Raw genomic sequence first — 112,606 nt, 5'->3', positions numbered from 1 at the left:
TTCTTGCGAGCGGCGTCGACCATCAGCCGCCTTGCCCGGAACACGCCCCATTGCTGGTCGACCAGCACGCCGATGAGGATGACGCCACCCATCACCGCGAAATTGAGCGAGGACGGGATGCCCAGCAGATTGACGAGGTTCTGCAGCTCCTGCAGCAGCACCGTGCCGAGGATGACGCCGATCAGCGAGCCCTCGCCGCCGCGCAGCGAGAAACCGCCGAGCACGGCCGCGGCAATGGCATAAAGCTCGTAGAACTGGCCGTGGCTGGCCGGCGAGATCGAGCGCGTGTACATGGCGAAATAGATCGCCGACAGCGCCGTCAGCACGCCGCAGATGACGTAAGCGGCCATGACGACGCGGCCGGTGCGGATGCCGGAATATTTCGCCGCCTCTTCGTTCTTGCCGATGGCATAGAGATAGCGGCCGAACACCGAGCGGTGCAGCACCACCCACATGACGATGGAGATGACGATCAGCGCGATGAAGCTGTTCGGCACGCCCCAGGAGCGGCCAGCCGTCAGGAATTCCAGGTCAGGAAAGTTCTGGCCGAAGGCGAAGCCGGCAGTGCCGTCGGCGGTGTAGAAGCGGGCGACGCCACGATAGATCAGCAGGCCGCACAGGGTGACGACGAAGGGCTGCAGCTTGAGCCGCGTGATCAGCCAGCCATGCACCAGGCCGATGATGGCGCCGAGCGCGATGATCAGCACGAAGGCCAGCGGCCAGTCCAGTTCGCGCACGGCGATGAAGTCGATGAACAGCGTTCCCAGCAACGCGACAACCGAGCCGACCGACAATTCGATGCCGCCGGTGATGATGACGAAGGCCTGACCGATCGACAGGATGCCGAACAGGCCGATCAGGTTCGAGGTGTTGGCGAGATTGATCGGCAGCAGGAAGCGCGGGTTGATGATCGCCACCACCGTTCCCACCACCAGGATCAGGATCAGCAGGCCGAGATCTTTCTTGCTCATCGTCTTCTCCCCAATGCCGCCTGAGCAGATCGCGCTTCCCGCGACCCCGCGGCAAAAAACTATTTCGGCTGCTTGCCCACCGCCAGCAGCAGCACGTTTTCCTGGCTGAACTGGTCCTTGTCGAGAATGCCCGAGATCTGGCCCTCATGCATGACGGCGATGCGGTCGGACACGCCGATCACCTCCTCCATGTCGCTGGAGATCATCAGCACGGCGACGCCGGCGTCGGCCAGGGCCCGCATCAGCCCGTAGATCTCAGCCTTGGCGCCGATATCGATGCCGCGCGTCGGCTCGTCGAGGATCATCACCTTCGGGTTCATGGCCAGCCATTTGCCGAGCACGACCTTCTGCTGGTTGCCGCCCGACAGCGTGCCGGTGCGTGTCTGCACCGACGGCGCCCTGATGCCGAGATTGCTCTTCTGCTTTTCGGCGGTGGCGGTCTCGGCACTTGTCGAAACCAGCGAGCGGCGCGCATGCGCCGGCAGATTGGGCAGCGAGATGTTCTGGGCGATCGACAGGTCGAGCAGGATGCCGGTCAGCTTTCGGTCCTCGGGCACGAGGAAGATGCCGTGAGCGACGGCATCCGCCGCCGAGCCCAGCGCAAGCGGCTTGCCGCCAAGCTCGAGCGCACCGCCAAGGCTGCTGTCGATGCCGAAAAACACCCGCGCCAGTTCGGTGCGGCCGGAGCCGACAAGCCCGGCAAGGCCGAGGATTTCGCCGCGCCTGACATCGAGATCGACAGGCCGGCTGGGATAGGCAGGGGTGCGGATGGCCTTGGCGGCAAGCGCGACCGCGCCGGGAGCCCGCGCGGCCTCGGAGGCTTTTTCGCGTTCCTTCAGCATGCGGCCGATCATCAGCTTGACCATCTGGTCGTGGTTGATGGCGCTCTTCTGCAGCGTGCCGGCCAGCATGCCGTCGCGCAGCACGACGACGCGGTCGGCGACACGCTCGACCTCATGCAGACGGTGCGAAATGAAGATGACGCTGATGCCGTCGGCCTTCAACGCCTTGATGACGTCGAGCAATTTGTCGGTTTCGGCGAGCGGCAGGCTCGATGTCGGCTCGTCGAGGATGACCAGCCTTGCCTTGATCGACAGCGCCTTGGCGATCTCGACCATCTGCTGCTGGGCCAGCGACAGAGCGGCAACCGGCGTGTCGGCCGAAAAATTGGCGCCGACGCGCTTCAGCAGCGGCGCCACCATGGTGCGCAGCCGGGCGCGGTCGACGAGCTTCAGTGCGCCGGCGCGCAACGGCTCGCGGCCAAAGAAGATGTTGGCCGCAACGTCGAGATTGTCGAACAGGTTCAGTTCCTGGTGGACGAAGGCGATGCCCGAACCGAGGCTGGCTTCGACCGAGAGCCCGTCATGGGCGATGCCGTCGACGGTGACGGTGCCGGTGTCGGGCCTGGTGACGCCGCCGAGGATCTTCATCAAAGTCGATTTGCCGGCGCCGTTTTCCCCGACGAGACCGATGACCTCGCCCGGCCTGACCTCCATGGAGAAGCCGTCGAGCGCGACGACGCCCGGATAGGTCTTGCGCACGTTCTCGAGCGTGAGGAACGGGGTGGACGCCGTTATGGATGTTTCGGAATAATTCATCACGCCTGACAGCAGCCGGTGGGCTACAGACTGACCGGCCTTCGCCGGCCCGTCAATACGATCGCCGGCTCAAGGCGAACCCTGAGCCGGCGTAACGGATTTGTCTCAGTTTCCGGACATCGCCTTCAGATTGGCGGCATAGGCGTCGACGTCGTCCTTGCCGATGATCTTGGTCGGGATGATGATCAGGCCGCCCTCCGGGATGCCCGACTTGTCGCCCTTGAGATAGGAAGCCATCAGCTTCATGCCCTGATAGGCCCATTCGAAGGGCTGCTGCACGACGGTGGCGGCAACGGTGCCTTCCTTGACGCCGCCCAGCGTGATCGGATCGTCATCGAAGCCGACGACGGTGATCGAGCCGAGCTTGCCGGCGTCGCGCAGCGCTTCATAGATGCGCGGCGTGTTGTAGGAATAGAAGCCGACCATGCAGGTGACGTCGGGGCTGGCGACCAGCGCGTCCTCGACGTTCTTCTTGGCGCGCGCCTGGTCGATGTCGTCGCCACGCACGTCGACGAGCTCGATCTTGGTGCCGGCGAGGCCGTCCTTCATGCCCTGGATGCGTTCCTTGGCATTGTCGGCGCCGAGCAGGCCGACGAAGCCGAGGCACTTGCCGCCATTGGGCATCGCCTTCTTGGCGATCTCGGCCGCCTGCTTGCCGGCATCGACGTTGGACGAGCCGATATAGGCGACACGCTTGGTCTGCGGGGCGTCACTGTCGGTAGTGAACAGCGCCGTTTGCGACGCGATCTTGTTCAGCCCGTCGGTCGAGGTCTTGGGATCGACTGCCGAGACCATGATGCCCTTGACGCCAGCCGTCACCAGGTCATCCATCAGCCGCTGCTGGATGGCGACGGAGGACTGCTCGGGATATTTGAGCTCGAGATTGTAGTCCGGCAGTTCGCCTTGCGCCTTCTTGACGCCGGCTTCCGCGGCCTTCCAGAAATCGGAAGCGCCGTTGACGACGAAGGCCAGTGTCGGCTTGTCGTCGGCGCGTGCGATGGCCGTCGCCGTCAGGCCGATGAGCAGCGCCGCTGTGGCTACGGATGCATTTCGTATCAAGGATTTCATGTTCAACCTCCCGTTTGGCTCAGTCGTTCGACTGACCGATCTTAGTCACCTGGAATTTGCCGTCTGCAGCTTGAACGCCCTCCTCCTCAAAGGGTCCCGGCGCCGAAACAACGGCGTCGTTCCAGCTGCGATCATGGACTTTAGAGACTCATCCTTCGTTCGTAAATAGTCCGATTTGTCAGACATATCACTTGTCCGGACAGAGCTTGCGGAGGTAGTGTCCGCTCGCCATCGGGCTGTTTTTCACGCGCTCCCGCCGCTCCCGGACCGACCGGGCCGGATGCGGTGGACTGACGGTACAGCGCATTTTTGTATTAGTAAACAGTATTAGTTTTTGAGCTGTATCCAGGGCAGTATTGCGGTTTCGCGGCGCACCTGCCGGCGAGTCGGTGCGTTACCTGTGCCTGGGGCCAAGCCTTGTGGCTTTTGGGTTCCGGCTTGGGTAGCACTGCGTGAAAGATGGACCTCGAGCGCACTTATAGATATAAATGATCGCAGCGATTTCTATAAATCGATAATGTCACGCCATCTTGTCGGCCTGACCGGCTGCCGCTAGACAGGCCTAGGATTGGGGATGCCATGAGCGAGACGACGGATCCGGAAACCCTCGACACGGCGAAACGGCGCAAGCCGCCGGCGAAGAGCGCCAGGGGCCGCGTCACCATGACCGACATCGCCAGGGCCGCTGGCTGCTCGCAGGCGACGGTGTCCTTCGTGCTCAACAATTCGCCCGGCATCAAGCTGTCGCAGCAGACCCGCGAACGGGTGATCGAGGCCGCACGCTCCCTCGGCTATACCGCGCCGGCCTTCTCCGCCCTGCGGGCGCCGGTGGCCTCGTTCGAAGGGCTTGACGGGGTGATCGGCTTTGCCGTCGACCAGCTAGCCACCAGCCCCGAAGCCGTGGTCGCCATCGAGGGCGCGCGGCAGGCCTCGTGGAACGCCGGCAACGTGCTGCTGGTGGCGCAGACGCTGGGCGATTCCGTCATGGAGCCACGCGCCATCGCCGCCTTGACCAAGCGGGGCATTTCGGCGCTGATCTACATGACCATCTTCACCCGCGAGATATCAGCGCCCGACTATCTCTACGGCCTCGACATCCCGGTGATCCTGCTCAATTGCTATACGGCGGACTATGCCTTCCCGGCCGTGGTGCCAAGCGAGATCGCCGGCGGACAAAGCTCCACCCGCCACCTGATCAGCCACGGCCACCGCCGCATCGCCACCATCACCGGCGAGCCGTGGATGCAGGCCGCACAAGACCGGCTGAAGGGCTATCGCCGGGCGCTCGCCACCGCCGACATCCCGTTCGATCCCGAACTGGTGGTCGAGGGCGACTGGTCGGCCAGCGCCGGCTATGCGGCGACCGTCAAGCTGTTGGCGCTGAAGGACCGGCCGACCGCCATCTTCTGCCAGAACGACCGCACCGCGATCGGCTGCTACGAAGCGCTGAAGGAAGCCGGCCTGCACATCCCGCAGGACATTTCCGTCGTCGGCTACGACGACGAGGAAATCGCCCGGCATTTGTTCCCACCGTTGACGACCTCGATCCTGCCGCACATGGCAATGGGACAATGGGCGATCGAGCAGCTCGAGGTGCCGGCGGCGCCTGGGCGAGGTCGCTATCCGATCACCAAGCTGGAATGCCCGCTGGTGGAACGGGAGAGTGTGCGGGCCGTGGCGGCCGTGTCCTAAAAAAGCGCGTCGCTTGTGGAGAGATACAGGCGACGCGCATTCGGTCTTCCATTGTCGATAGGGCCTTCGCTGCCCGGTTGTCCGCGGCCATGCAAAAGTCCGCCCAGAAATAGTCGAATGCCGCGAATTGACCGCGAGCAAGTCCCGACCTAGCGTCCGCCGCGGTTGGGTTTGGGTTGCCTCAAGAATTTGGTGCTTGAAACGGATGCGCTGTCCCTGGCGCGGCATCCGGGCGGACAGCTGTGTCCTGTCGACGGGCTCCAGCAGGGCACAAGGGGCGGATGACGCTTGAGCGGCAGGTCTTTTCGGATGGCGGGGCGCGACCCCTCGCGCGCCTGCGGTCCAGGACGCAGCGCGTCGGCGCATTCCTCTTGCCGACCAGGGTCGGCGGCTAAACCCAGAGGATCAATTTTTGCGGCGAACCCGGCCATCACCGCCAGGCGTCGGTGCGGGCGCTAACGAGGGACGACGATGACCACTTTCACGATTTCCGACCAGGCCACCCTCAATGCGGCGATCACCGCTATCGCGGGCCGCGCCGGGACAGACATCTTCAATTTCACGACCAGCTTCACGCTCAGTGGAAATATGACGCCGCTGTTCCTGACGGCCGGCGAAAACCTGACGATCAACGGCAATGGCCAGACGATTGACGGCGCCAACACCTATGGCGGCTTCGTCATCGAGCACGGCTTTGTTGCGATCAACGACCTCGACATCGTCCATTCCACGGCAAGAGGCGGTACTGGCGGTGTGTGGCAAGGCAATGGTAGCGGCGGCGGCGCCGGGCTGGGCGGCGGCCTGTTCGTCGGCGCCGGCGCCAATGTGACGATCAGTAATGTCGATTTCACCGGCGACCGGGCCATCGGCGGCAATGGCGGCGGTGTCAGCAGCACTTTCTCCAACGGTGGCCTTTGGAATGGCTTCCTCAACGATGGCACCGGCTTCGGTGCGGGCGGCATTGGCGGCACTGGCTCCGGCCCTGGCGGCAGTGGTGCAAGTGGTGGCTTCGGCGCCGGCGGCGGCGCAGCCACACCCTCTGCCGGCGCACCCAATGTGCCTGGAAATGGCGGCTGGGGCGCCGGTGGAGGCGGCGTGGGAAGCTTCAGCCATGCCGGATACGCCGGTGGCGGCGGCGGCCTGGGAGCAGGCGGCGCCATCTTCGTCGATACGCTTGGCGCGCTGACCATCGCCGGAGGCACGATCTCCGGCGGCGCGGTGCAAGGCGGCTCGGCTGGCCCGAATCAGGGCATCGGGGTCCAGGGTGGCGGCGGCGGCGGGTCGTCCGGTTCCGGCATCTTCCTGCACGGCACCACCATAAATTTCGCGACGGCGCTCGGGCAGATCTCGACCATCAACGACGTCATCCAGGACGGCGACGGCATCGGCGGCATTGTCATGAAAGGCGCTGGAACGCTGCAGTTGGGCGGCGCCAACGGCTTTGCCGGCGGCATCACCGTCTACAGCGGCACGCTTTCACTGGCCAACACAACCGCCGCCGGCTCGGGCGCCATCAACTTCTTCGGCCATGGCGCGCTGCAGCTTGCTTCGGGTGTGAACATTGCCAACCAGCTCAAGAATTTCGGCACATCCGACACGATTTCACTGCTCGGCTTCGGTTCGGCCAGCGGTGTCTCGTACAATTCAGCCACCCACGTTCTGACGGTCACACGCGCTACCGGGGTCAGCGAAACGCTGCAGCTCGACCTCACCCATAGTTATGCCGGCAATCATTTCGTGACGGCGACCGACGCCAACGGCAACACGACCATCTCGATCGCCAGCCTCATCGCCAACGGCGACTTCCAGCTGATCGATCTGTCGGACACCGGCCCCGGCGTCAGTGTCGATCACACTGCCGGCAATACCGTGAGTGGCTCGCTGACGGGCTGGACCGGATCCGGCTCATTCGGCGCGTTTGCGCCGACATCTGCCGCTTCGACCGGCTTTGCCGGCAGCAACATCGGCTTTCTCAGTGCGCAAAACAGCAGCGTATCGCAAACGGTCAACGCGCCTGGAAACTTCGACAGCTACAGCGTCGCGTTCGACCTGGGGAGCCGGGCTGACGCGGGCAACGGAACCACCGTGCGGGTGCAGGTCTTCGCGGGCGGGATCCAGATCGCCTCGCAGGATTACGACACCTCATCGGCTGTGCAGGGCCATGGCAGCGTCGCGCACTACGTGCTGAACACTGCCGCGCTCGACGCAACCACACGCGGCTTGGCGGTCCAGGTCCGCATCACCGATATCGGCATTGGCCAAGCGCTGTTCGACAATGTCGTGCTGACCGGCACCGACACCACCACGCCCGTAGTGACCAACCATCTCCAGACCGACACTGGCGTTTCGGGCATCGACACCCTCACCAACGTCGCGACTCTGACCGGGACGGGCGACGCCAACGCGATCGTGCATTTCACCGTCGACGGCACGCTCGTCGGCCAGACGGCGACCGCCAACGCCGCCGGCGTCTGGACATTCACGCCGACCGGCCTCTTGAATGGCCAGCACACCATCGTGGCGAGCGAAACGGACGACGCCGGCAACACCGGAACCTCGTCACTGACCTTCACCCTCGACACCACCTTGCCGGCGGTGACCAACCATCTCCAGACCGATACCGGCATTTCGAGCGCCGACACCATCACCAATGTCGCGACATTGACGGGATCGGGTGACGCCAACGCGATCGTCCACTTCACTGTCGACGGCAACCCAATCGCCCAGACGGCGACCGCAAACGGCGCCGGTGTCTGGACATTCGCGCCGACTGGCCTGCTGGACGGCCAGCACACCATCATTGCCAGCCAAACGGACGCCGCCGGCAACACCGGAACCTCGTCGACGACCTTCACCCTCGACACCACTGTGCCGCCGGTGACCAATCAGCTTCAGACCGATACCGGAACCTCTGGCAGCGACACCATCACCAACGTCGCGACGGTGACCGGATCGGGTGACGCCAACGCCATCGTGCACTTCACCGTCGACGGCAATGCTGTCGCCGGGACGGCGACCGCCAACGGCGCCGGCGTCTGGGCCTTCACGCCGACTGGCCTGCCGGACGGCCAGCACACCATCGTGGCGAGCCAAACGGACGCCGCCGGCAACACCGCAACGTCGTCGCTGGACTTCACCCTCGACACCAGCGCGCCGACCCTGACGATCTCCAGCGACATCGACCAGATCCACGCCGGCGAATCGGCAACGATCACGTTCACCTTCAGCGAGGACCCCGGCTCGACCTTTGCGTGGGACGGCTCGACGGGCGATGTCACCGTCAGTGGCGGTACGCTCAGCGCGATCACCGGCGCGGGCCTGACGCGGACAGCCATTTTCACGCCCAACGCGGTGCATGGTAGCATCGGCGTCGCCGGCACAACCTATAGCGATGCCGCGGGCAATCCCGGAGGCTCAGGCAACGCGATTGCGCTGACCGGGCTCGATCACAACATGATCAGCGGCACCGCGTTCGACGACAAAAACGGCAACGGTATCAATGACGACGGTGCCGTGCTGGGCGGAATTACCGTGCACCTTCTGGGCACGGACCATCTCGGCAACGCGGTCAACGTCTCGACCACGACCGGTCTCGATGGAGGCTATTCCTTCACCGACATCGTGGATGGCGCCTATTCTGTCCAGTTCGACGCCGACGGTCATATTTTCTCACCGGCGAACCAAGGTGGTGATGCCGCCCTCGACAGCGACGTCAATTCCCTGGGCATCGCGCCGACGATCGTCCTCGTGGAAAACGCCGACATCTCCCATGTGGACGCCGGCATGGCCGTGCCCGCCACGGTCGGCGATTTCGTTTTCAACGACACCAACCTCAACGGTCGCCAGGACGTCGGCGAGGTGGGAATTGCCGGTGTTTCCGTCTCACTTGTCGACACATCCGCGGCGCATAACATCCTGGCAACCACCACCACCGATGTGAACGGGCACTACAATTTCACCAATCTCCTGCCCGGTTCCTATCAGCTGCAGATCACGGCGCCCTCGGGATATGTGCTGACAACACAGGACTCGCCTGTCTCCAACGACGCGACCGACAGCGACGTGTCCGTGTCAACCGGGCTGACTGGTGCATTCAGCTTGATCGAGGGCCAGAACGACACCAGCCGTGATGCCGGCATGTATGCCTTGCCGACCTTTGCCGGTCTCGACGGCGACGCGGCGACCTTCACCGAGGACGGGCCGGCTGTCCATCTCGATACCGGCACCGCCGCTTCGCTGGCCGATGCCGACGGCACGATCTTTTACACCTACGATTCAAACAATCTGGCGCAGCCCGGGCATCTCACGGTCTCGATCACCGGCGGCGGCACTGCGACCGAGGACGTGCTTGGCTTCGACACGTCAGGCGATGTTTCGCTTTCCGACGGCCTCACCGCCGGCAGCGTCGTCGCGGTCGGCGGGGTAACCGTAGGAACGATCGCGGCCGGTGGCGATGGCCAGAACGGACATGACCTGTCCGTCACTCTCGATCTCTCGCTGAGCAACGCGAATTTCGAAACGCTGCTGCATGCATTGACCTATTCCAACAGCAACGGCGCCGACCCATCGGCCGCCGACCGCACGGTCACGGTGAGCTTCGACGGCGATCTACAGACACATACGGCAACGACGACGGTCCACGTCACCGCCGTCAACGACGCGCCGGCAGCCGCGAACGACAGCTACAACGCCAGCGAGGACACGCAGCTGACGATTGCGGCGCCCGGTCTGCTGGCCAACGACAGCGATGCCGACCACGATCCGCTGACGGCGCTGCTGGTCAACGGCCCGTCACACGGCGTGCTGACGCTGAATGCCGACGGATCGCTGAGCTACACGGCGGACGCCAACTACAACGGCGCCGACAGCTTCACCTATAAGGTCGGTGACGGGACGACGACCTCGAACGTCGCCACGGTCAGCATAAACGTGGCGGCGGTTGATGACCCCGGGCTTGCGGCGGTCGATTCCTTTTCGACCAACGAGGCGACGGCGATCGGCCCGGGCTTCAACGTCTTCGCCGACAATGGCGACGGCGTCGATGTCGACATCGACAATCCGCTTTCAGTCGCCGCCGTGAACGGCGTCGCCGGCAATGTCGGCACCGAGATCACGCTGGCTTCCGGCGCGCTGTTGACGCTGAATGCGGACGGCACCTTCGACTACGACCCGAATGGTGTCTTCAACGATCTGCCGGGTGCGTCGTCAGGTGCGAGCAACACGACCGCAACCGACAACTTCACCTATACGCTCGCCGGCGGCAGCATCGGCACGGTGACCATCGCCGTGCATGGGCTCGATGGCGACGCCGACAATCTGATCGGCACGGCGGGCGCCGACACGCTGAATGGCGGCATCGGCGCTGACACCATGCATGGCCTTGCCGGCAACGACATCTACACCGTCGACAATGCCGGCGACCAGGTATTCGAGGCGGCGGGCGAAGGCACCAATGACACCGTCCGGACCTCGGTCAGCTATGCACTGGCCGCGGGCCAGCAGATCGAGACGCTGGCAACGGACAATGTTGCCGCCACGACCGCCCTCTCCCTGACCGGCAATGAGTTCGCTCAAACCATCATCGGCAATGCCGGCGCCAACATCATCGACGGCCTTGGCGGCGCCGACACGATGCAAGGCGGTCTGGGCAACGATACCTACATTGTCGACAATGCCGGCGACCAGGTGATCGAGGCCAACGGCCAGGGCACCGACAGTGTCTTCAGCTCCGTCTCCTTCAATCTCTTCGGCCAGGAGATCGAGACCCTGACGCTGACCGGCACAGGGTCCATCAACGGCACCGGCAACGCTCTCGCCAACACCATCACCGGCAACAGCGGCGACAACGTCATCGACGGCCTTGGCGGCGCCGACACCATGCAAGGCGGCACCGGCAACGACACCTACTATGTCGACAATGCCGGCGACCGTGTCTTCGAGCTCAACGGCCAGGGCATCGACAGCGTCTTCAGCTCCGTCTCCTTCAACCTCTCAGGCCAGGAGCTGGAGAACCTGACGCTGCTCGGCGCCGCAAGCATCGACGGCACCGGCAATTCGGCCGCCAATGTTCTCACTGGCAATTCCGGCGCCAACACGCTCATCGGGCTCGGCGGCAACGACACGCTGGACGGCAAGGCCGGCGCCGACACCATGCAGGGCGGCGTCGGCAACGACATCTATTACGTCGACAACGCCGGCGACCATATCATCGAGGCCAACGGCCAGGGCACCGAGAGCGTCTTCAGTTCCGTCTCCTTCAACCTCTCCGGCCAGGAGCTGGAAAACCTGACGCTGCTTGGCGCGGCAAACCTCGACGGCAACGGCAATTCCACCGGCAATTTTCTCACTGGCAATTCCGGCGCCAACACGCTCTTCGGGCTCGGCGGCAATGATACGCTGGATGGCATGGCCGGCGCCGACACCATGCAGGGCGGCCTCGGCAACGACACCTATTTCGTCGACAATCTCGGCGATCATGTCATCGAGCTCAACGGCCAGGGCTTCGATACGGTCAACAGCGCCATTTCGTTCAACCTCTCCGGCCAGGAGCTGGAGAACCTGACGCTTCTCGGCACTGGCAACATCAACGGAACCGGCAATTCGACCATCAACGACATCACCGGCAACAGCGGCAACAACATCCTCGACGGCCTCGGCGGCGCCGACACCATGCGGGGCGGCCTCGGCAACGACACCTATTTCGTCGACAATATTGGCGATCATATCTTCGAGCTCAACGGCCAGGGCATCGACAGCGTCTTCAGTTCCGTCTCCTTCAATCTCTCGGGCCAGGAGCTGGAAAACCTGACGCTGACCGGCGCGGGCAACCTCGACGGCACCGGCAACTCGACCGGCAACACGCTCAACGGCAATGCCGGCGCTAACACGCTCATCGGGCTTGGCGGCAACGACACGCTGGACGGCAAGGCCGGGGCCGACACGATGCAGGGCGGCACCGGCAACGACATCTACTTCGTCGACAATGCCGGCGACCGGCCGATCGAGCTCGACGGCCAGGGCACCGACACGGTCAACAGTTCCGTCAGCTTCAATCTCTCCGGCCAGGAACTGGAGAACCTCAACCTGCGCAGCGGGGCTTCCATCAACGGCACCGGCAACCACATCGACAATGTCATCACCGGCAATTCCGGCGACAACATCATCAACGGCCTCAGCGGCAACGACACGTTGACCGGCGCGCAGGGCCATGACAGTTTCCTCTTCACCACTGCACTCAGCCTCGTCGTCAATGTCGACACCATCACCGACTTCTCGGTGGTCGACGACACCATCGTGCTCGATCACGCGATCTTCGCCGCCCTTGCCGGCAACGGCACGCTGAGCGCCGACCAGTTCACCGCCAACGCCTCCGGCACCGCCACCTCCGCCGACCAGCACATCATCTACGAGACCGACACCGGCTGGCTCTACTATGACAGCAACGGCGATGCCGCCGGCGGCTCGAAGCATTTTGCGACGGTGGCGGCGAACCTGGCGATGACGAACGCAGATTTTGTCGTGGTGTGAGGGGGAAGGCAGAGGTCACCATCCGGGGAGCTGGGATGGTGGGCTTTCGTGGGCCGACCCCCTGAGACGGTCGATGCGAGGAACTGTCGCCACCTCACGCGCCGTGGATGCAGGCCGCGCAAGACCGGCTGAAGGGCTACCGCCGGGCGCTCGCCACCGCCGACATTCCGTTCAATCCGGAACTGGTGGTCGAGGGCGACTGGTCGGCCAGCGCAGGCTATGCCGCGACCGTCAAGCTGTTGGCGCTGAGGGACCGGCAGACCGCCATCTTCTGCCAGAACGACCGCACCGCGATCGGCTGCTACGAAGCGCTGAAGGAAGCCGGCCTGCACATCCCGCAGGACATTTCCGTCGTCGGCTACGACGACGAGGAAATCGCCCGCCACCTCTTCCCACCACTGACGACCTCGATTCTGGGCGATCGAGCAATGGAGGCACTGGCGGCATCCACGAGCTGGCCAGCGTTCTGATCGCTGCGGCGATCGCCAATGACATTCACCGGTAAATGACGGGTATCGAATGGCAAGGTGGTGGCGCTGCCGAACCGGAAACGGAGGCATGATCCGCACACGTGAAAAAAGCGATGGAACGCGGTGGAACGGTGGATAGCGTTGATATTGCTTCACCGCTCAAATCATGTGGTGGAACAGGCCCATCGCTAGATGGCACTAAGCTTATTTAGAACTTCATCTGCGCGTACAGACCCGAGGACAGGTTTGCGTCGGCCCGTGAATTGACTTGTCGCAAATTTCGGGTCCGGTCCAACGTCATGCAGAAATATTTGGCAGATTTCCATTCCAGGCATGAGGGCGATGGGCACCTCTCCGACATTGCTCAACTCTAGGGCAAGACAACCAGCGAAACCTGGCTGAATTCCCGATGCTGTCTCGATAATCAAGCCGCGCCTCCCGAGAGACGATTTGCCAGTAACGTAGCCAGCCAAGTCAGACGGTAGACGCAACCACTCTAATGTAATGCCCAACACAAAATTTCGCGGATGGATGATAAATCGCTCGCCAAATCGAACGAAATGTTCCTTCGTCGGAACAGGCTCATCCTCAGGCTTGCTTACTTTCAACAGCTCTGTTCGAGCGTGGCGCATAGTCCGGAACCATCGTCCTAGGCGTAAATCGAGTGATGCAGCGCCTGTGTCTGATAGACGCTTAAGGTTGGGAGGCGGAACGATCGAGAGCATCCCCGGATCAGCATTCGCAGCAAGATTTAGCCGTGCCGTCAGTCCTGTGCTGCTAAGCATTTGCGACACCTTTTGTTTTCGTCTCGAATTCCATTACCTCCATCGTCTTAAATACAAGATCATTGAGTATATCGAGACGGGCCTGGTCGTTGAAATTGAACTTTGACCACAAAGGCCAATCTAGCCGTACTTTCCAGCCGGCATTCACAATATCACCAAGCGTCTTGGTCGATGACGCGGGCGAAAGCGCGCAAAACTGCTTTACGATACGATCTCGCTCACCCTTGCTGGGCACCGGCAATGCGCTTGCCTCGATGAGAACCTTCACCGATTCAATCAATTCAGCAGTCATGGCCTGGGAGGACAAATCGGCCATCTTAAGTACAAACTCATCTCCGCTCGGTATTCGTTTGGGTGGATCGAAGAAATACGTCAGAAAATCAGCAGGCGGATCGATGGCAAAAATCTTGCACGCCTCTAAAAGAACCCCAACTCTCGATACAAGTGCCGGATAGTGTGGAGCGCGATCTCCGATGTTTGGTGCGATTAGATATAGAAAAGAATATAGAAATCCTTCACCGAATATACGTAGACCAATTATGTCACAAAAAATCTCTTCTATCTGACGCGTCGCTAATTTATAAGACTGCGTCCAGATGTTCCTTAGGAACAAGTCGGTTAAAAGATCTTGTGATGCATTAGTAATATTAAATGTCTTCTGAAAGTCCTTCCAGTTGGCGACGTATGCTTCCACCAAGGATTTTTGAAGTGTTTTATCTAGGTTCGCAAGGGCTGCGCTTCTATCTTGCTTCTTCCGCCATATGGAGTGTCCAATCTCGTGCCCCGCAAGCGGAATTATTAGAGAATTGCTCGCCTCTGTTGAAGGAAGTCCGATAAACATGAGATTTGGAAGATCATCAGTTACGGCAGGATAGGTGAATGGAGAAAAATCCCATTCTGAACTGACAATCAATTTCGCGTCTTTGCCGTTGACCGTCCTGCATAGTTGCAAAAGGGGATCGTAAATCTCGAATGCATTCCTTACGTTCGTCGAGCGAAGGATAAATCCAAGAACCGTGTAATAACGGGCAATGCGGGCATTGGCATGAGCACATGCTTGCTGCCTGATTTGAACGTCAGTCGTCTCGTCCATGCCAGCCAAGCGGGCTAGATCAGATTTATAAAGACCTATTAAGAGTACGAGAGCTGCTTTGGGCTCTTCGTAAGGAAACTCCGATAACTGAAGCTGCTTAACTTGCTCTATTACCGAAAGCAGCTTTTGTTTTACGAAGTCAACATCAAGCGAACCGGGCATCGTGCACCGGCATCCACTCGTCATCGGCTGCTGGTGTCAGCTCATTCAAGAGCACGCGATGAAGGGATAGGCAGAAGCGTTTCAGCCCGGTGACAATACCATCGTCGGTGGTCTTGCCTGCGCCAACATCATTCACGTTATGAACGAGTGTCTTCACTCTCTCTTCAAGCTCACCCATATTGACCGGAGGCGCGTCTTCAACACTGTATAACGCAGAGCTGAGAATTTCGACGTTGACGGGATTTTCACTTAACGCAAATAGGCCAGCAGCAGGCACGTGACCTGATGGCGATTCAAGATATTTGCCAAAAGAGGATATGATGCCCAGGTCGGCATCCTTATGCTTCTGAAGCCGGTCAAGCTGAATTGCGGCATCCAACGTCAAGGATGGGAAGTCGACGGTGTCCATTCGAAGCTGGTTTTGCATAGAAATCCCCCTGGGTGATTAGGGCCGCACGCTATCTGCGTCGGGAGTCTGCCGTCAATGCACGAAATTCGTTAAGGAACAACCCTGTTCCTCGAACAGGGTTCAGTTCGACGATATGTCATGTGTATCACCGCCCTTTTTTGTCCACTGCCGAGGCAAGATATAATCGAGCATGGCGAAAATGCGAGAATATCTCGGCGGAACTGAGGCGGACGCGTTTTCATCTCTTGGTGAGTATTTGGTGAGTGGCAATCCGTCGATTTTTCAGGAGCTTCGGCTAACCCTTGGTTCTATTATTTATTGGCGTATTTATTGGCGCACCCGACAGGATTCGAACCTGTGACCTCTGCCTTCGGAGAATGGATAGTGGCTTTCGCCGAACCTATCCGATTCTATCCGAATACGCGCTATGCCACTGAAATCACAAAACAAATTTGAAATCGTCCAGCGCCGACGGTACGACGGGACGGCTCAACCCCCTCCCTGCCGTGCTTACGCTTTGCTTACGCGGGGATTCTGTCAAGGAGACACCCTAGCATGGCGAAGCTGACCAAACGAACCGTCGATGCCTCCAAAATCAAATCCTCGGACTATGTCCTATGGGACGACGACCTTCCGGGGTTTGGGTTGCGCGTCTTCAAATCGGGCAAGCGCAGCTATGTCGTGCAGTACCGCACAGCCGGTCGCTCGCGTCGCTACACCATCGGCCTGCACGGCGTGTGGACACCTGAGGAAGCCAGGCGCGAGGCGAAAGTCCTGCTGGGCCAGGTCGCAAGGGGCGGCAACCCCGCCGAGGAGCGCAAACTCGATCGCGAGGCGATCACGGTCAAAGAACTCTGCACCCGCTACCTCGAAGATCTCAAGAATGGGCTCGTACTCGGGAAAAGGGGGCGGCCCAAAAAATCCACGACAATCTCCACCGACGTCGGGCGCGTCGAGCGCCACATCGTTCCGCTGCTCGGTAGTCGACGGGTAAGGGACTTGGCTAAGTCCGACATTACCCAGGCCATGAAGGACATCATGGCGGGCAAGACACGCGCGAACGTGAAGACGGACAAATTGCGTGGCCGCGCAATCGTGCGCGGCGGAGCCGGTACGGCAGCCCGAACGATAGGGCTCTTCGGCGGCATTCTCAGCTATGCGGTCGAACTCGGCATCATCGAGCAAAACCCCGTGCATGGCGTTCGCAAGCCGAAGGACAGGATGAACGCCCGCCGCCTCAGCGAGCAGGAGTATCGCACCCTCGGTGATATTTTGCGAAAGGCGGTCGACGACGGGCAATACGAGACCACCGCAGAAATGATCCGGGTGATCGCCCTGACGGGTTGCAGACGCAGCGAGGTCATCTGCCTGCGTTACGGCGAGGTCGATATCGAGGGCAGTTGTCTGCGCCTGACCGACAGCAAGGAAGGAGCGTCAGTGCGCCCGATCGGTCTGCCGGTCCTGGAATACCTCGAGGGTCGCCGCGACGAGGAACAGGGTGCTGAAGACTATGTCTTTCCCGGCTGGGAGGATGACACGCCATTCGGGAGCTTCCCCAGGCACTGGACGAAGCTACTCGAGGAGACCGACCTGGTCGGCATCACACCCCATGTTCTGCGGCACAGCTTCGCTAGCATCGCCAATGACCTTGGGTTCACCGAGGCGACTATCGCCGCCTTGGTCGGTCACTCACGAGGGTCGGTGACGAGCCGTTACATCCACACTGTGGACACGGCGCTCATCATGGCGGCTGACAGCATCGCTGGCTACATTCAGGGCCTGCTGGACGGCGTCGCCTTCAGCCACACCTCCTATGCGCTCGACCGGGATTCCAGGAAGTCAGCGCTTGCGCATTTCCTGGGACAGGCCACCCAGAACGAGAACGAAACCCGCCAAGCTGCCGCCTGATAGAATGTCCGCTTTGCGCCGGTGGGTTCAATAGGTCATTGCAACACCTTCTGTAGCCTATCGGCCGGCGTTTCGAAGTCCAGGATTTTTCAGTGTCGCATTCTGTTAGACCGCCATGCCGCCGACCGGCAGACATAACTCAGAATGTTGATTTCGAGGCCGGACGAAGAGTTTGTCCTCGCTATTCCAGATAGGGCGTCAGCACATCTTCGATCCATTTCATGAATGCGCGGACTCGGCGCGACAGATTGCTCCGATGTGCTACGACGAGGGACACGGCGATCGCCTGGCGACGAAAATCGGGGATGATCTCCACAAGAGCTCCGCTCTCTAAGTATTGGCCAATCCCCAAGAGTGGCGCCTGAATCAGGCCAAGGCCGGCGAGGGCAGCGGCGTCGTAGGTCTGTGCGCTGTTGACGTGTAGCGCACCTGGCAACTGAAGCGTCGCGTAGCTGTCGCCGTCCGGATATTCCCATCCATAGGGTCTTGCGCCCAGCATCGTCGAAAAATGAATTGTCCGATGTCCCTGGCGCTGGAGATCTTCTAGCGATCGAGGGACGCCATAGCGCGCCAGATAGGCGGGACTGGCAGCGTTGACCATTCGCAACAGGCCCAGTGGACGGGCAATCAGCGTCTCGTCCCGTATGGGTCCAAGCCGCAATACACAGTCGAACCCCTCTTGAACCAGATCGACTTGCCGATCCGTACTCGACACCTCCAACTCCAACTCGGGATAAGTCGCCATGAAATCCGGCAAGGCCGGCACGATCGTTGTGCGCGCCACCTCGGTCGGAAGATCGACCCGTAAACGCCCGCGAAGCGCCACGCGATCGCCTGCGAACATCGAGTGTAGGTCATCGACTTCAGCAAGCAGATCGCGGGCACGGGCATGAAATGCGCGTCCGTCCTCCGTCAACTGGACGCTGCGCGTCGTTCGGTGCAGGAGCCTGACACCGACATCTTCTTCCAGCTTGCGGACCGCCGTTGAGGCCCTCCCCTTTTGGATGCCCAGGCTATCGGCCGCGCGGGTGAAGCTCCCCATTTCCGCTACCGTTATGAAAACGAGGATGGGTTCGAGATTCTGCATTTTCGTGCCTCAGTATTGTTTTCAAGAAAGAGAACAGTTGGTTCGTTTTCCCGGTGTTTATCACACCTAAGAAGCACAGTAAGCTTCGAATATGGGATCCCCCATCGGAGAATGACAAGTGTCCGAGACTATGAACCTGCATCAGATACCTGAAACCATGACCTTGCATCGCGCCCTGTGGGCCGGCCGGATAATGAGCGCGTTTGTCGTTATCGCTCTGGTGGCAGACGGCACTATTCAGCTTTTCGCGCCGGCACAGATCGCGAGCACGTTGCAGGAAACTGGGTTCGCGATGGACCTGACCCGTGTCGTGGGTCCGATCATACTCGCCTGCGCCATCCTTTACGCCATCCCGGCCACCGCCGTCCTCGGCGCGATCCTGGTGACGGGCTTTTTGGGAGGCGCCATCTGCGCCCATGTCCGCATTGGTGAGTTGGGGTCGCCGCCGGAAATCATTTCCCTGCTTCTGGGCGCGATGACATGGGGCGGCCTTTACGCGCGCGATCCCCGAATCCGGGCCATTCTACCACTCATCCATTGAACCAACCGGGGCAGTGTTCTGTCCCTCAACATCGGGAGAAAACACATGTTTTTAGTAATGGGAATCACGGGAAAAGTTGGCGGCGCAACGGCAGAACATCTGTTGGCGCACGGCAAGGAGGTACGCGCGCTGGTGCGCAATCGCGAGAAGGCGGCTAACTGGGCGAACCAGGGCGTGGAACTGGTAGACGGCGATTGGAATGATTCGGCAGCCATCGAGCGAGCACTCAAAGGCGTCGAAGGCGCGTTCGTCATGTTGCCGGCTGTCTGGGCGCCCTCGCCCAATTACAAAGAAGCAAAGGGCGTGATTGCAAACTATGTCGAGGCGCTCACCAAGGCCGCGCCGCCGCGAGTGGTTGCGCTTTCGTCGATGGGTGCGAACAGAACCAGTGGGCTCGGGATGATCACGGCCTTGTCGCTTCTGGAGCAAGGTTTTCGCGATCTGATATCGCCAATCGCATTTGTGCGCGCAGGTGGATTCTTTGAAAACTTCCTCTACGGCTTGCAGGTCGCGCAGGGCGGAACGCTACCGGTTTACTACAATCCGACAAACCGGAAATCGACCATGGTCGCGACGAACGACATCGGCGCGGAGAACGCAACCCTATTAACCGGGCCAGCGTGGCCAGGGCAGCGCGTCGTCGAGCTTGGCTCGATGGTCACCGCGGATGAAGTCGCAGAGCAATTGGGTGAAGTCCTGAATCTCGACGTGAAAGCCTTTGCAGTCCCGCGTGCAGGATGGGCGGGAGCGTTCGAGCAATTCGGCATCCCGAAGGGCCACACGGGACCTGCCGAACAAACGTATGAGGCCGTGAATGCAGGATGGATGGACCTCGGCGTCGCGGGTACGGAGCACGTAGCGGGTACGACCTCTGCGCGCGATGTATTCGAGGCTGCAATCAACGCCGCCAAGGCGTAAGTCCGGACGGATCAGGCATGAGACGGAGACTTCCCGCTTCTGCGTCAAACGCGTCGCGGGAAGCGCTCCGTGGCGGCAACGCCATCAACAACAGGATCGACGTCGGCTTGTCCGGGGTTGAATTCATCGTCGCCAACACGGATGCCCAGGCTCTTTCCGTGTCGAGGTGCAGGAGGCTGATCCAGCTCGGAATAACGGCTATCGCCGAGCAGCGGATGCGTATTCGGCGGCTGAGAGCTTAAGCTGCTGTTGTCGTGCTACATTAATCCCCGCATTTCGACCGTGGATTTTCGGTCGAGTGAACTATCCGAATGGCGGCTAAAGCGCCCTATAGCAGACATTCCTACGGTCCGTCCCTGCACCCAAAGCCGACATCGCTAATACAGGCCACAGCCAGCCTTGCGCCAATCATCGGACATTTGCCGATGCAGGCGGTCGTTCGCAGAGCAGTGCGAAATGATGCGTGCTTGATACGAAGGTTGGGGCAGGCGATTTGAATCTATTCAAAGTTGGTCGAGCAGTTCCTTGGGAGTTGGCAAGCAATCGTGTCTATCCCCGCATAATGCGATAGACAGTTGCATCACCCTCCACACCTCGAAGAGGCGCGTCAAAAGCCACGACACGATGGCCGGCAAGCATTTCGCTAACCCCGGGCGCGGAATAGAGCGCCTCGGAAATGCAGACCTGTCCGGCTTCTGCCAAGGCCTGCACGCGCGCGGCGACATTCACAGTCTGGCCGAAATAGTCGAGGTTGTCGTTGAGCGTCACGGCGATCGACGGTCCACAGTGGGCACCGATCTTGAGGATGATCCCTGGCCCGTCATGGTCGCCGTTGAAGCGATCGATTTCTTCAAAGACGTGGAGTGCAGCCGAAATCGCATCCGACGGCTGCGAGAATACAGCCATCACCGCATCCCCAATCGTCTTGACCACCGCTCCGGAATGTTGCTGAACCGCCGCGTTGACCAGAGCGAAATGCTCGCGGACCAAAGCATAGGCGTTGAGGTCACCCAGGCGCTCATACATGGCGGTCGAACCCTTGAGATCCGTGAACAGGAAGGTGATCTGCCGGATACCGAGCCCCTCCTTCTCGTCGACACGTTCGGATCGGAAGAGCTGCCGGAAGGTTTGCCGCGCAAGCAGCGCTCCGCCGGAAACATAAGGGTCAAAATCGAGGGCCGGCTTGGTAGTCAGCGCGACAAGCTCGGGCGGCCAGTTGATGACAAGCAACGAACCTCGCACTGGGCTCCTGTTCGCTACCTCAATAACAATCGGTCCAGGTGGCACAGCGGGCAACGCTGGCAAGAAGCGTTTGCCGTCATAACCGACCTTCAGAAGTGTCGGCGCCAACACCGGATCGCCTGATATTGGCACAGCGAATGCGGCCTGCGTCTGCACGTTGACGCCCGAAAGGGCGCCCGGTCCTAGGTCGGCGCGCAGCACTGTGGTGGTGCCGGGAGGCAGAAACGTCATGCTCCGAACGAAGCCCCGCAGAACGTCAAGAAAGCGAACGTCTTGCCCCGGTAGCCGCCCGTCATGTCCGAAGTGGAGCTTCCAGTGAAAATCCTCGACAGGGAGTGTCTCGGGATCGTGGTACGGCAGGCGCCGTAACTTCGGCGATACCGAGAAGGTGACCTCGATGAAGTCATCGAGGTCGGTGTCGCCTGATACGTCGCACAGGCCACAGACGTAGTGGGTCTTCAGCGTGCGCAGGGCGCCGAAACTTTCGAGCACCATCCCGGACTGGGGACAGAGCACATCCCAGCTCATGTCGAACAAGCCACAGCGGGTGGCATGAAGGAAGAGGTCGATTGCTTCAGACTCGGCGATTGCGCGGTCGCGAGCAAAAGTTAGCGGATTAACGCGATAGAGTGCGTGGTCCTCGGCGCTCCTGATCAGCATCTCGAATTTCGAGATGACGCGAGGGCTCCAGGCTCGCGCCTGCTCCACCTTGGTCATCCTGCTTTCGAGAAGACGATCGTCGACTACCGTCACGCCGGACCTCAACCTTGCCGCCTTACCGCGCGACAGCCTACTAAAAATCCAGCGCGATGCGAATGGATTGCCTTCGAAAGCGTTTGCCGGCACAGCAGAGATGCTTAAGCCCAGCAGCAGCCAAAGCAATAGAGACCGTGGCGCAGCCCTATCTTGAGCGCGCCAACACGCCCGTCGCGCCAGTGCTGCGCAACGAAAGCGAGCGGCGAACGGCAACGACTGAGGCAAATGTGCTTGAGGGTCGTGAATGGGTAGAGCCCGGCGACGCCAAGCGTGGCACCAGTGCGAGCGGTGCCCATCTCGAACGCTGGGGCGGATCGAGGCTCGTTGCAACGTCGCTACCGAACCGTGCCAGTCAAACAGGCAACATACGATCACATCTTCGTGTCGATGTAACTGAGCGCAATTTCCAGCGAAGCCCAGAATGGGGCAACTGTGCCCCTCAAAAAATGGGAGTATTCCGAATGCATTCGTTCAAAATCTTTGTCGCCGTCAGCATTGCCGCTCTTTGCGCCTCGCAGGCATTCGCCGAAGACACAATGGGCACGATGTCCATGATGAAGGGCGGGCAAGTGACAGCCGTCATGCCCGATGGGCATATGGGCACCATGATGCCGGACGCCAAGATGAGCGCCGAAATGATGAAAATGGCCAAGCCGATCAAGCATTGCATGATGATGATGACCGACGCCAAGGGAAAAACCTACATGGTCGATACGTCGACCAAGAAGGCCCAGGCCGAGTGTGAAAAAATGGCGATGTGAGGCGTCATCGCGCTCGGTCAATGCTTCCACCCCGCCGGCACGCGCGCCGGCGGGATGTCCGATCGATCCTGCGCCATCGAGACCATGTCACTGCCGTGGTTGCTGATCCTCGCCAGCCATAGCTGTTGCTTCGCAAGGTTGATCGGCTCGGTGGGTGTGTTAGGCCGGGTCTATTACGAAGGGACCCAACATGGCACGCTTATCGCGACGACATCCGATGCTGCGGCGCTCGCAGGCGATGTGGGTTTCGCGACGCGTCTGGCAGCCGCGCATTGTCTTCTGGGCAGGCGCCATTTCGATCGGACTGATCAGCGTGCTGTTCGCGATGCTTGCCGACCAGGCGCAGGCGCTATTCCACACCGTCATCGACAGCGGTAGCGGCTGGCGTTTTTATCTGCCACTGGTGCTGACGCCGCTCGGCTTCGTTCTCTGTGCCTGGCTTGCGCATTCCTTCTTTCCAGGCTCGCAGGGCAGCGGCATTCCGCAGGCGATCGCCGCGCGCCATCTGCGCGATGACGACGACCGCGGCCACATCCTGTCGTTGCGGCTGGTGGTGGGCAAGATCGCGCTCACCGTAGTCGGTCTTGCCTGCGGGGCCTCGATAGGCCGCGAGGGACCGACAGTGCAGGTCGGCGCCTCCCTGATGCTGCAGGTCGCACGCTGGGGCGGCATGGCGCAGGCGCGCGGGCTGATCTTGGCAGGGTCGGCGGCAGGCATAGCGGCTGCCTTCAACACACCGCTTGCCGGCATTGTCTTCGCCATCGAGGAGATGGGCCGCGCCTATGAATCCCGCACCAATGGGCTGGTGTTAACGGCGGTGATCCTCGCCGGACTCGCCTCGTTGAGCCTGGTCGGAAACTACACTTACTTCGGAGTCGCCAAAGAAACAGTGGCCTTTGCCAGCGACTGGCCGTTGGTGCTTGCCTGCGGCATCGTTGGCGGGGCCGTCGGCGCGCTGTTTTCGCTGCTGGCGCTCAAAGCGACGCGTCGCATCCGGCGCTGGAACGCGTTGCAGCCGCTCTGGCGCACAATGGTTGTGGCAAGCATTTGCGGGCTGGCGGTGGCCGCCATCGGGATCGCCTCGAATGGCCTCACCTTCGGCACCGGCTATGCGCAGGCGCGGGGAGCCATCGAAGGCACGCCGCTGCCGGCGTTTTTCTTTGCTGAGAAATTCGTGGCTGGCTTGCTCTCGATGGTTTCGGGCATTCCGGGCGGCATCTTCGCGCCATCTCTAGCCGTAGGAGCCGGCCTTGGCAGCACGCTTGGCCTACTGCTCGGCGCCGCCACCGGCACAGCTGCGCTGCTTGGCATGGCTGGCTATTTTGCCGGCGTTGTCCAGGCTCCGATGACGGCCTTCGTCATCATCCTCGAAATGACCGGCAACCACGACAATGTCATTGCGCTGATGTGCGCATCGATGCTGGGCTATGGGACAGCGCGATTGATTTCGAACGAGCCGCTTTACCACGCCCTATCTCGCCTGTTCATCGCCGAGGCGATCCGGCGCAGAAGATCCAGAAATCTCGAAACATCCGGCTCTGCCGCGTAGAGCCCAGTTTGAGTTGCCAGTAAGCTCAAACTTCAGTGAACATAAGGAGCATGGCGCAACGTCGGCTTGCCGGCATTCCGTGTTCGACCTCTCGGCGTAGCACCTGTCGAAGCCGCTCTCCGGCCTGCGCATCATCCATCACCCGAAAGCCCAGCCTCTGGTAAAATGGCGCGTTCCAGATCACGTCCCGGAACGTCGTCAGGGTAAGGGCGACAAGGCGGCGACGCCTCGCATCCGCAATGGCCTTTTCTAGCAAGGCGCGTCCGATACCCAAACGTTGTCGATCAAGGCGCACGGCAAGTTCCCAGATGTGCAATGTGTCATTCTGGATCTCCGCGCTCAGGAATGCGACCGGCCGGTCCTCGAGCTCCACTGCTACCCAGCACGTGCCCTTGGCGATGAGTTCACGGTGGCGCTCGACGGTCTGGTTGTCGTCGTCGGCAATCCAGGCAAGCTCCTCGATCCCACGGTAAGCTTCACCCGCCGACTGTTCGATATCGGATAGTGTTTCCGCGTCAGGGTCTTGCGCAATTCGGATGGTGGTCATTGGGTTGGAGTCGGCTCTTCAAGTATTTTGCAGAGAATGACGTTGGAGTGTCCCTCGGGCCAATCCGCAAACTCAGCTACGCGCACGAAGCCGGATTTTTCATACATTCCTGGCGCTTGGAAATCATGGCTCTGCACCCAAATCCGCCGAACGCCTCGAGCTTCGGCCTCGGCCGCGAAGGCGTTCAACAACGCTCGCGCATAGCCACGTCCCCTATGCGCCTCGTCGATCCACATCTGTTTGAGTTCGGAAGTGCCTGCCCAGGAAAATCCTGTTGCAACACCGATGATGCGTCCAACCGCGTCGCGGATCACAAAGCCAAGGCCCTGAGCGTCATCACTCCCCACAGCTTCCCGGTTGTAGGCGTAGATCCTGTCTTCGAAGGCGTCGATCTCAATTGCCGAAAGATCGTGCTGGGGTTGGGCAAGGGTGGTCATTTCGAGCGCTCGATTCCCTTGGGTCGAGACAAGACCGTCTCAAGCGACAAACGGCCAGGACCGCCTACTGCAAGCGTTGCAAGGCCGGCGAGGTAAAGCAGGATGATTTCGTAGCCGACAGGCCCGAACCGGATCCCCTCGGCCGTCACCTCGGCAAACTTCACCGAGAAGAATCCATACTGGGAATGGACCGTGAACAACGCAGTCAAAAGCACGATCGCCATCGGCACGCTAACGATTGGAATGAATGCGCCCGCCAGGACAGCACCGCCGCCGACAAGTTCAACCACCGTTGTCAACCATGCTAGCAATTGAGGCTCAGGGACTCCGAGTGTCTGAAGCACGACGCCAAAGCTTCCCGGCCCTCTGCTGAGTTTGGCATAGCCATGGGCAAGGAAGCCAAAGCCCACGATCAACCTTATCGGCAACGGCGCCCATCCGGCTGTGGTGGACGAGAAGAGTCTAGTTCTCGTGATGAGTCCACTGAGATGCATTCCCGGTATACCTTTCTTTGGGCGGTGTGCCTGAGGTTCGGCACTATCCGAAAAAAGCGCGCCATGGCGGGCTAGGGAGACGGCCTCTTATTCGCCCCATGGGAACCGACCGTTACAGCCTCACGGCATCGTTACCGCCGCTGCGGAGCCTGCACGAGACCAGAACCGAAATCGCCCGGCCCACCTTCGGCGGCGGACCGGGCGTAATGTGGAGCGGGGTCGGTCAGGCAGCTTCGGCGGCGAGAACGACGGGAAAGTCGATATCGGTGCGGGCAACATTGTTGATGAGATTGGTCAGGAAGTTCTCGGCTACGATGGCGACAATCTCGATAACTTGAGCCTCGGTAAAACCCGCCGATTTCACGGCGGCAATCTCGGCGTCCGTTACCTTGCCGCGGGTCTCCGCCACCCTGGCCGCGAAACGCACCGCCGCGTCAGCCTTGGGATCGCTCGACCTGCCCTTGCGGTTGAGCGCGATCTCCTCGGGGCTGATCTTTGCCAGATTAAGACCGAGATAGGTATGAGCGGACAGGCAGTAGTCGCAGCCGTTCACCTGGGCAACGGCCAATGCAATGCGCTCGCGCGTTTTCACGTCCAGTGCTTTGGTGAGCGCGCCGGACAGGCTGGTCATGCCCGCCAGAGCGGCAGGGCTTATGGATACGAGGCGAAAAAGGCCGGGAACGACGCCAAGCTGCTTGTTTACGGCGTCTAGAATGGGTTGCGAGGCGGTTGGGGCTGCCTCACGGGTCGGGATGGCAATGCGGGACATTTTATAGCTCTCCTGTTCGATGATGTCGGTGCGACAGGCAGCTACCTATTATCTTCCAAAGGGCGAGAGTATTGGATATCTAGGAGATGTGACCTCTCAATATATGGAAGGGCTTGCGCGTGGACCGCCTCGAAGCCATGTCAATTCTGATCGCCGCCGTCGAAACCGGCAGTCTCTCAGCAGCAGGGCGGAAACTCGGAACACCGCTTCCAACTGTCAGTCGCAAGGTGGCGGAATTGGAGGCCTATCTCCACACCCGCCTGCTCGTTCGATCGACACGCCGACTTATCCTCACCGAGAGCGGAGCCGCCTATGTCGCAGCCTCCAGGCGAATCCTGGAGCTGGTGGGCGAAGCAGAGCGAACTGCATCGGGCGAATACAACGTGCCAAAGGGCGATCTGATTATTACGGCACCCGTTGTATTCGGGCGGCTGCATGTGTTGCCGACGATAAATGATTTCTTGGCGCACTTTCCGGACATCAATGTGCGGTTGGTGTTGTCAGACCGCAATGTGAATCTCGTCGACGATCATGTCGACATGGCTGTGCGGATTGGCCCTTTGCCAGATAGCAGCATGGTGGCGACGCGGGTTGGATCCGTGCGCAGTGTGGTTTGCGGCAGTCCGACCTATTTTGCCGACCACGACCTGCCGAGGGCGCCGGCCGATCTCTCCGGACTCTCTTGCGTCACGTTTGATGTGGTGGCGTCCGCCACATCCTGGCGTTTTGCCACGCCAAGCTCAAGTGCTGAGCAGACCGTAGCGATCCGGTCACGCTTGTCAGTGAATACCGCGGAAGCCGCGATCGACGCTGCCATTGCAGGTGTAGGCGTCACCAGGGTCCTCTCTTATCAAGCGGCAAAGGCGATGGAACAGGGAAAGCTGGTGGCCGTTCTTGAAGAGTTCGAACCGGCACCCATGGCGGTCAGTCTCGTCCATGCAGGTCAGGGACTTTTGCCACTCAAGATGCGATTCTTTCTTGATTTTGTAGCCCCGCGTTTGCGCAAAGCCCTGGTGCCGCCAAAGCATGACTGATGGCGAGGCGGTCTCTCACAGCCGTGCCGAACTCACGTCCTACCATTGCGTGCGACGCATTGGCCGCGTCTGTTCCTTGAGTTACGAGGACGATATGATAGCCGTCGCCGCCGGCCCGGTATCAGGCATGTGAAGGACCGAAATGACACTTGAGCTCAAGTTGCTCGCGTTCACCATAGGGCTGGGGTTAATACAAATTATCCTCGCATCGCATGCTGCAAGCCTGCAACGTGGTTATGCTTGGACGGCGGGCTCACGGGACGAGGCCGTGCCAGAATTGACCGGGCTTGCGGGCCGACTGGCCCGAGCGCTGCAGAATTTCGTCGAGACGTTTCCTCTGTTCGCTGCAGCTGTTCTGATCGCACATCTGACAGCCACGCACAGCTGGATGACCGAGTGGGGTGTTCAGCTCTATTTTTGGGCTCGTATCGCCTATCTCGCATTATACGCAGCAGGGGTTTTTCTCTTACGCTCCCTCGTATGGAACGTGGCTGCGCTGGGGATCGTCATGGTCCTTCTTTCACTCATCTGATCCGTGGTTGGCCAATCGAATATGCGGCTTGCTCAGGTCTCAATTGCGTTATCAAAGAAGCGGCACTGTATGGGGTCCAACCAAAATCGCCTTCCGCTTTGCGAAAACACCGGCCAAACAAGGCTTTTGCGGCTGCGAAATCAGGGAGTTTGATCGGGGAACGACAATTGGATGGTCAAGCCGGCGGGGTATCCTATCGTAAGCCCCGAAACGCGAACGTAGGGATTGGAAGCAAGTCGATCGCGAAGCGCAATCGCCCTCGTAATGGCCCTCCGAAGGTTCTCTCGCAGAACCTCCGGAGCGATTTCGCCGTTGGAAATCCTATATGACGGCAGCGTCTCTTCGATAAACGCTATGTCTGCCGCGACTTGCGCGATGGTCTCTTCCCGGTTCATTTGATGTTGGGCTAACGCGGGACACGCCGACAACCCTATCACACAGGTTGCTACGAGGCGCTTCAACATCGACTTCCTTCCGACCATCCTGTTAGCATTGCGCACCCCAGGAGCGCATGCAAGGCGGGATGAATCGCGGAGAGGGCGATCTTGTGCAAGGCCGCAGTGAGATGGCGTCCAGGACGCGCGAGGCCTCCGTTCCCCCCGACAGCAACGACATCGTCTTGGAACGCGCTGGCAGTGGGCTGTTGTAAGGGAAATGCGACTGCATCAAAGACCGGCGCTCGCATCGTAATGGCTTGCGGTTTCCTCACTTACTCTGGCTGGTGATACGGTCGGCAACGTAGTCAAACGAGAAGACGCCGGCGCCACGGGTCAGCAAGAGAAGCAGCAGCGAGGCCCACAGCAAATGCTCGGCCCAGTTCTCCGGGAAAACGAAGATCTGGATAACCGAAACGACACCGAGCAGCATCAGCGCGCCGAGACGCGAGAACAGCCCCAGGAAAAGCAGCACCGCGCCGGTGATCTCTGCCGTTGTCGCCAGCGGCGCCGCGATCGACGGATCGATGAGTGGTAGATTGTATTCGCTTGCGAACAGCTGCAGCGTCACCGGCCAGGACGCCAGCTTCGATTGTGCGGACTGCCAGAAGACGTGCGCAATCGCCACGCGAGCCGCGAGCTGCACCAGCGAAAATGGGATACGCTCCGGCAACTTGATCACTCGTCGGTAAAGACCAACAAGGCCGGCAGGGCGAGGCGTGGAATATTCTGGTATCGCGGTCATGATTGTCTCCTTCAGTTTGAAAGGGGATGCACCGGGACGTGCACGTCGGTTACGAGCCTGTCGCGGAACAGACGCACAAGCGCTGAAACAAGGTCGAAGGCGGGGTCGAGTGCCAAGGCGCGGCCAGTGGCATGCTCAAGGCCGAAGCCGTGCTTCAGCGAATGCCAGAAGGCGAAGCTCGCGCGGTCGAGCAGAAAAAGCCGCACGTAGTTCCCAGATCGCCACAGCGCCACCCGTTCGGGGCGCCTTGTCCAGGTGATTTTTTCATCGACCCCCGTCTCCTTTTGATGCTCCATCCATACCGACAGGATCGACCAGTGGGAGACGATCAGTCGCAGTGAGGGCTGGAGCAGGATATCCGGCGACAGCCCAAGGTCGGCGCTGTCGTATTCTGCGAGACTGCGGGCCGGCAGTGAAGCGGTATCGAGCGCTTCGGCAATTGCCCATTCGAGCCGCGCCGTCTCGGCGACGATCGGCATGTCGGACAGCGTGTCGATGGTCTTCAGGAAGCGAGGGAAGCCCGCGCCATAACGCGCCAGGCGTGACTCCGCCGGCGGATGCCGTCGAATGAACTCGCTCGCCATAAAGCGGAAGAAACGTTCGTCGACGAGGCGGGCCGTAACGGGGAAGACCGCCATCAGAACGGCAGTCAACGAACTGCGTGTATTGTTCTGGTAGATGCGCAGGCGAGCCATTGGGTCGGCCTTGCCGGCGGTCAGCATTTTTGCGTCGATCATTGGCTCCATGGCCAGCACCGAGCGCGCCACGATGGTCTGCAGATGTTCAAGCGGCAGCATGATATCCTCCCTCGATTGTCGGCAAAGCCACGTGCATGGCCGGTTTGGCTCTGGCAGCGGCAAATGCCGCAAGCACAGGCATGCTGGTCTGAGTGCTTTCAAAAGCCGCCAGCGTAGGCGCCGGCGGGGCCATAGCCGGGGCGGTCTGCCTCGCGGTCTGCTTGCGGTTGAACATGATCGAAGCGGAGAGCATGTCAGCCCACATGGCTTCACCGAGCAACACGTCGAGAACCGGGACATCGGTATCCCATTCGATCAGTGTAGGGCGTGGCCCAAGGCGGCTGATGGCATGGTGATAGAGCGCCCACACAACTGGCGGCACACGAGAGCCGTGATCGTCGATGAGCACGGTGTCGCCGCCGACCTGATTGGTCGCGTGACCAGCAAGGTGGATTTCACCGATGGCATCGGCGGGCAATGCGTCGATGAAGGTCTTGGCATCGTATTGGAGATTGTGCGCTGAAACCTGAACATTGTTGACGTCCAGAAGCAGCCCGCAGCCCGTTTGCGCCACCAGCTCGGCCAGAAATTCAGCTTCATTCATCGAGGAGTCGGCGAACGCGACATAGGCGGACAGGTTTTCGATCAGCACACGCCGCTTCAGCGTATCCTGGAGGGTCGTGACGTTGCGCGCCACAATCGCCAGCGCCTCATCGTCATAGCGAAGCGGCAGCAGGTCGTTGAGATAGGCTCCGTCAGCAACGCTCCAGGCAAGATGCTCCGAAACGAGATCGGGCTGGAACCGCTCGCAGACCTTGCGCAGCCTTTCCAGGTGATCGCGGTCCACCCCTTTTACGCTGCCCAGCGACAGGCCAACCCCGTGGACCGACAGCGGATATATCTGGCGCAGCCGTTCGAGCGCCTCGACGGCGGCGCCGTCACCCATATAATTCTCGGCATGCACCTCGAGCCAGCCGGCAGAAGGCCTGCGGGTCAGCATTTCTCCGATGTGAGGAGAGCGAAGACCGATGCCCGCGGTCGCGGGGATAGCGAGGGCTTGAAACGCACGGGACATCGGTTTCCTCCATTCCTGGGTGTTGGCTTAAGTTTGGGTCGGTCAGGCTTTCGGCTTGTCGCTGCCGCCGGTGATCTTGGCGCAGCTGCCGGCAGGCACGTAGAGCCAGGAATCCGGCTGGTTGTCCGCGGTCGAGGTGCCGGCGCAGGAATGCGTCGCTGTCTGGCAGTCGTTCTGGCCGGCCTTGACGACGCCATAGCACTTCTCGAACGAGAAGCTGGGCTGAGCGGCCGGGCCGCTATAGGCTGCAGTTGCAGCAAGCGAGGTGGCGGCTGCGAGGGCCGATCCGATGAGGGTCTTGGTGTTGATCACGGTCGTTTCTCCTGGTTGCGTTTCGAGGGAAGACTGACCTGGCGGCCTGTCTGCAAGCAGTGTCGACCAACGCGCGATGAAGCTGAAATGCTGTCTCGGCATGGATTTGATACGCGGTCACTATGTTGGGGAGGACAACGAGCAAAAGCCCTCCGGCGGGGAACCGGAGGGCTTTGGCGCCTGCCTTTCGTGAGCGGAGCGAAGCAGGCGCGGCCAGGCGGAGGGAGGCGCCTAGACGTATCGGGTTTTGCTGTTGACGACCGGGCTTTTGCTGAAGGTTGGATGGTCGGCGAGAAGCCAGTCCTCGGCTCGCTGCCGTCCGCGGTCACGCATGTCGGTCAATTCACCCCAGTCGGTCCAGGGCCTGGAAAACAGCGCAGCGCTTGGTCTGTGATGACTGTCGAAGATGGTGTGGACAGATGCAGAGTTCACGGCATGTGCGGCGGGGCGGTAAGCCGCGCAAGGCGTGATACACCCCGAGGGTTTGCCGCTGACAATCAGGCAATGCCCAGCCTCGATTGGCTGGACCGCTGGCAAGGCCGAAAAATCGCCTTCACCCCAATACGGATCGCCATCGATTTCCACGGCGGGGAAGAGGAACGGGACTGTCGCTCCCGCCACGATCGCGTTGATCGACAATCGATCGCCGGAAAAAATCGTCACGGTATCGGTGCGGGCATTTGAAGCCAGGATGTTGAGCTTCAGCGGGCAGCTGTTCTTGTGCAACTCGACAATGTCGATCGACTGTTCCAGGATCGATCTCAATGGATGGGCTGTCGTGGCCACAGACATCGATGCATGGCTGACGCGCCGCCAGAAATTGGTGAGCGCCGTCCTTGCGCCACGCCGGCCGCCCAGAGCCAGTCCGTAGGCAAGAACCGCTGCCTCCATGCCTCCGAAACCCGATGCGGTGATTGTGCGGAAGGCGAGGCGAGGTTCATCCAGCAAGCGATCGAGCACGCCCCAGACAAATGCGCCGTGTGCGTCGCTTGCCAGGGTGATGTCGATCGGCTGGCGGTCTTCAATCACCAGTTCTGCACCGGCAATAAAGGTTTGGTCGGTTGCGGCCTGGATGTGCATCTCTTGGGTCTCCTCCCGAAGAACGCCAGGCAAGGCGTTTGATGGAGACACTGCCGCATGATCCTCTGTTCGCGAAATGCCAAGGTGGCATGAAGTCCATAGGCAGATTGCATTGGCTGCAATCCCTTGCGCGGCGCCATGGTTTGCCAGGCGAGGATCTCGCGATCTCGTTTTGGAACCGGCGCCACGACAGCCGCCGGCAAGCCTTCAGCAGAAGGAGGAGCGTGTCATGAGAATACGAAATGTCTGTTTGGGTGCGTTCGCCGTCGCTCTTTTGGCCGGGCCCGCATCGGCCGATGCCTTCAGCGATCTGGCGTCGCTGCCGTCATTTTATAGCGATGCCGGCATGAAAACGATGAAGCCGATGGCCGGTTTCAAAAAGGCCTGGCTGGCTGCGCCTCGGAAGGATCGGGATACGATGATGAAGATGTGCAATGACGCCGCCATGAGCAAGCCGCACGCTGCGTTCTGCGCCAATGTATTGGCGCTCGGAGGCGCCAATTGATCTGCTCTGCCATCCTGTTTGAAGGTGGTCAGCTGCTGCGCAACACAATTTGTCCGTAAGCGCGCGCTGTCACGGCGCCATGACGGACCGCTATCGACTTTATAGCCGCAGTGCATTGGCGCCAAAGCGAGCCTTGCGGCAGTCTCCGAAGCACGGACAGCCAAGTCTGCAATTCGGGGACAAATCGGCATGGACATTCACCACATCCGCTACTTCCTGGCCGTGTGCGAGACGCGAAACTTCACGCGCGCAGGTGAAAAGTGCAACGTCACTCAACCGGCTCTGTCCCGCGCCATTCAGCAGCTCGAGGAAGAGGTCGGAGGGCTGCTGTTTCGCCGCGAACGAAGCTTGACCCACCTGACCGACCTGGGTGTGCTGCTTCGCCCCCGTTTTCAGCAGATTCTCGACGAACTGACTGGAGTGCGGCAGGAGGCATCGAGGTTCCTGTGTCTGGAAAACGCCAACCTGAAGGTCGGCGTCATGTGCACGATAGGCCCCCGTCGCTTCACTGGCCTGCTGACAGACTTCAACCGGCGGCAGCAGGGCATCCAGCTGCAACTGGTTGAGGGCGTCCCGGCATCGCTCTCCCAACTTCTGGAGTCCGGCGAGATCGACGTCGCCATCATGGCGTCAAGCGACAGCTTCCCGGACCGCTTTGACGTCACACCGCTTTATCGCGAGCGCTTTGTCCTCGCCTTTCCAAATGGCCACCGGCTGGCTCGCAATGACAACGTGGCCATCTCTGAACTCGATGGTGAAAATTATCTCAGGCGGCTCAATTGCGAGTATCGCGATCACCTCGCCGGCCTGTGCACGGATCGTGGCGTGAAGCTCAGGATTTCCTACGCCAGCGAGCGCGAGGACTGGATCCAGAACATGGTGTCGGGAGGACTGGGCATCTGCTTCATCCCGGAATTCAGTGCGGTGATTCCGGGGTTGCAGGTCCGTCCCGTCATCGACCCTGAGGTCTGGCGGGAAGTATCGCTGGTTGTCGTTGCGGGGCGCAGGTTTTCGCCCGCGGCGTCCGCTTTCGTGAACAGCGTCAAGGCGCATGGCTGGCCCGAGAGCGCAATCGTCCAGGCGATCCAAAAGACCGCTGCCTGAAGCAAAATCGAAGAATTAAAGGATCACGCGTGGCGGTTTGCCGCGTGTGCTTCACATGCAGTTGCGATGGTCGACGATAGTTTTCAGGTATCGAATTGAAAGCCAGTCAGCATTTCTCTTTCTGTGCCGCTCCGGTCACTCTCCTCGTCATGCCCCGCCTCCCGCGTTTGGGCACCGACAAAGGAGAAATACGACATGGCTACCAAGAAACTCAATCTTGCGCTTGCGATAGGGCTGCTTTCGGCAACCGCTGCTTTTTCCTCTGCTCCAGCCTTCGCCGGCGACTGCCCTGCCGGCCAGGCCGCAACGACCGATGTCCAGGAACATCCCAGCAAACCGGTTGGCGTCGTCGACACGGTTCTCTCGGCGATCGATCTGAGCAGCAAGGGCGAAGCCTGGAAAGGTAATATGCTGCGGCTTCGCAAGCTCGTCGTTCAGCCGGGCGGCGTCGTGCCGTGGCATGAGCACAATGTTCGCCCGGCCAACATCCTGGTCGTCGAAGGTTCGATCACCGAATATCGAAGCACCTGCAAGGTGGGGATCGAGCATCCAGCCGGCGACGTGACCGCCGAGTTCGGCCAGCTCGCCCATTGGTGGAAGAACAACGGCAAGGTGCCTGCCGTGCTCTATTCCGCCGACGTCCTGCCGCCTGCGATGCCCGACGACCACATGATGTGAGCCGCGCCTGCGGCGAACAGATTCCAGCATCAGCAACTGAAAACGCGTCCTCGGGCGGTCGCCTGGGGACGTGTGGCCACGGAGCCCTGTCATGACGATGAGTGAACACACGGAAACGACTCGGCTGCGCATAGTGGCTGCCGACAGCTGGCGTTTCGGCCTCGTTGCACTGATCGCGTTTCTCACGCTCGTCGATCTGTTCGCCACCCAGGCAATCCTGCCTTCGCTGGTGATAAAATTCGGCGTCAGCCGCGCGACCATGGGCTTCGCCGTCAATGCCAGCACGTTCGGCATGGCGGTGGCAGGGATCGCCGTCGCTCTGTTCGGGCGCGGCATCGATCGCCGCAATGGCATCTGGATCAGCCTGGCCATCCTCGCCATCCCAACGACGCTGCTTTCGCAAACAGACAGCATCGTCGTCTTCGCCCTGTTGCGGGTGGCACAAGGCCTCTGCATGTCGACCGCGTTCACGCTGACGATGGCCTACCTGGCCGAGCATTTTTCCGCGCGGCAGACGACCAGCGCGCTCGCCGCCTACGTGACGGGCAATGTCGCCAGCAATTTCTTCGGGCGACTGATGTCGGCCGCCGTCGCCGACACGTTCGGCATCTCCACCAACTTCCTGACCTTCGCGGCCCTCAATCTGTCTGGCGCGGCGCTCGTCTGGTTCACGCTGCAAAAGACCTCTGCAACGATAGGGGCCGATACGGGCGGTCAACCTGCCCGCGCGTCCTGGAAAGGCCCGCTGGAGAATGCCGAACTGCGCGCTTGTTTCGTGATCGCCTTCCTGATCCTCTTCGTCTTCATCGGCACCTTCACCTATGTGAACTTCCAACTTGTCGCTGCGCCGCTATCGCTGTCGCCGATGGCACTGGGGCTGGTGTATTTCGTCTTCCTGCCCTCCATGCTGACCACGCCGCTCGCCGGGCGTGTCGCTGCGGGCCTCGGCCCACGGATCGGCATCGGCGCTACGCTTGCGCTGGCGATCCTGGGTTTGCTTCTGCTGCTCACGCCCCGCCTGCCGATCGTTCTCGCCGGGATGGCGCTGGTCGCCATCGGCACCTTCCTGGCGCAGGCGTTAGCCACGGGGCACGTCAGCCGGACCGCCTCGCGCGACCGAGCCGCCGCAAGCGGCATCTACCTCGCCTCCTACTATGCGGGCGGGCTCGCCGGCAGCTTCGTCATCGGCCAAATCTACGACCGGATCGGCTGGACCGCATGTGTGGCCGTGCTCGCTGCGGTCCTCGCCGGTGCGATCGTGGTCGCGCGCATGCTGCAAACGCCAAAGACCTAGCACCCCGAAATTTGACCATCCAACAAAGGAGACTGACATGACCACTTGCCTCAAAACCTTGCTTGCCGGCGCCGCCATGATTGTGGCGATCACCGTCCCGGCTGCCGCTTCGGACGGCGTCGTTACGGTGAAGAGCGATTATTCCGTCACTGAAACCGTCGCCCGCATCAAGAAGGATGTCCTCAAGAAGGGTATCAAGTTCTTCGGCGTCATCGACCAGGCAAAGCTTGGCAACAATGCCGGCAACGATGTCAGGCCTTCGCGGCTGGTGATGTTCGGCAACCCGGCCCTCGGGACAACCTTCATCACATCCAATCCCGAAGCCGGTCTCGACTGGCCGGTGCGCGTGCTGGTCTACCAGACTGCTGATGGCGCGGTTTACGCCGCCTACAGCGATTTCGACTGGATCGCCAAGCGCCATGGCATCACCGACCGCGCCCCGCAGTTCAAGATGGCAACCGAGGTCATCCAGTCTGTGACCTCGACAATCAAGAAGAACTGAGCGTGTGGACAGTGCCTGAGATCCGTCGCTCTGGCATCGGAAAGATTGTCTTTGCGCGCAGAGGCTACTCAGCGGCGGACAACGCCTTTGCGCGTTCGCCAAACCACTTCTTCTGCGTGGCCTCGCGCACGAGTGCGCCAACCGCCGGCGAATGCCTGCGGCCGCGCACCGTGACGAGATTGACCTCGCGCCAGAATTCCGGATCGGTGATCGGCAACGGCACCACTCCGGGGTGCTTGGCGGTATGCTCGGGCATGAAACCGAAGCCAAGCCCTGCAGCGATCATGGCGAGTGTCCAATCGTCGCGATCGCTCCAGTAAACGGGGCTGACCGTGACACCCTGCTCGGAAAGTATGGCGTCGGCATAGCCGGCAAATTCGCAATTGTTGCGGTGGATGTAGGTCTCATTGCTCATATCCGTCACCCGCACGCTGCGCTGGTTGGCCAGCCGATGGTTCAGATGAACGGCCATCACCATCTGCTCCTGAAACAGCGGCAAGGAGTGAACTTCCTCATCGAGCACGTTTGACGGCAACGCGTAAATTGCTGCCTCGAGATCGCCTCCGAGCAGTCGTTTGCGCAAGCTCGGTGCATCGGCATCGCAAAGATGAAGCTCCACGCCCGGATGGTGTGTGCGCACCGACGAGATGAGTTCGATGATCTCGTCCGGAGCAATCGTGCTCATTATGCCGACCCGGAGAGGCGTCTTCTTCAGGTGCACATATTGCTCGGCGATCTGCTTTGCCTGCCGGGAGTTCTCGAAAACACCTTCGAGATAGGTCTCGACCATGCGACCGAGTTCCGTCAGATGAGTGAAGCGCCGTTCACGGTGAAAAAGCGCGCCGCCGAACTCGTCTTCGAGCAGCTTGATCGCACGCGACAGGGCCGGCTGCGTAACGTTGCATTGCTCGGCCGCTCTGGTGAAATTCAGTTCCTTGGCGACGGCCAAGAAATACCTGACCTGGCTGATCTCCACTGCACGCTCCCCCAGCGGCTGGCACACGGCACGACCCGCGTTGCCGGCTGATCTTACTAGTTGCCCCAACGTCAAACAACCCGATCCGGCGATTCATGTCCCAGGCGACAGATCGACGATCTGACCGTGGGCTATCGAATCCATGTCTCAACGGCATTTCCGCTGTCGCCAGCCGCCCATCATACTTGGCCCAGAAGTCGAAGCCTGGGCGCCAAGGCCCCTGCTCGCAGCCGTCTGCAGACCATTCGCCCGCGGCTTCAACCGAAGGAAACAACGATGCTCAGAGGAAAGACGGCACTGATCACAGGCTCGACCAGCGGCATCGGCCAAGGCATTGCCGAAGCCTTTGCCTCGAAGGGCTGCAACATAGTTCTCAACGGTTTCGGCGATGCCACGGAGATCGAGAAGCTACGCGCCAGGCTCGCCACCGACCATGGTGTGACTGTTCGCTACGATGGCGCGGACATGAGCAAGGGCAGCGCGATCACCGCGATGATGGATAAAGCAATCGCCGAGTTCGGCGCAGTCGATATCCTCGTCAACAATGCCGGCATCCAACATGTCGCACCGATCGATGACTTTCCGATCGAAAAATTCGAGGCGGTCGTGGCGATCGATCTGATGTCGTCGTTTTACACGATCCGACGCGCGCTGCAGGCGATGAAAGAACGCAAATGGGGTCGCATCATCAACGTTGCATCCGCCCACGCGCTCGTCGCTTCGCCGTATAAATCCGCTTATGTCGCTGCCAAGCACGGGGTCGCCGGTCTGACCAAGACGGTCGCGCTTGAAGTCGCTGAGCAAGGCATCACCGTCAATGCGGTCTGCCCAGGATACGTGCTCACCCCGCTGGTCGAGAAGCAGATACCGGATACGGCCAAGGCCCGGGGGATCACAGAAGAACAAGTGATCAAGGATGTGCTCCTGGCAGCCCAGCCAACCAAACAGTTCGTGACTGTAGCCCAGGTGGCGGCGCTCTGCCTGTTCCTGGCCTCAGAGGATGCGGCTTCGATCACCGGCGCGATCATGCCGATCGAAGGCGGCTGGACCGCTCATTGAACCGGCAACGAGGAGTAAAGACCATGAACAAGATTACCCGAAATCCTCCGACCGCTGAACCTTCGCCGAAGGTCCTCCATATGGCCGATGCTGCCGTTCAGCGGCAAACAGTGCTGGTGCTGCAAGGCGGCGGCGCTCTAGGTGCCTATCAGGCCGGTGTCTACCAAGCGCTCGTCGAAGGCGGGATCGAGCCGGATTGGGTCATCGGCACGTCGATCGGGGCTATCAACGCCGCGTTGATAGCGGGAAACGAACCAACAGTTCGGCTCGCGAGGCTTGAGGAATTCTGGGAAGGTGTCAGCCGGATCAGCCCGCTCGATGAGTTTTTCGCGATGATGGTTCCAAGCAATGTCTTTGCCAACATGGGCACCGTGATGCGCGGCATACCGGGGTTCTTCGAACCGAATCCAAGCGCCATGTTCGGAGTGAACCGCGAAGTGGGTGTCGAGAACGCCTCCTACTACACGACCGATCCGCTCAAGAGGACGCTGAATGACCTGATCGACTTCGACTATCTCAACCGGCGCCATACCCGCCTGACTGTCGGCGCGGTCAACGTCAACACCAGTGAACTCAAATACTTCGACACAAGAGAGATGACCTTGTCGGCGGCGCACGTCATGGCGTCGGGCGCCTTGCCGCCGGCGTTTCCGGCGGTCTGTATCGACGGCGAGCCTTACTGGGATGGCGGCATCTATTCGAACACGCCCATCGAGGTCGTGCTCGACGCGCGTCCGCGACGCGACGCGCTGATCTTCGCCGTCAACATGTGGCAGCCCCGCGCCACCGAGCCGAAATCGATCTGGCAAGTCATGGGCCGGCAAAAGGACCTTCAATACGCCAGCCGAGGCCGGAGCCATGTTGCCAGGCAGGAGCAACTGCACCGTCTGCGGCACGTCGTGCGAGAAATGGGAAGGCTGGTTCCCGAGGAGCGGCGTGAGGATCCGATGTTCAAGGAACTTGCCTCCTATGGCTGCCCGTCGGTCATGCACCTTGTGCGGTTGCTTTCACCGCGCCTCGACGGCGAGGACCACACGAAGGACATCGACTTCACCCGCGCCGGCATCCGCACGCGCTGGCAGGCCGGATACGAGCACGGCCAGCGCGTCCTCTCGGAGAAGCCGTGGGAATGCGACGTCGACATGCTGCAGGGCATCGTCATTCACGAATCGCAAGAGTGATCGGTTCGATCGCGGCGCCGAGAAGAAAGACGGAGAATACCGATGCAGATCATCACTCCCGGGATGCGGCTTGTTCCGGAAGCTGTGCTTGCCAACAATGCCGCGCTCTTCCGCACGATAGCGGAGACGCCATCTCACGCGGACAGCACTCGGCATCGCGTGGTCATCGTCGGCGGCGGTGCTGGCGGGTTGGAACTGGCAACGCGCCTCGGGCGCAAGTTCGGCAAGCGGCGGCTTTCGGTGACGCTGGTCGACCGCAATCGCACCCATGTCTGGAAACCTCTTCTGCACGAGGTGGCGTCCGGGACGTTGAACCCGTCGAACGATGCGGTGGAATACATTGCACATGCCAGCAGCCACCACTATCGCTACCGGATTGGCGAAGTCGTCGGCATAGATCGCTCCAAGCGCCAAATCTTTGTTGCGCCGAGCTTCGACGACGATGGCAGACAGATCATTCCGCCACGGGTGCTGGGCTACGACACGCTGGTGCTGGCCGTGGGCAGCGTCAGCAACGATTTTGGCACGCCAGGCGCGGCACGTCATGCCATTGCGCTCGACACGACAGGTCAGGCCTCCCGTTTCAACAAGCGCATGATCGATGCCTGCCTGCGTGCGAACGCGCAATACGAGAAGCTTTCGCCGGGCCAGCTCCATTGCATCATCGTTGGCGCCGGGGCGACCGGCGTTGAACTGGCCGCCGAGTTGCACAAGTCGATGCGAGAAATCGCCTCGCACAATCTCGACAACATCGATTTCGAGAGGCTGATCCGCATCACTATCGTCGAGGCGGGACCGCGCATCCTGCCGGCTTTGCCGGAACATATTGCGCGCTCTTCAGCGCGCCGGCTTGTGGATCTGGGCGTTCAGATCCGATGCGGCATCAAGGTCACCGAAGTGACAGAAGACGGTATCAGGCTTGGCGAGAAGCTGTTCGTGCCGGCCGAACTCGTCGTGTGGTCCGCCGGGATCAAGGCGCCGGATTTTCTGAAGCAACTCGATGGCCTCGAAACGGATCGCATCAACCGCCTGGTCGTGGATGAGACGCTGCGGGCCATGGGAGACGAAAGCGTGTTTGCGATCGGCGACTGCGCGAGTTGTGTATTGCCCGGCAGCGAAGATCCCTTACCGCCGCGCGCCCAGACAGCACATCAGCAGGCCGATCATATGGTCAGGGTGATCGCGGCGCGCCTCGAAGGGCAGGCGGCGCCGGCGTTCCGTTACCGCGACTACGGTTCCCTCGTTTCACTGGCCGATTACGGCACCTTTGGCAGCCTGATCGGCGGACTGAGGGTCGAGGGTCTGCTTGCCCGATTGATGTATCGCTCGCTCTACAAGATGCATCTAAAGGCGGTGCACGGGACCTACAGGACCATGCTGGATACGGTGATCGGAATCCTGTCGCACCGCACCAAGCCGCGGGTCAAATTGCATTGAATCTCGATAGGCCGGGACGGTGGAGAATTTGGTGTCGCGATCCTTGGGGCGGTATGGCTGTGAAGGTCGCTAGACCTGCTGCCGCCCTGGGCGCCAGCTGTCTAACCAGGCCGGAGGTAACGACTCGAGCGGAAATAACGAACAGAAGATGAATCCGTGCAGTTTCGATGCACGCAAGGCATCGACTCCATGCAAGAAAAGCATGGCCGCGCCCGTGGGGCTTCAATGATAGGCTGTATGCAAATTGCGAAAGTGCAGAAATGGCCGCCGACGATCAGCCAATGACATTTGAACAGTCCGTCCAGGCTGCCATAGAACTCGATGCACCTCTTAACGAGCGGCTGGCGGTGATTGCCGGTGCCGTGCGCCGACTAAACTCGGATTTTGCGGATGCGGTGGACCGCCTGGTGACGCGCCTAGAGCAGCAAGGGGCTGGATCCATGGCGCCGACTCCCGGCGATATCATGCCGGGATTCCTGCTGCCTGATGACGAGGGGAGACTGATTGGCCTGGGCGACATCCTCTCCCAAGGTCCGGCCGTGATCACCTTTCAGCGCGGGCACTGGTGTCCATATTGCCGGTTGAATGCGATTGGCATCGTCGAATCTCAGCAGGAGATTACCACCTTGGGCGGCCAGATAGTGGCGATCATGCCGGAGCGGCGCAGGTTCGCAAAGGCGATGAAGGCAGCTGTGGGCGCCAAGTTTCCATTCCTCACGGACATGGATAATGGCTATGCCCTCTCGCTCAACCTTGCGATCTGGATTGGGGCCGAGATGGAGCGGTTGATGGGCGTTGCCTATGACATCCCAAACTTCCAAGGCAACTCCAGCTGGTTCCTACCGATCCCCGCGACCTTCGTCGTCGGCACGGACGGCGTCATCACCGACCGCTTCGTTGATCCGGACTACCGCCGGAGGATGGACATCGAAGACTTGATCGGGGCGCTTAGGCGGGCTCACTGACGCCAAAGGGCGACCAGTCGGTCGCGCGCAACAGGTTGAGCAATGTCGTCGCGACGGGCGAGCGATGCCGACCGGCGACCGCATAAACGGCCACGGTGCGCGAGATATCTACGTCCCGCAGCTTCAGCCTGCGGATATTCGGTGACCGTGGTGCTGTCATCGAGACGAAGCCGACGCCGGCGTTGGCCTCCAGCAGTGCCAGCAGATCGTGGTCGGTCTCGACTTCATGCGCGGTCCGCGGTGCCAGACCTTTTGCAGCAAGGCAGCGCAATAGCTCCTCGCTCGTTTCCCAATCGATCCGGCTGAGCATCGGTTCTGCTGCAAGTTGGCTGAGTGCTACGTCGGATTCGTTGCGACGGGCCAGCGGATGATCGGAATTCACCACCAGCTCGACTTCCTCCTGGAAAAGCGGCCAAATGTCGAGTCGATCCCAGGCCGCCCCAAGCGGGCCAGCCACCGCCAGTTCGACGTCGCCGTTCTTTAGTGCCTCGACCACGGTCGTCGGCGAGCCGCGGCTGATCTTGAGATGCACTCCGGGATAGGCGCGGAAAAGCTCGCTGAAAGGCGATACCAAAAGTGCTATGTTGACGCTGTTGGAGATGGTGACGTTCAGTGGCGCCACGTCACTGCTTTGCACGGCTTTGGCAAGCGACTTCGCGGAACTTGCCGCATCGTAGCATTGCTGCAGCAATGGCAGCATGCGTCGCCCAAGTTCAGTCAGGTGGGAATGCTGGCGCTCGCGCCGAAGAAGCTCGCCACCCAATTCGTCTTCAAGTGTCTTGATGGCGCGCGTCAACGCCGGCTGGGTGACATTGCACTCTTCAGCCGCTCTGGTGAAATTCAACGTATTGGACAGGGCCAGAAAATAGCGGACCTGCTGCATCTCCATGAATATTCGCCCCCTCAGCGAAATAGTGTATCAGCGATGGTGCATATTCCAAGATTAACTCAATGGGTCGTTCTCAGCAAAGTGGCCCGCACCATAGGTGCGAATGGCGGCGGCGCCAAGGCAACCATAACCCAGAGTCATGATGAGCTAGCTGTCTGCTCAGCCACTCGGCGAAGCCTCTGGCCCGCTTGATCGCTGGGCAGATCCGGACAGTCCGCTTGCGGCCCATAGCTGCCGGGCGGCAATGCGCCCATCTCGGTCGTTTATGGCGGCCCCATGCGCCCGCAAAAGCGGACGTCGCTCGTGCCGAGGGCATGAGCGACGTTGCGCCATAACCCGACATTGCAGATCGAGCTTATGCTCTTGTTGTCAGGGTCGAGAGCTGGTCAGTGTCGTAACGGTCCCGCAAGTTGGCAAGCAGTTTCGGATCAGGAGAGCCGCGTTCAGCCAGCTTGGCGAGCTCTTCGAAATAGTGCTCATGCCCTGGCGGAGAGACGGTCATCAGCACCCGCGCCGGCTTCTCGCTCACATTGGTGATATTATGCGGCACCCCCGGCGGAATGAACAGGAAAGTACCTGGGGTAGCGTGGATCGCCTTATCACCAACCTGCCAAACGCATTCGCCGTCAAGCAGGTAGAAGGTTTCCTCCTGCACGCGATGAACATGCAGGCCGGTGGCGAAACCGGTCGGGATCGTCCAGTCGAACATGCTCGTGTGTTTCGTATCCTCGCCGGTGACGAGGAACACCATCGGATGGCCACGTAACATGACCCCCTTATCCTCGTGGGGCATACGAATGACGGGAGCGACGCTCATTTGATCCTCCATTGGCTCGGTGCTACTTCCGCAAGCCCGGGCACAAGATGCGCTCCCCGTTTCGGCGAGTCGTGAAGCCGTTCCGAAATCGTTGCGAAAAAATCACAAACGGTATCTTCTTCGGGAATGTCGACAAGCCTTGCGTTTGGCCCCTTTCGCCTCGACACCGATACCGGGATTCTATTCCACGGCGTCGAGCCGACGCCGCTCGGCCAGCGGGCGGTCGCGCTGCTTGCGCTGCTTGTGGAACAGGCGGGCGCGCCGGTTCCGAAAGAAGCTCTGATCGAGGCGGCATGGCCCGGACAGGCCGTTGAGGACAGCAACCTCACGGTCCAGATTGCGGCAGTGCGGAGGCTCTTTGGACAGTTGGCGGGCGGCGCACACTGGATTGAGACGCTGCCGCGACGCGGCTATCGCTATGTCGGGCCGGCGGTCACGGGCGGTAGCGGTAATCCGAGATCCGGGGGCACCGCAACTGCAACGCTGACATTGCTGGACAAACCGTCGGTTGCGGTTTTGCCGTTCTCAAACCTAAGCGGCGATCCGGAGCAGGATTATTTCGCCGACGGGATGGTGGACGATATCATCAGCGGCCTGGCACGCATCAACTGGCTGCTCGTAATCGCGCGAAATTCGACCTTTACCTACAAGGGCCGCGCCGTGGACGTGAAACAGGTCGGCCGCGAGCTTGGCGTCCGGTATGTACTCGAAGGCAGCGTGCGAAGAGCTGGCGGCCACGTGCGCGTGACCGGCCAGATGATCGATGCATCGACCGGCGCTCATGTATGGGCCGAGCGGTATGACCGCAGCTCGGACGATATCTTTGCGCTTCAGGATGAGATCGCCATGTCGGCCGTCGGCGCAATCGCACCGAGCCTGCGGCGTGCCGAAATCGACAGGGTGAAGCGTAGGCGTCCCGACAACCTTGATGCCTATGACCTCGTGCTTCGGGCGCAGCTCGACGTTGATTCCGGAATGCCCGAGCAAGTGACGCGCGCGCTCGTTCTGCTCGAACGTGCCATCGAACTCGATCCGACCTATGCGCTGGCGCACGGCAACGCTGCGATGTGCCACCATTGCCTCTTCCTCCGCAGCGGCTTGCAGGAAGCCAACCGCGCCGCTTCGATCCGCCATGCCCGCTCGGCCATCCTCCAGGGACAGGACGATGCGTCCGCATTAACTCTCGCGGGATTTTCCCTGGGCATGGATGGACATGACCGCAGCGCTGCTTTCACTGCATTGGAAGCTGCGCTCGCGATCAGCCCGTCATCGGCGCTGACCTACATTCTCGGCAGTGTCGTCCTCGGATGGGGCGCAGAAGCAGAGCGAGCCATCGAGTGGAGCGAGCGCGGAATGCGGCTAAGCCCCTTTGACCCTTGGGCCTTCGCCGCTTTCGACGCGCAGGCGATGAGTCACCTGCTCCGCGGCCGCTACGACGAAGCCTGTCGCGCCGCTTACAAGTCCGTTCAGGCCAATCCCGCACACAGCATCACTTATGTGCAATTGGCCGCTGCACTTGCCAAACTCGGCCGGTTGGAGGAAGCGAGGGCAGCTGCCGCGCGGGTGCTCGAACTGCAACCAACGTTCCGCTACAGCCGCCAGTTTGCGGGCGTGAACTGTGCTCCAGCGCTCGCGGAATGCCTTGGTGCTGCGCTTAATGCTGCCGGGCTGCCAGAATAGTGCGATGCTCTCATAGAGATATTCGATACGGGCCAAATGGACCCGGCGGTACCAACGATGGCAAGCGCTATATATAGATCTCATCCAAGATACTGGACTGCTGGGGGTGGCTAGGGACATACACAAGATATAACCCGTGGCCTGAGAGAGAGGCCGTGTGCATTGACCAGCGGGGCTTGAAATAGTGCCTAGTTGCCGTCGAGTTGTCGAATGGCAGCTCTGCGCCACATGTTCCCGAAACCCGCCGGTCCGCAAACGGCCCCAGAGCCGGCAGTCTGCAATGCGCCTCACATCGGACCGAGAGCTTAGCTGTGCGCTGTCTCTAAAGCAGACATTGTTCGCACCGTTGGAATTAGCTTGACCTATCCATGGCCTCTGGAATCCCAGCCAGAAGCCCTTTCGACGACGCCGAGAACAAAAGCGTCATCCAGATCTTGCCGTGAAAACCATCGGCGATAAAAGAGCGGCCCGGCGATCGCCGCCGTGAGATCGGATACATCGAAATCCGGCCCGAGTTCACCGCGCGCTTGCGCCCGCGCCGCAATCTCGCTGAACCCCGACATCATCCCGGCATGAGTGCGCGACTGAAACTCAGCGACCTCATGATCGCGCTCGGCGGCGTCGATGATGGAGGGCATCGCGGACGACCATCGGCCTGTCTGCAAGCGTTGAGCAAAGCCCAACGTGAATGCGGTCAGGTCGCCGCGAAGACTCCCTGTGTTGGGCGTCACCAGGCGGGGGGCGAACTGCATGACGGCATCAAACAGCAAGGCTGTGCGTGTCGGCCAATATCGATAGAGCGTGGTCTTGGCGACGCCCGATCGGCGCGACACTTCGTCGAAGCTGACGCCGCTGAAGCCAGCCTCTGTCAGGAGCTCATAGGCTGCGGACAAGCTCGCGGCCTTCACGGCTTCTTTGGAACGCCGTAGCGGCTCCGGTCCTTTGGCTGGCGGCACGACGCTGCGAGACTCTTTGGGCACGTCTATTGACTCCTTAACCGTAGCTACTATATCGTAGCTTAGAAATGCGGTACGACATTTTTGGAGAAGTTACCATGACTCTCAAGCAAACCCGACTGGTTACAACCGATGTGGCGAAGCTGACGCGCTTCTACGAAAGCGTCAGCCAAGCGAAGGCAGAGGTCCTTAGCAATGACTATGCCCAATTCCAAAATGAACCTTGCAAAGGATTGGCCATAATAGCCCAAGCGACGACTCAGGCGTACGGCGACGGCGTCGCCGAAGCGGCGGCCAATCGTTCCGTGATCCTCGATTTCGAAGTCGACAACGTCGATGCTGAATATGAACGGCTGCAGGACATCGTGAGCGATTGGGTGATGTCGCCGAAGCTCATGCCTTGAGGCGCCCGCGCTATCGTCTTTCGCGATCCTGACGGAAACCTCGTCAATATTTATGCCCATCCGTGACGGCCGCCTCCCTTCTTTGAAAACCGCTGAAACTTTTTGACAGGAGTCTAAGCATGGCCGCCTCCGATCCACATCCTAGAAAGCGTGTCGCCGTCCTCGACACCGAGATGAGCTATGTCGATGTAGGCGAAGGCGATCCCATCGTCTTCCTGCACGGCAATCCGACGTCCTCGTACCTCTGGCGGAACATCATTCCGCACCTCAGCGACATCGGGCGGTGTCTTGCGCCCGACCTGATCGGCATGGGGCAATCGGGCAAGTCGCCCACCTATTCCTACCGCTTCGTCGATCATGCCCGCTATCTCGACGCCTGGTTCGACGCCATGAACCTGAGCAGGGCTATCCTGGTCGTCCACGACTGGGGCTCGGCGCTTGGCTTTCACCGCGCCTATCGCCATCCAGATCAGATCGCGGCGATCGCTTACATGGAAGCTGTTGTCCGACCGTTCAGCTGGGACGATTTCGGCGCATCGGCCGGCGGGTTCCGCGCACTTCGATCGAGCGAAGGCGAGCACCTCGTTCTTGACGAGAATTTCTTCGTCGAAAAAATGCTCCCAGGGGCGATCATCCGGGCCCTCAGCGAGGAGGAGATGGCCGTCTATCGCGCTCCTTACGCCCAGCGCGAAGCACGGCTGCCGACGTTGATCTGGCCGCGACAGGCCTCCGTCGACTGCGAGCCCGCGGACGTGACTGCGATCGTCCGGACCTACTCTGAGTGGCTCAGCCAAAGCGAGATGCCGAAGCTGTTCATCACCGGCGACCCCGGAGCGGTTATCTCCGAGGGTAGCGCGAACCAACAGTTCTGCCGGACCTGGAAAAACCAGCGCGAGGTCACCGTGAAGGGCCGGCACTTCCTGCAGGAGGATTCGCCCGCCGAGATCGGTGCAGCCCTTCGGCAGTTCGTCATCGAAACACGCCGCTAGGCGCACATCCAAGCCGGAAAACTCTTAACAATATCGGAGAAAATCATGACCGTTTTAGTTACGGGCGCCACTGGCAACGTCGGCTCGGTTGTTGTCAACCAACTTGTTGCGGCAGGCTTTGACGTTCGAGCTTTCACGCGCTCACCCGAAAAGGCGACATTTCCGGCGGGTGTCACGCCGTTTAAGGGTGAACTGCTCGATGTGGATGCGCTGCGGGCCGCAATGGACGGCGTCGAAGCGGTATTTCTCCTAAGTCCGGTCGTGCCGGATGAGCTGAACGTCACTATTTCCGCGCTCAATCTCTGTCGCGAGGCGAAGATCAAAGCCATCGCGTACTTGTCCGTGTTTCGGGTCGAGGAGACCGAAGACGTTCCGCACTTCGCGTCAAAGTTTGCCGCCGAGCGCCTGATTGCGAAACACAATATGCCGGTGACCATATTGCGTCCGAACGCGTACATGCAGAGCCCGGGCGTTAAGGATGCTCTCGGCCACGGCGTGTTCCCGTTCCCGATCGGGCAAAAGGGTGTCTCGTTTACCGATGTTCGCGACATCGCCGAGGTGGCCGTGCTCGAAATCCAGCGCCGGCTGGTGTCCAGTGGACCGCTCGGCCCGGAAATCTACGAGGTGGTGGCCGAGGACGTGCTGACCGGAGAAAGCGGCGCGAAACTCTGGAGCGAGGCGCTTGGCCGCCCCATCAAATACGTCGGCGACGATCTCGATCAGTGGATCCAGAGCTTGCGGGCCTACGCCCCCAACTGGATGGCCTATGACTTCAAGTACATGATGAAGCATTTCCAGGAGGACGGCCCGGTGTCGACCGCGGCCGGACTTGAGCGCCTGCGCGAGCGTCTCGGCCGCAACCCGCGCTCCTACCACGACTTCGCCCTGGAGAGCGCCAAGCTGTGGAGCGCTGCTTCCAACTAACGAGGTTGAGCCGCTGCACGTCCGTGACTGCGCCTCGCTCGCTCCCCAAGCTTAAATTGCAAGGACAACCAAATGAAAATCACACGCCATCGATACACGGTGAAGCCAGAGTTCGTTGAACAGAACAGGCAAAACCTTGATGAGTTCATCGCAGCGCTGACGGCAGCTCCGGTGACTGGCCTTTCCTATCGGGTATTTCTTGAAGGAGACGGGCAAACCTTTCTTCATCTGGTGGCCTCTCAAGACGATCCGTCGGCAGTCATCACTGGCCTGCCATCGTTCAAGAAATTCCAATCGGAGTTGGTGGCGAGCGAGCCTGTCGCAAAGCCAGACCAGGTGAGCATGTCGCTCGTCGCGACAAGTGGAGAATCGTTCAGGTAGACCGCTGGCCGGTCACCGTCGTCAGCCTTTCAGTGCAAGGCTGTCGCAGTGCCGACGCGCTTTTCCCCGAACAAGCAAGAAGGAATGAAATCTATGTCTAATGAAAAAGTGGTGCTTGTTACTGGCGGAACCGGCAGCCAGGGCGGCGCGACCGTCACGCATTTGTTGGCGGCGAAAAAGGTCCGTGTGAGGGTCCTGACGCGGAACTTGGACTCACCGAAGGCCAAGAGCCTGGCCGCGGGTGGCGTGGAGCTGGTCAAGGGTGACTTCGACGACGTGGCATCGGTTAGGAAGGCGTTGGCGGGCGTGTCCGCTGCGTATTCGGTGCAGCAATGGACGGAAAAGGGGGGAACCGCGGCGGAGGAGCTGAACGGGAAGCGATTTGCCGATGCGGTAAAGGCGGCGGGCAGCCCTCATCTCGTTTACTCGTCGGCCGAGGGGGTCGAGCGGAACAGCGGCCTTGCCCATTACGAGAGCAAATGGGCGATCGAGCAACACATCCGTGATCTAGGACTACCGGCGACCATTCTGCGCCCGGTCGGTTTCATGGATGCGTTTGGCGTCGCGCCGATCAAGCGCGGAATGTTCCTCGGAATTTTCAAAGCGAACTTTGGCCCTACACTCCCCATCCAGTTCGTGGCCACCTACGACATCGGTTGGTTTGCTGCGCGCGCGCTCGAAGAGCCAGAGAAATACGCCGGACGCATTATTCCGCTCGCCGGGGACCAGTTGAGCATCGACGATATCGTCAGGACCTTCAAGACGGTCACCGGGAAGAAGCCCTGGGTGGCGCCGATTCCCGCCTTCCTGGCCAAGAGGGCGATGCCGAAGGAGTTCTTGGACATGTTCACCTGGATTCGCGAAAATGGTTTCAAAGCAAACATTGCTGAGGTGCGGAAAGAAAATCCGCAGATGCTGACATTTGCCGGTTGGGTAAAGAAATATCGGGACGAACACTGACCGGAGATCGCTTTTTAGAGTCGGTCGCCAATTAGCACATGGCTGTCAAGCTCGAAGAGCTGTCCGCTCCCATTCCGCAATTTAACATCGAGGAGAGATTATATGACCAAAGTCGCAATCTTCATTCAGCTGAAGGCGAAGGCTGGCAAGGAACAGGAAGTGGCTGCATTCCTTCAGAGTGCACGAGGGCTACTTCAGCAAGAACCTTTAACCATCGCCTGGTTTGCGGTTCGTTTCGATGAATCGACATTCGGCATATTCGACGCCTTCGAGGAGGAGGAGGGGCGCCAAGCGCATCTTAATGGTTCGATCGCCGCCGCCCTCATGGCAAAATATGACGAACTATTCGAAGGGCCGCTCGAAATCAGAAAACTCGAGGTTCTGGCGGACCGCCTTTTGGCCTGAAACAACATTCTCGGAGCGAGCGACGTGCAGCCCGCTTCGAGAAGTTTTAGCCGTCCCGACATGCAGAAGTATGCCGTCGGCCGCCTTGCTGGCACGGTCGATTTGGCAGTCAGGGGTGCAGCGAAGAGGCTCAGTTCCGCTAACGAGCCAAACAGCAAGCTTAAAGGCCTCACTAGCACGTCGTCGTTGCTCCTATTGAAGGTCATTCGACGTCCATCCTGTCAGAATCGTACCGGTCGCCTGTCGATGCATCTTGGACAGATTTTCGGGGGTGAAGCCTGCCCGGGCATACAACGCCAGCGTTAAGAGGACTCCGGTCAATGCTATCGCCAAGCCTTCCGCGTCCGCAACGGGAGACAGATCGATCCCGGCGGCATTCGAGAGTTTTCGCTGCAATATGGATCGAGCTGTTTCCAATGCGCTCGCCAGTGCGGTTTGGATCTCTAAGTCATTGCCACTCGCGGCCGGAGCGGTACCGAAAACGAAGCAGCCGAGCTCGTCACGAGTGTAGATGGTTGCTGCGAAGTCGAAGAATTGATCGAGGCAGTTCCGCAAACTACCAGGCTGATCCAGAATTCGACCAGCCTCGTCCACGAATTTACTCATGAATCTCTCGAGCGTGGCTAGATATAGTCCGCGCTTATCACCGAACGCGGCAGCGAGGTTCGGGCGATTGAGGCCCGCCGCAGCCGCAAGCTCATCGAGGGAGGCGCCGTCGAATCCCTTGCGCCAGAAAACCGGAAGCACCCGGTCTAACGCAGCTCCTCTATCGAAGCTCAGGGGGCGGCCGCGGGTACGGGAACCATTCAACTTATTTTCCTTCGAGTTCGCAAGAAATGATTGACGGATGCATTATCCTGCGGTATCGCAAGAAAATCAAGTTTGCAGTTAAAGACGGGGGTTAATGGCTATGTCGGCAGCAAGGATGGGGACTTTGGCCTGGGCTGATAGGACGGGCGGTCGGTTAAGTGCGGACGAAACAATTGCACTTGCGCGGAACCTTGCTTCGCTGAGGGCTGAAATCGTGTTTGACGAGGCCCGTTACCGGCTTGGGCTCCTTCGTCCTGCTAGGATTGAGTTGGATGCCCTGACTCCGCCCGATACGCAGTTCGTGCGCGACGCAGATGAATTCGCCCGTAGTGCCTACAGCGACGTGCTGTGGGCGCACTGCCTTCGGACATACTATTTCGGAGCGCAGGTTGCAGCGTTTGACGGCATTAAGTTTGATCGCGAGTTGTTCTACGCAGCGGCGATCTGCCACGACGTCGGCGTCAACGAGGAAGTCGGAGGGCCTGTTGCCGCCTGCTGCTTCGCGCACAGTGGCGGTCGTCTAACCTGCGAGAGACTTGCCAACAAGGGACACGGCGAGTGGTCTGTTCGCGTCGGTGATGCAATCTCCACGCACATGAATCTGGTCGTGCCCCGGGATCAATACCCTTCGGAAAGCACGCTCGTCGCGGTGGGCGCAACTTGCGATATCTTCGGCGCTTACGTTCGCCGGATCGAGCCTACGACGCTGGCCGCAACCGTAGAGCGCGCTCCGCGCACCGGCTTATTTGAGGCATTTGGACCATTTCTCTCCAAGCCACATCTGGATGGCAGCAGAACCGCGCTCCTCGTGCAGATGGGTGCATTCGAGAGCAATGGGACGCATCCGGTCGAGAGCGTACTTGCGAGCTAGCGATCAGCCGACGCCAACAACGCAGCCGAGCAAGACATGGGCACAGCCATGCCCCTTTCGGAAAGGTAATTCAGTCAATGTCGCAAGAGAATATCCAGAACAACAGTGCCGCGATCAACTCGATCCTCGATCGGTTCGCGATCGAGGACTTACTGACCTCGTACGCTCGTGCGATTGACCGGCTGGACATTGAATTGCTCAAGTCGCTCTATCACGAAGACGCGCGAACCGAACATGCCTGGTTCGAAGGTACGGCCCGCGATTTCGCCGACAAGGTGATTGCCTTTTCTCGCGACACATTCGCCTCGACGATGCACCACGTGGCCCACACGCATATTGCCTTGAACGGCGATGCTGCGGCCGCTGAGTCCTATTATTACGCCTATCATCTGCTTGAGGGCGACACCGACAAGGTCGCCGGGTTCTTCGGAAAGTCCTACGCCGAGCGTTGTGCAGAGGACGGCACGATCAACGACGGTCATGAATTCATATCCGGTGGCCGCTACGTCGATTCGCTTACCAAGCGGAACGGCGTGTGGGGTTTGGCCAACCGCGAGACCACGGTCGAATGGAAGCATTTCCGCCCGGTGACCCATGGCGATCCGGGGTCGGGCATTGAGAAGATCGTTGCGCCGGCCGGCCGCGACCGAAAAGACGTTGCCTATCGCGTTTTCGCCGCGATCGGACGCTGAAGCAAAGCGGAACGACCGCAGCAGATCAATCTGACAAGGACAACGAACATGGGTGCTCAAGGAATAATTGAAGATAATTTTGCGACCTCGGGGGGGTCCGTAGCATCCAAGCCAACGGTCGTGCTCGTGCACGGCGGCCTCGAAGATGCGTCAATCTGGCATTTGGTGATCCCTCGGCTCCAACGCGATGGCTACGCCGTCGTCGCCTTTGCCAATCCGCTACGCAGTCTGGGCATCGACGTCGCTTACCTGCGCAGCGTTCTAGACGAGATCCAGGGCCCGGTGATTCTCGTGTCCCACGCCTACGGCGGGGCGGTCATTACCCAGGCCGGGGACCACCCTAAGGTCAAAGGCCTTGTCTACGCAGCCGCCCCCATGCCTGCGGTCGGAGAGTGCCTCAAGGATTGCCTCGAACGGTTTCCCGGCTTCGACTTCGCCTCATCCGTCAACGTCACCAGATATACCCTGCCCGACGGAACCAGCGGCGCATATTCCCTTGTCCGAGCCGACAAGTTCCGCGGCCTCCTTGCCGCCGATGTGCCTGAAGGCGAACTTGCCTTGATGATGGTCACCCAGCGCCCGATCGACTTGGCCGCAATCTCCGAGCGGCTGACGTCTGCGGCATGGACGAGCAAACCGAGCTGGCAAATCAGGCCTCTGCAGGATGCGGTGTTTCCTGTGGAAGAATATAAGCTCCAAGCCGATCGCGCCCACTCCACCGTCATCGAGGTGAACTCCTCGCATGCCGTCCCCGTCACTTACCCGGAAGTCGTGGTCGATGTGATCGGGCAAGGTGCGCGCTCCACCACGACATAACGACAGCTGTTTAGCCGCGCTGCCAACGCCGGCATTTTAGTTCGTATCTGGATTCAGGAGTGCCGCGGATGTGCGGCCAGTAAACCATTGAGAGAGATGACCGATGAATAACGTTTCGATTTTCTGGATGCAGCTTGCCGCAAGTGTATTCGTCTTGACTGTCATAGCGGTTTGGTATGTTTGGCCCGCACTAACCAAGCTTCCCCTTAAATCTGCTCTAACCATCCTGCTCTTTGCGCATGTGCCAAGATACGTGGGCATGACACTGCTCGTTCCGGGCATGGTCGATTCAAGACTGCCGTCCGCCTTTCTTTCCGGCGCCGCCTACGGCGACCTCCTGGAAGCAGGGCTCGCGCTCGCTTGCATTTTTCTCCTGCGTACCAATTGGCGTGTCGCTATTCCTCTCGTGTGGGTAACCAACACGTGGGGATTCGTAGACCTAATGATCGGAGTACGCGGTCTTCTGCAAATAAACTTACCGAGCTACGACTTGGGCACTTTTTGGTATATCTATATTTTCTACGCTCCCGTCGTACTCGTCACTCACTTACTCATTTTTCTAGTCTTGGTAAAAGCTAAGTCGTGGCGAATATAACTCTGTGATGTGACCCCGTCTTTTCCACTAATCTCATTGTATTTCGGGGAAACGAAATGCGCCTCCGGATGCTTGAATCAGGCGCCTATTACCACCCACTTGCTGCTGCGGTGGGACGCTATCGCATGTGAAACACGGCAGCCCGACGATTACGACAAGCCTGCCGGCATGCTCTAGCGTTTCAAGCCCGCCTGGGAATACCGGTTGGCGGGCGGTCTGAATGGTACAGCGCCCGGTCGGGGCGCGCGTTGGAGCCGGGCGGGACCTGTGGAGGCGTGCGGGCTGTCTATTCGTAACGGCCGCCGAACAGGTCTCCCACTGCCCGCCGCTTCTTATAGGTGAGGTCCCGCTGGCGGAGGTGCTCCGGCTTCGTGCAGCATGTGGCAGCGCTGGCAGAATGCGCGCAGGTTCCTTGGCGCGTTGTTCGACAGATCGTGGTCGAAGTGTGCGGCGGCCAGCGCCACCTTGGTGTGCAGGATCGGTTCCGAGCACTCAAGAAGGGGAGGAAGGTCAGGCAAGGCTTTGCCCGCGCCAGATCCCCAAAAAACGGCTTCTTCGTCCCACCAGCGGCCGTCACCGAGATGGGCAACGGTTTTGCCTTGTGGCCGGCCGCAGCTTTCGTAACGGCCTTTGGCCCGCTTGAATGGCCCATTGGGAAAGCTCCGGTCGGTCGACTGGGTAAACAGCGGTGGTGCTTGTGGATTGCCATTAGGCGCGCGTCGGCTGGCCGTGCAATGCCGGTCTCTGCACGGGAGGAAATCGCGGCGTGAGTCGGGTCGCCACCGGCAACGCTTTCCGGCTCCAAATGAGCGCCCCCCAGCCAAGGCAGACAATCTGGTCCAGGCGTTTGCGCCGTTCCCTAGAAGTAGCCACTGACCCAATCTTCACACTCTACAAAAGCGCGCCAATAGCCTGGCATTTGGCTTCGTATCGCCGCTCCGATTGGGTGGCGCGCCTGACGAGATCGGATTTTGTTTCTGGCTCGAACGCAAACGCAAGTCTGCTTTCCTGGCGTCGCCCCCGAAAAGCCGCCAGTCCGTTCACGGCCCCATTCCTGACGACTCCGATGATGGGCACCTCTAACAACCCAGTGTCCAAATCCAATACGGGACGCACGACTTTGACTGCTGCCTTTATGGGCAGCAGCCACCAGTCTGCCGTTTGTTCGATGTCGACTTTCCCAAAGAAAATGGGCTGCTTTTGCCGTATTCTGCACGAACTCGCATCGATTGGCGCCAGGACAGTGAGTTGAAAAACGGGCTCTGCCGCTTACGCGCAAATTGCCCGCCATCGAACTACTAGGCGCATACCCAACCTAACCATTTGTAATATATATCGAAATTGGCGCACCCGACAGGATTCGAACCTGTGACCTCTGCCTTCGGAGGGCAGCGCTCTATCCAGCTGAGCTACGGGTGCTTTCAGGACCGGCGATCCGGAAAACGAACCAGCCGGTGAACCGGCAAGTCACGGCTTCTTAGCGGAAGCCGGGGCAGGCTTCAACGGGCAATTGGAGATTGGCGGCATCCCTTGATGGGGGCAGGGTGGTCCTCTCACGGGTGCGAGCTTATCGTATATGGCGCTCCCTCTCTCCGTCTCGGCTTCGCCGACCACCTTGCCGGGGCGAGCCACGGGTCTCGCCCGTCCTCTGGACCCCCACTTTGCGGGGGCGAGGAACCGGAGCTTTCCTGGGACGCGCCTTGTGGCCGTAGCCCGCTCCTTCCGTTCGACCTCGCACTGCGCTCCGCCCTACTACCCCGCCTCGCCCCTCACCGCCCGCCTCCTGCGTGGCGCGCGCTTGGGTTTCTTGGCGCCGGTCAGTTCGTGCATGGCGTCGAGCTGCATCTGCTGCATTTCGGCCAGGCGGGTCCATTGGCGCGAGATGAGGTAGTCGAGCTTTTCGTGCAAATGGCGCACTTCGAGCTCGGCCTTAAGGTTGACGCGGTATTCGTTGAAGGAGCGCAGGCGGTCCTTGGTCTCCTGCCGCTTCTGGCTCATCATGATGATCGGCGCCTGGATGGCGGCAATGCAGGACAGCAGAAGGTTGAGCAGGATGAAGGGGTAGGGATCGAAGGCGCCCGCCGTGCCCTCGAGCAGGTTGAGGCCGATCCATAGCAGAAGCACGGTGCCGAAGGAGATCAGGAACCACCAGCTGCCGCCGAAGGCGGCCATGTTGTCGGAGACGCGGTCGGCAAAGGTCCGGTGCTCCTCGAACTCCTCCTCGCTGTTTTCGGAAATGGTGTCTTGCCTGGCGATCGATTCGACCACCTGCCGATCGAGCTCGGAGAATTCGCCGTGCTCCTGCTGGAGAAGCTCCTCCATGTAGCGCATGCGGTAGCGGCCAAGCTCGGCGCGGCTGATGCGGGCGCCGGGCGGCAGGTCCGGATGGTCGGCATGGATGCGGTCGGCGAGGCTGGGGCGCAAGGTGTCGATGCGGACAAGATCGCGCTTGCGGAATTTCCGCCCCGAGATCGCCGACGGCTTTTTCTTCGGCTTGGCGTGTGGTGCGCCTGGAGCCGATGGCTCCGAGTCCGGCACTTCGGGCACCTCGGAGTGCTCGTCCGAACCATGTTCGGCCTCATGCTCGCCGATGGTCGGCGCCTCGAAATATTCGCCGCCGCCATCGTTCTGGTTTTCTGCCGGCTGCTCCGGCGTTTTCGGGACGGTGCTCATGGTGCGGGCTCCTGCGGGTGGTGCTCAGCTTGACGATACGCCTATGCCGCAACATGGCCAGCATCGCGACGGTTTTCGCATGCCGTACAAGTTCTTGTGATCGATCTGAAGGGGCGGTGGCTGGCATGGCCGAAGAATGCAGCGGCGGGATGGAAGCTCGTTCGGTAGCGATCCTTCCCACCCCCCTCTGTCCTGCCATCTCCCCCGCAAGGGGGGAGATTGGATGTCACAACGGCTTTCGCCAATCCCCAACGTCGAAGAAAAGGCGCCGTCAGAGCAAGCTGCTAATCTCCCTCCTTGCGGGGGAGATGTCCGGCAGGACAGAGGGGGGTGCTGTCCCGCCGACATCACACGAACTTCTGCACCGCGGCAGCGCTCCGAAGTCGCGGCATGGTTGGCGACGGCAACAAAAAACCCGCCTCGCGGCGGGTTACTCGTCCAGTAGGTCAGATGGCGCAAATCAGCACCATATCCGAATCTATAGCACAATTGCCCTCACCGGGCAATTCGTTGGCGGGCAGCCGGGCGCGTATTCGGGCTGCGGCCCTTCGCAGGCTCAGGGCGTTCGTCGCTCAAAAAGCCAAGCAATTGGCTTTTTGTCCGCTGCGCGGACCCCTCCTCACTGCTGCTCGGCGAACATCAGCCTGGTTTTGGTGTCGGCCATAGCAGGCGACAGGCTGCGCTGGATCAGCGCCTCGACATGGTCGTTGCGCTGGCGGGCGCTGTCGGCGCCCATCACCACGACGATCAGCTGGCGGCCGTCGGCGTCGTAGGAGGTGACGATGTTGAAGCCGGAGGCCCTGATGTAGCCGGTCTTGATGCCGTTGACGCCGCGCACGCGGCCGAGCATGTCGTTGTGGCCACGCACCAGCCTGCCGCGGAACATGAAATCGCTTTCGGAGAAATAGTGGAAGTGCTGCGGGAAGCGGGAATGCAGCGCCATGCCGAGCACCGCCATGTCGCGCGCCGAGCTGTGCTGGTCGTCGTCGGGCAGGCCCGACGCGTTGCGGAACACGGTGCTCACCATGCCGAGTTGGCGCGCCTTGGCGGTCATCATGGCGGCGAACTGCTCCTCCGAGCCGCCGAGATATTCGCCGACCGCCACCGCCACGTCATTGGCCGACTTGACGACAATGGCGCGGATCGCCGAATCGACATCGATGGTCTCGCCGCGCCGGAAGCGCATCTTGGTCGGCGGCTGCGAGGCGGCGTGGTCCGAGACCGGGATCTGCGTCTCCTTGGTGACGCGGCCGGACTCCAGCGCCTCGAACAGCAAATAGAGCGTCATCATCTTGGTCAGCGAGGCCGGATAGCGCTGCGCCGTCGAGTTGACCTCGAACAGCTGCTTGCCGGTCCTGGCGTCGACGACGATGGCGGCATATTTCTGCGGCGGCGCCGGCACCGCCAGCACCGCGTCCGGCGGCGTCACGGTCGTGCAGCCGGCAAGCAGCAGCAACAGGCCAAGGGCCGCAAAAAGTCTCTGGACGAGCGGAAGGGGACGCGGGTTGGACAAGGGCAAGTCTGTTCTGGTCATGCTGTTGCTGAGATGAGGCGAAGCTAACGTAACGCGCCAGCTGCGTCCAACTGGTTAATGGCGGTCTCAGGGCAATTCCCCTGGTTTTGAACGGCGCCAACGGACCCTAGCCACATCTTCCGGATGTCTCCGCTGCCCCTCACCCCTACCCTCTCCCCGCGAGGTACGGGGAGAGGGGGTCGCTGGCGCTGGAGCTTCTCCCTTCTCCCCGTTCTTCACGGGGAGAAGGTGCCGGCAGGCGAATGAGGGGCAGCGCCGACTTGGGATAGTGGTGCGCCCCTATCGAGCAGCCGCCCCGAAATCGCCCGTTTCCTGTCTTCCCTTGCCAAAACCGCGCTTCCTGTGGGAAGGGGCGTGGCATCTGTCGGCTTTTGGGGGGCTTGGGCATGACGAACATCGGGGCTGGCGGCGCTGCGGCGTCGCTTATCAAGGCATCACTCAGCCGCACCGGCAAATGGGCCGGCAGCATCGCCTTTGTCGGGGGTGCTGCTTCCGACATCCTCAATCCGCTGGCGCCATTCGCCGCCTATATCGCGCTGGTCGCCTCGGTGGCGGCGGTCATCATCGCCATTGCCATCGTGCTCAGGCTGGTGCTGGCGGCCAAGGCACTGCCGGCCTTGATTTTCGCCACCAGCGCCGCCGCCGTCGCCGGCGGCGTCTACGGCCTGCAACAGCAGACCAATTCGCAGAACGGGGTGATCGCCAGCCTGGTGCCAGCCATCGCCGGGCTGCAGCAATCGATGGGCATCGTCTCGGAGAAGGTGGCCAGGATCGAGCAGACCGTCACGCAGACGCAAAAGACGGTCGAAGCGGTCAAGCAGTCGACCGACACGGTGGCCAAGAAGACCGACGAGATCGCCTCGGCCCAGCAGCAGCAGACGCAGCAGACGGCGCGGGTGCAGAAGACCGCCGAAGAGGTGAAGAAGCAGACCGAGACGCTGGCCGCCGGCCAGGCGCAGCAACAGGCCCAGACCGAGAAGCTGCAGGCGACGACCGAGCAGATCGCCGCCTCGATCGACACCATCGCCAAGGGCTTTGCCGCCCTTGCCGCGCAGGGTGGGGCGATCGCCGAGCCGAAGCGGCCGGACGAGTTCTATCACAACGCCCGAGTCTACGAACTTTCGGGCGACATACTCAATGCACGGCGCTCCTACCTCGCCTTTGCCGGATTCGATGTCGATGCCATCGATCCCTACACGCGCTTTGCCACGCTGCTCAGGGTCCAGGACGGCAAGGCCGGCGCCCGCGAGGTGTTCGGCGCCCTTTCCGACAAGGGCAAGGCGCTGTCGATCAAGCTCGTGCATATCCAGCAGTTCGACGACGCCCAGCGCCTCGACAAGCTCAACGCCTTCATCGCGGCCAATCCGGATTTCGCGCCGGCGCATTTCCTGCTGGCGCAGGAGTTTTCGGAGGACCGCCTCGGCGCCCAGACGCTGGCCGACAAGCGCAACGAGGCCAAGGCGCTGACCAAATTCGTATCCTACGAAAAGGACGGCGGGCTGCTCAAATATTTCGTCGACCAGACACAGCTCGCCGACTGGCTGGACCGCAGCCGCAGCCGGCTGGCAGCACTCGGCGACGTGCTCGATCCCTCCCGCTTCGTGCCGACGCTGACGCCGATGCGCTCAAACCAGGGCTGGTTGATGACCATCTCGCTGCCCGAGCCGGCGACCGCCATCTCCTGGCGCATGGGCGACAGCGGCCCGTTCACCGACACCGGCTTCCTGGCGCTCAACGACCAGAGGACGGGCAAGCCGATGCCCAATCCGAGTTTCGAGCTGCCTAGCAGCACCGTGGCCAGCACCATCGCCGTCAAATATCTCGACATCAGGGGGCGCGAGACCGGCCCGTTCGACATCCGCTTCGACCCGGAGGCAGCACTCCAGCAAGGCGACAAGCAGATCCTCGACCAGTTCTGGACCTCGTGGATCGCCTTCGACTCCGGCGGCAATCACGGCCTGGTCTATTTCACCCAGATGCTGTCCTATCGCTGCGCCATTAAGGAGGTGCATTACAGCCTGAACGGCGCCGCGCTCGACAAGTCGTTCGAGATACCGCCCTGCGACAAGAAAGACCCCTACGCCATCCCTTACGAGGCCAAGGGCTACATCAAGGTTGCCGACAGCGTGACGTCGATGTCGGTGCAGGTCACCTATACCGACGGCACCAAATCGCCGGTGCGGGAATACAAGCGGCAGTAGGGTGGCGGCCACCCGCCCTTTTGTGGGCGAGGTGGGGCTGATGCAAAATGCCTTACGCGGTGCTTGCGCAAGCCGCGCCGAACGGGTTCTTCTGCCGCCCATCAGAATCGGTGAGAGCGCGATGACTATCAGCACGATCAAGGCAAAGGGCATTTCGGTCTCGCTCGACCTCACGGTCGGCCACATCGCCGACATGGTCGTCGACAGCGGCGGGCGGCAGCTCAAGCCGCTGCATCGCGCGCCGTGGATCGACGAGCCGCGCGAGACGCTGCCGAAGGACCTTCCCGAAGGCACCGTCCGCCTGTCCGGCGACTTCCTCTGCGCGCCGTTTTCGCGCAGCGATGTCGAGGAGGCGCCGCTGCATGGCTGGCCGGCCAACAGCGCCTGGGATGTCGTCGACAGCGACGCGATGGGCGATGGCTGGCGGGCTGTCTTCCGGTTGCGGCACAAGGTGATGGGGGCGACGGTCGACAAGATCCTGACGCTGCGCGACGGCCATCCCTTCCTCTACCAGGAGCATGTGTTTTCCGGCGGCCATGGCGCGATCTCGGTCGCCCACCATCCGATGACGGCGATGACGGGCGGCGGCAGGCTGGCCTTTTCGCCAAAGCGGTTCGCCGCGACGCTGGACGATCCGCTGGAGCCGGATCCCGCACGCGGCCGCTTCATGCTGGCCTATCCGGCGCGATCCGCCGATCTCAGCCATTTCCCCGCCGCCGGCGGCGGCACGCTCGACCTGACGCAGTATCGCATGGGCGACCGTCGCGAGGATTTCGTCACGCTGGTGGAGGCCGATCATGGCGGGCCGGGCTGGACGGCCTTGGCGCGCCAGGCCGAAGGCGACCTGGTGCTGGTGCTGAAGAACCCGGCCGAACTGCCTATCACCATGCTGTGGCTCAGCAATGGCGGGCGCGACTACGCGCCATGGAGCGGCCGCCATCGCGGAGTGCTCGGCATCGAGGACGGCCGCGCTTCCGTCGGCCATGCCGCCTCGATCGGCGACAACTGGCTGAAGCGCGAAGGGGTAGCGACCGCCTTTGCGCTCGGCGAGGGCCTCAGCGTTTCATTTCGCCATGTCATCGGCGCCATACCACTCTCCGGTGGCGAGCCGCCACATGCGGTCACCACGGCGAACGGCCGCATGCGGCTGGCCAGCGGCTCGACCTGGGAGGTTCCCTTCGACAGCGATTTCCTGCGCATCGGCCAGCGGGTGCCGGCCTGAACGGGCCTGCAAGGTTTCCCCTCAAAGTTGGCGCTGCCCCTCACCTGCCTGCCGGCATCCTCTCCCCGTATAGGGACGGGGAGAGGGGGCTTTCATCGATGGTTTCGCCAATCACCAGCGTTGCAAGACAGGCGCCGGCGTTGCGGCCAGCTCCCTTCTCCCCGTCACAATACGGGGATAAGAGCCCGGCAGGGCGATGAGGGGCGGCGCCAACATCCGCAACTGACCGCTTCCAATTGCACAAATCCCGGTTTGAAATTTCCGCCAACTGCCGCCAAGATGTGGCCGAAATCATCATGCGGAACATGGTGGATTTGAAGCTCCTGCCAGAGAGAGGCTCTCATGTCCGAAATCGCCCATCTCGCCGCCACCATCTTCAAGCGCGCCGGCAAGGTGCGACGCTTTATCGTTGCCATTGCCGGTCCGCCGGGCGCCGGCAAGTCGACATTGTCGGCAAGCCTGCATGACCTGCTGCCGGAAGGTGCCGTGGAAGTGGTGCCGATGGACGGCTTCCATTACGACGACGTCGTGCTCGAGCGGCGTGGCCTGCGCGCGCGCAAGGGGGCGCCGGAAACGTTCGACTTTGCCGGCTTCGAAACCTTGCTGAAGCGGATCCGCGCCGGTGAACCCGATATCGCCATCCCGGTTTTCGACCGCACCATGGAACTGTCGCGCGCCGCCGCCTCGATCGTCGCCACCGACACCAAGTTCATCCTGGTCGAGGGCAATTACCTGCTACTCGACGAGGAGCCGTGGTCGCGGCTGGCGCCGCTGTTCGATTTCTCGATCTTCGTCGACGTGCCGCGCGACGAGCTCGAGCGCCGCCTGCTCGAGCGCTGGCACGGTCATGGCCGCTCCGACGCGGATGCCCGCGCCTGGATCGCCTCCAACGACATGCCCAACATCGACCGGGTGCTTGCCCGCCGCCGGACCGCTGACCTGGTGATCGGCATTTCGGCGTGATTCTAAGGATTCTCCAGGGGGAACCTTAAGACTTTCAGTCCGTTATCCCCCAGGCAATTCTGCCAGAAGAGGGATTCCATCCGATGGCACAAAAGGCAAGAAAACCCGCGCCCGCCAAGGGCAAGGCAACCCAATCGAAGGCAGGCGCCGGTCCGGCGATCGCCGAGCGTTCCAAGGACGCCAAGCCGTCTTTCGGCAAGGCGCCGCCGAAGAAAGTGGTGCCGGCCGCGGCGAAGACCGCGCCGAAGGCCACAAAGCCGAAAAAGCCGGCAAGCGCCGACAACTCGGTGTCCGGCAGCGCCATGCGCACGGTCAAGGCGGCGGCCAATGTAGCGGCAGGCGCGGTTGTCATCGCAGCCAGAGGCACCGCATCGCTTGCGGCCTCGGTCATGGGCAAGGGCGGCTCGAAAGCCAAGGCGAAGGCAAAGTAGCCGCGTTCTGTCGAGGGCCTGGCCGGCTCAGCCCTTCGCCGGGATGGTCAGGCCCTTTTGCACGGCTGGCCTGGCAAGACCGCGTTCCAGCCATGTCCCGACATTGCCGAAATCATCGAAGCCGACGAGTTCGCGCGCTTCGTAGAAGCCGATAAGGTTGCGCACCCAGCCGAGTAGCGAGATGTCGGCGATCGTGAAGTCATTGTCCATGATCCACTTGCGGCCCTTCAGCCGGCCGTCGAGCACACCGATCAGCCGCCGCGATTCATCGCGATAGCGCTCTAGCGGGCGCTTGTCGGCAATTTCGCGGCCGGCGAATTTGTGGAAGAAGCCGACCTGGCCGAACATCGGCCCGACCGAGGCCATCTGGAAGAACACCCATTGGATTGTCTCGTAGCGCCGTGCCGCGTCCACCGGCATGAGCAGGCCGGTCTTTTCGGCGAGGTAGAGCAGGATGGCGCCGGATTCGAACAGGCCGATCGGCTTGCCGTCCGGACCGTTCGGATCGATGATCGCCGGTATCTTGCCGTTGGGGTTGAGCGACAGGAATTCCGGTGTCCAGCTCTCATTCTTGCCGATGTTGACCAGATGCGGCTCGTAGGGCAGGCCGAGCTCTTCCAGGGCGATCGATATCTTCACCCCGTTGGGCGTCGTGGCCGAATAGAGCTGGATCTGGTCCGGATGCCTGGCTGGCCAGCGCGTTGCGATCGGAAAGGCGGACAGGTCGGCCATGGAAAACTCCTGAACGGGGATTGGCGCTGGGCAGCGCTGGCAAGAATTAGGCGGACGACCGCTTCTGATCAATATGGCGGCGACAGTGTCGCACGGACAGTCATGGAAACAGCCCGGGATCAAACCGCCTTGAAGGCCAGCACCGCATTGGTGCCGCCGAACGCGAAGCCGTTGCTGATCGCAGTGCGCACCTTGCGTTCACGCGCCACGTTCGGCGTGATGTCGAGGTCGCAGTCGGGATCGGCTTCGCGAAAATTGGCTGTCGGTGGCACGATGCCTTCGCGGATCGCCATCACGCAGGCGATCATCTCCAGCGCGCCCGATGCGCCAAGGCAATGGGCATGCATGGATTTGGTCGACGATATCGACAGTTTGTAGGCATGGTCGCCGAAGACGCGCTTGATCGCCGCCGTCTCGATCTGGTCGTTGGCCTTGGTGCCGGTGCCATGGGCATTAAGATAGTCGACATCCTCGGGATTGAACCCGGCGTCGGCCAGGCAGGCGCGCATGGCGGCCGTCGGCCCTTCGATGGTTGGCGCGACGATGTCGGACGCGTCGGCGGAAAGGCCGGCGCCGGCAATTTCGGCAAGGATGGTGGCGCCGCGCGCCATGGCATGTTCGTAGCTCTCCAGCACCGCCATGCCGGCGCCCTCGCCGAGCGACAGGCCCTGGCGATCGGCCGAGAATGGCCGGCAGGTGTCGGGCGCCAGCACCCGCAATGCTTCCCAGCCCTTCAGGATACCCCAGACCAGCGGCGCATCGGTGCCGCCGGCGACCATCACGTCGGCGCGGCCGAGCCTGATCTGGTCGACCGCCGAGGCGATGGCATGGTTGGACGACGAGCAAGCGGAGGTGACGCCGAAAACCGGACCGCGCAGGCCGAGGCTCATGCTGACCTGGCCGGAGGCCGCACTGGGCATCACTTTCGGCACGGTGAAGATGCCGGCGCGGTTCTTGCCCTCGACCAGGATGGCGCGATAGTTTTCCTCGATCGCTTCCCAGCCGCAGACACCGACGCCGACGACGGTGCCCATTCGGTAGGTGGTGGCTTCGCCCGAAACCAGACCGGCCTGCTGCATCGCCTCCCTGGCCGCGATCACCGCCAGCAGGCTGAAACGGTCCATCGACACCAATTGCTTGCGGTCGATGCCGTGATCGGGAAGCGTTTTGATTTCGCAACCGACCTTGACCTTCAGGTCATGCAACTGCGGACTGCTGATCGGGCCGATGGCCGAGCGGCCGGCGCGCATTTCATTCCAGATCGCAGGCGCGTTGGTGCCGAGCCCGCAAATACCGCCCATGCCGGTGATGACAACGCGCTGCCGCATTCAGGTCAGGCTTTTTTCGCGATCAGCGCGCGAACAGCTTCCACCATGTCGCCGACATTCTTCAGATTGCTCCAGGCATCGACCGTGTTCATCTCGATCTCGATGCCATAATCTTCCTCGAGATCGAAGATGATCTCCGTCAGCTCGAGCGAATGGATACCAAGCGAGGTCAATTCAGTGTTGGTCGTGATTTCTTCGCCGCCCGGCTCGGCATGAGCCTTGATCTTCGCGATGATATCCGTTGCCAGCTGGTCGGCCATTCGGTTTCTTCCCCACTATGTCGCGTTTCCCGACGCCAATTGAGCAGCGCCTCTTTTTCTCCCGGTATCAAGCCGCCGTCTTCGCTCTATACCCCCGCCAAGCGCTGCATGACCGTACCAAGGTGGTTCCCTCTATAGAAACCGAAACGTTGTCAAGCAACAAGCTATATCAAGCCATGCATCGACAAAGGCGCCGGAGTGCTTAACGTGCTGGCATGGATAAGATCGAACATGGCAGGATTTCGACGCAGCGCGCCGCGGGCGCGGCGCGGCTTTCGTGTGCTGTCGTCGACGGTCGCACGCGGCTGCGGCGCCTCTATCAGGACGGTGCCGCCAAGATAAGGATGCCGGCGGTATCGGCCGATCCGCTCGAAGCGGTGCTGATCAACACCGCTGGCGGGATGACCGGCGGCGACCGTCTCGCCTGGGACGTGGATGTCGGCGCGGCGGCCTCGGCATCGATCACGACCCAGGCCTGCGAGAAAATCTATCGGGCGGCATCCGACCATGCCGAGGTGCGGGTGAAACTATCGGTCGGTGAAAACGGCCGCATCGCCTGGCTGCCGCAGGAAACCATCGTCTTCGACCAGGCGGCGTTTGCCCGCACGCTCGACGTCGAGCTTGCCGTCGGCGCCGAGGCGCTGGTGCTGGAGGCCACGGTCTTCGGCCGCCTGGCCATGGGCGAACACGTCAGCCTAGGCAATTTCCATGACCGCTGGCGTGTCCGCCAGGACGGCGAGTTCATTCATGCCGAGGATTTCCGCATCGGGCCCGATATCGCGGCCACGCTCGACCGCCCGGCGATTGCCGGTGGCGCGGTCGCGATGGCGACGCTGCTGCTGGTGTCGCCGCGGGCCGAGGCCCTGCTCGATCCGGTTCTGGAGATCGTCGGCGACCAGGGCAGCGCCAGTGCCTGGGGCGTGAGGAAATCTGGCAAGCTTCTTGCGAGGCTCTACGCCGGGGACGGCTATCGGCTCCGCCAGCGGCTGGTTCCGCTGGTCGAATTGCTCAACGGAAAGGCTGGGTTGCCCAAATTATGGTCACTGTAAGTCCGTCTATGCCAGTCCAGGGAAGCGCATGAACCTGACACCGAGGGAAAAGGACAAGCTGCTGATCGCCATGGCGGCGATCGTGGCGCGCAAGCGGCTCGAACGCGGCGTCAAGCTCAATCATCCGGAAGCGATCGCGCTGATCACCGATTTCGTCGTCGAGGGCGCCCGCGACGGCCGACCGGTCGCTGAATTGATGGAGGCCGGCGCCTATGTCGTCACGCGCGCGCAGGTGATGCAAGGCATCGCCGAGATGATCCATGACGTGCAGGTCGAGGCGACATTCCCCGACGGCACCAAGCTGGTGACCGTGCACGAACCCATCAGGTGAGGTGAGAAGAGATGCTTGAGCTGCGTCCCAATTGCGAATGCTGTGACAAGGACCTGCCGCCGGAGGCGGCGGACGCGCTGATCTGCACCTTCGAGTGCACCCTTTGCGCCGACTGCGTGGAACACATCTTGGGCGGCACCTGCCCCAATTGCGGCGGCAATTTTTCGGCGCGGCCGATCCGCCCGCCGGCGATGCTGAAGAAGTATCCCGCTTCGACCAAGCGCGTTCTCAAAGCTGAAGGGTGCGGGCCCCGCAAGGCCGCGTGACACCACCACCTCGCAAACGAAAGGCAAATAGAATGATGTCCGCCAAACGCCTGTGCCTGTCGGCGATCCTGCTGCTGGCAGCAGTCATGCCGGCCTATGCCCATGTCGGCATCGGCACGACCTCTTCCTTCATGGCCGGCTTCATGCACCCGCTCTCCGGGCTCGATCACATGACGGTGATGATCGCGGTCGGCCTGTGGGCGGCGCTCAAGGGCGGCAAGGCAGTCTGGGCCTGGCCGGCGGCTTTTGTCGGCGTGATGCTGGTCGGCGGCGGGCTCGGCATGCTGCATATGCCGCTGCCGTTCGTCGAACCCGGCATATTGGCGTCGGTCGTGGCGCTCGGGCTGCTGGTGGCGTTGGCAGTCGATCTGCCTGTCTCGGCCGGCGTCGCCATCATTGGCCTGTTTGCGCTGTTGCACGGCCATGCGCATGGCACCGAGGTGCCGGAAAATGCCGGCGGGCTCGAATATATAGCCGGCTTTGCCATCGCCACGGCTCTGCTGCATGCCACCGGCATCGCTGCCGGGCTCGGGTTTGGCGTCAGGTTCCGTGGGCTGGCCCGCGCCGCCGGCGCGGCCTGCGCGGCGGTCGGTGTCGGCCTCGTCTTCGGCGTGTTGTGAGGCACGATGATCCCGGGCGAAATCATCACCAAGGACGGCGACATCGAACTGAACAAGGGGCTGCCCGCCGTCACCCTAAAAGTGGCCAACAGCGGCGACCGGCCGATCCAGGTCGGCAGCCACTATCATTTCTTCGAAACCAATGAGGGGCTGAGATTCGACCGCGAGCGAGCGCGCGGCATGCGCCTGGACATCGCCGCCGGCACGGCCATGCGCTTCGAGCCTGGCCAGGAGCGTGACGTGACGCTGGTGCCGCTCGGCGGCAAGCGCGAGGTCTACGGATTTCAGCAGAAGGTGATGGGCAGGCTGTGAGATCGATGGCGTCTCATGCATGTCGCCCAAGAGTAATTCGCGCTTTCGACTCAGTCCGACGGCTTGGCCGCAGCGTAGATGACGATCTTTCCAGGATTGTCGAATTCGACGGCCAGAACATCCTGCGCAAGCACGCGCCGCGACTCGATGGCGTTGAACAGGAGCGCGTTGGCCTCGATCTCCTTGCGCAGCTCCGCAATGTCGTCCTGATGCTGTTTGACCTTGCTCTCGATCACCGGCGGCGGGCCGCCTTCGCTGCGCGTCGCGTCGGTGAGGAGCACGATCTCGACCTTGTCGAGCTTGGACGTCCTGCGCACCGTGCCAATGTTTTCCCGCGTCCGGTCGATCGCCGTGTTGACGTTCCGGGCTTCGGCGGTGGCACTGGCCTCTTCCTGCTTGACCTCCGAGCCGACGATGCGGTTGACGGTCTCCGGGCTTTCCAGGCCCTGCGCTTTCAGCACGGCGTGGGGGAGGCTCGCCGACAGAAAAGCAGTCGCTGCAATGGCATGCAGCCATCGGGCGTCGGGCAAGGTGGTGATGGCCATCGCTCGCTTTCGAGATTTGTTTCGATACTCAAAAGGCGAAACGAATCCAGCCCTGCCGAGGTTCCTTTCCCTCTGCAGCCGGCGGGCCGGACTTCGGCCCGCCGCGCTGCGTCATCAGCTCGCCTTCTTGGTGATCAGGGTCAGCGCGCCATTGGGCTGCATGCTGGCGGCGACGACCTGAGCCGAGCTAAGCCCCTTGGCTTCAAGCGCGGACTTGACCTTAGGCGTGGCGTCGATCGAGCTGCGCAATTTCTGCAGGCCGGCGTCGCCACGCTGGGCGATCACCTGGTTGACCTGCGTCTGGGTGTCCTTTGGCAGCTGCGTGATGTCGACGATGTTGACACTCTGGATCGTCGGAACGGACGGCTGGGCCTTGGGCGCGGCCGGGGCAGGCGTGGTCGGCGCCGGAGCGGGCTGTTGCGCGGGTTGCTGCTGGGCACTGGCGGCGCCCGCCAGCATCAGCGTGGCGGCGGCTGCAATCAATATCGTCTTGCGCATGGACTATCCTTCCATCGATTTGGCAAACGGTCGGTTTGGGGTGACGCCCTAACCTCAACCGTCAAATCGGATCAGAAGGTGTCGGCCAGCGGGTCATTGCGTGACCATTGGATGGCGACAATGTGCAGACAGGCTTCAATCAAATCACATTTCGGCAAACCACATTTCGGGAGCAATCGCTGATGGCCAGAGTTACCCGCGCCGCCTATGCGCAGATGTATGGCCCGACCGTCGGCGACCGCGTGCGGCTTGCCGACACCGAACTGTTCATCGAGGTCGAGAGAGATCTCACCACCCATGGCGAGGAAGTAAAATTCGGCGGCGGCAAGGTGATCCGCGACGGCATGGGCCAGAGTCAGGTGTCACGGGCGCAAGGCGCGGTCGACACCGTCATCACCAACGCGCTGGTGGTCGATGCCAGCGCCGGCATCTTCAAGGCCGATATCGGCCTGCGCGACGGGCGCATCGCGGCAATAGGCAAGGCCGGCAATCCGGACATGCAGAATGGCGTCGCCATCATCATCGGCCCGGGCACCGAGATCATTGCCGGCGAGGGCAAGATCCTGACCGCCGGCGGTTTCGACGCGCATATCCATTTCATCTGCCCACAGCAGATCGAGGAAGCGTTGATGAGCGGCATCACCACCATGCTCGGCGGCGGCACCGGCCCGGCGCATGGCACACTGGCCACCACCTGCACGCCGGGGCCATGGCACATGGCCCGCATGATCCAGTCCTTCGACGCCTTCCCGATGAACATCGGCCTGTCGGGCAAGGGCAACGCTTCGCTGCCCGCGGCACTCGAGGAAATGGTGCTGGGCGGCGCCTGTTCGCTGAAGCTGCACGAGGACTGGGGCACGACGCCGGCGGCCATCGACTGCTGCCTGTCGGTCGCCGACGATTACGACGTGCAGGTGATGATCCATACCGACACGCTGAACGAATCCGGCTTCGTCGAGAACACGGTGGCGGCGATCAAGGGCCGCACCATTCATGCCTTCCACACCGAGGGCGCCGGCGGCGGCCATGCGCCTGATATCATCAAGGTCTGCGGGCTACCCAACGTCATTCCGTCCTCGACCAATCCGACCCGGCCCTACACGGTCAATACGCTCTCCGAGCATCTCGACATGCTGATGGTCTGCCATCATCTGTCGCCGTCGATCCCCGAGGACATCGCCTTTGCCGAAAGCCGCATCCGCAAGGAGACGATCGCGGCGGAAGACATCCTGCACGACATCGGCGCGTTCTCGATCATCTCGTCGGACAGCCAGGCCATGGGTCGCGTCGGCGAGGTGGCGATCCGCACCTGGCAGACCGCCGACAAGATGAAGCGCCAGCGCGGCGCGCTGCCGCAGGAGACCGGCAACAACGACAATTTCCGCGTCCGCCGCTACATCGCCAAATACACAATCAATCCGGCCATCGCGCATGGGCTGTCCAGGGACATCGGCTCGATCGCGGTCGGCAAGCGTGCCGACCTGGTGCTGTGGAACCCGGCCTTCTTCGGCGTCAAGCCGGACATGGTGCTGATCGGCGGCATGATCACTGCTGCCCCAATGGGCGACCCCAACGCCTCGATCCCGACGCCGCAGCCGATGCACTACCGACCGATGTTCGGCGCGTATGGCAAGGCCAGGACCAACTCGTCGGTGACCTTCGTCTCCAAGGCGGCGCTCGAGTCGGGGCTGCATGGCAGGCTCGGTGTCAACAAGCAGTTCGCCGCTGTCGAGAACACCCGAGGCGGCATCGGCAAGCATTCGATGGTGCTCAACGACGCCATGCCACATGTCGAGGTCGATCCGGAAACCTACGAGGTCCGCGCCGACGGCGAGCTGCTGACCTGCGAGCCGGCGACAGTGCTGCCGATGGCGCAGCGGTATTTTCTGTTTTAGGGTCATGGTCTGCAACGAATCTGGACCCCGCCATGGACGAGCAAAAGAAGGCAGCCCTGATTTCAAGGATGGGTCCATTGGAAGCCTATAACGGTGGCGCTGCTCCACGCGTCATGCCGCTGATTACGCTGGAGCAATATTTTGACGGAGCCGAAGGGGAAGCGGGTTTACTGTGCAATAGTCACGTTGCTCCCGACAATGATACTATCCTGGCGATTTTCAAGTCGATACGCGACCGACCCGAGGTCCATGACATCAGGATAGCGATTACCCAATGCGATGATGGAGAATGGCCGTTCTCGGACAAGGTCGTTGTCGTCACACGAGCTAGCGAAGAAGATGTGATTAGTTGGCTGCCGTCTGGCTTTGAGCCGGACGAGACCTGGGAGGGAGATGTCGACCATCTGCCTGCGGAGAAGATCGAGCTTCCGTCCGACTATAGGAAGCTGTGGCTTTGGTACGATTGAGGCCGCAACTGCTGGAGTGCATAGAGTCGACCTATGGCCACCGAAATCGCTTCCGCCCACGACATCTTCCCGCATATCCGCATCGTCATGGGCATGGTGATCGGGCTTGGCGTCGCCCGCCTGCTGTCGGGGGTGGCGCGCATCGTCCAACATCCCGGCCAATACCGGCTCTATCCCGTGCATCTGGCCTGGGTCGCTTCGGTGCTCCTGATGCTGGTGCATTTCTGGTGGTGGGAGTTCGGCCTCTACACCATCGAGACGTGGACCTTCGGCAAGTACCTGTTCATCATCTTCTACGCGATCACGCTGTTCCTGCTCTGCGCGTTTCTGTTTCCGGATTCGATGCTGGACTACACCAGCTACGAGGATTTTTTCTATTCGCGTCGGGCCTGGTTCTTCGGCCTGCTGGCGGCGACCTATCTGCTCGACGTGATCGACACGCTGCTGAAGGGACCGGAACATTTTGCCCGCTTCGGCAACGAATATCTGTTCCGCACGCCTGTCTTCGTCGCGCTGTGCATCGCCGCGATCCTGGTGCGCGATCGACGTTTCCACATCGCCTTTGTCGCGGCCGCGCTCGTCTATCAGATATCGTTCATCCTGCGGCTCTTCGACACGATCGTTTGAGCGGCATTGGGATGAAGTGAGGGATGGTCTAGGCTTCAAGGGAAAGGCAGGTTTGCGCATGTACAAGGCCGTCGGATCGCGTGGATCCCGGGTCAGCCGCGTTCTCTGGATGCTCGAGGAGCTCGGGCAGCCTCATGAATTCGTCGAGGTCAAGCTGCGCTCGCCGGAAGCCTATGCGCTCAACCCCTCGGGCAAGGTGCCGATCCTGATCGACGGCGAGCTGACGGTGACGGATTCGGCGGCGATCTGCGTCTATCTCGCCGACAAGCACGCGGACAAGGGCATGGGCGCCAGTCCGGGCGTGGCCGGGCGTGCCGAGATGGATTCCTGGATGCATTTTGCCCAGAGCGAGTTTGAAGCGCCGTTGTGGAACAAGCTGCGCCATCGCTTCCTGCTGCCGAAGGAAGTGCGGGTCGATGTCGGCCCCGCGGCGGCTTACGACTTCGCCTCCGAGCTCAAGGCGCTGGACCGGCGATTGGGCGACAGGCCCTTCGCACTGGGCGACCGGTTTTCGGCCGTCGACGTGCTGCTCGGAGACATGGGCGGCTGGGCCCGCGCCGGGCGGTTTCCGATCGAATCCGAGCGCGTCAACGCCTATTTCGACCGCGTCTTGGCGCGACCAGCCCGTGCAAGGGCGCAGGCTAATGGGGGATCCATGAAATGAAGCTCGATATCCGCACCGACTTCACCAAATTTCCCCGCGCCGTCTCGGTGCTGACCGCCGGCAATGCCGGGACCACGGCACCATCCGGCCGTGCGGTTCTCGCCCATGACGAGCGTCATCTGCGCCGCCGGGCGATCGAACTTGCCGACGGCAGCAAGGTGCTGGTCGACCTGCCCGAGCCCGTCGCCCTGAACGATGGCGACCGGCTGGTGCTGGAGGATGGCCGCCATATCGAGATCATCGCGGCGCCGGAGGATGTCTACGACATCCGCGCTCGCGATGGCGTGCATCTGGCCGAGCTCGCCTGGCATATCGGCAACCGCCATCTCGCCGCGAGCATCGAGGCCGGGCGCATCCTCATCCTGCGCGACCATGTCATCAGGGCGATGCTGGAGGGGCTGGGCGCCACGGTGACCGACGTCTCCGAGCCGTTCAAGCCGGTGCGCGGCGCCTATTCCGGCCACGGTGGGCACAGCCATGATCACGGCCATGCGCATGCCGAGGCACACGCGCACAGCCATAGTGAAGCGCATTCCCACTCGCACAGCGAATCCCATTCGCATTCGCACAGTCACGCTGGCCACCACCACGATCATGAGTGACCAGCCTTCCAACATCGCCCTGCTGCGACTGATGGCGTGGCTGTCGCCAGCCTTTCCGGTCGGCGGCTTTTCCTACAGCCACGGACTCGAGCGCGCGGTGCATGACGGGCTGGTTACCGATGCGGAAAGCCTCGCCGGGTGGCTGGAAACGCTGGTCGAGATGGGCTCAGGCTGGAACGACGCCGTGCTGTTCGCCGAAAGCTGGCGCCGCGCGCGCACCGACGGTGATCTCGACGAGATTGCGGCACTCGCCGAGGCGCTCGCCGGTTCGCGCGAACGCCACACCGAGGCCATGCTGCAAGGCGCCGCCTTCCTGAAAGCGGCAACAGCCTGGCCCAGCCCCGTGCTGGAGCGCTTGCCGGCCGAATGCGCCTATTGTGTCGCCGTCGGCGCCATCGCAGGCGGCCATTCAATTGCGCTTCAGGACGCGCTGTCCGCCTTCCTGCAAACCTTCTTCTCCAACCTCGTCCAGGCCGCGATCCGGCTCGGCATCGTTGGCCAGAGCAAGGCCACCGCACTGCTTGCCGGCTTCGAGCCACTGGCGTTGGCGACCGCCGGCTGCGCCGTGCGCTCGACATTGGATGATCTCGGCGGCTGCGCCCTTGCCTCCGACGTTATGGCGATGAAACACGAAACCCAGTACTCGCGATTGTTCCGTTCATGATTTTTCTTGCCTTCGCGCTATCCTTCATCCTGCTGCTGATCACGGCGCTGCATGTCTATTGGGGCATCGGCGGCATCTGGCCGGGCCAGGATGCGGCCTCTTGCGCCCGCGCCGTCGTCGGCTTTCGCGGCGTCGATGATATGCCGACACCGTTCGCCAGTTTCGCGGTTGCCGCGTGCCTTGCCCTGGCAACGCTGTGGCCGCTGGCGCTGGAAGGCGTCTTTGCCTCGCCCTTTCCCAGGGAAGGCCTCGCCGCCACCTCGCTGCTCATCGGGCTGGTGTTCCTGGGGCGCGGCATTGCCGGCTTCACGCCATGGTGGCGGCGGCTGGCGCCAGAACAGCCTTTCGCGCGGCTCGACCTGCGCTATTACTCGCCGCTGTGCCTGTTGATCGGGCTCGGCTTCGCCATCCTCGCCATCACGGAGTTTCCCGCATGACACAGAAAAATGGTCCGCTGCGCGTCGGCATTGGCGGCCCGGTCGGTTCGGGCAAGACGACGCTGACCGAAAAGCTGTGCAAGGCGCTGCGCGACGAATTCTCGATCGCAGTGGTGACCAACGACATCTACACCAAGGAAGACGCCATGATGCTTGCCCGGCTGCAAGCACTGCCGGAGGATCGCATCATGGGCGTCGAGACCGGTGGCTGTCCGCACACCGCGATCCGCGAGGATGCCTCGATCAATCTGCAGGCGATCGCCGAGATGAACAAGAAATTCCCCGATCTCGACATCGTCTTCATCGAATCCGGTGGCGACAACCTCGCCGCCACCTTCTCGCCCGATCTCGCCGACCTGACGCTCTATGTCATTTCGGTCTGCCAGGGCGAGGAGATCCCGCGCAAGGGCGGGCCGGCGATCACCCGCTCCGATTTCCTGGTCATCAACAAGAGCGATCTGGCGCCTTATGTGAACGTCAATCTCGATGTCATGGAGAGCGACGCCGGCCGCATGCGCGGCAAGCGGCCGTTCGGCTTCACCGACCTGTCGCGCGGCAAGGGGCTGCGGGAGGTCATCGACTTCATCGTCGAGCATGGCGGCCTGCGGGCCGGCGCCGCTGCCAGCACGGCGGCATAGGCAAGGACATCGGCGTCCGGCGGCGATCTCAACAACGACCTTGGCTCTGCACCAAGCGAAAGCGGTTGCGAGCCTCGGCTGGTCGCGGCATTCTCGCCACTTTCACGGAGTGTCCTCGATGAGCATCGCCCGCCTGCAAAAGGAAACGCTGACCAACCTGCCCTTCTACGAGGAGCGCGTCGACCTCGCCTGCGCCTTTCGCTGGACGGCAAGGCTCAACATGCACGAGGCAGTGGCCAATCATTTCTCGCTGGCGGTCAATGACGACGGCACGCAGTTCCTGATGAACCCCAACCAGGTGCATTTCTCGCGCATCAAGGCGAGCGACCTGCTGATGATCGACGCCAACGATCCGGATACGCTCTCGGGGCCGAATGCGCCCGACCCGACGGCGTGGGGGCTGCATGGCGCGATCCATCGCAATGTCCGCCATGCGCGCTGCGTCATACATGTGCATTCGATCCACGCCACGGTGCTGGCATCGCTCGCTGACTCTCGCCTGCCGCCGATCGACCAGAACTCTGCGATGTTCTTCAACCGCCATGTCGTCGATGCCCATTATGGCGGGCTGGCCTTCGAAGAGGAGGGCGAACGCTGCTCGCAGCTCCTCGTCGATCCCAAGGTCAAGGTGATGGTGATGGGCAACCACGGCGTGCTGGTCATCGGCGACACGGTCGCCGATGCCTTCAACCGCATGTTCTATTTCGAGCGTGCCGCCGAGACCTACATCAAGGCGCTGTGGACCGGCCGCCCGCTGCGCACGCTGTCCGATGCGATCGCCGAGAAGACGGCAAGCGAGATGGACGACTATCCCGGCCAGGCCGAACGCCACCTCAGCGAGTTGAAGGCGATCCTCGACGAGCAGGAACCGGTCTACCGCAACTGAGCCTCTGAAGGCTAAAGCCCGAGTTCGGCGCGCAATTCCTCGGCGCTGTTGATGACGATGGCACCGGGCGGGCCTTGCATCGGCTTTTCCGGCCAGAAGATCGTCGTCATGCCTGCCGCCAGCCCCGCCATGGCGCCCGGCCAGCTGTCGTCGATCGCTATCGCCTGCGCGGGAGCGACGCCAGCGAGATACGCGGCGCGCAGGAAGGGTTCGGCGTGCGGCTTGCCCTCGCGCACATCGTTGCGGCTGATCGTCTTCATGCCGGGATAGGTCAGCCCGACCAACCGAAGGTTGGCGTCGACGATCATGCGGTCCGAATTCGACACCACGGCTTGCGCCACGCCCCTTGCCCGCAAGTCGTTGAAGATCTCGATCGCACCGGGGCGCGGCTGCAAGCGCTCGACCAGCGGCAGATAGTGCTCGTATTTGCGGATGATCCAGTCGTCGAACGGCAGGTCCAGGCCGAACTCGTCGCGCATCATCTCATAGACCGGCCAGGCGGCGACGCCGAGCACGCGCTCATGCAGGTCGGCCGGCGGGACGAGGCCGACATTGCGCATCGCCGCCACCAAAGCGGCCTCGTGCAGCGGTTCGCTGTCGACCAGCGTGCCGTCCATATCCCAGAAAACCGCTTTCGGCGTCATGCAAGGCTCCTTTTTGCGATCCCTTAAAGGGTTTGCGCGGGGAGATAAACCTTCCCGATCGCAGAACGTGCCGCCCGTCGGAACTGAAAGCGATGGTCTTTGTCCGGCGCAATCATCGCCGGAGAACGAAATTCTCGCGCCGTGTGTGCCGAGGGTTGCAAGCAATTGCCCTTGAGATAGACAATTGCGCAGCGGACCGTTCCCTGCAAGAGTAGAAGCGGACCGCGCTCATGACCGGCGGTTTCGGGAGGCAGGACGTGAATACCCGGCAGGATGGCGGCAGCAACAGGCTGGACGACGCAGCACGCGCCGGCTGGCTTTATTATGTTGCCGGCAACACGCAGGACCAGATCGCCACCACGCTCGGCATATCGCGGCAGACGGCGCAGCGGCTGGTGTCGCTGGCGGTGTCGGAAGGCTTGATCAAGGTCCGTGTCGACCATCCGATCGCCAACTGCCTCGAGCTGGCGGCGCGGTTGAGATCGCGCTTCGCGTTCGACCTGGTCGAAGTGGTGCCGAGCGATCCCAATTCATCTTCCACCACCATCGGGATTGCCGAGGCGGCCGCGGCCGAGATCGAGCGGCGGCTGCGCTCGCCGACACCGATCGTCATGGCGATCGGCACCGGGCGCACGCTGAAGGCAGCGATCGAACAGCTGCCGCCGATGGAATGCCCGCAGCACAAGGTGGTGTCCTTGACCGGCAACATCTCGCCGGACGGTTCGGCCGCCTTCTACAACGTCATCTTCACCATGGCCGACAGGGTCAAGGCGCGATCCTTCCCGATGCCGCTGCCGGTCATCGCCTCTTCGCCGGAGGAGCGCGAGATGCTGCTCAACCAGCCGATGATCCAGCCGACGCTGGCGCTGGCCGCCGAGGCCGACGTCACCTTCATCGGCATTGGCGATCTCGGCCCGAAGGCGCCGCTCTATGAAGACGGTTTCATTTCCGAAAGTGAGCTGAAGGCGCTGCAGAAGGCCGGCGGCATCGCCGAAATCGTCGGCTGGGTTTACGATCGCGAAGGCCGCATGATCGAGGGCATCACCAACGACCGGGTGTCGTCGGCTTCGCTGCCATCGCGCGAAAAATCACTGGTGATTGCACTGGCGATGGGCGAACGCAAACTGCCGGGTATCCTGGCGGCGGCCAACCGGCGGCTGATCAACGGCCTCATCACCGACGAGCGGACGGCGGCTGCCCTGCTGGCCAGCGTCTGACCGGGCTGCCGTCGATCGCAGACGCCGGCGCGACTGATTTCCGATAAAGCCAGCCGGGCTATTTGCCTCGCCCAAAAGGGTCGTTGTCGTCGAGAAAGCCGACGTCGCGCTGCAGATGCGGCGACAGGTCCCTGATGTCGAAATGCGTCCGTTTTCTGATTGCGAACCAGCCGAATCCGTCCGTGAGCCACGAAATCCAGCGATGATCCGGAGCGGGAGTGCACTTTTGCTGCGCCATGGTCATGATCGTCAACCTTCGCTATCCTGAACCCGAATGAATGGTTGACCCTGAATGTTGGTCTTGCCGGCCGGCTTTGCCAATCGAACATCTGTTATGGCCCATAAGGAGGTTTTATGCCTGACCTCAGCTCGCGACAGCTCTCCCAACTCCCGCCGCTGCAAGCGATCAGGGTGTTCGACGCGGTGGCGCGGCATCTTTCCTTCACTAAGGCCGCCGAGGAGCTCGCCATGACGCAGGCGGCGGTCAGCTATCAGATCAAGGTGCTTGAGGAGAGAGTCGGCACTCCATTGTTCCTGCGGCGGCCGCGGCAGATTGTGCTGACCGAAGCCGGACAGCGCCTTGCCCCGGGTGTCAGCGAAGCCTTTGCCCTACTTGGCCAGGCCTACGCCGCGGCGCGTGGCGGCGCCGACGGGCTGCTGTGCGTCACCACGGTGCTGACCTTTGCCTCGAACTGGCTGGCGCACCATCTCGGCTCCTTCCAGATCGCTCATCCTTCCCTTGCCGTTCGGCTTGAGACGTCGAGCCGCCTGACGGATTTTGCTCGCGAGGATGTCGATCTCGCCATCCGTTCGGGCGGCGGCAAATGGCCGGGACTGGAGGCCTACAAGCTGCTCGATGCCGATTTCACGCCGATGCTGAGCCCCAGGCTCGCGGCGAGCATCGGCGGCATCAACGAACCGGCCGACCTGTTGCGGCTGCCGATCCTCGATCCCGGCGACATCTGGTGGACCGAGTGGTTTTCGGCTGCCGGCGTCAACTCGCACGACCTTGCCAAACGGCCCGGCAGCAGCATGGGCGCGCAGGCCTATGAGGCCAATGCGGCCATCGCCGGTCATGGCGTTGCGATCCTGACCCGGGCGCTGTTCAAGGCGGAACTGGCCGACGGCCGGCTGATCCAGCCTTTCGACCTGGTTGGCGACGATGGCCACGCCTATTGGCTGGTCTATCCCCAGGCGCGCCGCAACGTGCCGAAGATCCGCGCCTTCCGCGACTGGCTTCTGGCCGAAATCGCCTGCTGACAGGCAAGTCCCGAGGCAAGCAATCCTGCCGACCTTCGGTCCTGTCGCCTTGATACCTGGCGACCGGCGAAGTCGGCTTGGCAATTTCCACGCACCGATGGTCCCGTCGATGCCGCTGAGTGCTGCGCTGCAGCATCGATTCCGGCTTGACATAATTGACGTCAGGTGAGTAATTGCTCAAAGCCAAGGCAAATGCTCATCTTGGTTCATGGGAGGAATTTGATGAAACTTCGCACGCTCACCCTGGGCTTGTTGTCGGCCAGCGCTCTTGCCTTCGCCGCACATGCCGAATCCATCACCATCGCCACCGTCAACAATGGCGATATGGTCCGCATGCAAAAGCTGACGGAAGACTTCACCAAGGCTAACCCCGACATCCAGCTCAACTGGGTCACGCTCGAAGAAAATGTGCTGCGCGAGCGTGTCACCACCGACATCGCCACCAAGGGCGGCCAGTATGACGTGATGACGATCGGCACCTATGAAGTTCCGATCTGGGCCAAGCAGAGCTGGCTTCTGCCGCTCGACAAGCTCGGCGACGACTATGACGCCAAGGACATCATCCCGGCCATCGCCGGCGGTCTTTCGGTTGACGGCAAGCTCTATGCAGCGCCTTTCTACGGCGAGAGCTCCTTCGTCATGTACCGCAAGGACCTGATGGACAAGGCCGGGCTGAAGATGCCCGACGCGCCGACCTGGGACTTCATCAAGCAGGCCGCCGACAAGATGACCGACCGCGCCAATGGCGTGAACGGCGTCTGCCTGCGCGGCAAGGCCGGCTGGGGTGAGAACATGGCTTTCCTGACCGCCATGTCGAACTCCTTCGGCGCACGCTGGTTCGACGAGAACTGGAAGCCGCAGTTCGACCAGCCCGAATGGAAGAACACCCTGCAATTCTATGTCGACCTGATGAAGGCCGACGGTCCTGAGGGCGCATCGTCCAACGGCTTCAATGAAAACCTGGCGCTGTTCCAGCAGGGCAAGTGCGGCATGTGGATCGACGCCACGGTCGCCGCATCCTTCGTATCGGACCCGAAGAACTCGACCGTCGCCGACAAGGTCGGTTATGCGCTGGCGCCCGACAATGGCCTGGGCAAGCGCGGCAACTGGCTGTGGGCCTGGTCGCTGGCCATTCCCGCCGGCACGCAGAAGGCAGATGCCGCCGAGAAGTTCGTTTCCTGGGCAACCAGCAAGCACTATGCCGAGCTGGTCGCCTCGAAGGAAGGCTGGGCCAATGCTCCTCCCGGCACGCGCTCCTCGCTCTACGCCAATGCCGAGTACCAGAAGGCGGCTCCGTTCGCCAAGATGACGCTGGACTCGATCAATGCCGCCGACCCGACGCATCCGACCGTCAAGCCGGTGCCCTACGTCGGCGTGCAGTTTGTCGCCATCCCTGAGTTCCAGGGCCTTGGCACCACGGTCGGCCAGCTCTTCTCGGCGGCTCTTGCCGGCCAGTCGAGCGTCGACGATGCCTTGAAGCAGGCCCAGGACGCTGCCACCGCGGCAATGACCGAAGGCGGCTATATCAAGTAGGCTCCTCCCGGTGCCGAATGCCGGTCGCCTCCTTGACCGGCAACGGCCGCCCGAGTCCCAGCTCGGGCGGCCGCCTTTAACGACTTTTGAAAATTCAGTCTGACCATTGAAGGGTGACCGTCATGGCTACTCAGCAGACCCGTTCGCTTGCCCGTTTCATGATGGCGCCATCTGTCGTGCTGCTGCTGGTCTGGATGGTTATTCCACTGGCGCTCACGCTGTGGTTCTCCTTCCAGCAGTACAACCCGCTCAACCCGATCCGCGACGGGTTCGTCGGCTTCTCGAACTACGCGCTGTTCTATTCAAACCCGGCCTTCCTGCAATCGATCCTCAACACGCTCACGCTGGTGATCAGCGTGCTGCTGATCACGGTGATCGGCGGCATCCTGCTGGCGCTGCTGATCGATCAGCCGATGTGGGGACAAGGCATTGTCCGCATCCTCGTCATCTCGCCGTTCTTCGTCATGCCGCCGGTGGCCGCATTGGTCTGGAAGAACATGATCATGCACCCGCAATACGGGGTCTTTGCCGACATTGCGCGCTTCTTTGGCGCCCAGCCGATCGACTGGTTCGGGCAGCATCCGATGACGGCGATCATCATCATCGTCGCCTGGCAGTGGCTGCCCTTCGCGACGCTGATCCTCTTGACCGCGCTGCAGTCGCTCGACGGCGAGCAGAAAGAGGCCGCCGAGATGGACGGCGCCGGCTTTATCAGCCGCTTCATCTACCTGACGCTGCCGCACATGTCGCGCGCCATCACCGTCGTCATTCTGATCCAGACGATCTTCCTTTTGTCGGTCTATGCCGAGATCCTCGTCACCACCAATGGTGGCCCTGGATACGCCTCAACCAACCTGCCCTTCCTCGTCTACCAGAAGGCCTTGCTGGAGTTCAAAATCGGCCAGGCATCCGCCGGCGGCATCATCGCTGTCATTCTCGCCAACATCGTTGCCTTCTTCGCCATGCGCGCCGTCGGCAAGAACCTGGACAAGTAAGGGAGGATACGATGGCACGCTCAGTCACCACCCAGCACAAGACAATCGCGACCGTTGCCGCCTGGATCGTCGCGCTGCTGATCTTCTTCCCGATCCTTTATACGATCATCACCTCGTTCAAGTCGGAGCAGGAAGCGATCCAGGGCTTCAACCTGATCCCGTCGGGGACGTTTGAGAGTTACACCGAGGTTCAGGCGCAGAGCGGCTACTTCAAGTTCTTCTTCAATTCGGTGCTGCTCTCGGTCGGCTCGACCATCCTGGCCCTGCTGGTCGCCATTCCGGCGGCATGGTCGATGGCTTTCTCGCCGACCAAACGGACCAAGGACATCCTGATGTGGATGCTGTCCACCAAGATGATGCCGGCGGTCGCCGTGCTGTTCCCGATCTACCTGATCTTCCGCAACTTCGGGCTGCTCGACAGCCGCATCGGCCTGATGGTCATGCTGATGCTGATCAACCTGCCGATCGTGGTGTGGATGCTCTACACCTACTTCCGCGAAATCCCGGGCGAGATCCTGGAAGCGGCGCGCATGGACGGCGCTTCGCTGTGGAACGAGATCGTCTATGTGCTGACGCCGATGGCGGTGCCGGGTATCGCCTCGACCATGCTGTTGAACATCATCCTGGCCTGGAACGAGGCGTTCTGGACGATCCGGCTGACCACTACGGACGCAGCACCCTTGACCGCCTTCATCAGCTCGTTCTCCAGCCCGCAAGGCCTGTTCTGGGCCAAGCTTTCGGCCGCCTCGACACTGGCCATCGCCCCGATCCTGATCATGGGCTGGTTCAGCCAGAAGCAGCTGGTGCGCGGCCTGACATTTGGTGCGGTGAAGTAACAGAAATTGCCCGAAGCAATCCGGCAGAAATAACCCCTCGGGGAGGAAACCATGGGAAACATCACGCTCAAGAACGTCTCCAAGTCCTTTGGATCGACGTCCATCATCCCCGGCCTCGACCTGGTGATCGAAAATGGCGAGTTCGTTGTCTTCGTCGGCCCATCGGGTTGCGGCAAGTCAACGCTGCTGCGCCTGATCGCCGGGCTGGAGGACACCAGTGGCGGCACCATCAACATCGATGGCCGCGACGTCACCGGTGAAGCGCCGGCCAAGCGCAAGCTGGCGATGGTGTTCCAGTCCTACGCGCTTTATCCGCACATGACGGTGGCCAAGAACATCGCCTTCCCGCTGAAGATGGCGGGCGAGGACCAGGCGACCATCGACAAGAAGGTGAAGGATGCGGCGCGCGTCCTGAACCTGACCAACTATCTCGAACGCCGGCCCGGCCAGCTCTCCGGCGGTCAGCGCCAGCGCGTCGCCATCGGCCGTGCCATCGTGCGCCAACCCTCGGCCTTCCTGTTCGACGAACCGCTGTCCAACCTCGACGCCGCCCTTCGCGGCACCATGCGGCTGGAGATCAGCGAGTTGCACCATCAGCTCAAGACGACGATGATCTACGTCACCCACGACCAGGTCGAAGCCATGACCATGGCCGACAAGATCGTCGTGCTGAACGCCGGCAACATCGAGCAGGTCGGCTCGCCGATGGAACTCTACAAGACGCCGCGCAACCTGTTCGTCGCCGGCTTCATCGGCTCGCCGAAGATGAACCTGATCGAAGGGGCGCCAGCGGCCAAGTACAGCGCCAAGACCATCGGCATCCGTCCCGAGCACATGGAGATCTCGACCACGGCGGGCGAATGGAAGGCCATCGTCGGCGTTGCCGAGCATCTCGGCTCCGACACCTTCCTGCATGTCCAGGCCGATGGCGTCGGTCCGCTGACGGTGCGCGCCGACGGCGAACTCGCCGTCCACCACGGCGACACCATCTACCTGACACCCGACAAGGCCAAGCTGCATCGCTTCGGCGCCGACGGGAAGGCAATGTGAGCATGCGCCTGGCCGGCAAATCCGCGCTGATCACGGGTTCGGCCCGTGGCATCGGCAGAGCCTTCGCTGAAGCCTATGCCAGCGAAGGCGCCATCGTTGCCATTGCCGACATCAATCTCGAGGCTGCGCAGAAGACAGCCGCCGAGATCGGCGGCAAGGCCTATGCGGTCAAGCTCGACGTCACCGACCTCGCTTCCATCGAGGCGGCGGTGAAAGCCGTCGAGACGACGACCGGTGGCCTCGACATCCTGATCAACAACGCCGCCCTGTTCGATCTGGCGCCGATCGTCGAGATCACCAAGGCAAGCTACGACAAACTGTTTTCCGTCAACGTCGCCGGCACGCTGTTCATGCTGCAGGCCGCCGCCCGCTCGATGATCGCGCGGGGCAAGGGCGGCAGGATCATCAACATGGCGAGCCAGGCCGGGCGGCGCGGCGAGGCGCTGGTCGGCGTCTATTGCGCCACCAAGGCCGCCGTCATCTCGCTGACCCAGTCGGCGGGGCTAGACCTGATCAAGCACGGCATCAACGTCAACGCGATTGCCCCTGGCGTCGTCGACGGCGAACACTGGGATCACGTCGATTCGCTGTTTGCCAAGTATGAAAACCGGCCGAAGGGCGAGAAGAAGAGGCTGGTTGGCGAGGCGGTGCCGTATGGCCGGATGGGCACGGCGCATGACCTCACCGGCATGGCGGTCTTTCTCGCCAGCAGCGACGCCGAATATATCGTCGCCCAGACCTACAATGTCGATGGCGGCCAGTGGATGAGTTGAGGCGGGGACGGCCTCTGCTCCTCGTCCCTCCGCGGGGAGCAGAGGCCGACATCAAAGGGCGCATCGATCTCGAAAGGGTATGTGCCACCCCGAACTCTCTCCCCGTGAAAGACTGGGAGAGAGGGGAGTAACGAAGGCCGAAGCCCGGCCAAAGGGTAAAACAGATGACCGTGAAACTCTCGTCTTCCAACCTCGCCAAGCTGCCGGCCAAAGTCGCCGGTCCGAAATATGACCGGGCGGCGCTCAAGCCCGGCATCGTGCATTTCGGCGTCGGCAATTTCCACCGCTCGCATCAGGCCGTCTATCTCGACGACCTGTTCAATTCGGGCATCGGCCATGACTGGGCCCTGGTCGGTGCCGGCGTGTTCGAGGGCGAGAAGATCGGCCGCGGCAAACTGGCAGAGCAGGACTGGCTGACCACCGTGGTCGAACAGGACAGCGGCCATATGAGCGCCCGCGTCACCGGCGCCATGATCGACTTCCTGATGCCGGGCGACGCGGCCGCCATCATCGAACGGCTCGGCGACCCGGCGATCAAGATCGTTTCGCTGACCATCACCGAAGGCGGCTACTTCATCGACCCGGCTTCCGGCGTCTTCAACCCGACCCATCCCGACATCGTCGCCGACGCGCAGCCGGGCGCAACGCCGAAGACGGTGTTCGGCATCATCCTCGCCGGGCTAGTCCGCCGGCGCGATGACGGCGTCGTGCCGTTCACCGTCATGTCCTGCGACAACATACCCCACAATGGCCATGTCACCTCGGACGGCGTCATCGGCCTTGCACGGCTGATCGACGAGGATCTGGCAAATTGGGTCAGCGAGCACGTCGCCTTTCCAAACGGCATGGTCGATCGCATCACGCCGGCCACCACGGACCGCGAACGCGGCATCCTGGCCAGCGAGTTCGGGCTGGAGGACAACTGGCCGGTGTTCTGCGAGCCGTTCCGGCAATGGGTGCTGGAAGACCATTTCACCGACGGCCGCCCGCCGCTGGAAAAGGTCGGCGTGCAGTTCGTGAGGGATGTCGCCCCCTACGAGCTGATGAAGATCCGCATCCTCAATGGCGGCCATGCCACGATCGCCTATCCGGCCGGGCTGATGGACATCCATTTCGTCCATGAGGCGATGCAGGAACCACTGGTCAGCGGCTTTCTGGCGAAGCTCGAACGGGAAGAAATCATTCCGACCGTGCCGCCGGTGCCGGACACGGTCCTGGGGGACTATTACCAGCTCATCGAGAGTCGCTTCTCCAATCCCAAGATTGGCGACACCGTGCGGAGGCTCTGCCTCGATGGGTCCAACCGCCAGCCTAAATTCATTATCCCGACCATCGCCGACCGACTGAAGGCCGGAAAGGGCGTCGCCGGCCTGGCGCTGGAATCGGCCCTGTGGTGCCGCTACTGCTTCGGCACGACGGACAGCGGCGCCGTCATCGAGCCCAACGACCCAAGCTGGGACAGGCTGCAGGCGACGGCAAAAGCGGCAAAGGATGCGCCGGCCGCCTGGCTTGCCATGGAGGACATCTATGGCGATGTCGGCCGCGCCACGGCGTTTGTCGAGGCCTTCGCCCATGCGCTCAACGTGCTCTGGGCGAACGGCACGCGCGCGACGCTGACGCGCTACCTCGCCGGCGCACTCTGAGACCATTCGACGTCATGACGCCTGAACTGGTCATCTTCGACTGCGATGGCGTGCTGGTCGACAGCGAGGCGCTCTCCGTCTCGGCGCTGCTTGGCATGATCAAACTCGCCGGCGGCAGGGTCAGTGAGGACACCGCCTACGAGCACTTCCTCGGCAAGAGCATGAAAAGCGTGCGCGAGATCCTCGGCCGCGACTTTGGGCTTGAGATCACCGACAGCCAGCTGACCGACATGCGCGTCGAATTGATGCGCAGGTTTCGCGAAGAGCTGAAGCCCATCCCGGGTGTCAGGGAGATGCTGCCGAGGCTCGGGCTGCCGTTCTGTGTCGCGTCCTCGGGCACGCTCGATCGCATCCGCTACGCGCTCGACGTCACCGGATTGCTCGGGCTGATGGAGCCGCATCTGTTCAGCGCCGCTATGGTGACCAGTGGAAAGCCGGCGCCGGATCTGTTCCTCCATGCCGCCGCCAGCATGCGGGCCCATCCGCGCAAATGCCTCGTCGTCGAGGACAGCCCTGCCGGCATCGCGGCGGCGCGGGCGGCGGGCATGCGCGTCTTTGCCTTCACCGGCGGCTCGCATGCCGGCAACCCGACCTTGCAAGCGCGGCTTGCGTCGAGTGAACCGGACTTTATATTCGCTGACATGCTGCAATTGCCCGATCTGATTGCAGGCCTGGGAGCGAGAGTAAGAGCATCTTGAAACAGTTCGTTTGCGCGGTCGATGTCGGCACCGGGAGCGCTCGCGCGGGCATTCTCGACACCAGCGGCACCTTGCTCGGCCGTGCCGAGCGGCCGATCGCCATGAACCAGCCGAAGCCCGATCACGCCGAGCATGATTCGCGCGATATCTGGTCGGCCGTCTGCATCGCCGTGCGTGCCGCTCGCGAAAAAGCCGGCGTCGCCGCCGAAGATGTCGTCGGCATTTCCTTCGACGCCACCTGTTCGCTGGTGGTACGCGATCGGCAAGGCGACCAGCTCAGCGTCTCGGTCACCGGCGACAGGCGCTGGGACACCATTGTCTGGCTCGACCACCGCGCCATCGCCGAGGCCGACGAATGCACGGCCAGCGGCCACGCCGTGCTCGACTATGTCGGCGGCGTCATGTCACCGGAAATGGCGACACCGAAGCTGATGTGGCTGAAACGGCACCTGCCGAAGATCTGGAATGAAGCCGGCTATCTATTCGACCTGACCGACTTCCTGACTTGGCAGGCGACCGGATCGCTGGCTCGTTCGCAATGCACGCTGACCGCCAAATGGACCTATCTGGCGCATGAGGAGACTGGCTGGCGCCGCGATTTCTTTGAGCTCGTCGGCCTCGACGACCTTTTCGAGCACGGAAACCTGCCCGAGAGGGCCAGTCCTGTGGGTATCGATATCGGCCCGCTGACGGCGCAAGCGGCGGCGGATCTCGGTCTCACGCAGAAATGCCGGGTCGGCGCCGGCGTCATCGATGCCTATGCCGGCGCGCTTGGCGTGCTTGGCGGTTTTGCCGGCGACGAACAGGACATCGGCCGCCACTTGGCGCTGATCGCCGGCACGTCGAGCTGCGTCATGGCGATGTCGCCCGATCCACAGCCCTTCGCCGGGGTATGGGGCCCGTACTACGGGGCGGCGCTGCCGAAGCTGTGGCTCTCGGAAGGCGGGCAATCCGCTACCGGCGCCCTGCTCGACCACATCATCCGCCTGCACGGCGCCGGCGGCGAGCCGGACGCCGCCATGCATGCCAAGATCGCCCGGCGTGTCGCCGAGCTGCGCACCGCCGAAGGCGAGGCGCTCGCCGCAAGGCTGCATGTGCTGCCGGACTTCCACGGCAACCGTTCGCCGCTCGCCGATCCGCATGCCGTCGGCGTCGTCAGCGGGCTGACGCTGGACTCCTCCTTCGACAGCCTGTGCAAGCTCTACTGGCGCACCGCCGTCGGCATTGCGCTCGGCGTGCGGCATGTGCTGGAGGCGCTGAACGAGAATGGCTATTTGATCGACACGCTGCATGTCACCGGCGGCCACACCAAGAACCCGCTCTTGATGGAGCTCTATGCCGATGCCACCGGCTGCACCGTGGTCGAGCCGCTGGCCGACGAGGCGGTGCTGCTCGGCACCGGCATGGTCGCCGCAACCGCGGCCGGGCTTTTCCCCGACCTCAACGCCGCCTGCCTTGCCATGCAACAAGGCGGCAGGACGCGTGCGTCGAACCCGAAATCGGCCGGGCGTTTCGACCGCGACTACCGGGTTTTCCTCGAAATGCACCGGCAGCGGCAGATGCTGGACGCTATCCGGTAGAAGCCGGAGCCGATCCGCTGGCTCAATCTGTTCCGGCCCCTCCTCTCTTGCCTTCATGTCGCGTTTCGTCCAAAAGCTGACGCAAACGCTGCGAAACCGAAGGTTTTGCCGTTTGAAATGCGGCTTCCGGCTCCTTGCCGACGTGCCGCACCTGGAAAGAGCGGAACAATGTCTGCGATCGAAGCCGGCGCTAGCGCGCCGGAAAATCTTTGGCGTCAGGAAATCAGGGCGACGCTGGCGCTCGCCTGGCCGATGGTGCTGACCAATCTTGGCCAGACCGCGATGACGGCCACCGATGTCATGATGATGGGTCGCCTGGGGGCGGATACGCTGGCCAGCGGCGCGCTTGGCGCCAACCTCTATTTCATGCCGCTGATCTTCGGGCTCGGCCTGATGCTGGCGACGTCGCCGATGATTGCCACCGAGCTTGGCCGCCGCCGCCATTCGGTGCGCGACCTGCGCCGCACCGTACGCCAGGGCCTGTGGCTGGCGATCCTGATCTCAGTCCCGATCTGGCTCGTGCTTTGGCACGGCGAGGCCATTCTGCTGGCAATGGGCCAGGAACCGGCGCTGGCGCATCAGGCCGGCATCTATCTGCGCTGGCTCGAATGGGCGGTGCTGCCTTTCTACGGCTATATCGTGCTGCGCTCGTTCATCTCGGCACTGGAGCGACCGGGCTGGGCGCTGATCATCGTCTTCGTCGCCGTCGCCTGTAATGCCCTCTTCAACTGGGTGTTCATGTTCGGCAATCTCGGTGTGCCGTCGATGGGCATTGCCGGCTCGGGGCTGGCCACCACGCTGTCCAGCACGCTGATGTTCGTCGGCATGGCTGTGGTGGTGATGCTGGAGAAGAAGTTCCGGCGCTACCATCTGTTCGGGCGCTTCTGGCGGTCCGACTGGCCGCGCTTCAAGGGACTGTTGCGGCTCGGCATGCCGATAGCCGGTATCCTGGCCTTCGAGGTGACCATCTTCAACGCCGCGGCGCTTCTGATGGGTCTGATCGACGCCGATTCATTAGCCGCGCATGCGATCGCCATCCAGATCGCCTCGATCAGCTTCATGGTGCCGCTCGGCCTCAACCAGGCGGTGACGGTGCGCGTCGGCCTTGCACACGGCGCCGGCAATTCGGAAGGCGTTTCCCGCGCCGGCTGGACCGCCTTTGTCATCGGCGTTTCGTTCATGGCGCTGATGGGGCTGGTGATGATCCTGTGGCCGCATCTCTTGATCAGCGCCTTCATCGATCTCGCCAACCCGGCCAATACCAGGGTGATCGCGCTTGCCGTGTCGTTCCTGGTCTTTGCAGCCCTGTTCCAGATCTTCGACGGCGCGCAGGCGGTTGCCGCCGGCATGCTGCGTGGCCTGCACGACACCAAGGTACCGATGATCTATGCCGCGATCGGCTATTGGGGCATCGGCCTGCCGCTCGGCGTGCTGCTCGCCTTCCATTTCGGCTTCCATGGCGTCGGCATCTGGATCGGCCTGTCGTCGGGGCTGGCCGTGGTGGCGGCGCTGCTGCTGGCGCGCTGGCTGCGGCGGGACCGCCTGGCGCCGCCATTGGTGTTTGGGCATTGAGCCAAGGGCCAACATCGTGGCTCGTTAAACGACGGCCCGCGAAACGTCCGTCAAGCGCCATGAGCCGACCCTTGGCACCGAGGCGAAGAATGCATTAGCAGTCCGGCATCGCGTTGCTCGCCAACAGTGACTATCCGATGTCTCCGTCGAGCGCAAAACGCTCGCAGCGCTCGCCGTCGGCCTCATCGATGAAGCTCTCGATATGTTTGAAGCCGAGCTTCGCCAATATCCGCAGCGACGCGAAATTGCGCGCCGCCGCCTCGGCCGTCACCCGTTCAAGCGCCAGAGTTTCAAAGGCGTAGCGGATGACTTCGCGCGCCGCCTCGCTGCCCAATCCGTGCCCCCAATGCGCACGTGCCAGCACAAATCCCAATGCGGCTGCCTTGGCGTCGGTTGCGCCGAAGGACAGGGTTATCGTCCCGATCGCGTCCGATACCCCTGCCTGGTCGATGGACCACTTGATCGCCTTGCCGTCAGCGAACCGCTGACGCGAACGGGCGAGCCATCGTTCGCCTGCGCTTATGTCGTCGGGAACGGGATCGCCGGCAAGGGAGGCGGATTCGACATCCGTCGCGCGCGCAAACCATGCCGGGATATCCCGTTCGCTCGGCGCTCGAAGCACGAGCCTTGGTGTCGAGAGCCTGTGAAATCGGACAGCTTCCATGGGGGCATTTTCGACGTGAGGCGGCGCCGATGCAACGGCCGGCATACTGCCGTGTGCTCATGGGCGCCTGCCCCGCATCTGAAACCAGCCATCCAGCCACGATCAGCCCGCAAGGCGCGCACGAAACAAGGTGCAGCCGTCCATCAGGCGCGACCTCGAGATATCGCGGAATCCAGCCTCCGTCATCCACGCTCGATACTGACCTTCAGTGTACGATTCGCCGTTGCGATAGAGGTTCAAGAAGGTGAGATTCAGAAACACACCCTCACGCGGGCCGAGGCGGTCATCATCGACGACACCCCACCCCGCAATTGCGATCTCGCCGCCCGGTGTAAGGCAACGCGCCGCGTTCAGGATCGAACTGCGCGCCTGGTCCGGCGGCAGGACCTGGACGACGGCCTTCAGGATCGCCAGATCGTGCCGACCGACCGATGGCGCGACAGTTATGTCCCCCTCTTCGACAACCACGTCGTCGGCACCGTATTCTGACAGGATATCCGGCGCGACCGCCGCGACCGTTGGGAGTTCCATCAGCGTCGCTGCAATCTTCGGCCACCGCTCGCGAAGTCCGACGAGAATGGTCCCTGGGCCCCCACCGATGTCAATCACCGAACCGATCGCCGAGAGGTCCATCTCCTGGGCCAGAAGTCGGCCGAAAATCACCGCCCCCGGTGCGAGCAAGCGGCTGAAGGCCGCCGCTTCCTCGGGCCCTGCTTCGGAAAAATCGTGCAGCGCAGCCGGCCGGTTCTGTCGCAGCGACTCCGCGGTCAGCAGATCGGCTCCCCAGAGCTCGCGCAGGAGCGCATGATCGCCGACGCGATAGGTCGGCTTGGACGCGTCGAGGAAGGCCGACGCTTCCGCTCCGTTGCGAAATTGGCCATCCTCGACTTCGAGGAAATCGATGCTGGCGAGCGCGTAGAGGAGCCGCGACAGACGATCGGGCTCGACTTTGAGCGCGGCCCCAAGGCTGTCAGCAGTCATCGCGCTGCCACCGAGCCGGGTGAAGATGCCAAGGTCCAGCCCAGCTCGAAGCGCCAAGGCGGGGGGCACCGCCTTGATCATCTTGTCGATCCGATCAGAATCCACCATGTCGCATCCCCTTCCGCGATCCAGGACCGACTAAGATTAGAACTCCGTTCTCCGGAAAGTGAAGACAAAATCATTATTTCGAGCGACCGACACGATGACGTCGCGGCACTGGCGAAGCGGCGGCCGTTTTCGTTTTCGCACAGGTCCGGTCAGTTGCCTTCGGACGACATCGCGCCGAGCAGCCTGCGGATGTCTCCGAACTTGGCGATCGATCCGAACACAAGGGCTGCCACCGCGACGAAGAACACCGACACCGACGCCATGGTCGGCGTGTAGCCGTAGCGCAGCGCGTTGAAGATCTTGATCGGCAGCGTCTCGGTGGTGAACCCGATCGTCATATAGGCGACGATGTATTCGTTGAGCGACAGCACGAAGGCGAAGGCGTAGCCGGAGACGAGGTAGGGCAGGATCAGCGGCAGCACCACCGTCTTCAGCACCGTGCGGTCGTCGGCACCCATCGTCGCGGCGGCCTCGACCAGCGAGCGGTCGATCGACGCAAAACCCAGCGACAGCGTCACCAGCGGCAGCGTCACGAAGAAAATGGCGTGGCTGATGATGGCAGTGAAGAACTGGCCGAACAGCCCGACCGTCGCCCAGAAGGTGAGGAAGCCGAGCGCGGTGATGACCGGCGGCAGGATGAAAGGCGCAAGCCCGAGCACCTGAAAAATGTTTGCCCAGGGCGCGATGCGCCGCCACAGGAACCAGGCGAGCGGCAGCGCGATAGCGACCGCGATCGCCGCCGAGCAGACGGCGAGCGTCACCGAATGGATCAGCGCCAGCCGCCATTCCGGATCGGCGAAGATCTGACCATACCAGGCGAGCGAGAAGCCTTTCGGCGGGAAGGTCAACTCCTGCCGCGCGTTGACCGAGACGCCGGCGACGACGATCAGCGGCGCGGCCAGGAACAGAGCCACGATGGTGAAATAGAGCCGGCGAAGGAAGGTGGCGGTCATAGTGCGTTCTCCCTGCGGCCGACAAGCAGCGTCAGCCCGACCAGCGCCAACGAGATCAGCACCAGGAAGACCGCCATGGCGGCTGCGAACGGCATGTTGGACTGGTAGATCGCCTGATCGGTGATCAGCACAGACAGCGTCCAGTGGCGTGGCCGGCCGAGGATCTGCGGCAGCAGATAGGAGCCGAGCGCGAAGACGAAGACCATGATCAGCGTCGCCACGATGGTGTTGCGCAGCGCCGGCGTCACCACGTTGAAGAAGGCTTTGACCGGTGAGGCGCCAAGCGTGCGGGCGGCCTCGAGCAGCGTCGGGTCGAGGCGAACCAGGGCCGGATAGAGCACCAGGATGGTGTAGGGCAGCGCCTGGTAGATCATGCCGGCAAGCACCGCGCCGAAAGTCGGTAGCAGCGCTACCGGTTTGTCCATCAGCCCGAGCGCGACGAAGAGGTTGGTGATGCCGGCGGTCTGCGAAAACAGTGTCGACCAGGCAAAGCCGATGATGACTTCCGACAGCGACAGCACCGACAACAGGCCGACCAGCCACAGCGTCTGCACGCGGCGGGAGCGCTTGGTCAGCAGATAGGTGAACGGAAAGGCGATTGAGACGCAGCAGACAGCGACCAGCACCGCCAGCATCAGCGAAAAGCCGAGCACACCGGCGAAGAAGGTGGTCAGGAACCGAGCGTAGTTGTCGATGACGAAATCGGGCGTGTAGAAACCGGCCGGATTGCGCTTGAAGAAGCTGACCGCGATCATCGTCGAGAACGGCACGACGAAGAAAATCACGAGCATCAGCCCGGGGAACAACAGCGGCGTGTAGTCGGCTAGCGATTTCGGGACTTCGCGTCTCATGAGCCGAGCACCACGCAGCTCTCGGGTGGCAGCGTGACGCCAACCTTGGCGCCGACCGAGACGTTGGGCCTTTCGCGGGGCGTCGCCACCGCGATGATGCTGGTGCTGCCAACCTCGACGAAGGTTTCGATGGTGCCGCCGAGATCGCGCACGAAGGTCACCTGGCCGGTGATGGCGCGCCCGCCGGGTTCGCCCAGATGCACGTCTTCGGGACGGATCGACACCGAGGCCTTGGTGACGCCGGCCGGCATGGCGAGGCCCGGAATGGCGGTGCCGAGGATGGTGGTGCGCCCGGCGCTGTCGACCTCCGCCGGCAGAAGGTTGGTGATGCCGATGAAGTCGGCGACGAAGGCGTCGGCCGGCTTGCGATAGATCTCGATCGGCGGCGCTGCCTGCAGGATCCTGCCGTGGCCCATGACCACGACCAGGTCGGCCATGGTCATCGCCTCGCGCTGGTCGTGGGTGACGACGATGGTGGTGATGCCCAGCCGCTGCTGCAGCTGGCGCAGTTCCACCTGCATGGCCTCGCGCAATTTGGCGTCGAGCGCCGAAAGCGGCTCGTCGAGCAGGAACAGCTTAGGCGACAGTGCCAGCGCACGGGCGATCGCCACGCGCTGGCGCTGGCCGCCGGAAAGTTTCGCCACCGGCCGGTCGGCAAAGCCGGGCAGGTGGATCAGCGTCAGCAACTCGTCGACGCGCTTCTTCTGCTCTTCTTTCGAGGCGCCGCGGATGCGCAGCGCGTAGGCGATGTTGTCGCCGACCGAAAGATGCGGAAACAGCGCCAGCGACTGGAACACCATGCCGAGATTGCGCTTGTGGGTCGGCAGCGGCGTGATGTCCTCGCCGTCGAGCACGATGGCGCCGCTGGTCGGCTCCTCCAGCCCGGCGATCATGCGCAGCAGCGTGGTCTTGCCGCAGCCGGATGGTCCAAGCAGGCAGACGAAGGTGCCATGCGGCACGTTGAGCCGCACATTGTCGACCGCGATGAAATTGCCGAAGGCCTTGGTGATGGCGTTGATATCAAGTCCGGACATGGCTGATCCTGTTAACCGGAGGATATGGGATGGTTCCTCGCCGCCTCGCTTTCGCGGCGGCCTCTCCTCGGTCGCAAGAGGAGAGGCGCCGCGATTTCGGCGCTTAGCATATCCTCTCCCATCGCAATGGGAGAGGTGGTTCGCGAAGCGACCCGTCATGAGGAGCGCTTCGATGTCGGGTGAGCTGTTTTCGGCTCAGCCGACGATCAGCTCGGTCCACTTCTGGTTGATCCAGTCGGCCTTCGACGTATAGAGGTCGTAGCGCGGAATGATCGGCTCGATCTCCGACGACACCGATGCGAATTCGGCCGGCGTCAGGTCGAGCACCTCCTTCTTCAGCGTCGGCGTGGTGCCGACCTTGCGCGACATCACGCCCTGCATCGACGGCTGGCTCATATAGTCGATGAAGGCATGCGCCTCGTCGACCTTGGTCGAAGCGCGCGACAGCACCCAATTGCCGGAGTCCTGGATGCCGCCCTCCTTCGGGAAGGTGGTGCGGACATGGAAGCCGTCGGCGATCGCGAGGCCGGTGACGTCGTGGTAATACTGGCCCATCGGGATTTCGCCCGACTTCAGCGCCTGTTCGAACTGCGCCTCGTCGCGATACCAGAGGCGCACGTTCGGCTTGACCTCGGCAAGCTTCTCGAACGCTTTGTTCAACCCTTCCTCGGTGTCGAGGGCATTGGTGCCGCCCATGAAGGTCTTGGCCGTCACTTCGAGCAGGAACGAGTTGGAGGCGAGCGCCAGCAGGCCGAGCTTGTCCTCGTTCGCCTTGTCCCAGAATGCAGCCCAGGAGGTCGGCGCTTCCTTGTAGACATCGGTGTTGGAGACCAGCGTGATCCACCAGGCGACCGCACCGATGCCGGCAACGCGGCCATCCGGATATTTGTTGATGAAGCGCGGCAACAGGTCGCCGTAATGCTTGAACTTGGAGGTGTCGAGCGGCGTCCACAGTTCGGTCGACTGGCCCTTGAGCGTCGAGGTCTGCGACATCATCGAAAGATCGGCCGGCGCCTGGCCGGCCTTGGCCGCCTGTTCGAGCTGCACCAGCCACGCCTCGCCGGTCGGCTCGGCAACCGATTCCACCGCGATGCCGGTGGCCTTGGTGAAGTCAGGGAAGACGTGCTCGTCGAAGGATTTCTTGAAGTAGCCGCCATAGACACCGACCTTGAGCGACTTGTCCTGCGCCCGCAGGATCGACGGCATGGCGAGCACGCCGGCCGTCGCCAGGCCGGCGCCAAGCACGTTGCGCCGGCTGACTTGTGTTGCGATCAATCTGTTCATCTGGTCTCTCCTCTGTTTGTGCCGGTCCTCCGGCTGGTTCCCTTAATTCCGTTGTCCGCCGCTTTTTGCGGCTCAGTGGACTGCGCGTCGTTCGAGCGTACGTGCGTATTGCGTCAGCGGAAAACACATGACGAAAAAGATCAGCGCCACCAGCCCGTAGACCTTGAAGGGCTCGAAGGTCGCATTGTTGATGGCGTTGGAGGTCCGCACCAGTTCCTCGAAGCCGATGATCGAGGTGAGCGCCGTCGACTTGATGAGCTGCACCAGGAACCCGACGGTCGGCGCGCGGGTGATCGAAAACGCCTGCGGCAGGATGATCAGCCTCAGCTCCTGCAGATAGTGCAGGCCAAGGCTGGCGCCGGCATCCCACTGGCCACGCGGCAGCGCGTCGACGCCGCTGCGCCAGATCTCGGCGAGATAGGCACTGGCGAAGAAGGTGAGGCCGAGCACCGCCGCCGTCCACGGCTCGATGCGCAGCCCGAGCATCGGCAGGCCGAAGAACATCAGGAACAGCTGCATCAACAGCGGCGTCCCCTGGAACAGGGCGATATAGCCGGAGGCAATGCGCCGGCTCCATTTGTTCTTGGCGATCCTGAAGAACAGCACGACCATGCCGACCACGCCGCCGCCAACGAAGGCGGCCAGCGACAAGAGCACCGTCCAGCGGGCGGCGAGCAAAAGGTTGCGCACGATGTCCCAGAAGGTGAATTCGATCATGACACGCCAGCCCCCAGGACGCGGCGTCCGCCTGTGACCAACAGCCGGCGCAAGGCCATCGATAGCACGAGATAAACCAGCGTCACGACAAGGTAGGTCTCGAAGGACCGGAACGTACGTGCCTGCAGCATGTCGGCCTCGTAGGTAAGCTCGCGTACCGCGATCTGCGACACCACGGCGGACTCCAGCATCATGATGACGATCTGGCTGGTCAGCGCCGGATAGATCACCTTGAGCGCCTGCGGCAGCACGATCTTGATGAAGACCTGGCGTGGCCTCAAGCCCAGCGCAAGGGCTGCTTCGGTCTGCCCAGGCGGCACGGCGTCAAGTCCGGCGCCGACGATCTCGATCGTATAGGCCGCCATGTTGAGCGTCATCGCCAGGATGGCGGCTAATACCGGATCAAGCCTGATACCGAGGCTGGGCAGCCCGAAGAAGATGAAGAACAGCTGCACCAGGAACGGCGTGTTGCGCATCACCTCGACATAGGCGGCGATGGCGCGCTTGAGCAGCACGGGGCCGTTTCGCCGTCCCGCAGCACCCAGGATGCTGAGGAACGTCCCCGCCAGCGTGGTCACGGCGATCAACAGGATCGTCGTGACCGCTCCGCGCGCGATGTCACCCGCAGCCCCTGGAAGCCAGGCAAAGGCCACCGGATCTCAATCCTTGAGGTTGTCGGGGTTGAGCGGCGTCTTCAGCCAGGCCTGCGAGCTTGCGTCCAGCTTGCCGTCCGCCAGCATCTTGGCGATGGCGTCGTTGACCGCCTTCTTCAAGCTGTCTTCGTTCTTGTTGAGACCGATATGCGAAGGCGAGGTCAGAAGCTGGAACTTCTGCTCCGGCTTCAGCACGTCCTGTTTGGCCAGCACCTGCGCGCCGACATCGTTGCCGACGACCATCAACTGCGTCTGGCCGGAGATGAAGGCCTGGATCACCGAATTGTAGTTGTCGAAACGCTTGATGTCGGCCGATGCGGGTGCTGCTTCGGTTAGCGAGGTGTCTTCGAGCGTGCCGCGGTTGACGGCGATCGACTTGTCGGCAAGATCTTCCTTGCCTTTGACCGTCAGCGCCGCCGGACCGATCACGGCGATGTAGTAGGGCGCGTAGGCAGCGGCGAAGTCGATCACCTGCTCGCGTTCCTTCGAATAGCCGACGCTCATCAAGAGGTCGACGCGATGGTCGTTCAGGTAGGGGATGCGGTTCTGGCCGGTGACGGCGACCGGATTGAGCTTCACCTTGAGTGTGTCGGCAATGTATTGCGCGACATCCATGTCATAGCCCTTGAGGCTCATGTCGGCGCTGGCCGAGGAGAAGGGCGGAAAATCGGCAAAGACGCCGACATTGATGGTGCCGGCCTTGGTGATGTCCGCCAGCGCGTCGGCATTGGCAACCTGTGTGGCGAAGCCGAGGCCAGCGGTTCCCAGCATCAGAACGGCGGCGATGGATGATTTGAGTGTGATGCGGATCGTCATTTTTATTCCCCTCTGGAAGCTGTTTGTTTGGGTCGGCCGCCGGCTCCAGCGCGGCGGCCGCCTTTGCTTGTCTAAAACGTCAGGCTCCCTTGCCTGTGATCGCCGGGCTGAACACCATCAGGCTCAGGATTTCGAACAGAACCTGGGCGCCGGCGTGCGCCGTGTTGGTGGTCGCGTCGTATTGCGGTGCCACTTCGACGACGTCGCCGCCGACGATGTTGAGGCCCTTCAGGCCGCGCAGCAGTTCGAGCACTTCGCGCGTCGTCAGCCCGCCGATCTCAGGCGTGCCGGTGCCGGGCGCGAAGGCGGGATCGACGCTGTCGATGTCGAAGGAGATGTAGGTCGGCCCGTCGCCAACGATCTTGCGCGCCTTCTCAATGATGGCGGGAATGCCGAGACCGGTCACCTCCTCGGCATGCACGACGGTCATGCCGGACTCGTAGGTGAACTCCCACAGGTATTCGGCCGAGCCGCGAATGCCGATCTGGATCGTGCGCGTCGGATCGAGCACGCCGTCGAGCACCGCATTGCGGAACGGTCCGCCGTGATGGAACTTGGTCATGTCGAACAGGCCACTGGTGTCGCAATGGGCGTCGATGTGGATCAGACCGACCGGGGCTTTCTTGCCAACGGCCTTCAGGATCGGATGGCTGATCGAATGGTCGCCACCGACCGACAGCGGGATGACGCCGGCATCGACGATCTGGTTGGTGCGGCGCTCGATATCCTCATGGCTAATCTCAAGGCGATAGCGGCTGCGGAACGGCGTGTCGCCGATGTCGGCGACCCGAAGTTCGTGCGTCGGCGCGCATTCCAGCACGTGATTGTAGGGGCCGATGCGTTCGATGGCGCGCAACGCCCTTGGCCCGAAGCGCGAGCCCGGCCGATTGGTGACGCCGAGGTCCATCGGCACGCCGATGATCGCCACCTGCAGGTCGCCGAAATCCGGATTGTCGGCCGCTATTTCGCGGTAGGGCGCGGCGAGGAAGGTCGGAATGCCGGAATAGGGCGCCAGCCGGGTGCCGGACTTGGAAAAGATCTTGTCGGCGACGCGTCGGAACTTCGGGTCGAACATCTCGCCGCCATGGCTCTCGCCATATTTGCGACGCAACGCGTCGAGCTTGCCGCGATCGTAACCCATGTCCGCTCCTCCTGCCTGATGCAGGGCGGCCGCCGGTGACCTTGGCGAAGCGACCGTCATCCGGCCGGGTCGTTGTCCCGCTGGCTGCCTGCAGATTTCACGTCTTGATGCTGTTCCGGGCCAAAGTGTCTGGCAGCCGCATTGAAAAATCAATTGATATTGTTAAGGTGTTGGCTGTGAGAAAATCTCACAATTAACTCTGAGCCCAATCTCATCCGAAAACCGGTCTCCATTTTTCGGGATCGTGCTTCAATGGATGCCCATGGCCAAGCGCCTGCCACCGCTGAATCCGCTTCGCGCCTTCGAGGCAACGGCCCGCCATGGCTCGCTGACCAAGGCGGCGAGTGAGCTGAATGTCACGCATGGCGCCATCAGCCACCAGATCAAGGCGCTCGAGCAGTCGCTCAGCGTCAAGCTTTTCGAGCGCGCCGGCCAGCGGGTCAAACTGACGCCGCACGGCGCCGAACTGCTGCCGGCGGTCTCGAGCGCCTTCGACGGCATCGCCGCCGCCACGCAGCGCATGACAAGGCCGGCGAGCAGCGGCACGCTCTCCGTCTCCTGCGTACCGGCATTGCTCTTGCTGTGGATGACACCGCGGCTCGGCAGTTTCATGGCGCAATATCCCGACATTAGGCTGACGCTGATCCCTTCCAACGACGCCAAGGATATCCGCGCGCCGCAGATCGATGTCTGCGTGCATTACGGCGACGGAAGCTGGACCGATTGCTGGATGCGCAAATGGTCGGGGCTCGAATTGTTTCCCGTGGTCAGCCCGACATTGATCAACAACCGTCCGATCCGCAGCGTCAGGGATCTCGCTGACCATGTCTTCCTGCATGGCGACGACGGCCGCGAATGGCACACATGGTTGGCGGCCGCCGATGCGCTGGACCTGGAGCGTGGCCGCCGTCATCATCTGGGCGACGCACGCATGGCGGTTGAAGCCGCGGTTCACGGCCATGGCGTGGCGCTGGGCGATTCGGTGACGGCGAGTTCCCTGCTGGCCAGGGGCATGCTGGTGGCGCCGTTCAGCCTGTCGGTGCCGGCGGTCGACGATTTCTACGTCGTCTGCCGCAACGAGATGAAGTCGACGCCGATCGTGCAGCTTTTCATCGACTGGCTGTTTGCCGAGAAGGCGCAGGATGACGGCCGTGCCGATGCGCCGGTGGCGGGCCGCGTCGTCACCCGCCGCAAGCGTCCGGCGCTCAGGGTCATCGGCGGCAGAACCGGGAGCTGACACCAACCTGCCGTTGGCGGCGCCGGCCGATCGTGTTCGCCGCATGCAGGGTTTTCTTTTTGTCGGGCCAGCCCTGAAACCGGGCAGCGTTTTGGCCAATTCGATGCTATGAGGCCTGTCGCGGTTGTGGGTAGCAGGCAGCGAAGGCGGTGTTGAAACATGGCTAGGACCGATATTGCGCGGCGTGTCTACAACCACACCTGGAAGCTCGACCCGATCGTGCGCAGCCTGCTCGATACGGACTTTTACAAGCTTTTGATGCTGCAGATGATCTGGGGCATGTACCCCAAGGTCGACACGACTTTCTCGCTGATCAACCGCACCACCTCCGTGCGGCTGGCCGACGAGATCGACGAGGGCGAACTGCGCGAACAGCTCGACCATGCCCGCACCTTGCGCTTCAGCAAGAAGGAGATGATCTGGCTCGGCGGCAACAATTTCTACGGCCGCAAGCAGATCTTCGAGCCGGAATTCCTCGCCTGGCTGGAGAATTTCAGGCTGCCGGAATACGAATTGTCGAAGCGCGACGGCCAGTATGAGCTCACCTTCAGCGGGCCGTGGATGTATACCACGTTGTGGGAGATCCCGGCGCTCGCCATCATCAATGAGCTCCGTTCCCGCGCGGCCATGCGGGCGTACGGCCCCTTCGCGCTCGATGTGCTCTATGCCCGCGCCAAGGCCAAGATGTGGGCCAAGACCGAACGGCTGAAGGCGCTTCCCGGCATCCGCATTTCGGATTTCGGCACACGCCGACGCCATTCCTTCCTGTGGCAGCGCTGGTGTGTCGAGGCGTTGAAGGAAGGCATCGGCGAAGCTTTCACCGGCACCTCCAACGTGCTTTTGGCCATGGACAACGACCTCGAAGCGCTCGGCACCAACGCGCACGAACTGCCGATGGTGTTCGCCGCACTCGCCAATTCGGAAAAAGAGCTGAAACAGTCGCCCTACAAGGTGCTGCAGGACTGGCAGCGCTATTATGGCGGCAATCTGCTGATCGTGCTGCCCGATGCCTTCGGCACGGCGTCGTTCCTGCGCGACGCGCCGGACTGGGTGGCCGACTGGACCGGCTTCCGCCCCGACAGCGCTCCGCCGATCGAGGGCGGCGAGAAAATCCTGTCCTGGTGGCGCGCCAGGGGCAAGGATCCCCGGCAGAAACTGCTGATCTTCTCCGATGGGCTCGAGGTCGAAACGATCGAGGAGACCTACCGCCACTTCAGGGGCAAGGTGCGCATGTCGTTCGGCTGGGGCACCAACCTCACCAATGATTTCGAGGGCTGCGCGCCGACCGAAACCAACAGCCTGGACGCCATATCGCTGGTCTGCAAGGTCACCGAGGCCAATGGAAGGCCGGCGGTCAAGCTCTCCGACAATCCGGCCAAGGCGACCGGCGACGAGAAAGAGATCGAGCGTTATTTGCGCATCTTCGGTCAGAAGGACCGCGTGGAGCAACTGGTCAAGGTGTGAGGGGTGATGGGTTGAATGACATGACCGCCCGGTCGCATTCCCTCCCACCCCCCTCTGTCCTGCCGGACATCTCCCCCGCAAGGGGGGAGATCGGCCGCCACCTCTGGTTTCGCCAATTTTCAACATTGCAAGAAAGGTGGCCGGCAGATGAACTGCTGATCTCCCCCCTAGCGGGGGAGATGTCCGGCAGGACAGAGGGGGGTGCGAAGGATCGCGGCAGTGGAGTGTATTCCTGCTCGACGATTGCCTTTGTCGGAGCCCTGATCTTCGTCCTCCCTACCGCCGCCTTCGCCCACGCTTCCGACCGTGGCCATGTCCTGCTCTTGCCGACCGGCTACTATCTGGCCGGCGGGGCTTTCGCCGTGGCCGTCAGTTTCCTCGTGCTGGCGCTGCTGCCGGGGGATTGGCTCGATCGTTTCTGGCGCCGGCGCCTGCCGCTGTTCAGCTTCGGCGAAAACGCCCGTACCGCAGTCAGCCTGATCTCCTTTGCCGGCTTTGCAATCCTCATCGCCGCCGGCCTTTTTGGCAGCCGCGACCCGCTTTCAAACCCTTTGCCGCTGGTGATCTGGACCCTGCTATGGGCTGGCGTCACGCTGCTGCAAGGTGTCCTCGGCGATCTCTGGTCATGGCTCAACCCATGGTATGGGCCGTGGCGCCTTGCCTCACGTCTGCTCGGCGCGGGAGATGAAGGGAGCTGGCGACTTCCCCGACGGCTCGGCTGCTGGCCGGCGGTCCTGTTGTTTTTCGCCTTTGCCTGGTTCGAACTCATCGATCCGGCGCCCGACGATCCGGCGCGGCTGGCGTATGCTGCCGGCCTCTACTGGCTGCTCACCTTCCTTGCCATGCTGGCGTTCGGTTATCGAAACTGGAGCCGCAGTGGCGAATTCCTGTCGGTCTTCTTCTCGATGGTGGCGCGTTTCGCGATCGTCGAGCGCAACGAAACCGGCCGGCTTGGCCTGTGCTGGCCGGGTGCCAAGCTGTTCCCCGCCGAGCCGTTGCCGGCCAGCGGCATTGCCTTTCTGCTTCTTGCCCTGTCGTCGGTGTCCTTCGACGGCCTGTCGAAAACCTTCTTCTGGCTCAGCCTGTTCGGCATCAATCCGCTCGAATTTCCCGGCCGCACGGCGGTGATCGGCAGCGGCAGCCTTGGGCTCGTTCTGACGTTCACGTTGCTTGCAGGCGTGTTTATGCTTGCCGTATGGCTCGGCCAGCGTCTTGCCGGCAGCGATCGCCCAATCGGCCAGGCAGCGGGACTGCTGGTGTGGTCGATCGTACCGATCGCGCTTGCCTATCATTCCGCGCATTACCTGACGTCGCTGCTCGTCGACGGCCAGTATGCGCTTGCGGCACTGTCCGACCCGTTCGCGCTGGGCTGGAACCTGTTCGGCACCGCCGACATGCAGATCGAGGCGGGCATCGTTGCCGGTGCGGATTCCGCCTGGTGGCTGTGGAATGTCCAGGCCGGCGTCATCATATCAGGCCATGTGCTCGCCGTCCTCGTCGCCCACAGCCTCGCCTGGCGCCTGCACCCGCAGCCCTCCCGCGCAGCCCTCAGCCAGTTCCCGCTCACCGTGCTGATGATCGCCTATACGGTCTTCGGCCTCTGGCTGCTTGCCACGCCGACGGTTGGCTGAGCCGTTTGCGCTGGAAAATAAACCGGGCTTCCCCCACGGAACCGGCATTGCCGTGTCCGGACTTTGGTGATTTAGTTTGTACACATGCAATTTTTCGACTTCCGGAAATGAGCGGACTTTGCGCTCCTAAACGCTGAACAAGGGGAACGGCATCATGGACAAGAGCAAGACCTTCGACCTCTCGAAAACCGGTCTCACCCGCCGCACGGCGCTGAAGGGGCTGGCCGCCACCGCCGGTCTGATCACCGCGCCAGGCTTCGTCCGCTATTCTCAGGCACAGAGCTCGGCGCCGATCAAGATCGGGTTCCAGTCGCACCGCACCGGCATCGGCGCCGCCTATGGCCGCTGGTACGAGAAGACCACCGCTGCCGCCATCAAGGCGATCAACGTGGCCGGCGGCATCAACGGCCGTCAGGTCGAGGTGATCATCGAGGATGACGGCACCGATCCAGGCCGCGGCGCCGAAGTGGTCGGCAAGTTCGCCACCCAACACAAGACCGACATCGTCTTCGGCACATTGTTCTCGCATGTCGTCATTGGCTCGGCGCCCGCCGCCGGCGAGGCCAAGATCCCCTACTTCGTCGTCAGCGAAGGCCATCATGTCGCTTCGACCAAGCTCAACCGCTATGTCTTCCAGCCCGGCATCACCGACGTGAAAAGCCAGATCCAGTCGATGGCGCCGTGGATCGCGGCCAATGCCGGCAAGAAGGTGACGCAGATCTTCCCGGATTTCGCCTTCGGCTACGACCATCGCGACTACCTGCCGCCGGCGCTGAAGGCGCAAGGCGCCGACGTCATCGCGCAGATCGCCATCCCGCCGACGGAATCGTCCTTCACCAAATACTTCCCGCAGATCCCGGCCGAGACCGAGGTGATCTACCACGTCATGGTCGGTCCGGCCGTGCTCACCTTCGTCAAGGAGCTCGGCGAGTTCTACGGCTCCAACCGGCCGCAATTGTTCGGCTTCATGGATTCACTGGAGGCCACCGACATCAACAGCCCCGGTCTCGAATTTTTGGACGGCAGCCATTTCTGGGAGGGTTCGCCGCGCTATACGCAGGCCGATGACAGCGCCGCGCAAAAAGCCTATCGCGCCGCCGTCGGCATCGACGACAATGGCGCCGCCGTCGGCGATCCCAAGGACGTCTCCACCGCGTCGCATATGTTCGGCTGCTGGGAAACGCTCTATGTCGTCAAGAAGGCGATGGAAGACGCCGGCTACAAGGGGCCGGAAGAACGCGCCAAGCTGGTCGAGGCGACCGAGGCGCTGACCGCCTTCGCCGAAGGACCCGAGCATCCGCAAGGGCCAAAAACCTTCAACGGCAAGATCCACCAGTGCTTTGGTATCCAGAACATCTCCAAGGTCGAAGGCGGCAAGCTGAAGGTCGTCCACAAGACCAAGATCGAGGACGGGCTTTACGAGGCCGAGGGGGATTACACGACGCAGGCGCTGTAGTCTTAGCTGCTCCAGCAAGCGTGAGCGCCAAGCAACCCCCCTCTGTCCTGCCGGACATCTCCCCCTCAAGGGGGGAGATTGGCAGTTCGTACGAAGGCGGCCACTCACTGGCTTTGGCGATTGGCGAAAGCAATCATGACAGCCACTCTCCCCCCTTGAGGGGGAGATGGCCGGCAGGCCAGAGGGGGGTGCACTTCGCGCCTGCCGGAGTGTAACCGATGCACTTCGGTCCCCACCTCCTCCTCGCCGCCCTCGAAGGCCTCGTCACCTCCGCCGTGCTGGCGCTGACGGCGCTTGGGCTGTCGCTGGTGTTCGGCGTCATGCGCGTCGTCAACGTCGCCCATGGCGAATTCTTCATGCTCGGCGCGGTGCTCGCCTGGGCGATCACCACGGCGATCGGCGGTCACCCCGCGCTCGGCTTCCTGGCGGCGCTGGTGATCGCGCCGCTGATCGTCGGCGCCATCGCGCTGGTCGCCGAGCGACTGGTGCTGCGCCGGCTCAACTACAATCCGGAAGCCACCATCGTCGCTACCATCGGCATGCTCTACATCATCCAGCAGCTGGCGCTGACCTTCTATGGCCCGGAGGCGCGGCCGGTGGAGCCGCCGTTCAGCTATCGCATCCTTTTGCCGTGGTTCGGCTATTCCGGCTACAAACTGTCTGTTATCGCCGCCTCCGCGCTTCTGCTGGTGGCGACGTGGCTGGTGCTGACGCGCACGAAGATCGGCCTGATCATGCGCGCCACGCAGTATGACAGCGAGACGGCGCAAGCCTTCGGCATCCCGGTCGGCCGCGTCTATGGCGGCGTGTTCGCGCTCGGCGCCATGCTGGCGGCCATCGCCGCGGTGCTGATCGTGCCAATCAGCCAGGCGCATTACCTGATGGGCCAGGATCCGCTGCTGCTGTCCTTCATCGTCGTCATCATCGGCGGTCTCGGCTCGCTGCGCGGCACGGTCGTCGCCGCCGTGCTGATCGGCCTGTCGGACGGCATCATCTCGATGTTCTTCTCGCCGACCTTGGCCAAGATCATCGCCACGCTGCTGGTCGCCATGGTGCTGGTGTTCCGGCCGCAAGGCCTGTTCGGGACGGCGTCGCGATGAGCGAAGCTTCGCCGGCAAAGGCCTACGGCCTGCATCTCGGCGTGATCGCGCTGTTGTTCGTGCTGAGCTTCCTTTTGCCGGAGTACTATCACGGCCTGCTCGCCCGCATCATGGTGCTGGCGGTCTTTGCCATGGGCTACAACATGCTGTTCGGCTATGTCGGCCTGCTCAGCCTCGGCCACGCCATGTTCTTTTCCGCAGGGCTCTACGGTGCCGGCCTTGCCGTCATCCAGCTCGGCTGGAGCGTCCCGGCGGCATTCGCCGCGGGCCTCGGCTGCGGCGTCATTCTTTCCCTGGTGATCGGGCTGCTGGCGCTGCGCACGTCAGGCGTCGCCTTCATGATCGTCACCATGATGTTCGCGCAGGTGTTCTACCTCATCATCCTCTACTTCTCGTCATGGACCGGCGGCGACCAGGGCATGGTCGTGCCGCAGCCGGCGCGTGTGCTTGCCTTCGGCGCGACATCGCTCGATCTCACCAACCCGACCGTGCGCTACATGAGCGCGCTTGGGTTGTTCTCGCTGGTGCTGCTGATCACGCTTGCCCTTGTCCGCTCCAGATATGGCCGCGTGCTGGTCGCCATCCGCGAGAACGAGGAGCGGACGAAGATGCTGGGTTACGACACCTTCTCCAACAAGCTCGCCGCTGTCGTCATCTCCGGCATCATCTGCGCTGCCTCGGGTGCTGCCTATGCGCTGCTGTTCGGCTATGTCGGCTCGAGCTTCGCTTCGGTGCAGTATTCGATCCTGCCGCTGCTGTGGGTGTTGCTGGGTGGCGCCGCCACGACGCTTGGGCCGCTGATCGGCACGTTGTTCATGTACTATGTCATCGACACCACCAGCGGCTATACCTCCGCCTACCTGCTGATCGTCGGCATCGCGCTCATCCTGCTGGTGCTGTTTTTCCCCAAGGGCATTCTCGGCAGCATGCGGCAGCGCTGGCTCGGGTGGCTGCCGTGACGCCGCTTTTGACCACCAAGGGCCTGTCGCGCAACTTCGGTGGCCTGCGCGCCGTCGACAGTGTCGATTTCACCTTGATGCCCGGCGAGATCCGCGCCGTCATCGGCCCGAACGGGGCGGGGAAGACCACCTTCGTCAGCCTGGTCAGCGGCCGCATCCAGCCGTCGTCGGGCATGATCGTCTTCGATGGCGCCGACATCACCGGCCTGCCTGCCTATGTCCGCGTCCGCCAGGGCATCGCCTACACGTTCCAGATCACCAGCGTCTTCGCCAACCTCACCGCCTACGACAATGTCGCATTGCCGGTGCAGCGCACGCTGAGCGATGGCCGATCGAAGGGCGCAGTGCGTGCCGGCGTCATGGCGGCGCTCGAACGCACTGGCCTGGCCGACCGCGCCCATATGCCGGCCGGACAATTGTCCTATGGCCACCAGCGCCTGCTGGAAGTGGCGATGGGCCTGGCGCTGAAGCCGCGCCTGCTGATCCTCGACGAGCCGACGCAAGGCCTGGCCGACGGCGAGATCGACAATTTCATCACCCTGGTGCGCGAGATTGCCGCGAGTGCCACCGTGCTCCTGATCGAACACAACATGCCCGTCGTGATGCAATTGGCCGACCGCATCACCGTCTTCAACGCCGGCAAGATCCTCGCCGAAGGCACGCCCGAGGCGATCCGCGAGAACGCGGCTGTTCAAGAAGCCTATCTGGGGACAGCCCCATGACCGAAACGACCAAGGCGCGGACAAAGACCGAGGCGCTGGTGGTCTCGGGGCTGGACTGCTTCTATGGCGAGGTCCAAGTGCTTTACGGCCTCGATCTCGTGCTGAACAAGGGCGAGGTGCTCTGCCTGTTCGGCCGCAACGGCGCCGGCAAGACGACGACGCTGAAGGCCATCATGGGACTGGTCCCCTCACGAGCCGGCTCGATAAACCTCGGTGGCCAGGAATTGACCGGTCTGCCGGCGCATGAGGTGCCGAAGGCCGGCGTCGCCTATGTGCCGCAGGGAAGGCGGCTGTTCGCCGAAATGACGGTCGCTGAAAACATCGAGATCGGGCTGATGGCGCGCGGCAAGGGGAAGGCGACGCGCGAAGCCGTGCTCGACCTCTTCCCGCTGCTGCGCCAGCGGCTGCGGCAACGCTCGGGCACCTTGTCCGGCGGTGAGCAACAGATGCTGGCCATGGCGCGCGCGCTTTGCCTCGAGCCGCAGGTGCTGCTGCTCGACGAGCCGACCGAAGGGCTGATGCCGTCGATGATCGCCAAGATCCGCGAGACGGTGTCGACGCTGCGCGACATGGGGGTGTCCACGATCCTGGTCGAACAGCGCGTCGATGCGGTGCTGTCCGTTGCCGACCGTGTTTGCTTCATCGAAAACGGCCGCAACCGCGAGACGGTCGATGTCGAGGCGTTGCGCGCCGACCCGTCGGCGGTGCGTCGCTATGTGGGCGTGGGCTGATCAGCCGAAGAACAAAACGCCGGCAATCAGGAATGTCGGGATCAGCACCAGCCCGGACCACAGCATGTAGCCGAAGAAGCCCGGCATCTTCACGCCGCGATGCCTGGCGATGGCATAGACCATGAAATTGGGGGCATTGCCGATATAGGTGTTGGCGCCCATGAACACCGCACCCGTCGAAATCGCCGCCAGGGTGGAGGCAAACTCGGTCATCAGGTGATGAGGGTCGCCGCCGGCGAGTTCGAAGAACACCAGATAAGTCGGCGCATTGTCGAGGAAGGACGAGAGCGCGCCGGTCAGCCAGAAATAGGCGAGATCGTTGGGCTGGCCGGAGGGCGAACTGACAAGTGCTACCAGCGGCGCCAGTGCCCCCTCATGGCTTGCCCTGAGGATGGCGATGACCGGCACGATGCAGATGAAGATGCCGGCAAACAATTTCGCCACCTCCGATATCGGCCCCCAGTTGAAGCCGTTCGCTTCGCGGTGGCTCTTGTACGAGAGGGGAAGCGACAGCAGGGCCAGTGCCAGGTTGATGGCGTCGCGCACCAGATTCTGCAGCTCGAGGCTCACGCCCAACACGGAAAAGCTCACTCCCGGCTTCCAGGCCGCCGACAGCAGGATCGCGCCGATCACACCAGCCAGCAGCGGAAGGTTGGCCAGGCCGCGCAGGCGCACCTTCGTATCCGGTGTCGGATCACTAGTCTTCGGTGCTCCGTTTTCGCGCCGGTGCAGGATGATGTCGATGCCCAGGAAGACGGCCAGCACGACGCCGCCGACGAACAGTGTCTCGCGCCAGAGATTGGCGGCGGTCCAGAAAAAGTCGACGCCGCGCAGGAAACCGACGAACAACGGCGGGTCGCCGAGCGGTGTCAGCGAGCCGCCGATGTTGGCAACCAGGAAGATGAAAAAGATGACGACATGGGCGTTGAACGGCCTGGCGTCATTGGCGCGCAGGATCGGCCGGATCAGGACCATGGAGGCGCCGGTCGTGCCGATCACCGAGGCCAGGATCGCGCCAGCCAGCAGCAGCCCGGCATTGACCAGCGGCGTCCCGTGGATGTTGCCGGCAAGCAGGATGCCGCCCGAAATTGTGTAGAGCGCGAACAGCAGGATGATGAAGGACATGTATTCCGCAAGCAGCGCATGCAGCACCGCCTCGGTCGCACTGGGAATGCCGAAGGCCAATGCCAGCGGCACGATCACCAGCGCCGCCCACAGCGCGGTGATCTTGCCATAGTGATGCTCCCATATGTGATGGAAGAGCAAAGGCCCGGTGGCGATCGACAAAAGCAGGCCGGCAAAGGGCAGCGCCCACCACAGCGACATCGCGGCGCCGGGCAGCGCGTGTTCCTCCGCTGCCAAGGCCTGGCCTGGAAACAGCATTGCGACAGCGATCACGGCGCCCGCTCCTGTCGCAATCCGCAAAAAGCCCCTCTTGCGCCCCACGTTCAGTTCAATCCAAGACGTGGTCTTCGAGCGTCACGCCGGCGTCGCGCATGCGGTGCAGCATTGTCTCGAGCGAACCGTTGAGATCGATGCCACGACAGGCATCGAGCCGCACGGTGGTTTTGAAACCTTGGCTGACGGCGTCCAGCGCCGAAAAGGCAACGCAGAAATCGGTTGCCAAGCCGACCAGGGTCAGCGTGTCGATGCCGCGTTCCCTGAGATAGCCGGCAATGCCGGTCGGCGTCGTCCGGTCGTTCTCGAAGAAGGCCGAGTAGCTGTCGATTGCGGGCCGAAACCCCTTGCGAATGACGAGCTCCGCCTTGGTCCAAGCGAGGCCGGAGTGGAAATCCGAGCCCAGGCTGCCCTGGATGCAATGGTCCGGCCACAAAGTCTGCTGGCCGTAGGGCATGTCGATCATCGTGAAGGGCTGCGAGCCCGGACGGCTGGAGGCAAAACTCGAATGGCCGGCGGGATGCCAGTCCTGCGTCAGCACGACATGATCGGCGTGCCGGATCAGGTCATTGACCAGCGGCACGATCTCGTCGCCACCGGCAACCGCCAGCGCGCCGCCCGGACAAAAATCGTTCTGCAGGTCGATGACAACAAGCGCTTCGTCGGCCATGGGGCCTCCTCTTTGTCTCGGGCTCCGGTGAAAAATACCGCTGTTGCGACCGGAGGCAGAAACTCGACCAGATGGTCGGCGGCGTCAACCTCTGGCCGCATAACAAATGCGTGCCGGCGCGAGCGGCCGCAAACTCCGGCTTTGACAAATCCTGCCGTCTTGATATCATTTGCATACGAATGAATTTCGCCCAGCGCCGATGCTGGCAGGGTCTTTCGAAATACCGGTTTCTGGAAGGCCTCTTTTCTGGAAGGCAAAGCGTGATCCGTTACGCGAAACCCACCTGTGTCGACGAAGCGCTCACTTTGCTTGGCGAGGACGCCTGGCGCATCCTTGCGGGCGGCACCGATCTCTATCCGGCGCAAGGCAGCAAGCCCTTCCGCGAGAATGTACTCGACATCAATGGCCTGGCGGCGCTGCGCGGCATTGCCGAGACGGATGACCACTTCGTCATCGGTGCGCGCACGACCTGGACCGACATCGTCCGCCACCCCTTGCCGCCGGCCTTCGATGCGCTGAAACAGGCGGCGCGTGAGGTCGGCTCGGCGCAGATCCAGAACGTCGCCTCGGTCGCCGGCAATCTCTGCAACGCCTCGCCTGCCGCCGACGGCGTGCCGGCGCTGCTCGTCCTCGATGCCGACGTCGAATTGCGCTCTCTGGCGGCGACGCGGTATCTGCCGCTGCAGGACTTCATTCTCGGCAATCGTCGCACTGCGTTGCTGGCCGGCGAGATGGTCACGGCCATCCGCGTGCCGAAGCCTGCTGCCGGCACGTCGGCTTTCGTCAAGGTCGGCGCGCGGCGCTATCTCGTCATTTCCATCGCCATGGTGGCGGCGCGTCTGGTAGTGGAAAACGGCATTGTCGGGGAAGCCGCGGTTGCCGCCGGCTCCTGCTCGGTGGTGGCCAAGCGCCTCGCCGGCGTCGAAGCCGCCTTGCGCGGCCTGACTGCCGGCCAGGCGCTCGCCGATGCGGTCCTGGCCGCGCCGATGTCTGAGCTGTCGCCGATCGCCGACGTTCGCGGCAGCGCCGAATACCGGCTCGATGCGGTGCGCGAGATCGTTGCCCGCGCCGTGCTCCAGGCCTGCGGGCTGATGAATGACCCCGAGGTGGTGGCAGCATGAGCCAGGTCTCGCCTGAGATGCGTGAAACGCTGCCCGATCTCGGCGGCGTTCAGCCTCGCCTCGGTCCCGAGCGAGCTGACATCGCCTTCGAAGTGAATGGCGCCGCCATCTCGGTCAACGTGCCGCCGCTGCGTCGGCTGTCCTCCGTGCTGCGCGACGAACTGCTGTTGACCGGCACCAAGGTCGGCTGCGACGCCGGCGACTGCGGCGCCTGCACGGTGCTGGTCGACGGCGATCCGGTTTGCGCCTGCCTGATGTCGGCGGCTTCCGCCGCGGGAACAGCGGTTACAACAGTCGAGGGGCTCGCCAATGGCCGGCTGTCGGCGCTGCAGGCCTCGTTCCTCGACCATGGCGCGGCGCAATGCGGCATCTGCACGCCGGCGCTGCTGGTCGCGGCCACGGCATTGCTGGACAAGAAACCCAACCCGACCGAGACCGAGGTCCAGGACGCGCTGGGCGGCATCCTCTGCCGCTGCACCGGCTACCGGAAGATCATCGCGGCGGTAATGGATGCCTCCAAGCAAGCCGGAAGCCTCGATTTCCGCTTGCCTCGATCGGGCCATGCGATCGGCTCTTCGCCCATCCGGCTCGACGGCGTGCCGAAGGTCACCGGCGGTGAGAAATTCGGCGGCGATTCCTTTCCCGC

At 62.2% G+C, this 112,606-nt stretch carries 112 protein-coding genes, 1 tRNA gene and 1 pseudogene (2 of these 114 cut by a window edge); 69 read left to right on the top strand and 45 right to left on the bottom strand.

What is annotated here, in order from left to right:
* From AC1DZU_RS02155 to AC1DZU_RS02145, 3 genes are all read right to left on the bottom strand, one after another.
* Positions 1–971 carry the 5' portion of an ABC transporter permease gene (locus AC1DZU_RS02155; RefSeq protein ID WP_095083296.1) on the bottom strand. 25 nt of this gene lie to the left of the window's left edge, so the window shows 971 of its 996 coding nt (coding positions 1–971); the start codon lies at positions 969–971; its stop codon lies beyond the left edge, outside the window.
* A gap of 59 nt (positions 972–1,030) precedes the next feature.
* The gene (locus tag AC1DZU_RS02150) at positions 1,031–2,569 is read right to left on the bottom strand and encodes a sugar ABC transporter ATP-binding protein (RefSeq protein ID WP_477281299.1); all 1,539 of its coding nucleotides are present in this window, start codon (positions 2,567–2,569) and stop codon (positions 1,031–1,033) included.
* A 105-nt stretch (positions 2,570–2,674) separates the two neighbouring features.
* Positions 2,675–3,637, bottom strand: a complete 963-nt coding sequence (locus AC1DZU_RS02145; RefSeq protein WP_095083299.1) for a sugar-binding protein — start codon at positions 3,635–3,637, stop codon at positions 2,675–2,677.
* 579 nt (positions 3,638–4,216) lie between these two features.
* On the opposite strand from AC1DZU_RS02145, the gene AC1DZU_RS02140 reads away from it, so the two are divergent.
* The 3 genes and pseudogenes from AC1DZU_RS02140 to AC1DZU_RS02130 form a co-directional block, all read left to right on the top strand.
* Positions 4,217–5,329, top strand: coding sequence for a LacI family DNA-binding transcriptional regulator (locus AC1DZU_RS02140; RefSeq protein ID WP_477281297.1), 1,113 nt, complete (start codon positions 4,217–4,219; stop codon positions 5,327–5,329).
* Between the two features lie 471 nt (positions 5,330–5,800).
* Positions 5,801–12,856: an Ig-like domain-containing protein gene (locus AC1DZU_RS02135; RefSeq protein ID WP_477281295.1), complete on the top strand. Its 7,056-nt coding sequence runs from the start codon at positions 5,801–5,803 to the stop codon at positions 12,854–12,856.
* A gap of 101 nt (positions 12,857–12,957) precedes the next feature.
* A pseudogene (locus AC1DZU_RS02130) lies at positions 12,958–13,287 on the top strand (substrate-binding domain-containing protein); the annotation flags it as partial.
* A 227-nt stretch (positions 13,288–13,514) separates the two neighbouring features.
* On the opposite strand, the gene dcd reads toward AC1DZU_RS02130, so the two are convergent.
* From dcd to AC1DZU_RS02115, 3 genes are read right to left on the bottom strand one after another with little or no spacing between them, the layout of a single operon-like run.
* Entirely contained in the window at positions 13,515–14,051 is a 537-nt protein-coding gene (dcd, locus tag AC1DZU_RS02125; RefSeq protein WP_477282202.1) for a dCTP deaminase, read from the bottom strand.
* Between the two features lie 52 nt (positions 14,052–14,103).
* Positions 14,104–15,366: a hypothetical protein gene (locus AC1DZU_RS02120; RefSeq protein WP_477281293.1), complete on the bottom strand. Its 1,263-nt coding sequence runs from the start codon at positions 15,364–15,366 to the stop codon at positions 14,104–14,106.
* Complete coding sequence (locus AC1DZU_RS02115) at positions 15,350–15,793, bottom strand: hypothetical protein (protein ID WP_477281291.1); 444 nt, start codon at positions 15,791–15,793, stop codon at positions 15,350–15,352. The genes AC1DZU_RS02120 and AC1DZU_RS02115 overlap by 17 nt, the downstream gene beginning before the upstream one ends.
* Positions 15,794–16,330: 537 nt before the next feature.
* Here AC1DZU_RS02115 and AC1DZU_RS02110 point away from each other — a divergent pair.
* Positions 16,331–17,683 carry a tyrosine-type recombinase/integrase gene (locus AC1DZU_RS02110; RefSeq protein WP_477281289.1) on the top strand — a complete coding sequence of 451 codons (1,353 nt, stop codon included), beginning with the start codon at positions 16,331–16,333 and terminating at the stop codon, positions 17,681–17,683.
* 181 nt (positions 17,684–17,864) lie between these two features.
* On the opposite strand, the gene AC1DZU_RS02105 is transcribed toward AC1DZU_RS02110, so the two are convergent.
* On the bottom strand, positions 17,865–18,770 hold the full coding sequence (locus AC1DZU_RS02105; RefSeq protein ID WP_477281287.1) for a LysR family transcriptional regulator: 906 nt from the start codon (positions 18,768–18,770) through the stop codon (positions 17,865–17,867).
* A gap of 118 nt (positions 18,771–18,888) precedes the next feature.
* On the opposite strand from AC1DZU_RS02105, the gene AC1DZU_RS02100 reads away from it, so the two are divergent.
* Both AC1DZU_RS02100 and AC1DZU_RS02095 read left to right on the top strand, forming a co-directional pair.
* Positions 18,889–19,311, top strand: a complete 423-nt coding sequence (locus AC1DZU_RS02100) for a DoxX family protein (protein ID WP_477281285.1) — start codon at positions 18,889–18,891, stop codon at positions 19,309–19,311.
* A 45-nt stretch (positions 19,312–19,356) separates the two neighbouring features.
* Positions 19,357–20,229, top strand: coding sequence for an NmrA family NAD(P)-binding protein (locus AC1DZU_RS02095; protein WP_477281283.1), 873 nt, complete (start codon positions 19,357–19,359; stop codon positions 20,227–20,229).
* A gap of 549 nt (positions 20,230–20,778) precedes the next feature.
* On the opposite strand, the gene AC1DZU_RS02090 is transcribed toward AC1DZU_RS02095, so the two are convergent.
* Both AC1DZU_RS02090 and AC1DZU_RS02085 read right to left on the bottom strand, forming a co-directional pair.
* Positions 20,779–22,224, bottom strand: coding sequence for a DUF5939 domain-containing protein (locus tag AC1DZU_RS02090; protein WP_477281281.1), 1,446 nt, complete (start codon positions 22,222–22,224; stop codon positions 20,779–20,781).
* A gap of 104 nt (positions 22,225–22,328) precedes the next feature.
* Entirely contained in the window at positions 22,329–22,523 is a 195-nt protein-coding gene (locus tag AC1DZU_RS02085) for a copper chaperone (protein ID WP_477281279.1), read from the bottom strand.
* On the opposite strand from AC1DZU_RS02085, the gene AC1DZU_RS02080 reads away from it, so the two are divergent.
* Complete coding sequence (locus tag AC1DZU_RS02080; protein WP_477282241.1) at positions 22,455–22,988, top strand: hypothetical protein; 534 nt, start codon at positions 22,455–22,457, stop codon at positions 22,986–22,988. The genes AC1DZU_RS02085 and AC1DZU_RS02080 overlap by 69 nt on opposite strands.
* Positions 22,989–23,178: 190 nt before the next feature.
* On the top strand, positions 23,179–24,537 hold the full coding sequence (locus tag AC1DZU_RS02075) for a chloride channel protein (RefSeq protein WP_477281277.1): 1,359 nt from the start codon (positions 23,179–23,181) through the stop codon (positions 24,535–24,537).
* Between the two features lie 25 nt (positions 24,538–24,562).
* On the opposite strand, the gene AC1DZU_RS02070 is transcribed toward AC1DZU_RS02075, so the two are convergent.
* From AC1DZU_RS02070 to AC1DZU_RS02055, 4 genes are all read right to left on the bottom strand, one after another.
* Complete coding sequence (locus tag AC1DZU_RS02070; RefSeq protein WP_477281275.1) at positions 24,563–25,084, bottom strand: GNAT family N-acetyltransferase; 522 nt, start codon at positions 25,082–25,084, stop codon at positions 24,563–24,565.
* The gene (locus AC1DZU_RS02065; RefSeq protein ID WP_477281273.1) at positions 25,081–25,521 is read right to left on the bottom strand and encodes a GNAT family N-acetyltransferase; all 441 of its coding nucleotides are present in this window, start codon (positions 25,519–25,521) and stop codon (positions 25,081–25,083) included. The genes AC1DZU_RS02070 and AC1DZU_RS02065 overlap by 4 nt, the downstream gene beginning before the upstream one ends.
* Positions 25,518–25,949: a DoxX family protein gene (locus AC1DZU_RS02060; protein WP_477281271.1), complete on the bottom strand. Its 432-nt coding sequence runs from the start codon at positions 25,947–25,949 to the stop codon at positions 25,518–25,520. Before AC1DZU_RS02060 ends, AC1DZU_RS02065 begins: the two co-directional genes overlap by 4 nt.
* A gap of 289 nt (positions 25,950–26,238) precedes the next feature.
* Positions 26,239–26,784: a carboxymuconolactone decarboxylase family protein gene (locus AC1DZU_RS02055; protein WP_477281269.1), complete on the bottom strand. Its 546-nt coding sequence runs from the start codon at positions 26,782–26,784 to the stop codon at positions 26,239–26,241.
* 119 nt (positions 26,785–26,903) lie between these two features.
* Here AC1DZU_RS02055 and AC1DZU_RS02050 point away from each other — a divergent pair, with 119 nt between their 5' ends.
* The gene (locus AC1DZU_RS02050) at positions 26,904–27,818 is read left to right on the top strand and encodes a LysR family transcriptional regulator (RefSeq protein ID WP_477281267.1); all 915 of its coding nucleotides are present in this window, start codon (positions 26,904–26,906) and stop codon (positions 27,816–27,818) included.
* A gap of 142 nt (positions 27,819–27,960) precedes the next feature.
* Positions 27,961–28,350 (top strand): MAPEG family protein, encoded by a 390-nt coding sequence (locus AC1DZU_RS02045; RefSeq protein ID WP_477281265.1) that lies wholly within the window; start codon positions 27,961–27,963, stop codon positions 28,348–28,350.
* Positions 28,351–29,055: 705 nt separating this feature from the next.
* On the opposite strand, the gene AC1DZU_RS02040 is transcribed toward AC1DZU_RS02045, so the two are convergent.
* The 5 genes from AC1DZU_RS02040 to AC1DZU_RS02020 all read right to left on the bottom strand — a co-directional run bounded on the left by AC1DZU_RS02040 (position 29,056) and on the right by AC1DZU_RS02020 (position 32,733).
* A complete protein-coding gene (locus tag AC1DZU_RS02040; protein ID WP_477281263.1) occupies positions 29,056–29,529 on the bottom strand; it encodes a DoxX family protein in 474 nt (157 codons plus the stop codon).
* An 11-nt stretch (positions 29,530–29,540) separates the two neighbouring features.
* A complete protein-coding gene (locus AC1DZU_RS02035; RefSeq protein ID WP_477281261.1) occupies positions 29,541–30,296 on the bottom strand; it encodes an HvfC/BufC family peptide modification chaperone in 756 nt (251 codons plus the stop codon).
* Between the two features lie 16 nt (positions 30,297–30,312).
* Positions 30,313–31,341: an MNIO family bufferin maturase gene (gene bufB, locus AC1DZU_RS02030; RefSeq protein WP_477281259.1), complete on the bottom strand. Its 1,029-nt coding sequence runs from the start codon at positions 31,339–31,341 to the stop codon at positions 30,313–30,315.
* Positions 31,342–31,383: 42 nt separating this feature from the next.
* Positions 31,384–31,653, bottom strand: coding sequence for a BufA1 family periplasmic bufferin-type metallophore (locus tag AC1DZU_RS02025; RefSeq protein WP_056594632.1), 270 nt, complete (start codon positions 31,651–31,653; stop codon positions 31,384–31,386).
* Positions 31,654–31,884: 231 nt separating this feature from the next.
* Entirely contained in the window at positions 31,885–32,733 is an 849-nt protein-coding gene (locus AC1DZU_RS02020) for a patatin-like phospholipase family protein (RefSeq protein ID WP_477281257.1), read from the bottom strand.
* A 172-nt stretch (positions 32,734–32,905) separates the two neighbouring features.
* Between AC1DZU_RS02020 and AC1DZU_RS02015 the strand changes: the two genes are divergently transcribed.
* The 5 genes from AC1DZU_RS02015 to AC1DZU_RS01995 all read left to right on the top strand — a co-directional run bounded on the left by AC1DZU_RS02015 (position 32,906) and on the right by AC1DZU_RS01995 (position 36,816).
* Positions 32,906–33,238: a hypothetical protein gene (locus AC1DZU_RS02015; protein WP_477281255.1), complete on the top strand. Its 333-nt coding sequence runs from the start codon at positions 32,906–32,908 to the stop codon at positions 33,236–33,238.
* A 189-nt stretch (positions 33,239–33,427) separates the two neighbouring features.
* A complete protein-coding gene (locus tag AC1DZU_RS02010; protein ID WP_095775296.1) occupies positions 33,428–34,342 on the top strand; it encodes a LysR family transcriptional regulator in 915 nt (304 codons plus the stop codon).
* A 195-nt stretch (positions 34,343–34,537) separates the two neighbouring features.
* The gene (locus AC1DZU_RS02005; RefSeq protein WP_477281252.1) at positions 34,538–35,020 is read left to right on the top strand and encodes a cupin domain-containing protein; all 483 of its coding nucleotides are present in this window, start codon (positions 34,538–34,540) and stop codon (positions 35,018–35,020) included.
* Between the two features lie 91 nt (positions 35,021–35,111).
* The gene (locus AC1DZU_RS02000; protein ID WP_477281250.1) at positions 35,112–36,314 is read left to right on the top strand and encodes an MFS transporter; all 1,203 of its coding nucleotides are present in this window, start codon (positions 35,112–35,114) and stop codon (positions 36,312–36,314) included.
* A 37-nt stretch (positions 36,315–36,351) separates the two neighbouring features.
* Positions 36,352–36,816, top strand: coding sequence for a DUF302 domain-containing protein (locus tag AC1DZU_RS01995; protein ID WP_477281248.1), 465 nt, complete (start codon positions 36,352–36,354; stop codon positions 36,814–36,816).
* A gap of 64 nt (positions 36,817–36,880) precedes the next feature.
* Here the strand turns inward: AC1DZU_RS01995 and AC1DZU_RS01990 are convergent, their stop codons facing one another.
* A complete protein-coding gene (locus AC1DZU_RS01990) occupies positions 36,881–37,792 on the bottom strand; it encodes a LysR family transcriptional regulator (RefSeq protein WP_477281246.1) in 912 nt (303 codons plus the stop codon).
* A gap of 276 nt (positions 37,793–38,068) precedes the next feature.
* Between AC1DZU_RS01990 and AC1DZU_RS01985 the strand changes: the two genes are divergently transcribed.
* The 4 genes from AC1DZU_RS01985 to AC1DZU_RS01970 all read left to right on the top strand — a co-directional run bounded on the left by AC1DZU_RS01985 (position 38,069) and on the right by AC1DZU_RS01970 (position 42,434).
* Positions 38,069–38,851, top strand: a complete 783-nt coding sequence (locus tag AC1DZU_RS01985; protein ID WP_477281244.1) for a 3-hydroxybutyrate dehydrogenase — start codon at positions 38,069–38,071, stop codon at positions 38,849–38,851.
* A 23-nt stretch (positions 38,852–38,874) separates the two neighbouring features.
* A complete protein-coding gene (locus tag AC1DZU_RS01980) occupies positions 38,875–40,032 on the top strand; it encodes a patatin-like phospholipase family protein (protein ID WP_477281242.1) in 1,158 nt (385 codons plus the stop codon).
* Positions 40,033–40,074: 42 nt separating this feature from the next.
* Complete coding sequence (locus AC1DZU_RS01975) at positions 40,075–41,469, top strand: NAD(P)/FAD-dependent oxidoreductase (RefSeq protein ID WP_477281240.1); 1,395 nt, start codon at positions 40,075–40,077, stop codon at positions 41,467–41,469.
* Positions 41,470–41,729: 260 nt separating this feature from the next.
* Positions 41,730–42,434 carry a peroxiredoxin-like family protein gene (locus tag AC1DZU_RS01970; protein WP_477281238.1) on the top strand — a complete coding sequence of 235 codons (705 nt, stop codon included), beginning with the start codon at positions 41,730–41,732 and terminating at the stop codon, positions 42,432–42,434.
* Here AC1DZU_RS01970 and AC1DZU_RS01965 read toward each other — a convergent pair.
* Positions 42,418–43,323, bottom strand: coding sequence for a LysR family transcriptional regulator (locus AC1DZU_RS01965; RefSeq protein ID WP_477281236.1), 906 nt, complete (start codon positions 43,321–43,323; stop codon positions 42,418–42,420). The two genes, AC1DZU_RS01970 and AC1DZU_RS01965, sit on opposite strands and share 17 nt — an antisense overlap.
* 355 nt (positions 43,324–43,678) lie before the next feature.
* Positions 43,679–44,140 (bottom strand): cupin domain-containing protein, encoded by a 462-nt coding sequence (locus AC1DZU_RS01960; RefSeq protein WP_477281234.1) that lies wholly within the window; start codon positions 44,138–44,140, stop codon positions 43,679–43,681.
* A gap of 126 nt (positions 44,141–44,266) precedes the next feature.
* On the opposite strand from AC1DZU_RS01960, the gene AC1DZU_RS01955 reads away from it, so the two are divergent.
* Complete coding sequence (locus tag AC1DZU_RS01955; RefSeq protein ID WP_477281232.1) at positions 44,267–45,820, top strand: winged helix-turn-helix domain-containing tetratricopeptide repeat protein; 1,554 nt, start codon at positions 44,267–44,269, stop codon at positions 45,818–45,820.
* Positions 45,821–46,182: 362 nt separating this feature from the next.
* On the opposite strand, the gene AC1DZU_RS01950 is transcribed toward AC1DZU_RS01955, so the two are convergent.
* Positions 46,183–46,728 carry a TetR/AcrR family transcriptional regulator gene (locus AC1DZU_RS01950; RefSeq protein ID WP_477281230.1) on the bottom strand — a complete coding sequence of 182 codons (546 nt, stop codon included), beginning with the start codon at positions 46,726–46,728 and terminating at the stop codon, positions 46,183–46,185.
* Positions 46,729–46,874: 146 nt separating this feature from the next.
* Between AC1DZU_RS01950 and AC1DZU_RS01945 the strand changes: the two genes are divergently transcribed.
* The 6 genes from AC1DZU_RS01945 (at position 46,875) to AC1DZU_RS01920 (ending at position 50,839) form a co-directional block, all read left to right on the top strand.
* Positions 46,875–47,180, top strand: coding sequence for a VOC family protein (locus AC1DZU_RS01945; protein WP_477281228.1), 306 nt, complete (start codon positions 46,875–46,877; stop codon positions 47,178–47,180).
* 119 nt (positions 47,181–47,299) lie between these two features.
* Positions 47,300–48,169: a haloalkane dehalogenase gene (locus AC1DZU_RS01940; RefSeq protein ID WP_477281226.1), complete on the top strand. Its 870-nt coding sequence runs from the start codon at positions 47,300–47,302 to the stop codon at positions 48,167–48,169.
* A 45-nt stretch (positions 48,170–48,214) separates the two neighbouring features.
* Positions 48,215–49,093 carry an SDR family oxidoreductase gene (locus AC1DZU_RS01935; RefSeq protein ID WP_477281224.1) on the top strand — a complete coding sequence of 293 codons (879 nt, stop codon included), beginning with the start codon at positions 48,215–48,217 and terminating at the stop codon, positions 49,091–49,093.
* Between the two features lie 72 nt (positions 49,094–49,165).
* The gene (locus tag AC1DZU_RS01930) at positions 49,166–49,474 is read left to right on the top strand and encodes a hypothetical protein (RefSeq protein ID WP_477281222.1); all 309 of its coding nucleotides are present in this window, start codon (positions 49,166–49,168) and stop codon (positions 49,472–49,474) included.
* Positions 49,475–49,567: 93 nt separating this feature from the next.
* Complete coding sequence (locus AC1DZU_RS01925) at positions 49,568–50,434, top strand: NmrA/HSCARG family protein (RefSeq protein WP_477281220.1); 867 nt, start codon at positions 49,568–49,570, stop codon at positions 50,432–50,434.
* Between the two features lie 102 nt (positions 50,435–50,536).
* Positions 50,537–50,839, top strand: coding sequence for a putative quinol monooxygenase (locus AC1DZU_RS01920; RefSeq protein WP_477281218.1), 303 nt, complete (start codon positions 50,537–50,539; stop codon positions 50,837–50,839).
* Positions 50,840–51,031: 192 nt separating this feature from the next.
* Here the strand turns inward: AC1DZU_RS01920 and AC1DZU_RS01915 are convergent, their stop codons facing one another.
* Positions 51,032–51,649, bottom strand: coding sequence for a TetR/AcrR family transcriptional regulator (locus AC1DZU_RS01915; protein WP_477281216.1), 618 nt, complete (start codon positions 51,647–51,649; stop codon positions 51,032–51,034).
* A 268-nt stretch (positions 51,650–51,917) separates the two neighbouring features.
* On the opposite strand from AC1DZU_RS01915, the gene AC1DZU_RS01910 reads away from it, so the two are divergent.
* From AC1DZU_RS01910 to AC1DZU_RS01895, 4 genes are all read left to right on the top strand, one after another.
* Positions 51,918–52,520, top strand: a complete 603-nt coding sequence (locus AC1DZU_RS01910; RefSeq protein WP_477281214.1) for an HD domain-containing protein — start codon at positions 51,918–51,920, stop codon at positions 52,518–52,520.
* A gap of 77 nt (positions 52,521–52,597) precedes the next feature.
* Positions 52,598–53,212 (top strand): nuclear transport factor 2 family protein, encoded by a 615-nt coding sequence (locus tag AC1DZU_RS01905; protein WP_477281212.1) that lies wholly within the window; start codon positions 52,598–52,600, stop codon positions 53,210–53,212.
* 48 nt (positions 53,213–53,260) lie between these two features.
* Positions 53,261–54,028 carry an alpha/beta fold hydrolase gene (locus AC1DZU_RS01900; protein ID WP_477281210.1) on the top strand — a complete coding sequence of 256 codons (768 nt, stop codon included), beginning with the start codon at positions 53,261–53,263 and terminating at the stop codon, positions 54,026–54,028.
* Between the two features lie 103 nt (positions 54,029–54,131).
* Positions 54,132–54,623: a hypothetical protein gene (locus AC1DZU_RS01895; protein ID WP_477281208.1), complete on the top strand. Its 492-nt coding sequence runs from the start codon at positions 54,132–54,134 to the stop codon at positions 54,621–54,623.
* A 1,342-nt stretch (positions 54,624–55,965) separates the two neighbouring features.
* On the opposite strand, the gene AC1DZU_RS01890 is transcribed toward AC1DZU_RS01895, so the two are convergent.
* The 3 genes from AC1DZU_RS01890 to AC1DZU_RS01880 all read right to left on the bottom strand — a co-directional run bounded on the left by AC1DZU_RS01890 (position 55,966) and on the right by AC1DZU_RS01880 (position 58,830).
* Positions 55,966–56,042, bottom strand: a tRNA-Arg gene (locus AC1DZU_RS01890).
* A gap of 333 nt (positions 56,043–56,375) precedes the next feature.
* Positions 56,376–57,296, bottom strand: a complete 921-nt coding sequence (locus AC1DZU_RS01885) for a DUF1003 domain-containing protein (protein ID WP_477281206.1) — start codon at positions 57,294–57,296, stop codon at positions 56,376–56,378.
* A 619-nt stretch (positions 57,297–57,915) separates the two neighbouring features.
* A complete protein-coding gene (locus AC1DZU_RS01880; protein ID WP_477281204.1) occupies positions 57,916–58,830 on the bottom strand; it encodes a D-alanyl-D-alanine carboxypeptidase family protein in 915 nt (304 codons plus the stop codon).
* 386 nt (positions 58,831–59,216) lie between these two features.
* On the opposite strand from AC1DZU_RS01880, the gene AC1DZU_RS01875 reads away from it, so the two are divergent.
* The 4 genes from AC1DZU_RS01875 to AC1DZU_RS01860 all read left to right on the top strand — a co-directional run bounded on the left by AC1DZU_RS01875 (position 59,217) and on the right by AC1DZU_RS01860 (position 63,647).
* A complete protein-coding gene (locus AC1DZU_RS01875; protein WP_477281202.1) occupies positions 59,217–61,031 on the top strand; it encodes a methyl-accepting chemotaxis protein in 1,815 nt (604 codons plus the stop codon).
* Between the two features lie 121 nt (positions 61,032–61,152).
* Positions 61,153–62,253 carry a hypothetical protein gene (locus tag AC1DZU_RS01870; protein ID WP_477281200.1) on the top strand — a complete coding sequence of 367 codons (1,101 nt, stop codon included), beginning with the start codon at positions 61,153–61,155 and terminating at the stop codon, positions 62,251–62,253.
* A gap of 342 nt (positions 62,254–62,595) precedes the next feature.
* The gene (locus AC1DZU_RS01865) at positions 62,596–63,216 is read left to right on the top strand and encodes a nucleoside triphosphate hydrolase (RefSeq protein WP_477281198.1); all 621 of its coding nucleotides are present in this window, start codon (positions 62,596–62,598) and stop codon (positions 63,214–63,216) included.
* 83 nt (positions 63,217–63,299) lie between these two features.
* A complete protein-coding gene (locus tag AC1DZU_RS01860) occupies positions 63,300–63,647 on the top strand; it encodes a hypothetical protein (RefSeq protein WP_477281196.1) in 348 nt (115 codons plus the stop codon).
* A gap of 27 nt (positions 63,648–63,674) precedes the next feature.
* Here the strand turns inward: AC1DZU_RS01860 and AC1DZU_RS01855 are convergent, their stop codons facing one another.
* The 3 genes from AC1DZU_RS01855 to AC1DZU_RS01845 form a co-directional block, all read right to left on the bottom strand.
* Positions 63,675–64,379 (bottom strand): glutathione S-transferase family protein, encoded by a 705-nt coding sequence (locus AC1DZU_RS01855; protein ID WP_457150162.1) that lies wholly within the window; start codon positions 64,377–64,379, stop codon positions 63,675–63,677.
* A 119-nt stretch (positions 64,380–64,498) separates the two neighbouring features.
* On the bottom strand, positions 64,499–65,707 hold the full coding sequence (locus tag AC1DZU_RS01850) for a beta-ketoacyl-[acyl-carrier-protein] synthase family protein (protein WP_477281194.1): 1,209 nt from the start codon (positions 65,705–65,707) through the stop codon (positions 64,499–64,501).
* Between the two features lie 5 nt (positions 65,708–65,712).
* The gene (locus AC1DZU_RS01845; RefSeq protein ID WP_184873030.1) at positions 65,713–65,967 is read right to left on the bottom strand and encodes an acyl carrier protein; all 255 of its coding nucleotides are present in this window, start codon (positions 65,965–65,967) and stop codon (positions 65,713–65,715) included.
* Positions 65,968–66,182: 215 nt separating this feature from the next.
* On the opposite strand from AC1DZU_RS01845, the gene AC1DZU_RS01840 reads away from it, so the two are divergent.
* Genes AC1DZU_RS01840 through AC1DZU_RS01820 form a run of 5 tightly spaced genes read left to right on the top strand, consistent with a single transcriptional unit; the run spans position 66,183 to position 68,545 of the window.
* On the top strand, positions 66,183–67,016 hold the full coding sequence (locus AC1DZU_RS01840) for an urease accessory protein UreD (protein ID WP_477281191.1): 834 nt from the start codon (positions 66,183–66,185) through the stop codon (positions 67,014–67,016).
* A gap of 28 nt (positions 67,017–67,044) precedes the next feature.
* Positions 67,045–67,347 (top strand): urease subunit gamma, encoded by a 303-nt coding sequence (locus AC1DZU_RS01835; protein ID WP_477281189.1) that lies wholly within the window; start codon positions 67,045–67,047, stop codon positions 67,345–67,347.
* 11 nt (positions 67,348–67,358) lie between these two features.
* Positions 67,359–67,613, top strand: a complete 255-nt coding sequence (locus tag AC1DZU_RS01830; RefSeq protein ID WP_477281187.1) for a DUF1272 domain-containing protein — start codon at positions 67,359–67,361, stop codon at positions 67,611–67,613.
* Positions 67,614–67,645: 32 nt separating this feature from the next.
* On the top strand, positions 67,646–68,233 hold the full coding sequence (locus tag AC1DZU_RS01825) for a HupE/UreJ family protein (RefSeq protein WP_477281185.1): 588 nt from the start codon (positions 67,646–67,648) through the stop codon (positions 68,231–68,233).
* Positions 68,234–68,239: 6 nt separating this feature from the next.
* A complete protein-coding gene (locus AC1DZU_RS01820) occupies positions 68,240–68,545 on the top strand; it encodes an urease subunit beta (RefSeq protein WP_477281183.1) in 306 nt (101 codons plus the stop codon).
* A 50-nt stretch (positions 68,546–68,595) separates the two neighbouring features.
* Here the strand turns inward: AC1DZU_RS01820 and AC1DZU_RS01815 are convergent, their stop codons facing one another.
* On the bottom strand, positions 68,596–69,090 hold the full coding sequence (locus AC1DZU_RS01815; RefSeq protein ID WP_477281181.1) for a hypothetical protein: 495 nt from the start codon (positions 69,088–69,090) through the stop codon (positions 68,596–68,598).
* 114 nt (positions 69,091–69,204) lie between these two features.
* On the bottom strand, positions 69,205–69,588 hold the full coding sequence (locus AC1DZU_RS01810; protein WP_477281179.1) for a hypothetical protein: 384 nt from the start codon (positions 69,586–69,588) through the stop codon (positions 69,205–69,207).
* A gap of 179 nt (positions 69,589–69,767) precedes the next feature.
* On the opposite strand from AC1DZU_RS01810, the gene ureC reads away from it, so the two are divergent.
* The 9 genes from ureC (at position 69,768) to AC1DZU_RS01765 (ending at position 76,468) form a co-directional block, all read left to right on the top strand.
* Complete coding sequence (ureC, locus tag AC1DZU_RS01805; protein WP_477282200.1) at positions 69,768–71,483, top strand: urease subunit alpha; 1,716 nt, start codon at positions 69,768–69,770, stop codon at positions 71,481–71,483.
* Positions 71,484–71,515: 32 nt separating this feature from the next.
* The gene (locus tag AC1DZU_RS01800; protein WP_477281177.1) at positions 71,516–71,950 is read left to right on the top strand and encodes a hypothetical protein; all 435 of its coding nucleotides are present in this window, start codon (positions 71,516–71,518) and stop codon (positions 71,948–71,950) included.
* 33 nt (positions 71,951–71,983) lie between these two features.
* Positions 71,984–72,577: a hypothetical protein gene (locus tag AC1DZU_RS01795; protein WP_477281175.1), complete on the top strand. Its 594-nt coding sequence runs from the start codon at positions 71,984–71,986 to the stop codon at positions 72,575–72,577.
* Between the two features lie 58 nt (positions 72,578–72,635).
* On the top strand, positions 72,636–73,241 hold the full coding sequence (locus tag AC1DZU_RS01790) for a glutathione S-transferase family protein (RefSeq protein WP_477281173.1): 606 nt from the start codon (positions 72,636–72,638) through the stop codon (positions 73,239–73,241).
* Positions 73,238–73,843: an urease accessory protein UreE gene (gene ureE / locus AC1DZU_RS01785; protein ID WP_477281171.1), complete on the top strand. Its 606-nt coding sequence runs from the start codon at positions 73,238–73,240 to the stop codon at positions 73,841–73,843. The genes AC1DZU_RS01790 and ureE overlap by 4 nt, the downstream gene beginning before the upstream one ends.
* Complete coding sequence (locus AC1DZU_RS01780; protein WP_477281169.1) at positions 73,836–74,507, top strand: urease accessory protein UreF; 672 nt, start codon at positions 73,836–73,838, stop codon at positions 74,505–74,507. The genes ureE and AC1DZU_RS01780 overlap by 8 nt, the downstream gene beginning before the upstream one ends.
* Positions 74,504–74,944 (top strand): DUF3995 domain-containing protein, encoded by a 441-nt coding sequence (locus tag AC1DZU_RS01775; RefSeq protein ID WP_477281167.1) that lies wholly within the window; start codon positions 74,504–74,506, stop codon positions 74,942–74,944. The genes AC1DZU_RS01780 and AC1DZU_RS01775 overlap by 4 nt, the downstream gene beginning before the upstream one ends.
* Positions 74,941–75,582 (top strand): urease accessory protein UreG, encoded by a 642-nt coding sequence (ureG, locus tag AC1DZU_RS01770; protein WP_095083358.1) that lies wholly within the window; start codon positions 74,941–74,943, stop codon positions 75,580–75,582. The genes AC1DZU_RS01775 and ureG overlap by 4 nt, the downstream gene beginning before the upstream one ends.
* 118 nt (positions 75,583–75,700) lie before the next feature.
* Entirely contained in the window at positions 75,701–76,468 is a 768-nt protein-coding gene (locus tag AC1DZU_RS01765; RefSeq protein WP_477225025.1) for a class II aldolase and adducin N-terminal domain-containing protein, read from the top strand.
* A gap of 11 nt (positions 76,469–76,479) precedes the next feature.
* On the opposite strand, the gene AC1DZU_RS01760 is transcribed toward AC1DZU_RS01765, so the two are convergent.
* Positions 76,480–77,112: an HAD family hydrolase gene (locus AC1DZU_RS01760; RefSeq protein ID WP_477281164.1), complete on the bottom strand. Its 633-nt coding sequence runs from the start codon at positions 77,110–77,112 to the stop codon at positions 76,480–76,482.
* A 257-nt stretch (positions 77,113–77,369) separates the two neighbouring features.
* Here AC1DZU_RS01760 and AC1DZU_RS01755 point away from each other — a divergent pair, with 257 nt between their 5' ends.
* Positions 77,370–78,329 carry a sugar-binding transcriptional regulator gene (locus AC1DZU_RS01755; protein WP_095084330.1) on the top strand — a complete coding sequence of 320 codons (960 nt, stop codon included), beginning with the start codon at positions 77,370–77,372 and terminating at the stop codon, positions 78,327–78,329.
* 58 nt (positions 78,330–78,387) lie between these two features.
* Here the strand turns inward: AC1DZU_RS01755 and AC1DZU_RS01750 are convergent, their stop codons facing one another.
* Complete coding sequence (locus tag AC1DZU_RS01750; protein WP_477282198.1) at positions 78,388–78,573, bottom strand: hypothetical protein; 186 nt, start codon at positions 78,571–78,573, stop codon at positions 78,388–78,390.
* A 110-nt stretch (positions 78,574–78,683) separates the two neighbouring features.
* On the opposite strand from AC1DZU_RS01750, the gene gcvA (AC1DZU_RS01745) reads away from it, so the two are divergent.
* The 10 genes from gcvA (AC1DZU_RS01745) (at position 78,684) to AC1DZU_RS01700 (ending at position 90,269) form a co-directional block, all read left to right on the top strand.
* Entirely contained in the window at positions 78,684–79,589 is a 906-nt protein-coding gene (gene gcvA, locus AC1DZU_RS01745) for a transcriptional regulator GcvA (protein WP_477281161.1), read from the top strand.
* 222 nt (positions 79,590–79,811) lie between these two features.
* Entirely contained in the window at positions 79,812–81,122 is a 1,311-nt protein-coding gene (locus tag AC1DZU_RS01740) for an ABC transporter substrate-binding protein (RefSeq protein WP_477281159.1), read from the top strand.
* 122 nt (positions 81,123–81,244) lie between these two features.
* Positions 81,245–82,117, top strand: a complete 873-nt coding sequence (locus tag AC1DZU_RS01735; RefSeq protein WP_477281157.1) for a carbohydrate ABC transporter permease — start codon at positions 81,245–81,247, stop codon at positions 82,115–82,117.
* 11 nt (positions 82,118–82,128) lie between these two features.
* Positions 82,129–82,953 (top strand): carbohydrate ABC transporter permease, encoded by an 825-nt coding sequence (locus tag AC1DZU_RS01730; protein ID WP_457154448.1) that lies wholly within the window; start codon positions 82,129–82,131, stop codon positions 82,951–82,953.
* 51 nt (positions 82,954–83,004) lie between these two features.
* Positions 83,005–84,003: an ABC transporter ATP-binding protein gene (locus tag AC1DZU_RS01725; protein ID WP_477281154.1), complete on the top strand. Its 999-nt coding sequence runs from the start codon at positions 83,005–83,007 to the stop codon at positions 84,001–84,003.
* 2 nt (positions 84,004–84,005) lie between these two features.
* A complete protein-coding gene (locus tag AC1DZU_RS01720; RefSeq protein ID WP_477282196.1) occupies positions 84,006–84,776 on the top strand; it encodes an L-iditol 2-dehydrogenase in 771 nt (256 codons plus the stop codon).
* Between the two features lie 164 nt (positions 84,777–84,940).
* A complete protein-coding gene (locus AC1DZU_RS01715) occupies positions 84,941–86,419 on the top strand; it encodes a mannitol dehydrogenase family protein (protein WP_477281152.1) in 1,479 nt (492 codons plus the stop codon).
* A gap of 14 nt (positions 86,420–86,433) precedes the next feature.
* Complete coding sequence (locus AC1DZU_RS01710; RefSeq protein ID WP_477281150.1) at positions 86,434–87,117, top strand: HAD family hydrolase; 684 nt, start codon at positions 86,434–86,436, stop codon at positions 87,115–87,117.
* A complete protein-coding gene (locus AC1DZU_RS01705; protein ID WP_477282193.1) occupies positions 87,111–88,697 on the top strand; it encodes an FGGY-family carbohydrate kinase in 1,587 nt (528 codons plus the stop codon). The genes AC1DZU_RS01710 and AC1DZU_RS01705 overlap by 7 nt, the downstream gene beginning before the upstream one ends.
* Positions 88,698–88,865: 168 nt before the next feature.
* Positions 88,866–90,269 (top strand): MATE family efflux transporter, encoded by a 1,404-nt coding sequence (locus AC1DZU_RS01700; protein ID WP_477281148.1) that lies wholly within the window; start codon positions 88,866–88,868, stop codon positions 90,267–90,269.
* 130 nt (positions 90,270–90,399) lie between these two features.
* Here the strand turns inward: AC1DZU_RS01700 and AC1DZU_RS01695 are convergent, their stop codons facing one another.
* From AC1DZU_RS01695 to speB, 10 genes are all read right to left on the bottom strand, one after another.
* Positions 90,400–90,933 (bottom strand): GNAT family N-acetyltransferase, encoded by a 534-nt coding sequence (locus AC1DZU_RS01695; protein ID WP_477281146.1) that lies wholly within the window; start codon positions 90,931–90,933, stop codon positions 90,400–90,402.
* A 102-nt stretch (positions 90,934–91,035) separates the two neighbouring features.
* Positions 91,036–92,022 (bottom strand): methyltransferase, encoded by a 987-nt coding sequence (locus AC1DZU_RS01690; RefSeq protein ID WP_477281144.1) that lies wholly within the window; start codon positions 92,020–92,022, stop codon positions 91,036–91,038.
* A gap of 149 nt (positions 92,023–92,171) precedes the next feature.
* On the bottom strand, positions 92,172–92,975 hold the full coding sequence (locus tag AC1DZU_RS01685; RefSeq protein ID WP_184873003.1) for an ABC transporter permease: 804 nt from the start codon (positions 92,973–92,975) through the stop codon (positions 92,172–92,174).
* Positions 92,972–93,826 carry an ABC transporter permease gene (locus AC1DZU_RS01680; protein ID WP_477281142.1) on the bottom strand — a complete coding sequence of 285 codons (855 nt, stop codon included), beginning with the start codon at positions 93,824–93,826 and terminating at the stop codon, positions 92,972–92,974. The genes AC1DZU_RS01685 and AC1DZU_RS01680 overlap by 4 nt, the downstream gene beginning before the upstream one ends.
* Entirely contained in the window at positions 93,823–94,860 is a 1,038-nt protein-coding gene (locus tag AC1DZU_RS01675) for an ABC transporter ATP-binding protein (RefSeq protein WP_184873001.1), read from the bottom strand. The genes AC1DZU_RS01680 and AC1DZU_RS01675 overlap by 4 nt, the downstream gene beginning before the upstream one ends.
* A gap of 195 nt (positions 94,861–95,055) precedes the next feature.
* A complete protein-coding gene (locus tag AC1DZU_RS01670) occupies positions 95,056–96,144 on the bottom strand; it encodes an ABC transporter substrate-binding protein (protein ID WP_477281139.1) in 1,089 nt (362 codons plus the stop codon).
* 72 nt (positions 96,145–96,216) lie between these two features.
* Positions 96,217–96,861 (bottom strand): amino acid ABC transporter permease, encoded by a 645-nt coding sequence (locus AC1DZU_RS01665; protein WP_477281137.1) that lies wholly within the window; start codon positions 96,859–96,861, stop codon positions 96,217–96,219.
* Positions 96,858–97,514: an amino acid ABC transporter permease gene (locus AC1DZU_RS01660; RefSeq protein WP_457150839.1), complete on the bottom strand. Its 657-nt coding sequence runs from the start codon at positions 97,512–97,514 to the stop codon at positions 96,858–96,860. Before AC1DZU_RS01660 ends, AC1DZU_RS01665 begins: the two co-directional genes overlap by 4 nt.
* A 6-nt stretch (positions 97,515–97,520) precedes the next feature.
* Positions 97,521–98,330 carry a transporter substrate-binding domain-containing protein gene (locus AC1DZU_RS01655; protein WP_477281135.1) on the bottom strand — a complete coding sequence of 270 codons (810 nt, stop codon included), beginning with the start codon at positions 98,328–98,330 and terminating at the stop codon, positions 97,521–97,523.
* A 79-nt stretch (positions 98,331–98,409) separates the two neighbouring features.
* Positions 98,410–99,471, bottom strand: coding sequence for an agmatinase (gene speB / locus AC1DZU_RS01650; RefSeq protein WP_477281133.1), 1,062 nt, complete (start codon positions 99,469–99,471; stop codon positions 98,410–98,412).
* A 262-nt stretch (positions 99,472–99,733) separates the two neighbouring features.
* Between speB and gcvA (AC1DZU_RS01645) the strand changes: the two genes are divergently transcribed.
* From gcvA (AC1DZU_RS01645) to AC1DZU_RS01610, 8 genes are all read left to right on the top strand, one after another.
* The gene (gene gcvA, locus AC1DZU_RS01645) at positions 99,734–100,708 is read left to right on the top strand and encodes a transcriptional regulator GcvA (RefSeq protein ID WP_477281131.1); all 975 of its coding nucleotides are present in this window, start codon (positions 99,734–99,736) and stop codon (positions 100,706–100,708) included.
* 159 nt (positions 100,709–100,867) lie between these two features.
* Entirely contained in the window at positions 100,868–102,172 is a 1,305-nt protein-coding gene (pncB, locus tag AC1DZU_RS01640; protein ID WP_477281129.1) for a nicotinate phosphoribosyltransferase, read from the top strand.
* Positions 102,173–102,351: 179 nt separating this feature from the next.
* Positions 102,352–103,803 carry a hypothetical protein gene (locus AC1DZU_RS01635; RefSeq protein WP_477281127.1) on the top strand — a complete coding sequence of 484 codons (1,452 nt, stop codon included), beginning with the start codon at positions 102,352–102,354 and terminating at the stop codon, positions 103,801–103,803.
* Positions 103,804–103,957: 154 nt separating this feature from the next.
* Positions 103,958–105,259 (top strand): ABC transporter substrate-binding protein, encoded by a 1,302-nt coding sequence (locus tag AC1DZU_RS01630; protein WP_477281125.1) that lies wholly within the window; start codon positions 103,958–103,960, stop codon positions 105,257–105,259.
* Between the two features lie 218 nt (positions 105,260–105,477).
* Complete coding sequence (locus AC1DZU_RS01625) at positions 105,478–106,359, top strand: branched-chain amino acid ABC transporter permease (RefSeq protein WP_477281123.1); 882 nt, start codon at positions 105,478–105,480, stop codon at positions 106,357–106,359.
* Positions 106,356–107,318, top strand: coding sequence for a branched-chain amino acid ABC transporter permease (locus AC1DZU_RS01620; protein ID WP_477281121.1), 963 nt, complete (start codon positions 106,356–106,358; stop codon positions 107,316–107,318). The genes AC1DZU_RS01625 and AC1DZU_RS01620 overlap by 4 nt, the downstream gene beginning before the upstream one ends.
* On the top strand, positions 107,315–108,040 hold the full coding sequence (locus AC1DZU_RS01615; RefSeq protein WP_477281119.1) for an ABC transporter ATP-binding protein: 726 nt from the start codon (positions 107,315–107,317) through the stop codon (positions 108,038–108,040). The genes AC1DZU_RS01620 and AC1DZU_RS01615 overlap by 4 nt, the downstream gene beginning before the upstream one ends.
* Positions 108,037–108,771 (top strand): ABC transporter ATP-binding protein, encoded by a 735-nt coding sequence (locus AC1DZU_RS01610; protein WP_477281117.1) that lies wholly within the window; start codon positions 108,037–108,039, stop codon positions 108,769–108,771. Before AC1DZU_RS01615 ends, AC1DZU_RS01610 begins: the two co-directional genes overlap by 4 nt.
* Here the strand turns inward: AC1DZU_RS01610 and AC1DZU_RS01605 are convergent, their stop codons facing one another.
* Entirely contained in the window at positions 108,772–110,154 is a 1,383-nt protein-coding gene (locus tag AC1DZU_RS01605; protein ID WP_477282191.1) for a sodium:proton antiporter, read from the bottom strand.
* Between the two features lie 70 nt (positions 110,155–110,224).
* Positions 110,225–110,839, bottom strand: coding sequence for a bifunctional nicotinamidase/pyrazinamidase (pncA, locus tag AC1DZU_RS01600; protein WP_477281115.1), 615 nt, complete (start codon positions 110,837–110,839; stop codon positions 110,225–110,227).
* 260 nt (positions 110,840–111,099) lie between these two features.
* On the opposite strand from pncA, the gene AC1DZU_RS01595 reads away from it, so the two are divergent.
* Together AC1DZU_RS01595 and AC1DZU_RS01590 are read left to right on the top strand one after the other, a co-directional pair.
* Positions 111,100–111,960 (top strand): FAD binding domain-containing protein, encoded by an 861-nt coding sequence (locus tag AC1DZU_RS01595; RefSeq protein WP_477281113.1) that lies wholly within the window; start codon positions 111,100–111,102, stop codon positions 111,958–111,960.
* Between the two features lie 17 nt (positions 111,961–111,977).
* Positions 111,978–112,606, top strand: partial view of a molybdopterin-dependent oxidoreductase gene (locus AC1DZU_RS01590; protein ID WP_477282189.1) — the start only. The gene runs 2,167 nt beyond the window's last position; the window shows 629 of its 2,796 coding nt (coding positions 1–629); it begins with the start codon at positions 111,978–111,980; its stop codon lies beyond the right edge, outside the window.

Source organism: Mesorhizobium sp. P2_A12 (genome assembly GCF_056405075.1).
The sequence above is the reverse complement of the archived record's forward strand: the minus strand, read 5'-3'. Positions and strand labels throughout refer to the sequence as shown.

Coding starts and splice junctions, on each gene's coding strand:
- AC1DZU_RS02150 (WP_477281299.1), bottom strand. CDS start 2,569: ATGAATTATTCCGAAACATCCATAACGGCGTCCACCCCGTTCCTCACG.
- AC1DZU_RS02145 (WP_095083299.1), bottom strand. CDS start 3,637: ATGAAATCCTTGATACGAAATGCATCCGTAGCCACAGCGGCGCTGCTC.
- AC1DZU_RS02140 (WP_477281297.1), top strand. CDS start 4,217: ATGAGCGAGACGACGGATCCGGAAACCCTCGACACGGCGAAACGGCGC.
- AC1DZU_RS02135 (WP_477281295.1), top strand. CDS start 5,801: ATGACCACTTTCACGATTTCCGACCAGGCCACCCTCAATGCGGCGATC.
- dcd (WP_477282202.1), bottom strand. CDS start 14,051: ATGCTCTCGATCGTTCCGCCTCCCAACCTTAAGCGTCTATCAGACACA.
- AC1DZU_RS02120 (WP_477281293.1), bottom strand. CDS start 15,366: ATGCCCGGTTCGCTTGATGTTGACTTCGTAAAACAAAAGCTGCTTTCG.
- AC1DZU_RS02115 (WP_477281291.1), bottom strand. CDS start 15,793: ATGCAAAACCAGCTTCGAATGGACACCGTCGACTTCCCATCCTTGACG.
- AC1DZU_RS02110 (WP_477281289.1), top strand. CDS start 16,331: ATGGCGAAGCTGACCAAACGAACCGTCGATGCCTCCAAAATCAAATCC.
- AC1DZU_RS02105 (WP_477281287.1), bottom strand. CDS start 18,770: ATGCAGAATCTCGAACCCATCCTCGTTTTCATAACGGTAGCGGAAATG.
- AC1DZU_RS02095 (WP_477281283.1), top strand. CDS start 19,357: ATGTTTTTAGTAATGGGAATCACGGGAAAAGTTGGCGGCGCAACGGCA.
- AC1DZU_RS02085 (WP_477281279.1), bottom strand. CDS start 22,523: ATGGGCACCGCTCGCACTGGTGCCACGCTTGGCGTCGCCGGGCTCTAC.
- AC1DZU_RS02075 (WP_477281277.1), top strand. CDS start 23,179: ATGGCACGCTTATCGCGACGACATCCGATGCTGCGGCGCTCGCAGGCG.
- AC1DZU_RS02070 (WP_477281275.1), bottom strand. CDS start 25,084: ATGACCACCATCCGAATTGCGCAAGACCCTGACGCGGAAACACTATCC.
- AC1DZU_RS02065 (WP_477281273.1), bottom strand. CDS start 25,521: ATGACCACCCTTGCCCAACCCCAGCACGATCTTTCGGCAATTGAGATC.
- AC1DZU_RS02055 (WP_477281269.1), bottom strand. CDS start 26,784: ATGTCCCGCATTGCCATCCCGACCCGTGAGGCAGCCCCAACCGCCTCG.
- AC1DZU_RS02045 (WP_477281265.1), top strand. CDS start 27,961: ATGACACTTGAGCTCAAGTTGCTCGCGTTCACCATAGGGCTGGGGTTA.
- AC1DZU_RS02040 (WP_477281263.1), bottom strand. CDS start 29,529: ATGACCGCGATACCAGAATATTCCACGCCTCGCCCTGCCGGCCTTGTT.
- bufB (WP_477281259.1), bottom strand. CDS start 31,341: ATGTCCCGTGCGTTTCAAGCCCTCGCTATCCCCGCGACCGCGGGCATC.
- AC1DZU_RS02020 (WP_477281257.1), bottom strand. CDS start 32,733: ATGCACATCCAGGCCGCAACCGACCAAACCTTTATTGCCGGTGCAGAA.
- AC1DZU_RS02010 (WP_095775296.1), top strand. CDS start 33,428: ATGGACATTCACCACATCCGCTACTTCCTGGCCGTGTGCGAGACGCGA.
- AC1DZU_RS02005 (WP_477281252.1), top strand. CDS start 34,538: ATGGCTACCAAGAAACTCAATCTTGCGCTTGCGATAGGGCTGCTTTCG.
- AC1DZU_RS02000 (WP_477281250.1), top strand. CDS start 35,112: ATGACGATGAGTGAACACACGGAAACGACTCGGCTGCGCATAGTGGCT.
- AC1DZU_RS01995 (WP_477281248.1), top strand. CDS start 36,352: ATGACCACTTGCCTCAAAACCTTGCTTGCCGGCGCCGCCATGATTGTG.
- AC1DZU_RS01985 (WP_477281244.1), top strand. CDS start 38,069: ATGCTCAGAGGAAAGACGGCACTGATCACAGGCTCGACCAGCGGCATC.
- AC1DZU_RS01980 (WP_477281242.1), top strand. CDS start 38,875: ATGAACAAGATTACCCGAAATCCTCCGACCGCTGAACCTTCGCCGAAG.
- AC1DZU_RS01975 (WP_477281240.1), top strand. CDS start 40,075: ATGCAGATCATCACTCCCGGGATGCGGCTTGTTCCGGAAGCTGTGCTT.
- AC1DZU_RS01970 (WP_477281238.1), top strand. CDS start 41,730: ATGGCCGCCGACGATCAGCCAATGACATTTGAACAGTCCGTCCAGGCT.
- AC1DZU_RS01965 (WP_477281236.1), bottom strand. CDS start 43,323: ATGGAGATGCAGCAGGTCCGCTATTTTCTGGCCCTGTCCAATACGTTG.
- AC1DZU_RS01960 (WP_477281234.1), bottom strand. CDS start 44,140: ATGAGCGTCGCTCCCGTCATTCGTATGCCCCACGAGGATAAGGGGGTC.
- AC1DZU_RS01955 (WP_477281232.1), top strand. CDS start 44,267: ATGTCGACAAGCCTTGCGTTTGGCCCCTTTCGCCTCGACACCGATACC.
- AC1DZU_RS01945 (WP_477281228.1), top strand. CDS start 46,875: ATGACTCTCAAGCAAACCCGACTGGTTACAACCGATGTGGCGAAGCTG.
- AC1DZU_RS01940 (WP_477281226.1), top strand. CDS start 47,300: ATGGCCGCCTCCGATCCACATCCTAGAAAGCGTGTCGCCGTCCTCGAC.
- AC1DZU_RS01935 (WP_477281224.1), top strand. CDS start 48,215: ATGACCGTTTTAGTTACGGGCGCCACTGGCAACGTCGGCTCGGTTGTT.
- AC1DZU_RS01930 (WP_477281222.1), top strand. CDS start 49,166: ATGAAAATCACACGCCATCGATACACGGTGAAGCCAGAGTTCGTTGAA.
- AC1DZU_RS01925 (WP_477281220.1), top strand. CDS start 49,568: ATGTCTAATGAAAAAGTGGTGCTTGTTACTGGCGGAACCGGCAGCCAG.
- AC1DZU_RS01920 (WP_477281218.1), top strand. CDS start 50,537: ATGACCAAAGTCGCAATCTTCATTCAGCTGAAGGCGAAGGCTGGCAAG.
- AC1DZU_RS01905 (WP_477281212.1), top strand. CDS start 52,598: ATGTCGCAAGAGAATATCCAGAACAACAGTGCCGCGATCAACTCGATC.
- AC1DZU_RS01900 (WP_477281210.1), top strand. CDS start 53,261: ATGGGTGCTCAAGGAATAATTGAAGATAATTTTGCGACCTCGGGGGGG.
- AC1DZU_RS01895 (WP_477281208.1), top strand. CDS start 54,132: ATGAATAACGTTTCGATTTTCTGGATGCAGCTTGCCGCAAGTGTATTC.
- AC1DZU_RS01885 (WP_477281206.1), bottom strand. CDS start 57,296: ATGAGCACCGTCCCGAAAACGCCGGAGCAGCCGGCAGAAAACCAGAAC.
- AC1DZU_RS01880 (WP_477281204.1), bottom strand. CDS start 58,830: ATGACCAGAACAGACTTGCCCTTGTCCAACCCGCGTCCCCTTCCGCTC.
- AC1DZU_RS01875 (WP_477281202.1), top strand. CDS start 59,217: ATGACGAACATCGGGGCTGGCGGCGCTGCGGCGTCGCTTATCAAGGCA.
- AC1DZU_RS01870 (WP_477281200.1), top strand. CDS start 61,153: ATGACTATCAGCACGATCAAGGCAAAGGGCATTTCGGTCTCGCTCGAC.
- AC1DZU_RS01865 (WP_477281198.1), top strand. CDS start 62,596: ATGTCCGAAATCGCCCATCTCGCCGCCACCATCTTCAAGCGCGCCGGC.
- AC1DZU_RS01860 (WP_477281196.1), top strand. CDS start 63,300: ATGGCACAAAAGGCAAGAAAACCCGCGCCCGCCAAGGGCAAGGCAACC.
- AC1DZU_RS01855 (WP_457150162.1), bottom strand. CDS start 64,379: ATGGCCGACCTGTCCGCCTTTCCGATCGCAACGCGCTGGCCAGCCAGG.
- AC1DZU_RS01850 (WP_477281194.1), bottom strand. CDS start 65,707: ATGCGGCAGCGCGTTGTCATCACCGGCATGGGCGGTATTTGCGGGCTC.
- AC1DZU_RS01845 (WP_184873030.1), bottom strand. CDS start 65,967: ATGGCCGACCAGCTGGCAACGGATATCATCGCGAAGATCAAGGCTCAT.
- AC1DZU_RS01840 (WP_477281191.1), top strand. CDS start 66,183: ATGGATAAGATCGAACATGGCAGGATTTCGACGCAGCGCGCCGCGGGC.
- AC1DZU_RS01835 (WP_477281189.1), top strand. CDS start 67,045: ATGAACCTGACACCGAGGGAAAAGGACAAGCTGCTGATCGCCATGGCG.
- AC1DZU_RS01830 (WP_477281187.1), top strand. CDS start 67,359: ATGCTTGAGCTGCGTCCCAATTGCGAATGCTGTGACAAGGACCTGCCG.
- AC1DZU_RS01825 (WP_477281185.1), top strand. CDS start 67,646: ATGATGTCCGCCAAACGCCTGTGCCTGTCGGCGATCCTGCTGCTGGCA.
- AC1DZU_RS01820 (WP_477281183.1), top strand. CDS start 68,240: ATGATCCCGGGCGAAATCATCACCAAGGACGGCGACATCGAACTGAAC.
- AC1DZU_RS01815 (WP_477281181.1), bottom strand. CDS start 69,090: ATGGCCATCACCACCTTGCCCGACGCCCGATGGCTGCATGCCATTGCA.
- AC1DZU_RS01810 (WP_477281179.1), bottom strand. CDS start 69,588: ATGCGCAAGACGATATTGATTGCAGCCGCCGCCACGCTGATGCTGGCG.
- AC1DZU_RS01800 (WP_477281177.1), top strand. CDS start 71,516: ATGGACGAGCAAAAGAAGGCAGCCCTGATTTCAAGGATGGGTCCATTG.
- AC1DZU_RS01795 (WP_477281175.1), top strand. CDS start 71,984: ATGGCCACCGAAATCGCTTCCGCCCACGACATCTTCCCGCATATCCGC.
- AC1DZU_RS01790 (WP_477281173.1), top strand. CDS start 72,636: ATGTACAAGGCCGTCGGATCGCGTGGATCCCGGGTCAGCCGCGTTCTC.
- ureE (WP_477281171.1), top strand. CDS start 73,238: ATGAAGCTCGATATCCGCACCGACTTCACCAAATTTCCCCGCGCCGTC.
- AC1DZU_RS01780 (WP_477281169.1), top strand. CDS start 73,836: ATGAGTGACCAGCCTTCCAACATCGCCCTGCTGCGACTGATGGCGTGG.
- AC1DZU_RS01775 (WP_477281167.1), top strand. CDS start 74,504: ATGATTTTTCTTGCCTTCGCGCTATCCTTCATCCTGCTGCTGATCACG.
- ureG (WP_095083358.1), top strand. CDS start 74,941: ATGACACAGAAAAATGGTCCGCTGCGCGTCGGCATTGGCGGCCCGGTC.
- AC1DZU_RS01765 (WP_477225025.1), top strand. CDS start 75,701: ATGAGCATCGCCCGCCTGCAAAAGGAAACGCTGACCAACCTGCCCTTC.
- AC1DZU_RS01760 (WP_477281164.1), bottom strand. CDS start 77,112: ATGACGCCGAAAGCGGTTTTCTGGGATATGGACGGCACGCTGGTCGAC.
- AC1DZU_RS01750 (WP_477282198.1), bottom strand. CDS start 78,573: ATGACCATGGCGCAGCAAAAGTGCACTCCCGCTCCGGATCATCGCTGG.
- gcvA (WP_477281161.1), top strand. CDS start 78,684: ATGCCTGACCTCAGCTCGCGACAGCTCTCCCAACTCCCGCCGCTGCAA.
- AC1DZU_RS01740 (WP_477281159.1), top strand. CDS start 79,812: ATGAAACTTCGCACGCTCACCCTGGGCTTGTTGTCGGCCAGCGCTCTT.
- AC1DZU_RS01735 (WP_477281157.1), top strand. CDS start 81,245: ATGGCTACTCAGCAGACCCGTTCGCTTGCCCGTTTCATGATGGCGCCA.
- AC1DZU_RS01730 (WP_457154448.1), top strand. CDS start 82,129: ATGGCACGCTCAGTCACCACCCAGCACAAGACAATCGCGACCGTTGCC.
- AC1DZU_RS01725 (WP_477281154.1), top strand. CDS start 83,005: ATGGGAAACATCACGCTCAAGAACGTCTCCAAGTCCTTTGGATCGACG.
- AC1DZU_RS01720 (WP_477282196.1), top strand. CDS start 84,006: ATGCGCCTGGCCGGCAAATCCGCGCTGATCACGGGTTCGGCCCGTGGC.
- AC1DZU_RS01715 (WP_477281152.1), top strand. CDS start 84,941: ATGACCGTGAAACTCTCGTCTTCCAACCTCGCCAAGCTGCCGGCCAAA.
- AC1DZU_RS01710 (WP_477281150.1), top strand. CDS start 86,434: ATGACGCCTGAACTGGTCATCTTCGACTGCGATGGCGTGCTGGTCGAC.
- AC1DZU_RS01700 (WP_477281148.1), top strand. CDS start 88,866: ATGTCTGCGATCGAAGCCGGCGCTAGCGCGCCGGAAAATCTTTGGCGT.
- AC1DZU_RS01695 (WP_477281146.1), bottom strand. CDS start 90,933: ATGGAAGCTGTCCGATTTCACAGGCTCTCGACACCAAGGCTCGTGCTT.
- AC1DZU_RS01690 (WP_477281144.1), bottom strand. CDS start 92,022: ATGGTGGATTCTGATCGGATCGACAAGATGATCAAGGCGGTGCCCCCC.
- AC1DZU_RS01685 (WP_184873003.1), bottom strand. CDS start 92,975: ATGACCGCCACCTTCCTTCGCCGGCTCTATTTCACCATCGTGGCTCTG.
- AC1DZU_RS01680 (WP_477281142.1), bottom strand. CDS start 93,826: ATGAGACGCGAAGTCCCGAAATCGCTAGCCGACTACACGCCGCTGTTG.
- AC1DZU_RS01675 (WP_184873001.1), bottom strand. CDS start 94,860: ATGTCCGGACTTGATATCAACGCCATCACCAAGGCCTTCGGCAATTTC.
- AC1DZU_RS01670 (WP_477281139.1), bottom strand. CDS start 96,144: ATGAACAGATTGATCGCAACACAAGTCAGCCGGCGCAACGTGCTTGGC.
- AC1DZU_RS01665 (WP_477281137.1), bottom strand. CDS start 96,861: ATGATCGAATTCACCTTCTGGGACATCGTGCGCAACCTTTTGCTCGCC.
- AC1DZU_RS01655 (WP_477281135.1), bottom strand. CDS start 98,330: ATGACGATCCGCATCACACTCAAATCATCCATCGCCGCCGTTCTGATG.
- speB (WP_477281133.1), bottom strand. CDS start 99,471: ATGGGTTACGATCGCGGCAAGCTCGACGCGTTGCGTCGCAAATATGGC.
- gcvA (WP_477281131.1), top strand. CDS start 99,734: ATGGCCAAGCGCCTGCCACCGCTGAATCCGCTTCGCGCCTTCGAGGCA.
- pncB (WP_477281129.1), top strand. CDS start 100,868: ATGGCTAGGACCGATATTGCGCGGCGTGTCTACAACCACACCTGGAAG.
- AC1DZU_RS01635 (WP_477281127.1), top strand. CDS start 102,352: ATGTCCGGCAGGACAGAGGGGGGTGCGAAGGATCGCGGCAGTGGAGTG.
- AC1DZU_RS01630 (WP_477281125.1), top strand. CDS start 103,958: ATGGACAAGAGCAAGACCTTCGACCTCTCGAAAACCGGTCTCACCCGC.
- AC1DZU_RS01625 (WP_477281123.1), top strand. CDS start 105,478: ATGCACTTCGGTCCCCACCTCCTCCTCGCCGCCCTCGAAGGCCTCGTC.
- AC1DZU_RS01620 (WP_477281121.1), top strand. CDS start 106,356: ATGAGCGAAGCTTCGCCGGCAAAGGCCTACGGCCTGCATCTCGGCGTG.
- AC1DZU_RS01610 (WP_477281117.1), top strand. CDS start 108,037: ATGACCGAAACGACCAAGGCGCGGACAAAGACCGAGGCGCTGGTGGTC.
- AC1DZU_RS01605 (WP_477282191.1), bottom strand. CDS start 110,154: ATGCTGTTTCCAGGCCAGGCCTTGGCAGCGGAGGAACACGCGCTGCCC.
- pncA (WP_477281115.1), bottom strand. CDS start 110,839: ATGGCCGACGAAGCGCTTGTTGTCATCGACCTGCAGAACGATTTTTGT.